Genomic DNA, 115,343 nt, shown 5'->3' on the forward strand with positions numbered 1-115,343 from the left:
TGGAGTTAAAAGCTGGGGTACTTATCCCAATCGAAGCTGTGTTTAATGCGGATGGCGATGATTTAACGCGTCAGAACTCTTATGTATGGGTGCTTAATGACGACAGTACCGTCTCGAAACAGCAAGTCGTATTAGGAAAAGCAAATCAGAAAACATTGCAGGTCATGAAAGGATTGGAAATGGGGCAGCATGTCGTTGTTGCAGGCATATCGCGATTGCGAGATGGGATGACAGTGGAAGTATTGTCTCAGGAGACGAACAATGAGTGAAGTAAATAACAAGCCCCAAAATGACGATCAACAAGGTGATGATCAGATCACAGGTGTTGCTTCTTACTTTATACGTAACAAAGTCATTAGCTGGATGCTATCTCTGATCTTTCTTATTGGTGGTGTCTCTGCCTTTTTCGGCTTGGGTCGTTTAGAAGATCCTGCCTTTACGATCAAAGATGCGATGGTTGTGACCTCTTACCCTGGAGCCACACCTCAACAAGTTGAAGAAGAAGTTACTTACCCACTAGAAAAAGCGATTCAACAACTTACCTATGTGGACGAAGTGAACTCTATCTCTAGCCGCGGCCTATCACAGGTAACGGTGACGATGAAGAACAACTACGGCCCAGATGATCTTCCACAAATATGGGATGAACTTCGCCGAAAAGTGAATGATCTCAAGGTTGAACTGCCACCCGGCGTCAATGATCCTCAAGTCATCGATGACTTCGGTGATGTTTACGGTATTTTGCTGGCGGTGACGGGGGATGGCTATAGCTACAAAGAGTTGCTGGATTACATTGATTACCTAAGGCGAGAGCTAGAGTTGGTTGATGGGGTCAGTAAAGTCTCTGTTTCCGGCCAACAACAAGAGCAAGTGTTCATTGAGATATCGATGAAACGGATAAGCTCTCTGGGTCTGTCTCCAAGCACGGTATTTAACCTTTTATCGACTCAAAATATTGTATCAAGTGCAGGAGCGGTAAGGATTGGTGATGAATATATTCGAATCCATCCAACCGGTGAGTTCCAAAACGTTGAACAGCTTGGTGATTTGATTCTTACGGAAGGTGGCGCTCAAGGGCTTATCTATCTAAAAGATGTGGCGAATGTAACTCGTGGTTACGTTGAGGTACCGAGTAACATCATTGGTTATAACGGCGAACTCGCGCTTAACCTTGGTGTCTCTTTTGCGCAAGGCGTGAACGTGGTCGCAGTGGGTGAAGACTTTGATCGAAGACTCGCCGAGCTTAAATATCAACAACCTGTCGGTATCGACATCTCCGAGGTTTATAACCAACCTAAAGAGGTGAACAAGTCGGTAAGCGGATTTGTGGTGAGTTTAGGGCAGGCGGTTGCGATCGTAATCGTGGTGTTACTGTTCTTCATGGGAGTACGATCGGGGCTGTTGATTGGCTTGATACTGCTATTGACCGTATTCGGCACCTTTATTTTCATGCAGTACTTCAAAATCGACCTTCAACGTATTTCACTGGGCGCGTTGGTTATTGCCTTAGGGATGCTGGTGGATAATGCCATTGTGGTGGTGGAGGGGATATTGATCGGCACGCAGAAGGGGCGAACCCGGATGCAGGCCGCCACTGATATCGTGACCCAAACCAAATGGCCACTGCTTGGCGCAACGGTGATTGCGGTCACCGCGTTTGCTCCAATTGGTTTGTCTGAAGATTCAACGGGCGAATACTGTGGCACCTTGTTCACGGTGCTATTGATTTCATTGATGCTGAGTTGGTTTACTGCCATCTCGATCACGCCGTTTTTTGCCGATATCTTCTTCAGAGGACAGAAGGTTGATCCCGATAACGAAGGCAAAGACCCATACAACGGGATGGTTTTTGTTATCTATAAAAACTTCCTTGAGTTCTGTATGAAACGCGCGTGGCTAACCATGATCGTTCTGGTGATTGGTTTAGGTGCGAGTGTGTACGGTTTTGGCTTTGTGAAACAAGCATTCTTCCCGTCTTCAACCACTCCGATGTTCCAAGTGGATGTTTGGATGCCGGAAGGTACGGATATTCGAGCAACTAATACCAAGTTGAGAGTGCTTGAGAGTTGGTTATCGGAACAAAGTGAAGTTGAACATATCACGACCACGGCCGGTAAAGGTCTGCAGCGTTTCATGTTGACCTACTCACCCGAGAAGAGTTATAGCGCGTATGGCGAAATCACGGTTCGTGTGAAAGATTATCAGGTGCTTGAGGGGCTGATGCGTCGCTTCCGTGAACACGTTGACAGTCAGTTCCCAGAAATTGATTACAAACTTAAGCAAATTGAATTAGGTCCTGGTGGCGGTGCGAAAATTGAGGCTCGAATCGTCGGTTCAGATCCAACCGTGCTACGTTCAATCGCAGCTCAAGTTATGGACATCATGCGTGCCGATGACGGAGCGTTTAACGTTCGTCATGATTGGCGTGAAAGAACTAAGGTCTTAGAGCCTCAGTTCAATGAAAGCCAAGCGCGTCGTTATGGTATTACCAAGTCTGACGTTGATGATTTCCTAGCGATGTCTTTCTCTGGTAAGTCGATTGGCGTGTATCGTGATGGTACTACGCTGATGCCTATTGTGGCTCGTTTACCTGAAGATGAGCGAATTGATATTCGCAACATCGAAGGTATGAAGATTTGGAGCCCGGCATTAAGCGAATACATTCCGTTGCAACAAGTGACGCTTGGCTACGAATTGGAATGGGAAGATCCGCTTATCATCCGTAAGAACCGTAAGCGTATGCTGACGGTAATGGCCGACAACGACCTATTGGGTGAAGAAACGGCTTCGACGTTACAGAAACGCTTACAGCCACAAATTGAAGCGATTGAGATGCCACCGGGTTATTCGTTGGAGTGGGGTGGTGAATATGAGTCATCTGCTGATGCACAAGCGTCACTGTTTACCACTATGCCAATGGGTTACCTGTTCATGTTCTTGATTACCGTGTTCTTGTTCAACTCGGTCAAAGAGCCGCTGATAGTTTGGTTGACGGTTCCATTAGCACTAATTGGGGTAACGACAGGCTTATTAGCCTTGAATACACCATTTGGCTTTATGGCATTGCTAGGCTTCTTGAGTTTATCCGGGATGCTACTTAAGAACGGTATCGTATTACTTGATCAAATTGAGATTGAAATGAAATCAGGTAAAGACCCTTATGTTGCGGTAGTTGATGCAGCATTGAGTCGTGTTCGCCCAGTATGTATGGCAGCGATTACAACGATTCTAGGTATGATCCCGTTACTGCCTGATATCTTCTTCAAGCCGATGGCGGTAACCATCATGTTTGGTTTAGGCTTTGCAACGGTACTGACTCTTATTGTTGTCCCAGTGCTGTATCGTCTATTCCATAAAATTGAAGTCTCGTAAGACGAGAGAGTCTTTGAATTAATGCCCCTGTTTAGGGGCATTATCATTTCTGAGTGATTTAAAATAGGTAGCAATAACATGGAAAAAAACACTGAAGATAGAACGTGTGCATGGGCACTTAAGCACGAACTAGAAAGGGAATATCACGATGCAGAGTGGGGCGTGCCTGTTTATGATGACCAAGTTCTGTTTGAGTTCATTACTTTAGAAGGCGCTCAGGCTGGTCTTAGCTGGATTACTATCCTTAAAAAGCGTGAAGGGTATCGTGCTGCGTTTGATAACTATGATCTCAACAAGCTTGCAGCGATGAACGAAGACAACGTGCCTCATATCATTGAAAACTTCGACGTGGTTAAGCATAAGGGCAAGATCGCCTCTGTATACGGTAATGCTCGATCAACGCTTGAACTCCAGAAAGAGTTTGGCTCTTTATCAAATGCTTTATGGCAATTTGTCGATAACAAGGTGATAGAAAACAACTGGACTGAGATGTCTCAAGTTCCTGCTTCTACCGAGCGGTCTAAGGCAATGAGTAAGTTTTTGAAAAAAAGAGGCTTTAAGTTTGTAGGGGAAACAATCTGTTACGCGTTTATGCAAGCGACAGGTATGGTTAATGACCATTTAGAAGGTTGTCCACACAAATAAAAGTGTTATTTCTTGTCGCGAAATAATTAAGTGAAAATTGGAAAATTTACTGGTCATTTGTAAACTATTCAATATCATATTCGACCGAATTCAAACCTAGAAGACGATAGTGAAACAACAAATCTACCAAATATGTGATGCTAGTTATGATCCCTTGCTTAGGCAGTTTGTGCGTGAAGATGGCCACGTAGAAACTATCGCGCCGTTAGAAGGTAAGGTGTTCTATTCTTGCTTGAAAATGCTGGTGAGTGCATCGAGCGAGGTCTGATATTTGATAGGTGTTGGGGTAATGTAATTGTTTCAGAGCAAGCGCTAACTAACGTTATCTCAAAGATTCGAAAAACACTGTCTAGGGTAACTTGTGGTTGCGCGACGATTCGTACCGTTAGTAAGACAGGGTATTCTCTTGAAATCGACGAGTTGAACAGGTCCAGAGTAACTGAAGAGGTGCCTTCTCAAGCGAGTAAAGAAGTCTACGAACTCGGTGTCTCGCTTGCCGATTCTACGTTGAAGCAAAACGTACCTTTGTCCCAAGACATGTCCCAAGAAATAACCCAAGACCCGTTAACAATAAATGAAGTCTTGATTGATGCAGATTCTGCGAAAGTTGTTTCTTCCGAGCTACCTAGTGACTCACATCTAGATCAGAGTGCAGTTAAGCAAAAACAGGCAAATGTTGTGTCTAATAGACACCTCGCTAAAGCCGGTTATTTACTCGCTTTGGCTTGTGTCGCAGTAACGGCGTTCAACCTTTTCCAAACCTACTACACGCCCCTGCCTTATTTTATTGATAAAGCGGAATATCGTGACAGTTACACCGACAATACCAACCACTACTTCTTCCATATTGCTCATAATGACTCCTATTCGTTGCCTGCGGTCACTCAAAAGCTTACAGCGGTGATACCGAGCCACTGTAACGTTGATGTCTTTGTCCGTATTTACCCATCAGTCGACCAACCCGAAGGTGACGCGTTATACATGTTGATTCAAAGGAAAGATGGTGAGGCTCTGAATTATAGTGCTTCGGTTTTCAATGTAGAGTCGTCTTTTGATTCCTTTGCTCAGTATATGAATAAGAGGAGTTACTTTTGCGACTAATTGGTTTACTCATTTTGGTGGTAATTGCTGCTGCAAGTTTTTTGCCAGAACAGAGCGTATTAGCGGGCACTCGATGGCATTGCAAAACGATTAAAACTGATTTTTTATCTCAGGCATTCCAACCATATCAATCGCTTTATGAGCGTATAAGCCTTACTTTTCAATCTGACCATACCTTTAGCATGAGAGAGTTTGTGACGATTACAGAGCAAGACGGTAAGGAGAGTACTATGGAAAATCTGTATTTCGGGCACTATGAGCTTGATGGGAATAATTTGTCGATGAGCATTATAGATGTGAGAACGGCGACCCCTTTCCATGATCCAATTATTAACAATGAATATAGTGAGTATAAAGGGGTGACGATTGATTACGCTATTGCAGTCAAGGAGCAGTCTTTGTATTTGTTCAATGAACACCGCTCTGAAATTTTCAATTGGGCGTGCTTTGACGTTCAGTAGCTTTTTAAAGCGATGTGCCTAATGTGCTAATCTAAAAAAGGCAGGAATATTCTGCCTTTTTGGTCTGAGTCTGCTAACGCTTTGAATTAAACGAGCGCGTTGTAACGCTCCAATCCAGCCTCTAGGTCCGCAATCAGATCGTCAACGTCTTCTAAGCCGATATGAACACGTACCAAGGTTCCTGTGAAGTTAGGGTTCGCTACTGTTCTTAGGCTATCAAAGCTGTTCGGTTCGTTCGCTAGAATTAAGCTTTCAAAGCCACCCCATGAGTAACCCATACTAAAGTGCGTCATACCATCAAGCAGCGCTGTGGTCGCTTTTGTATTTGAGTTCTTCAGCACGAAAGAGAACAAGCCATTACCACCAGTGAAATCTCGTTTGAAGAATTCATGGCCTGGGCAAGACTCTATGGCAGGGTGACGAACATGATCAACCTCAGGTCGAGTCTCCAGCCATTTTGCGACTTTCAAGCTGCTCTCTGCATGTTGGCGTAGTCGAACGTCAAGAGTACGAATACCACGAAGGGCAAGGTAAGCGTCATCTGGTGATACACATTGCCCCATCAAATAGCTTTGTTCTCTTAGTTGATCCCAACACTTCTCGTTGGCAACAGCCGTACCTAACATCACATCAGAGTGACCAACAATGTATTTGGTCGCAGCTTGAATCGAGATATCAACGCCAAAATCAAACGGTGAGAAGTTCACACCAGCAGCCCATGTGTTATCGAGCATCACGATGATGTCGTGTTCATGAGCAATACGCGCTAGCGTTGGAATGTCTTGCACTTCCATGGTGACTGACCCAGGAGATTCGGTAAACAGCACCTTAGTGTTTGGCTTAATAAGGTCTTGGATGCCTTCGCCGATCGTTGGCTCGTAGTAGGTCGTCTCTACACCCATCTTCTTCATGATGGTGTCACAGAAATCACGCGTCGGTTCGTAGCAGGTGTCGACCATCAGAATATGATCGCCTGTTTCTACAAAAGAAAGAATGGCATTTGAAATGGCCGCAGTACCACAAGGGTAAAGCGCACAGCCTGCGCCGCCCTCGACTTCAACCATGGCATCTTGGAAAGCGAAGTGAGTGTTGGTTCCACGGCGTCCGTAAAAAAGCGTTTTATTAGCGCGATTAATCGTAGCTTTACGCTTTTCTTCTACTGAGTTGAACACGACAGTAGAAGCGCGCTGTACTGGTGGGTTAACGACACCATTGGTCCACTTCTTATCACGACCTGCAGTGATCAGTTTAGTGGTTTTGTTCTCGGACATGCTGTGAATTCCTTATCAATCGGTTATGTCCTATTTAAAACATGCCAATAGCATTCAAAGCAAGAGCAGAGGGGGAGTTTTTATGCTTTTCTTTCGCTTTTTAACCTTTCACGTCGTTTATCGTGAAAGGTTAAAAATCTGATAAGCAGAGAGATATGAGTCGCAGTGGGTCCATTGATTGGATTACAGCAGGGGATTGAACAAATAGAACAACCTTTCGAAGAAGCGGTTACGTAGATTTCTCTGCTCCCATTGCTCCAATTCCACTGGGTGAGATGATTCAATATAGGATTGCTGCAAATCAAACAGTTGCTTGGTGAAGTGGACGTCATCAACGGCTAGCGTCACTTCGAAGTTTAGCCAAAGGCTACGCATGTCGATATTGACCGTTCCGATTAAGCAAAACTCTTCATCAATCACTACCGATTTGGTGTGAAGAAGGCCACCGTAAAACTCGTAAATCTTAACGCCAGCTTCAAGTAACTCTGTATAGAAAGCGCGAGAAGCCCATTTAACCATCAATGAATCGTTGTTGTGTGGAATTATCAGTTCGACGTTTACGCCCCTTTGCGCTGTCATTTTCAGCGTTTCTAACAAGTCGGCACTCGGTACAAAATAAGGCGTAGTGATGCGCACAGAACGATTGGCTTGATTGATGGCAATAGTCAGAACTTGTAGGATCAAATATTCCGGCATACCAGGACCAGACGGAACGACCTGAACCGGGTGGTGCGTCATTATTTCTTCAATCGGGCATTCAGGTAAATCAGGAAGAATGCGCTCGCCTGTTTCTACTTCCCAATCCCAACCATGAATGGCCGAAAGCACGTTAACGGTTGGCCCAGTGACTCGAACCATTACGTCGATCCATTGACCAACGCCTGAACTCTGTTTGAAATGCGCCGGATCCACCATGTTCATTGAACCGGTATAGGCGATGGATTCATCAATCACGATGATCTTACGGTGTTGTCTTAGATCTAGGCGACGTAAGAAAATACGCCATGGGCTTACTTCTAATGCTTGAACAACTTGCACACCAGCGTCTTTCATCATTGAACGCCAATGGCTTTTGAAAAAGCGTGGACTACCTGCTGAATCGAGTAAAACCTTAACATCTACGCCACGCTTGGCCGCTCGAATCAGTGCAGAGGCTACGGAGTCGGTTAGACCACCAGGATGCCAAATGTAGAAAACCATTTTGATACTGGTTTGTGCGTTTTCTATATCTTCGATAATTGCGTGCAGGATCTCATTGGGTGAAGCTTGCAGTGAAAGTGTGTTTCCACTAAGTGCAGGAATACCCATTCGATTATTACAAAGCTCATCAATCTTGTGGATTGGGGAGCCAACTTTACCTGGAAGGTGAACCTGACAATCATTTAATTGGCGGAACCAATCACCGAACGGAGTAAACATACGATGTGCGCGCTCAGCCCGCTTTCTACCTAGGTTTAGCTCGCCGAAAAGGAAGTAACAGGCCACGCCAACAATCGGGATAATGTAGATAACCATCAACCACGCGAGAGAAACGCTGACAGAGCGTCGTTTTAGTACGACACGAAAGGTCACACCGGCGACGAGAACCCAGTACAAAGCAACGGAAGCTAAAGTTAAAAAATGGTAGAGCTTTTCCACATTGAATACTCGAAAAAAGAGACACTTAGATAGTAATGCTATTTTGAGGATATGGGAATTTAAGGAATCAACTATTTACAAAATAGAGCAAAAGCTGTAAACAGGTTATAGTTGTTAAGTTTTGGTTAACTTAAGACGAAAACGATTGTTTTGTATAAAAAGACGGCATTTAACCATAAAAATTTACATTGGTAACGAAATATGTACGGTTCGGACTTCCAATTTTATTCTTAAACTGGTTTACTTGCCATACAACGAGCGTCAATCAAATCTTTTAAGTGTGTAAATTTTTTTATACACCTTATCTTTTAAAGACGCCACCCAAAGCAAAACACAACATCACACAACACAAAAGTTTGGAGTACACGTGGCTACTAGTAATACAACCACAACACCCCGCGATACCTGGGGTTCGAAGTTAGGATTCGTAATGGCTGCAGCAGGTTCTGCTGTTGGTCTAGGTAACATCTGGAAATTCCCTTACACAGCAGGCGAAAGTGGCGGCGGTGCATTCGTTGCAATTTACCTGTTTTTTGTAATCTTCATCGGTTTCAGTGTCATGCTGACTGAATTTGCGATTGGCCGTCATACGCAAAAATCGGCAGTAGGTGCATTTAAATCAACTGACCGTCGTTGGACGTTCGCTGGTGTTATCGGCGTAGTCAGTGGTCTACTTATCATGGGTTTCTACCCTGTAGTAGGTGGCTGGTCTATCGCATACATCGGTAAAATTGCTGGTGGTCTACTAGACGCACCTGAAGCAATTGGTGACAGCTTCGGTGGCTTTATCTCAAACCCAGTTCAACCACTTATGTGGATGGGCCTATACCTACTACTTAACGTTGTTATCGTTATGAAGGGTATTTCTGGCGGTATTGAGAAAGCGGGTAAGATTCTGATGCCACTTCTTTTCATCATCCTTATCGTGGTATCAATCAAAGGCCTAATGCTTCCGGGCGCGATGGCTGGTCTTGAATTCCTATTCAGCCCTGATTTCTCTAAAGTAGACAGCGGTGTAATTCTAGCTGCACTAGGTCAAGCATTCTTCTCACTAAGTCTTGGTATGGGTTGTATGTTGACATACGGTTCTTACCTTAAGAAGAAAGAGAACCTAGTTCAAACTACAGCTATGGTTACGGCGATGGATACAGGCGTTGCTATCCTAGCTGGTGTAGCTATGTTCCCTGCAATGTTCGCATTCGGTATGGAACCTGCAGCGGGTCCTGGTCTAGTATTCGTTGTTGTTCCTCAGCTATTCGCTGAAATGGGCGGCGTAGTTGGTCTGCTATTTGCTCTAATGTTCTTCGTTGGTCTAAGTGTTGCGGCACTGACTTCTTCAGTATCTCTACTTGAAGTTGTAGTTTCTTACCTAATCGATGAGAAAGGCATGAAGCGTGTGACTGCAGTACTGTCTGCAAGTGTAGTTATGGCGATTCTATGTATCTTCGCTTCTCTATCACTTGGCGGCTTCGGTCCAACATTGTTTGGTACTGGTGCATTCGATATCTTCGACTTACTAACGGATAAAATCTTCCTAGCAGTTGGCGGTATGTTGGTATGTATCTTCGCTGGTTGGAGACTAAACCGTGCTGACCTAGAGAAAGAAATCACTAACGACGGTGAAGTATCTTTCCCACTATTCGGCCTATGGTACACACTTGTTAAGTACATCATCCCAGTAGCTATCGCTATCGTAGCGTTCATGGGTATCTCTTCTGGCTTCGACAGCGGTAAAGGTGCAATCATGCTACTAGGTATTGGTATTATTGCTGGCTCTGCGGTCATCTCTAAGAAGTTATAGTTCTAAGAGGCTATAGTTTAGAAACCATAGCTCTAAGAAGCTACAATCGCGAGTTAAAGTAAGTTAAGAAACGGGAGCCATTGGCTCCCGTTTTTTTATGCTACTAACTTAATTATCAAAGAAAAATAAATACTTAAAGTTATTGGTCTGGTAGCCGATATAATGAAAAGTAATAGCTGATTGAGCTGTATTTTATTTAAGTAGGTGTTGTGTGAAATTGTCAGTTAGGAAGAAGTTGTATGCTGGGTTTGGCTCTATATTGGCGGTGCTTGTCACGTTAGTCGGTATTGTATGGATAGAAGTTATTGGAGCTCACAAGAGCGCTGATGAAATTAGGATGGATGATGTTCCGGGAACGGTGACCTACCTTGTATTGATAGATGAGGCTGGGGATGTTTATCGCGATGCACTTGGTGCGATTACTCAGGCCGACAATGCGCTTAATGATTATCGAACCAACAAGAATGAATTTGCTCAGGCTATTAAAGAAGCAAAACGTTTAGAGAGTCGAGGTTCAGAAGACCATCGCCGTATTGAGCGAATTGAAGACCTGATGGGGCGCTTTACTCAAGAGTTTGAATCTAAGCTTGTACCTATGATCAACGACGAGTCTGCGCTGTTATCGAATATCCAGCAGCTTCGCTCCTTATATGAGAGCAATCTAATCCCGGTTGAAAACTTACTGGATCAAGCGTCTGCAAGTGAGCGTGCCGATACAGAACAATCGCTGCTTGTATTAACCGATTCGTTTACCACCATCGAACGCACTATCATGGTGTTGTCTGCCATTGCGATTGTGTTTGGTTGTGTGATTGCGTATGTATTGTCTAGCTCTATTACTAACCGTCTAACTCGTGTTGAACAAGTTGCGCGACGCGTGGCAAATGGCGACCTTACCGCTGGAGATATTGTTGATAATTCTGGCGATGAACTGGCCGATCTTGCTACGTCGATTAACCAAATGCAGAAATCTTTGGTCAACCTATTAGGTTCAATTTCTTCTGTGACGAACCAAGTTCAATCGGTGACAGGTGAGCTATCATCAATCAGTCAAGACATCGTTTCTGGTGCCTCTGCACAAGCTGATAAAGCTAACCTGATTGCGACTGCCGCAGAAGAGCTAAGCTTGACCATTTCTGAAGTCGCGCAACAAGGTACTTCTACTTATGAAGAGGCGCGTCGCTCAGAAACGTCAGCAGAAGATGGCCGTAACGTGATTGTTGAAATGGTGGCAAGTATCCAACAAGTGTCGACTCAAATGAGCGACATGTCGGTACAAATGAATACGCTAGGTTCACATGGCGAACAGATTGGCAGTGTTATTAAGGTAATCGAAGACATCGCTGGACAAACCAACCTACTGGCGCTGAATGCTGCGATTGAAGCGGCACGTGCTGGTGAGTTTGGACGTGGCTTTGCGGTGGTTGCAGATGAAGTACGAGCACTGGCAGAGAGAACGACCAAAGCGACTCAAGAAGTGTCTGGTATCATTCAGTCGATTCAATCTGGTACGCAAGAAGCGGTGACTTACACTCAAGATAACTGTCGTTTAGTTGAGATTGGTGTAGAGCAAAGCTCTGGCGCAGTTTCGGCGCTAGAAGCGATTGTAAGTGGTGCTGGCAATGTACAAAGCATGGTCAACTCTATCGCTACTGCGGCAGAAGAACAGACAGCGGTGACCAAAGAAATTGCAGCGGATATTACGGCGATCAGTGATATTTCTGAGCAGTCTTTGCAATTAGCGACTCGCAGCTCTGAAAATACCTCAGGCTTGAACGCTAAAGTTGCTGAGCTAGAAGCATTAGTCGGTAAGTTCAAACTAGCGTAGGGCGGGTGGCTTTGTTCTATTTTCCGAATGCTAATCGAGTAAAGACCAAGCACTGATCGCTACTTGCTGAAAAGAAGCCCAATGATTCAATATTTATTGAGTGAGTTGGGCTTTTTCGTAGCTGGAATCTGGGTTCAGACACGGTATACTCCACGTTCTACAATGGAGCTAGCCTTTAAATGTTCGACATTCTTCTGAACCACTCTGATTTTTTACTCATAAACAAACATCCTGGCGTCAGCGTCCATAAAGACGATGGCGATGCCATATTGTTGCAAGAAGTTGCTAAGGCAATCAAGGAGCCGAAGTTATATCTCGTTCACCGCCTCGATAAAATGACCTCAGGTATTCTACTGCTGGCAAAAAATGCTTCGGCAGCAAGTGAGCTTTCACAGCTGTTCGCAAAGCGTGAAGTCGAGAAGTACTACCTTGCGATTGGTTCGAAGAAGCCTAAGAAAAAGCAGGGGCTGATTTCAGGAGATATGGAGCGTTCACGACGCTCGAGCTGGAAGTTACTGACAAGCAAAGAAAACCCAGCGATTACCCAGTTTTTATCTGCAACGGCTGAACCCGGTGAGCGTCTGTTTTTATGTAAACCCTATACGGGACGAACTCACCAGATCCGTGTCGCGATGAAGTCGATCGGCTCAGCCATTGTTGGTGACCCTATTTATAATCCATCGAGTGAGGCGGACAGAGGTTATCTGCATGCCTTCGCGATTCGATTTACCTATCAATCACAAGCCTACGAATATGTCTGCGATCCAAGAAGCCTAAACTCCTTGGGCGAGAAGTGGCATCAAGAGATCGTGTCTAATGGTTTAGACAACTGGCTTGAGCCTTGGTCATTAACTTGGCCAAAGCTAAACACTAAGTGAGTGAAATAATGGAAGCATCAGCTTTACCTCTGTTTTTTAGTCATATTGAACAGCAACTTAATGAAGTGCCGAATGAACTACGCCGTATTTTTCACGGTCGTGGTAAGTTTTGGCCAGGCTTAGATCAACTAACATGTGATTGGGTTGATGGGCAGTTATTGGTTAACGTATTCAAAGAAGTGGATGACGAATTCTTATCATCTCTTAAAGCTGGATTGGTTGATCTGACTAATAAAGACATCTGGCAAGCAAAGCAGGGCACCAGTATTGTTCTGCAACATCGTTATGCCGATGGTGCGCCTTCAGAAGTTTTATGGGGCGAACTTAATGACTCACCCGTCGTGGTTGAGCACGGTCTTAAGTACCAACTAGACATTGGCCGTAATCAGAATTTTGGCTTGTTCCTAGATATGCGTAATGGTCGCCAGTGGGTACAAGACAATGCTAAGGATAAGAATGTCCTTAACCTGTTCGCATACACTTGTGGTTTCTCAGTAGCGGCTATAGCTGGTGGCGCTCGCCAATGTATGAACGTAGATATGTCACGCGGATCGCTAAACAAAGGCCGTGATAACCACCGTTTGAATGAGCACGACATGCGCTCGGTTAACTTCCTTGGCTACGATATCTTTAAGTCGTGGGGAAAAATCAAAAAGGGTGGCCCTTACGAGTTGGTTATCATCGACCCGCCTTCGTTCCAAAAAGGCAGCTTTGCTTTAACTAAAGATTACAAAAAGATCTTGCGTCGCTTGCCTGATCTTCTAACAGAAGGCGGAGAAGTGATTGCTTGTGTTAACTCACCAGCAGTATCGCCAAACTTCCTAATTGAGACGATGGCAGAAGAAGCGCCTAGTGTTGAGTTTATCGAACGTTTAGACAACCCACCTGAGTTTGTCGATGTCGATCTTGATTCAAGTCTAAAGGTATTGAGATTTCAAATTAAAGCCTCTGCCGATGCTTAATTGAATTTCAGAATCAGCTAAAAAACGCCGCTCATATGAGCGGCGTTTTTGTTTATGAGGAATGCAGAAATTCACACTAGTTGTTTTGATTCTTGAGTGTCTGAAACCCAAAATAAATACGCATAAACGTAGTCAGCCAACAAGCTGCACCAAAGGTATAAGCGATAACCGCAAAGTGTTGAGGCCAAATACAGAAAGCAATGAAACAAGCGATGGTTTCTGTGCCTTCGGTTAGTCCAGACATGTAATAGAGAGACTTATGTTTATAGACTGGGTTTTCAATGCCTCGCTTACCAGCCATAACCGCAAACGCTAGAAAGCTGCTGCCTGTGCCGATAAAAGAGAAAATCAAAAATGCACCGGCAATGGCGTTGTGTTCTGGGTTGGCGATAACAAAGCCAAAAGGGATTAACGAGTAGAAAAGAAAATCGAGGCTGATGTCTAGGAAACCGCCCGCATCACTAATGCCTTGGATTCGAGCTAAGGCTCCATCAAGCCCGTCACAAACCCTGTTAAATACAATAAACCCCAACGCCCATTCGTATTGTTGAAATGCCAATGCTGGAAACGCTAAACATCCCACCACAAATCCGAATAACGTGGTTTGATTGGCCGTGATATCAAATTGGTTCAGTAACTTAGCCGACTGATTTAATGGCCACTTAATGACCTTAATAGAGTACTTATCCAGCATGGTTACTTCTCCATGGCCAAGACAGAACTTTTGCCCCTTGAGGCACATCGGTTTGGTCGTGCGTCACCATTAATGTCGGAATATTCGCTTTAGTGAGTTGCTCAAATACCCAGTCGCGAAACTGGGCTCTGAGTTCTTGGTCGAGCTTACTAAACGGCTCATCAAGCAACGCCAATTTCGGTTTCGCCAATAGCATACGAGTTAAGCTAATTCTCGCTCGCTGGCCGCCAGATATTTGGTCGGGAAATGACTCAGCCAAGCGGGTCAGTTCAATGTCTTTTAACGCTTCCATTGCTTGTTGTTGGCGATCTGACCCCTTAACCGAGTTTGGTAACGAAAAGGCCAAGTTCTCCCATACTTTTAGGTGTGGAAACAACAAGTCATCTTGAAACAGAATGCCGACTTCACGCTGATGTGATGGGATCTCGTCTAGCTGAATATCGTTCAAAATAACGGTGCCAGAGTATGAGAACTCGTCATTCAGGTGACCCGCGATGGCATCTAACAACGTCGATTTTCCGCAGCCGCTTGGGCCCATCAGTGCCAATATTTGGCCTGATTCTAATGTTACGTTTAGCGCTGAAAACAGCGATTCGCCACCGTTTTTATTGATGGCGAGGTCGTTGAGGTGCAGACTCATTAGTAAGAAAACCTTTAAAAGTAAGACGGCGATATCTAAGTTGAAGTCGGCTGACTAATATCGCTAAAGAGAAAAAGAACAGAGGCAACAAGGCCTGCCAAATGGCATAAATTGCGGTTACTCTGCGGTCGAAGCCACTGGTTAGGGCGACGGCTTCTGTGGTGATGGTGCTAATACGACCAGCACCGAGCATCAATGTCGGCAAGTACTGAGCCAAACTCACACTGATCCCAACCGCCCAAGCGAAGGCGATGGCAGGAAGCAAAATGGGCAGTTTGATCGAATACCAACTCTGAAAGGGCGATTTACCTAGGCTAAGCGAGGCTTTAATCAACCCATCATTGAAGCTTTTCCACGGGCCGTCCAAAGACAGATACACAAACGGGAAAGCAAAGAAAACATGCGCCCAAATCACCCAGAACTCATAGGTACTGCTGCCAACGTAGAGGGTTGTGACCTGCATACCAAACAACACCGAGAGTTGAGGTATCAGCATTGGGACTGCGATAATAAAGCCTGGGACTTGCCACTTGTATTTGATTCTGTATTCGTGAGCAATCAGCGCAAGCAACAAAGCGATTGAAGCAGCAATCAGACCAATCCATAAGCTTTGACCAACGGTGCTCATGATGCCATCCCACTCGAATTCCCAGAAGCGCATGCTGTAGCGGCTAGGCAGTAAATCAGGGAAGCGCCAGCGCTGAGCAAAACTCCAGATAATCATCAAAGGAATGATCATCAGTGACATAGCTGCAAGAGCTGTGAATACGGTTTTCCCCGGTAAGTTAGCCCCTGTTCTTCCTGAATACTGCCACGTTCGAAAATATTTAAGAATTGCCCATTCAACTAATCGCGCCAAGGCGATGATCAACGAAGCCAAGCCAAACAAAACGATCGCACCAGCAGCAGCTCGAGGAAGTAGGTTAAGATCTGGATCGTTGAACCATTGCCACACTAAAACGGCAAAAGTCGGCGGGTTGGTTGGGCCAATGATCAGAGCAATATCGACAACCGAGACGCTATAGGCGAGCACAGCCAGCATTGGGAAGCGAAGCTTAGTAAACCATTGCGGGAAAATACACTTCCACCAGATCTGAGCGCGGCTGTAACCGAGTGATGCACTCACCTTAGTGATACGTTCTACATCGATTTGTTGAAGTATCGATATGCTCATCAGCAACAAGAAAGGAACTTCTTTGAGTGCGAGCATAATGATTAGGCCAAACGCGTAAGGATCTTTGATCAGCAAAGCCAATTCAGAGCTTGTAGCCGATTCACCAAGTAAGTGGTGTACGGCTCTTGCTCCAAGGCCTGTTGGGCTAAACAAAAAAGCAAAGCCGATAGCGAAAGCCACATGCGGAATGGCAAGCATTGGAGATAGCGTTAGCTCAATCTTTCTCCAAAACTTGTTTCCCCAAGAGGCTTGAAGAATACAAAAGGTCAAGAAGCAGGCTATATAGCTGCTTGCAATTGCCGAACCTAGGCTTAAGCCAATAGAGTGCCAAGCCCCTTCCCATTGAAAGACTTGGCTAAACCCGTTGAGTGTTGGCTCCTCTAAACCTAGGGGCGGGATGAAACTCAGTGACGAAGCCACGACTCCCGCTACCCCAGGAATGGTTGGGATAATGCACACAGCTATAACAACAAAATATAGAGCGCGAAGCATGGAGGTTAGTTACCGTATCGCTTAAGCCACTCTTTTTCGAGCGCGTTTTGCCAACTAGGATGCGGTTCATCAATCGATTTAAATTGCTGAGTATTTTTAGCACTGCCGGTTAAGTACTTACTGCTCAATACAGAAGGGTCACCCCAAACATTGAGGTCACCTTTGCGAGATTGTGCTTCTGGGCTCAACAAGAAGTTGATGGTCACTTGAGCACCCGCGGTTGCATTGGCATTCCAAGGAATCGCAAGGAAGTGAATGTTAGACAGAGCGCCGCTTTCTAACGCATAAGCCTTGGTGGTTTCCGCTAGGCGGCCACTTGATTGTGCTGAATATACAGAGTTTGGATTGAACGTAATCGCGAGGTCGAGCTGTCCGTCATCCAGAAGTTGAATGCTTTCAGATGTACCTGCAGGAAATTGCTTTCCGCCTCTCCATGCCACTTTATGGAATTTATCTAAGTAAGCCCACAGTGGTTCCGTCACTTCTTGGAAGGTATCTTCTGAAACGGGTTTAGCAAGCGCAGGACTGTTGTTTGTTAGCTCAATCAGTAGAGACTTAATGAAGCTCGTACCGTGAAACTCTGGTGGGCGCGGGTAGCTTAAGCGATTCGGGAAAGCCTGAGCGTAGCTCAACATCTCTGAAAACGATTGTGGCGGATTGTGCAGTGTTTCTTGGTCGTGGATGAAGACAAGTTGCCCAACGCCCCAAGGTGCCTCCAAGCCTTCTGTTGGCTCCGAGAAATCGACATCGATCGGCAAAGACTTATCCACGTACTGCCAGTTTGGAAGTGTTTGAGTGAATGGTCCAAACAACAAGGCATTTTCTTTCATTGAACGGAAATTCTCGCCGTTAATCCAGACGATATCGACACTGCCTTCAGTGTTCTTTCCTGCCGCCTTTTCTGCGAGTAAGCGAGTGGTAGTTTCTGCAATATCGGTTACTTTCACATGTTTTAAGGTAACACCGTACTCACTTTGTAATTTCTTGCCCGCCCACTGTAGGTAACGATTGATTTCTTGGCTACCGCCCCAAGCGTGAAAGTAGACAGTTTGTCCCTCTGCCTGCTGTTCGATTTGGTTCCAGTTATTGGTTGATGTTGCTTCATCAGCATAAATGGTTGCGCTGTATGCAACGGTTGCCATGATTCCTAACGTACTTACTATCTTGTTCATAAACTTTTCCATTTGGTAGTGAACGGGTAAGAGCATTGTTATTTAGAACTCCCTAACAGTTATTCTATCTGTTTCTAAAATAATTTCTAATTCAACAGTAAATTCAATCAATTACTTGAGAACAAGCAGGGAGGGCGTGCTGGTCTTTTTGGTTAAACTTTGTTCGATATGCGATCGTCTCGAAAGCTCGACAGACTCTAGGCTCTTACCATCCTAGCAATAGACCGATAAACCAGTGAATTTATTGCATCTAAATGAGAGATATTTGAGGTTTATTGGAGGTTGGTACGAAAAGTAGGCGATGAGTGTTAATTTTGAAGGTGTTGTGAGGGTAAGCAGGCAATAAAAAAGGAGCCATGAAGGCTCCTTTAATCAATATCTATTTCGAGAACGGATTAGTTTACCCAATCACGAATTGTGTACGTTAGCGTGTGTACATCGTTTTTCAGTACTAGCGTATCGTTTGTTAGGGTTACGTCGCTCCACTCGCTTAGAGTAGCTGAAACCGATTGTTCGATTTCCATTGCTGAACCGTGACACATTTTCATTGTCATGCCCATTTGCTTGATACGGAATTGACCGTCTTTCAGCTCGCCTTGACCGAAGAAGTTGTTACAACCAGCCATGCCGTTTGCAGTCATCTTTTCGCCGATCTCTAGACGAGGAGCTGCTTGGTCTTCGCTTTTCGCAATGTCCTTGCCATCAATTTGCGCAAGTTCCCAATTATGGTGCTGTAGATCGGTTGGTGTTACTTGCATCGCGTTGTCACCTGTTGTTGTGCATGCTGCTAGCATCATAGGTAAAGCGGCTACTGCTAGTAATTTTTTTGAACTAAACTTCATATTATAAGGCTCCAAAGGAAAGAACGAAGTTACCGAATAAGTGTAACTTGATGGGTTCAAAGTATAGTTTACAAAACACTATATGTGTCAGTATAAGGTCATAGTTTAGTATGAATTTCACGAACTGGGCGACAAATTAATCGCTTATTTTTTAATTAGTAAGCTCGATTTTGATGTGTAAGGAGGCATGGTGGAGCAGTTAGAGTTTTTCCAGGTTCCAAGCCCTTGCGTTGGGGTTTGCTCAAGCGATGATAAAGGCTATTGCAATGGTTGTATGCGCAAAAGAGAAGAGCGCTTTAATTGGATGTCGATGACTCCGTCAGAACAATTGCACGTGATTAAGCTTTGTCGTCAGCGCTATCGAAGGAAGATAATGAAGCAAAAAAACTTGGTTGGTAAGTCGGTCGACGAAGAGGGAAATACAAGTCCCCAAAGAGATCTTTTCGGTTAAAGAGGAAGTATCAAGATTTTATTTAACTCCGAAGTAACTATTACTTTACATAATGGTTGGGGTGTAATATTAAGGTAGGTACCTTTGTACCAGAAGGAGTGATGTCGGTATGAATAAAAAGAACGTAAAACTCAAAAAAGAACCGGTTAAAGCGCTGGATCGAAAAAACATTGGGGCGAAAAATGACCCTGAAGAGAGCCCGCGTGATTGGCATTCGATGTCAGAAGAAGAACGAATGGAAATCCTTTCTCACCTTTCAGACATGCCTTTTCAATAACATCACTGGTTCTTCAGAGTCTTTCTTAAAACCCTGTTTTCTTAAATAAACAGCTTTCTGAAATAAACATATTATTAAACAAACATGTGATTCGCTTTCGTTACACCACGATGGTATGTACAAAATGTATCATCGGCCTCGGTGGTTTTACTATGAATCTTAATGTTAGTTATCACTTCTACAGCCCCTGCATCGTAACAAGCTTGCTCTGCCTTTTTAACGATATCGAGTAATTGATTGAGTTCACCTTTCATTGTGGTTTCCATCGCACCAACTTGAAAAGGCACATCGGCTGCTTTCACAACTTCAATGGCTTTATCAACTACTTCGAAGTTGTTGCCTTCTTTAACGCGAGGGATCACTTGGAAGGCAACCATCACTTCTTTTTCTCTTTTTAACTCAGACACTTTCTGCTTACTCAATGATAGGGATTTGTTGCAGATGATAGGTTAATGCGGAGATAAATTCTACAACGGTTACGCTGCTTTATTTATGACACGAGTGACTGGAGATATCGGACTACTTGCTACCCCAGTGGTCGCTAACCCAACCACCAATATGCTCATCAAAATGACTACCACTGAACCTCTGGTTGCGTTCCACCGAGGTATCACAGTCGTCTTTGTTGTCGATTAGGTTTTGTATGTAGTTTGCCATTGGGTCATTGGAACTCTGACGATCTCGGCGAGTAGCCACTTCCTTAATCAGTTGTAATCGATATGTAGAGCTTGCACGTTTCATTTCAATGACCTCCCGGTTTTTAGACACTAATAGAAAAATCTAGTTGCCAGATATAGGGGCGTCAACGTGATCAGAAAGTATTTTTTTTGAGCAACCAAGAATCAATACCTTGGCATCATAATTCACAAAAGTGTCATTTAAATTGGCATTTTGTCTGAGTCGATAGGTTGTGATTTTACATCTGATTGCATATAAAAAGCCCAGTACAAACTGGGCCAATCGATTTTCTATGGTTATTTTGAAGAGCTGGTTATTTTGAATAACTGGTTATTTCGAAGAACTTGGCTTGCTCTTAAATTGCTTAGCACTTTTCTTCTTTGCGGTTCTTCGGTTAGCCATTTTGTCTTTAGGTGGACGTTTGCGAGCTGTCGCTTCAGATGCAGGTTTGTCTGTAACAGGGAAACCTTCTAATGCTTGTAGCACAAGAGGCTTATTGGTCAGAGTACGAATCGCATTCAGGTAGTCAGTTTCGCTATGGCTAACCAGAGAGATAGCGCAACCAGTGCTCCCTGCTCTTGCTGTGCGACCAACTCGGTGTACGTAAGTTGCGGAGTGTGTCGGTAAATCAAAGTTAATCACGACAGGCAGCTGATCAATATGGATGCCGCGAGCCATCACATCAGTCGCGATAAGCACACGGGTCTCGCCATTTTTGAAACTCTCTAATGCTTGCTCTCGTTCTTCTTGGCTCTTATTTCCGTGTAACGCACTCACATTGATTTTAGATTTATTCAATCGCTTGGTTAATGCGTCGGCATTGTCTTTCGCACCAATGAACACCAATACTTGCGGCCATGTGTGTTGGTTGAGTAGTGCGATGAGCGCTTGAGCCTTACTGCCTTTGTTCACTAAATACAGAGTTTCTTCAATAGTCGCGACCACGCTGTTTTCTTGGTGTGTCGTGACTTTAACTGGATTTGAAAGAAGCTCTTCAGCTTGCCCCACTAATTCGGGCGGAAGTGTCGCAGAGAACAACAGTGACTGACGTTTGCTTGGTAGTGCTGCGGTAATTGCTTGAATATCTGGCCAAAAGCCCATGTCGATTAGGCGATCGGCTTCATCAAGAACCAATGATGAACACTGAGCGACATCCAGTTCACCACTTTTGATTAAAGCAAGTAGACGCCCCGGAGTAGCGATTGCTAATTGTGGTTGGGTTAGTAATTGTTGCTGCTGATCATCAGTATTCACGCCACCGGTTAAGGTTACAAATTTGATATCGAGCGCTGTCGCCACCGGCTCTAAAGATTCAGTCACTTGAGATGCGAGTTCACGTGTCGGGACGATGATAAGCGCTTGAAGTCCATTCACATCATGGATGATGTTGTTCAGCAAGGGTAAGCCGAACGCCAATGTTTTTCCGCTACCCGTTTGAGCCAACGCAAGTACGTCTTTACCCGCAATAATTGATGGAATTACCGCTTGTTGTATCTCAGTCGGTTTGTCGAATTGAGAAGGGATCGCTGTGACGGTTTTTGCGTTAAGGGTGAGGTTATCAAATGACATAAATGAACCAAGTATCAAAAGGGAGGTGGAGTCTAACAGGGCTATAAATGTTAGAGAATGAGTTTTGCAGCGTTACAGGATAAACAGGTGAATTATACACGTTAATTTTATGCGTTACCCATATAAGCGAACTAAGACAAGCGAACTGAGCATAAGCTAATTAAGCGTTTGGTATATTGTAATGGTGTTGAATGGACGTACAATACCCGCCCTAAAACGATCGAGAATGATTAGGAAGCGATAAGGAAATGAAAGCGAAATGAGTTGGGAAAGTATCTGGCTGTTTATTGTCATCGTGTTTTTTATTGCCATTATTCCAGGCCCAAATGCTCTGTTGGTATTGAGCACGGCTTTAACCCAAAGAAAGCTGTTTGCGTTTGTTAACGTGTTGGGTGTGTCATGCGGGTTCTTGTTTCATGCGTTTGTTTCTGCGAATGGCATGAGCTTACTGTTATCTCAGACTCCAATGGCCTTTGAGGGATTGAAGTGGGCGGGTGTCTTGTACTTAGTCTGGCTTGGTTATAATCACTTTCGAGCGGCACTGCGAGCTCAAGAGGGTGTGCTTGCTATAGTGAGCGCATCGGGCAGTAAGCTTTATAACCAGTTTTTCAAAGGACTCTTCACTAACCTACTTAACCCTAAAATCGTTCTATTCTACCTTTCGATATTCCCTCAGTTTGTTTCTAAGGATCACATTGTGTCCGACAGTTTAATGCTGGGCGCGATACAGGCGACAGTGGTTGCTACATGGTTTTTGGTTGTCATTTTGATGGCTGATACGTTTAAGAAATTATTGACGAAAAAGCGCACGTCTCAATGGATGAACATTGTGTGCGGGTTGTTGTTTGTTGGCTTCAGTATTCAGTTGGCGCTGTTTCAGCTTTAGGGTTCATAGTTAATAATCGACCCCCTAGCATCTACGACTCATATCTCACTTTTTACTGAATACTCAACAATCCTTGTTTCTGTGCATAAATCTCTAAAGCATTAGCTCGTAAAGTCGATATAATGGTCAGATATCAATTCAGTGAATGTGTTCGTTCGAAATCCAATTGAAGCTAAAGGCTATTGCTTGACCGAATAAACAGAGACAGGGAGTCACAGATGAGTGAAGAGTCATTCACCCAGAAACGCAAATATTACCGCTTGAAGTACCCAAAAAAGGCACGTCCAGTGATGCGAATTAAGGATGAGCTTTTTCATGTCAGCGAAGTGTCTGAAAAGGGTGTGCGCTTGATGATGCGTAACATCATTCCTGTTTATCGAGGCTTCTCAATGGCGGGCAGTTTAAGACTGCACGATAACAACACCATTGATATTAGTGGTGCAGTGCTGCGACAAGAAGGCGACGAAGTGATCGTTCAGTTGTTAGAAGGACCAAGCTTCAAAGATATGGTGTCAGAACAAAGACACATTAGACAAAGATACCCAGTATTTTTTGCTAGCCTCAGAGTGGCATAAAAAGCTTTTAAAGTTAGATGCCTTAAAGCCCAAGTCATTCAGATCCGATATTAAAAAGCCCAGCACTTTCACAAGTGCTGGGCTTTGCTATATATGCAAGCAAACTAACTATACGGACAAACTAAGGCGCTTAGCCTGTCCATGGTTCGTTTTATAGCTCGTCTACTGTTGCCCAAACCGCTGCTAGCATGTCGTGACCAAATGCAACACTGCGCTCTGGAGACCAGCCGTAAAGTTCGTCAGCGTGGCTGATGTGATCTTTAAACGGCATCTCGACAGTGTAAGCCAGACATTTGAACTGCTCACCGATCCAGTTTGTGCCGACGGTCATATTTGCTTTGCCCGGTTCGTCTTTATCGTAACCAAATTCATCTTGGAATTCTGGTGTGATAGTCAGAAGCGCTTGCTTGAAGTGGTTCTCCAGTTTTGCAATGCGCTCGTTGTATGAAGGTGTGCCTTCGCTACCTGCAACAAAGTTATACGGGATCGCTTCATCACCGTGAATGTCTAGGCACAGATCAACGCCAGTTTCTAGCATGCGCTCGCGCACAAGGAAAACTTCAGGACTGCGCTCTAGAGAAGGTGATTGCCATTCGCGGTTAAGGTTTACACCAATCGCATTAGTGCGCAGGTGACCACGGATGCTGCCATCTGGGTTCATGTTCGGTACAACGCGGAACACAACGCTGTCTAGAAGAGAGCGACCGACTGTGTCTGTCTCATCAAGCAGGCGTTGCAGCAGACCTTCGATTAGCCATTCAGCCATAGTCTCGCCTGGGTGTTGGCGACCAATAACCCAGATGTTTTTCTTATCTTCACTTGGCTCACCAATGGTTAGCAAGGTGATGTCGTTGTTGTCTAGCGTGTGACCTAGAGTTTCAAGCTTACAAGCCGGGTGCGTTTGAGCACTGTGCAGAAGATCTTGGTGACGATCGTATGAGTACGGTGCGAAGTACGCGAAGTACATTGAATCGTGTTCAGGGATGATATCAAAGCTTAATGTATCGCCATCGAACTGAGATGGAATACGGAACCACTCTTCACGGTCATAAGATGCTACAACATCATAATCTTTCCAACCATCAGGGTAAGCAGATGTTGCCAATTGGCCGATTTCAAAGTGGTGAGCTTGTTGAGCTTCGCTTTCTAAACGGAAGTGAAACCACTGAGAGATTTCAGTCTGGTTGTCTGCTGGGATAGTCAGTTGAATATTTTGTGGTGAATCTGCTGAAACGACGTGAATGTTGCCGCTTTCGAAATTGCTGAAAATTTTCATTGTAGTTTTTATCTCGTAGTTGAGTTGCCGTAAGACTAGCACACTTTTTTTCGAGCAAACCACTAACTAAATCGTAATGAGATGTTATTTCAATTCTCAATTTTTTGTTATCTACGTTTAAGCTTTCTGATTTTGAACTAGCGGCGTTGGCAAGTCGTACAACCACGACAAGCAGAACGTGTGTAACGATCCAGCTTACTGCGTTGAACCTTACAGTACGCGTTTTTCAGTGCTCTTCTTCCAGAAAACCAATCATCGGGTTTGGACAGGATCAGATAACCATTAAAGCGCTTCACAAGCTCTATTCTATTTTGGTCGATAAACTTGCTATCAAAGCCAATTTCAAAGTAATCAAGCGCTTGTTCGATGGCGGTGAAACGCGCTATTTTTTGCTGGAATTCTGTTTGGTTCATGGGGATTCGTCTCTGAACTGGTGGCAGCTATTGTACCGAGTCTACGACTTGTTTTATTGACTTTAGTTATGCTTATCTGGATTTTAGTCGTGGGCTTTTTCAACTTTAAATGATCTTTTTAACTCTTTGAAGCTTATAGATAAAACATCAATAAACTGTGCAGGAAAGAATCATGAATCGAATTAACCCAAAGAAACTGCTCCGCAGTAAATGGACTGCGGTTAGCCCAGTCAAGAAAGAAAAGCACTTTATGGTCACTGAGGTCGAGTTCGAAGAAGGGGAGGTGATTCGTTGCTTGATAGAAGCAGTGATGACCAAACGAGAGGAAGCCATTAATTGGCGAGATCTAACCGACAAGGAGCATTGGCTTCCAGGTTGGAAGTAAGGACGTGAAGTAACGAAGAGTATCTCAACTACGCCCGTTTTAACTGCCCGCTACCGTTTGCGATTGCCAGTATTTGAGTCCTTCTAAAACACCTTCAGCGTGTGTTGCTCTGCTAGTGTACACGTTGTCTCGATCAGACAAATGAGCGACCTCAGGATAATGGTTAGCCACTAATATTGAGTTTACGCCCTTTATCGTCAGCATAGAGGTGTCGTTGGCAGAGTCACCGGCAACGCACACTTCTTCAACGCTCAACTCATGTTGTTTAAGTAGATGATGAATCGCTGTGGCCTTATTGACACCTTTAGGCGTGATATCTAGGTACCAATCGTGAGAGTAAGTGAGGTGTACATCTATCCCGTGTAATTCTAAGCTCGATTCGATCAGTTCATGCTGAGGCTCTGAGAGCTTTCCTTCAAAAGTGATCTTGTAATCACCCTGATGGCTCTCTAAGCGTTCGCCCATGAAATCGAGTGGCGCCAGTGCTGACTCTACCTTTGATTTGTTCCAAGAAGCTTCTAATTGGTTGTGCCAAATATGATCAGGCTTTTGGGAGTGAACGTGATGAATTCTGGTGCCCACATCGCTGATAATACTGTGTGGTTTCGGGTAGTTATCTGATGCCAAACCCACCCGGATTGAGGGCAGAGTTCTACCCGTCGCGATGATAAAGCGGATATCAGGTTGCTCCGCTAAGTAGTCAAATAACTGATTAACCCCATGAGATGAACCCCCATCAAGCGTACCGTCAAAGTCACACACCAGCATTTTTATCATTCGAGCGCCTTGTCCTTTTCTTTAATAATCGCGGAAAGTATGTCGATTTCTTCTATAAATAATGGCTCAGCAATGAGGACTCTACAAGTTGTCTTTCGGCTTAGATAATCGACACTCATTAGTTTGCAGTAAGCATCACACTTGGCGTTATGTTTTGGATACTGAAGATAATTCTATCAATTTGACCAGTGCCAAACTTGGTTTATTCCATCGGCTATTTCTATTTTCATATAGTGACTTTCTGGCCCTCTATTGGTTTAAATGAGCGGTTGTAAATACCTCTGCGTTCTTGCCGAAGCTATACCGATCTTCTTGTTACATCGATAAAGAAGAAGGGGGGAGGTTTTGCTCTCCGTAAAGCGCAAATTTCCAGTTTTTAGATATCGTTAAAACTACAATAAATAGTTTGTATTCGAATTATTTGTGCACGAAGTATTTGTGTTGAATCCTAGTCTGTTTCACCCATTAATTGTTTTAATGTGAAATAAATATTCAATAATCTATCAGTAAGTAATAGATAATCTCGAACGCATTTATATCGTTTTAATATCCTTTATTATCAGTGTTTTGGTGGTTTTTGCCTGAATGTTAAAACTTGATTTTGGTTGGCGAAATGATTGTTTTTGATAAGGGTTACCGAACGCAACCCCTTGATTTACAGCTCTACATTGCTTAGAGTGCTAATCGTTTTTCGAGCTTAAATAACCATTTTTAAGTTAAAATAGCTAAGAAAGGATTAGATTATATGGATCCCATACTGGAAGTTAAGGGACTGTACAAGGTGTTTGGTGAAGATACCGACCGTGCTTTTTCGATGATTAATGAAGGCGCGGATAAAGACAAAATTTTTGAAGAAACAGGGTTAACGATCGGTGTTAACGATGTTTCTCTTAGTATTCAAGAAGGCGAGATTTTCGTGATTATGGGATTGTCAGGATCTGGCAAATCAACCCTAGTACGCCTTCTTAACCGCTTAATCGAACCTACCAAAGGTAATGTGCTTCTTCGAGGCAAAGACATTGCCCACATCTCAGAAGATGAACTACGCGAAGTCCGCCGCAACAACATCTCCATGGTTTTCCAAAATTTCGCACTGATGCCGCATATGACAGTTATCGAAAATGCTGCATTTGGCCTTGAGCTGGCAGGTGTTGAAGTAGATAAACGAAAACAGTCAGCATTTGAAGCGTTAGAGCGCGTAGGCCTTGGCGCATACTCAGAATCGTACCCAGATGAATTGTCTGGCGGTATGAAACAACGTGTTGGTCTAGCGCGAGCCTTGGCATGTGACCCAGATATCCTGTTAATGGACGAGGCGTTCTCGGCACTCGATCCTTTGATTCGTACTGAAATGCAAGATGAACTGATTCGTCTTCAAAATGACGATAAACGAACGATTGTATTCATCTCCCATGATTTGGATGAAGCGATGAGAATCGGTGACCGTATTGCCATTATGCAAAACGGTGAAGTGGTTCAAGTGGGCACACCAGACGAAATTCTTAACAACCCAGCGAACGACTATGTCGAAGCCTTTTTCCGTGGTGTAAATGTCGCAAGCGTACTTACTGTGAAAGACATTGCGCGTAAGAAACCGGCTGCGGTATTTAAAAAGTCAGAACACGACGGCCCAGCTTCCGCTCTGCAAATCCTAATGGATAACGACCGTGAATACGGCATCGTTGTTGAGAAGAGCAGCCTTTACTCCGGCATTGTTTCTATTGACTCTCTTCGCAAAGCTCACAAAGAGAACAAATCATTAGTGAGCGCGCAGATCGATGATGGATTAACGCTGAACCCTGATTTACCAATCAATGACGTGCTTGGCCTTGTTGGTGGTGTGCCTTACTCAGTTCCTGTTGTGGATGAGCAAGGTAATTACTTTGGCGTGGTAACTAAGTCACGTTTGCTACAAACATTGGATAAGGGGTAGATCATGTCGTCTGAACAAACAAATAATGACCCATGGTCACAGCCTGCTCCTGCCGCTCAGCCATCAAGTGATCCTTGGGGTCAAGCCGCTGACACTTCACCATCGGCAGATTGGCTAAGCAGTGAAACCGTAGAAACCATTCCTTTTGATCCTCTTAATCCTTTTGCAGAAGCCGTTCTGCCTGTTGATACTTGGGTTGAGTCTGGATTGAATTGGCTAGTTGAACACGGACGACCATTGTTTCAAGCAATTCGTGTACCTATCGATTTCATTCTAAGTTCATTTGAAACGGCATTGGTGTCTACGCCAGCCCCATTTATGCTCATCATTTTGTTCTTGGTGGCATGGCAGTTTTCAAACCTGAAACTGGGTGTTGCTACGGCAGTATCTCTTACTATGATTGGTTTGATTGGCGCTTGGTCTGAAGCGATGACCACGCTTTCACTGGTGATGACATCTGTATTCTTCTGCCTGTTGATCGGTTTACCTATGGGGATATGGCTCGCCCGAAGTAACACGGCGGCTAAATTCGTTCGCCCAATTCTGGACGCTATGCAAACAACACCAGCCTTCGTTTACTTAGTACCCATCGTAATGTTGTTTGGTATCGGTAACGTTCCAGGTGTGGTGGTGACCATTATATTCGCACTGCCACCGGTGGTACGTTTAACCATTCTGGGTATTCAGCAAGTACCGGAAGATTTGATCGAAGCGGGTCATTCATTCGGTGCAAGCAAAAAGCAGATGCTTTACCGAATTCAACTGCCACTTGCATTACCAACCATTATGGCGGGCGTGAACCAAACACTGATGTTGTCGCTATCTATGGTGGTTATCGCATCAATGATCGCGGTAGGTGGTTTAGGGCAAATGGTACTGAGAGGTATCGGCCGTCTAGATATGGGACTGGCCGCTGTTGGTGGTCTCGGCATCGTTATTCTAGCAATCCTGCTTGACCGCATTACCCAAGTTCTCGGGGTAAATGCAGGTAATACAAAATTACGCTGGTACCACATGGGCCCTGTTTCTCTTGTGCTCAATGCGATAAATCGCGGTAACAAATCAGAACTACAATTAAGGAAAAACACCAATGAATAATTCATGGAAGAGCAAACTTGCAGTTAGCATCGTTTCTACATTAGCAGTATCAACGAACGTGTGGGCAGCAAGCTTACCGGGTGAAGGTGTATCAGTTCAGCCAGTTCAATCGTCTGTAGCGGAAGAAACATTCCAAACGTTGATTGTTAACCGCGCTCTTGAAGAGCTTGGCTACGACGTGAAATCTACGCAAGAAGTGGATTACAACGTAGGTTACACCTCTATCGCAAAAGGTGACGCGACGTTCCTAACCGTAGGTTGGTTCCCGCTTCATGCTGATAAATACAAAATGGCGGGCGGCGATGATAAATTCTACCGTGAAGGCCAATATGTAAGCGGTGCCGCTCAAGGTTACCTAATTGATAAGAAAACGGCTGAGAAATACAACATCACTAACATTGGTCAACTGACGGATCCAAAAATCGCGAAGCTGTTTGATGCTGACGGTGATGGCAAAGCAGACCTTACAGGCTGTAACCCAGGTTGGGGTTGTGAGATGGTGATTGAACATCAACTTTCAGCGTTCAAACTGGACGATACGGTGACTCACAACCAAGGTAACTATGCGGCGATCATCGCAGATACGATTTCTCGTTACCAAAAGGGTGAATCAATCCTTTATTACACGTGGACACCTTACTGGGTAAGTGGCGTATTGGTGCCTAACGAAGATGTAGTTTGGTTAGAAGTACCTTTCTCAGCACTTCCTGGCGAGCGTTCGAACGTGGATACGACGTTATCTAACGGCAAAAACTACGGCTTCGAAATGAACTCAATGCGCATTATTGCGAACAAAGAGTTTGCTAAGAACAACCCATCAGCAGCGAAGCTTTTCGAGATCATCAAACTTAACATCAATGATGTAAGTGCTCAGAACATGATGATGAGTAAAGGCAAGAACAGCTCTGCAGATATCGAAGCGCACGTAAACGGTTGGATCAAAGCGAACCAAAGCACGTTCGATGGTTGGATTACAGAAGCGAAGAAAGCAGCACTGTAACTTTGACTTGTATTTGCTCTGTCTTACCAGACATTTTGATTTGAAATGATGAGCGTGTTGAGTGATTGTGTAGAGTCACTGAATCACCTTCAAATCAAGTGAAAAGGCGACAGAGTCAAACATTAAAAGGCCAGCAGTCCAATTTGGATTGCTGGCTTTTTGTTTTCTGTTTCTGTTTCTATTTTTGAGCTTTGAGCTTTGAGCTTTGAGCTTTTAATTACAGCTCTAGCGTTCGCCTTGAACTTCAAAATCATCGCTGACTAAACGAGCGCAACCATCCGCTTCTAGTGCCCAGTGCTCACGATGTACAACACCAAACGCTTTGTTCATTGTCCAGCTGGCCGTCAGAATGTAGCCGCCTTCTGGGTGCTCTTCCCATTTAACATCGGTGTAATCAACGTCTTTGAAGCCTTGGTCGATGATATTTTGCCAAAACGCTTGAATCGCTTCACGACCTTCAAAAGTACCAAATGGACGCGCTTCCATTACACAGCTTTCAGTATATTGATCGGCACAACCTTTTGCATCTTGGCTGTTGAAAGCTTTTTGCCACGCGTTAATGCCTTGCTTACATGCTTCTAAAATCTGGTTGTCTAACATTGTCTTTCTCCATAACAGTCTTGTTTCGAGCACTGTCTTTTTGATTTGCTATCTCGATAAGTTGAATTGAGTTTAGTCTTGGAAATTGATTTGAAAAACAGAGATAATAGAAAATACTGTTTGTAAAAAGAGAACAATAAGATGAGTAAGTTAAAGCAGATGTCGATTTTCGCTCATATCGTAGAGCAGGGTTCAGTATCAGCTGCGGCTGAAAAGCTTGAGCTGTCTAAATCTGTCGTCAGTCAGCACCTCAAGATTCTAGAACAAGAGCTAGGCGCCTCACTCCTTAAACGCACAACACGAAGACAAACTCTGACAAGCATGGGTGAGCGCTTTTATTTGAGTTGCAAAGACATCAACGTGATTGCTGACTCGGCGTGGGATATGGCAAAAGCCGAATTAGAAGAGCCACAAGGTAGGATTCGTATCACGGCTCCGAACGCGTTGATGGATTTATTGGTCGCGCCCGTTGTTGCGGAACTGATGAAGCAATACCCCAAGCTAAAGCCAGAACTGATCAGCGATGATCAGCACTTAGATTTCATGGAACACGATATTGATCTCGCGGTACGTGTGGGAAGCTCGCGTGATAGTAATCTTAAGCAGAAACGCTTAGGTGAGTTTAAAGACGTGTTGTGTGGTGTTGAAAGCATGCGAGATAGAGAGCTTGAATCTATTCCTTATATTGCAAACTCTTGGCAGGGAAAACAGGTGACTCATCATTTTAGTTCTCAAAATGAGCAAGACTTTGTTTATCAACAACAAGCAAGCTGCACCACGAACTCTTTTCACAGTTGTCTTGCTTTGATCAAATCTGGCGTTGGTATCGGGGCTATTCCAGACTTTTACCTTCATCAGCTATCCGGCGAGGTGGTCGACATGATGCCAGCATTCCAACTACCGACCAACACGGTTTATGCGCTAAACCCATTCGCTTCAAATACGCCAATCGCTATCAAGCTGTGTATCCAAGCGTTGGAAGAGAAGCTTAAGAAGAATTTAGTATAAGATTCCTATAGTTAGTAAAATCTGGTGCTTAACCATATTTATTAATGAATGCGATAACATTCTTGTTACTCAGTAATTCAATCTTGTCGATAGTAAGTACGCAATAGCGGTAGTTTTTGTTTTTGAAGGTGATGTTCGACTTTTGTCCTGTTGGTTCTGAAAACTTATATATTTCAAATCCGATGTTCTTCATAAGTTCCAATGCACTTGGGTTCTTTATGATCATGGAATACTTTTTAATCTTAGTATTTCTTGCAAGAAGCTTCATATCGGAAATTAGGTTCGCAATAGATTGTTCGCGCTTCTCAGAGTGACCGCTAACCACAATGTAATTTAAGTTATGATTAGAATCTAAAGAGCAGGCTTGCTTAATATGTAGATGCTTATTTTGGTATTGCTCGAATACCTCTTCGTTGAAGAAAAAACCTAGGCTATGACTAACAATATCGCCATTAACATCGACCATTTTTCTGCCATGCGCCTTTTTTTCACTGCAATAGAGAAACAGATCGATAGTATCAAGGGCTGAAGGATCCATCTTTGTATATTGCGAAATCAGCTTTATTCTATCTATTACTGCTTTGTCATTCTGATCTGTCATCAATGGCATGATCTGACAGTCGCAGCCTTCTTCTATCTCCCCTTTAGTGATAGATGATATTCGGCTTTGAAACGAAAAGAACCTCTCACGAAGGAAGTCTTCAAGTAGTGCACTGTCTTCGTTATCTTCTGAATCAAAGGATTTCAACGTTATATACAAGTCCAGACCAAGGCAGTCCAATAGCTTTAGGGCTTTGTAATTACTTGGCTTTACTTTGCTATTTTCCCATCGATTTATCGTTACGACATCTACAGAACTGAACTCATCATCTAAGTGATTAATGTATGCCGCAAAATCCTTTTGCGTTAACTTCAATTTTTTGCGCGCTTCGCGTAGTAATTGCGGAAATTTCATCATGGTAGAATATTCATCTTTGATTAGTGACATTACATTCCGATTAGTCAGATAGTCTATTTTGTCAATCGTTAATATACAGTAGCTATAATGTTTATTTTTGAATGTGATATTACATTTTTTAGCAGAAGGTTCTGAAAATTTAAATACTTCAAACCCCACGCCCTTCAAGAGTTTCATCATGTTGGGGTCTTTTACTAAAACAGAGTATCTTTTTATATTTTCATTCTGAGAAAGTAACTGTATATCTGAAACTATATGCTCAATAACATGATATTTTGTCTCTGAGTGTGAGCTTATATTAAAATAATTTATGCTTTTGCTTGAATTTAAAGAGCAAGCAATTCTTAGATCTAGCTCTTGAGTCTTTAAATTATCGAATTGATGCTCTTCAAAGAAAAAGCCTACGTTGTGACTCACAATGTCGCCATCTGTATTGATCAGCTTGTGACCATGTGCTTTTTTCTCACAGTAATAGAGATATAAATCAATTTGGTCCAGTGGCGAAATATCGACTTTTGTGAATTTAGAAAGTAGTTTGATTCTGTCGATAACGCCAGTGTCACACGGCTCTGACATTAAAGGTAGTGACTTAAAGTTGCGTTCGCCTTGTTGTTGATTCAGGCCTGATAGAGCTGAAATTCTACTTTGAAATGAGCCATAGGATTCGTTTAAAAACAGTTCGATTAGTGTGTCTTTTTGTTCGGACTTAAAGCTCTTTATTGTCTCAAACAAATCTCCGCCAAGGTACTGTAAGATCTTGAGTGCTTTGTATGTACTAGGTTTTACCTTACTGTTTTCCCAACGATTTATCGTTACGACGTCAACCGCATTAAACTCATCGTCCAGCTGATTTAAGTAGGTTGCAAACTCTGTTTGTGTAAATTGAAGTTCCTTTCTGAAGTTACGTAACAACTGTGAAAACTCACTCATTAAAACATTAACCTTCTGATAATTAACTCAATGTCTTGATTCTAATTTAGACATCAGACTCTCTATTTAACATCTTCAGTAATTTGTTTTTTACGGATGTTAATTGTTCGGATTATTTGAACTGTATGTTGCGCATGTCCCTAATAGGCTAAGTGCCAAATTGGTGACGTCAAATCTATGGCTTTTTGCCTAGACACTTGTCAATCTACTGTGAAGTGCGCGTTAATGTTCAGATACAATCTTGCCTTTTTCTTATCCATTCTGCTGTTTCCATTGGCCTCCTATGCGGACACAACGGGTCTTGTTATGGATCTGTCTGTTGACAGTGCGTCTTATGACAACGACCAAGAGGTGGCTTATACGCTTGTTTTAACGAATGAGTCGGATAAAGCTATCGCTGAGTTGGACGTTAAAGATGAGCTGTTAAATATCTTAACGACAGATGATCAAGGAAATAATGTTAACGCGTTCTCGCAAGTTTCGACTCAAGCGCAATACTCCTTCCTGTCATCTCCAGGTGATTACAGTCGCTTCGGAAACTTAGATGCATCAGGTGTGCGTATTGCGGCTGGTGGGTCGGTGACCTATACCATGGTCGCCACCGTTTCTGCCGACGCAGCCGGTACGATTGATAACGTCGCAAGTGCGAGCACTGGACTGTTGGATGCTGTTGAATCAAATACAGAATCCATTCAGCGTGGTGTGTACCAACATGATGTTGTTGTTTCGGTCGATAAGACGAACTATCAACTCAATAACAAACTCACCTATAAGATTAAGGTTTCGAATACTGGCGATACCTTTATTCAGACGCTCGACGTTCAAGATGTCCTTTCAGACATAAAGGCACTCAATATTGAAGGGGCTTTGCAACAAGCCTTTACTGACAACGTTAACTCAGTCAGCAAGGTTGAAGGTAGCAAGAGCGAACCAGGTACCTTCGCCGAATCAGGGGACTTATCAGTAAGTGGTGCGTCGATTGATATTGGCGGGTCTGTGACTTACGAAATTCAAGCAACTGTTGCCGACAATTTAGTCGGCGACATTGTTAATGACGACATAACTGCTGAAACACGCGATGACTTGGTTACAGTTGATGAGGTTATCACTCCACCCACTGAGCCTAGTATCACCCTGACACATACCTTGAACCAATCGGATAACTACCTAGTCGATGATGAGTTTTCCTATACGGTCACGGTTGCCAACCAAGCAAGTACTGGTATCGCGTACCATTATTCTGTTCAGCAGTTTCTTGCGGATCTTGAAACCGATCTAGGCAACGATGTCAGCAACGAAAAGAATGCAACTGACACGGTTGGTAACCCCTACGATTTTTGGACCAATGAAGTGACCTCGATTGGTTCTCATAGCCTTTCTGAACTCAATGTATCTGGAAAGGAGTCCAACAAGTCACTAGAAGACAAAGTGTCTATCTATCCCGGTGAGCAGATTGTTTATTCCGTTGTAGTGGACGTTAGCCCTGTGTCTATTGGTCAAATTCCCCAAGTTGCAGCCCGAGTGGTTGATGCTGATGGCCTCGCAGATTCTGGCGATGCTTTGGCTAATATTCTTGATTCGAAAGGCGTTCTGACGACGTCATCAAGTCAAATTACACGTAATAAAAACACCACCGATACTACTTATGTCCCGGGGATAGCCGGTGATAACGAAGTAGTTTATGACATTGTTATTTCTAACAAGGACACAGAGTTTTTCGCCAACGATATTGAAGTCATCGATAAATTTGCTTGTATCGTGACAGAACAAGCGGATGGCTCCAACGCTTCAGCATTTTCCGAGTGGAAGCTTGAAGTCGCCGATAGAAGTGGTGATGGCTCGAATTATGGTTCATTTAATTACAATACTTGGACAACAAACGACATCAATTTGAAAGTCGACCTCGCACCTGAGGGTTTCGTTCATTATAAGCTGACCGCAAAAGTGGCAGACACCAGTGTGGGTCAGATTGTTGATGATGGTACCGATGCGGGTTTGTGCTTAGGGGATAACTTAGGCGAGTCGGGCTCTGGTGTACAGATGCCAAACTCGAAATTAAAAGTCCAAAAGGAGGTGGATTCTCGTTACTACTCAGCTGGCGGTACCCTGAACTACGACATCACGGTAGAGAATAACGGTGACGGCTACGCGATTGATGTACCGGTTTATGATGATTTAGTGTCTGTCATGACTCAGTCTATTAATGATACACCGACTAAAGCGTATTTGAGCTGGGTTATTACTGCGAAATCCTATGCCTCTGACGGCTCAATTTCGACAAACAGTGATCCCGGCTTTACTGGTCAAATTGAAGGTAATCAAAGCAATAAACTTATCTTGGACGAGAAGGCTAAGTTGGCCCCACACGATAAGATCGTTTATAGCATTGCGGCGATCGTAAACCCCATTGCCGATGATGAAATCCGTAATGAAGTGACAGTCGACAGCGTGCTTTATTCCGATAGAGGCTCATACCCACGAGATTACTACTTAGTATTGGATAAGCGTGTTGATGGTCATAACGAACAAAACGCGTATACCGACACCACCAATACTGTCACTTATACGATCAGCATTACCAACCCAGAAGGGAACGGTTTCGCCTCTAACATCAATGTCAAAGATGAAATCAGTACTATAGAAGCTGAGTTACTTCACGAGCCGGGTGAAACCAAGTCCGTGTTCTCTTCGTGGACGATCAGTGCAGAAAGAGAGGCAGACTCCCCGTGGGTGAAAGCCGTGACTGACCCCGGATCGTTCTCGGATAACAATGATCTGGATGCCACCGCTCAGATCCCGCCAGGTGCGACGATTACTTATACCATTGTTGGGACACTCGATCGCAGTGTCGACAGTGAGATTCTTTGGGGAGCATTCACCAATACCGCAACAGTGACGGGACCAGATACTAATCTATCGGATACGGTACGCACCTATCCTAGTGAACCTAATCTTGTAGTCGCTAAGACAGCTCAAAATACCGACTTTGTTGTAGGTGAGCGCGCTACATTCGATATTTATATCTATAACCGCGGTGTTGGCTATGCAAATGACGCAACGGTACAAGATAGTATTTCAGCGCTTAACTTCTTTAATAGCTGGACAATTGTAGGTTCGACCAACACCGATAAACCGGGTTCTCGTTACGGTGACATTGCTAACGACACTGACATCGATACCGACGTTGATATCACTCCCGGAGGGTGGGTTCACTATGAGGTGAGCGGCATTGTTAAGTCTGACTATGAAGAAGAACAAGTATCCAACCGTGTTGATGTTTACGACCCTATCACGGACCGTGACCACAGCTCTTCTGCACAAATAGATAACTCACACAGTACCTATGACATCAATGTTTCACTAGCCAAAACGACTGATGTTGTCCGTTACACGCCGGGTGAAGATCTCACCTACACCATCGTTATTGGCAATAATAGCGACACTGATGAGACCGATCTTATCTTCATGGATCGCCTGAGTGAGATCACTACTACGCTAGCGAATGATAAAGATGGTGAAGTAGAAGATGTTCTTAATCAAAACCCGTTTGAGTATTGGTCGGTTGATACTGGCGCGGGTTTCGGCCCGAATACCACTGATGATGTGGAGTTCCCAGTTTCAATTCCTGCCAAAGACTTTGTCACGGTGCGCATTAAGGCGCATGTCAAAGACAATGCGGTGTCTAACGGTGTCGCTGACAGAGACGACGGCATAATCCGCAACGAAGCCGTGCTGATTCATGACGATAATGCCGGTTGTACTGACGATTGTGAGTATGCCAAACGTGCCGTGGCTGAAAACCATCAAGTGCACAACAGTGGCGGAGTAGTCCGTACAACCAATATTAACCGCTACTCCCCGGGCGATGAGTTGACCTATACCATCAAGTACAACTCTCAAGATGGACACGGTTATCGAAACAACGTTGACGTTAACGAACTGATTAATGGCATATCAGTGGAGCTACAAGATGGCAATTCAGGCAATCCATTTTTCGATGATTCGGTAGGTTCAAACAAGTTTACGGTGGCAGTTGCTAAGAGCGATCCTGCAAACGCGGGGACAACCGATGGTACCAAAGACGGTGATGTTGCGAACGACACTGACATCGTAACCTCGATTGATATCGATGCTGGCGAAGACGTGACTTACACAGTAACAGGTACCGTAAGACCGGATGCGGTCGGTGATATTCATTACCGAGATACCGTCGTGATTCCCGATGATTACCATTTAGATTTTGATAAAACGACCGATGAAGTGGTGTACGAGCCAGCTCAAACCATGACCTATCACTTAGTGATTGAGAATGACGGCAAAGGTAACGCTCACGATATTCCAATCGTCGATAACCTCGAAGATATTACGGTCAGCTTAGTGGACGGTAAGACAGGACCAGCGTATTCAGATTGGACCATCACATCGATCGCAACTGGAACCGATTCTGAGTATGTAGATGCGGGCGCAGGTGCTGGCAATGTTTACACATCAACCAACAGCAACTTAAATGTTGAAGCCGATATTCCGATGGGCGCTAAGCTTGAGTACCAAGTTGTCGCGACCATCAATGACAAAGCCAATGGCGATGTTGTTAACGTTCTAACCGTCGATGGCGACACGATATCTCATGATATTCGTCAAGAAGCTCGAAAAGTTGATTTTGAAAAGAACATTCTGGCGTATTACGACACGGATGAAAACGAACTGGTTGGCGCAACTAACTACATGCCAGGTGGTTATGTTGAGTATGAAATTTTAATTGAGAACATTGCGAGCGCCCACGTTGATGATATGAGCTTGCGTGATGACATCGACCAAATTAACACTCAATACTTTAATGGAACGCGTGGCCCTGCATTTGATAGCTGGACGATTGAAACATTCACTGATAGCTCAGGTATTTCCAACCCAGATGTTGATAACTCAATCCAAGACAATAAGCCGATTGATACTCACTTCGATATCTCGGCAGACAACTTTGGCCGAGCTGCATCGTCAGCGTTTGTCCGCTATGCCATAAAAGCCAAGATCAGTCCGAAAGCGGTAGGTTCTTTTACTAATAAAGCTTACATCGATGAAGACAATGGTAATGAACTGATCGCGGTATCACCACCATCAACGATGGCAGAACCTGAAGTCACGTTCTCTAAAAAAGCGTTTTATGATGCAGGCTTCTCTTCGCAAAAAACTGAATATTCTCAAGCTTCTGGCGAGAGTGAGGTTTACTACCGCGTCGAGATTAAGAATACGGGGGATGGTATTGAATATGGTTCTCGCCTAGAAGATGCGATTTCGGAAATTCAAACTCGTATTGCAGAAGACAGCACCAGTTCAGGAGGTGATCCTATTGGACAACCGTTCTTGGCTGGCTGGGAAGTTAGCCTAGATAAAACGGCTGCGACAGGCTCTATTACCGACGCGATTGACTTTGTACCTGGCAATAACATCGATATTGATAACGACATTGTTATCGCGCCTCAAGAAAGCCTAACGTTCACTATTCATGCTCAAATTCGTGAAGATGCATTGGGTGACATTCAAAATAAAGCGACGTACGACGGTAGTGCTCGAACAGCGAATTTAATGCCGCTTGAAAATAATACCAGTGTTGAAAAACGTGTGGTGTCGATCAATGGCAACCCGTTCAGCGATGGTGATACCTATCTTCCGGGTGACGAAGTTGAGTATGAATTTGTAGTCACAAACCCGGAAAACGGTTGGGCGAATGATATTCAGATCAAAGACACAATCACAGACATTCAAGTCGAAGTGATTGGCGGTAAAACGGAATCCGTTTTTGTTTCTGGCGATATGACCCATGAAGTCAGCAATGGTATTGATGCCAATATTGATACTTATGTACCAAGCTACAACACCAGTGGCAACCTTGACATTGAAACCGATATTGCCGCGGGAGAAGTGCTGACCTTTAACTTAACCGGTGTCGTTCGTGACGACGCTTTGGGCACGATTGATGCGAACCAAGTGACCGCAGGAAGTGGCTCTGCGACGTCGCAAGTGATACCACCTAAAGATGCCGAGCTCGATTACTTCAAAACCTTGGTGTATACCGATGGTGAATCGGCAGGGTGTTCTGTTCCTTCAAACGATGGCAGCGGTTGTACTTACGCACCACGTGGTGATGTTGAGTATCAAGTTACGTTAGATAACACAGGCGATAGCATCGCAAATGATGTGAGCGTTATCGATGCGATTCACACAATCAAAACCGAAGATGGCGATGATGCGTTCTCTAGCTGGACAACGGCTATTGCGGTTGAACCTGTTGGCACTTACGACGTGCAAGGTAACTACAACGGTAGCGTACCATTGAATGCAACTGTCGATCTTCGTCCTGGTGAGCGTATTGTGTTTGACGTGAAAGGCACCGTGTCGACTTCAGCGACAGGTACTATTACCAACACGGCGCAAGTGAACGGTGATAACACCAACGACATCGTACTTGATCCGGGTCGCTCGAATATCCTGATTGATAAATGGACGGATACGCCTGAGTACGTGCCGGGTGGAACAGTGAATTACTACATCGACATCACCAATGACGATGTGGATTCTGGCCTGTTTTCGATTCGTGACATCATCAGCGGCTTTGAAGTCGAAACCGTCGATGGCTCAATGGAAACGGCATTGACAGAATGGACGGTTGATTACGATGTGCTTTATAACTCGGCGCCGTCAGATCTCAACGCTAATGACTTCTCAGAGCTTGATAAGCTAGTTGGTCAAAACAGTCCAGACATCGATTTACCTGTCGAATCGATCAAGATGGCAGGGCGTGACGATGCCGGTACGGGTGGCGGCGATAAGTACACAGTTGTCCGTATTCACGTCCAAGGCAAGGTACGAGATGACGCGATTGGGCGCTTTACCAATACGGCTTATCTACGACATGGTTTGGACGATTCGAAGATCGCTCGCTTACGAGAAGGCTTTATCACTCCGAAGTCGGGTCAATTGGTGCTAACCAAAGAAACGACGCCAATTGCAGAACCTGATGCCAAATACCAACCGGGTCAACCAATCTCATACAAGATCACTGTGGCTAACACGGGTGAAGGTTACCTTGTCGATCAAGTCTTAACCGATCGTATCGACACCATCATGACAGAGGTGGCTAACAGCACAGATCAAGAGCAAGCGTTGACAGGTAATTGGATTATTAGCGACGAACAGCTTGATGGCAGTGGCGATCCAGCCCTGAACGCTCGCAAAGATGTGGTTAATAACACGCAGGGTTATAGTGCGACTTACAGCATTCACCCGGGTGACAGTTATTCATTTGTCGTGACCAACACTGTTAATGATAAAGCCAAAGGCGAGATCACTAACGTCGTTAAAGTTGATAGCGACGACGGTGAGCACTCTGCCGACGCGAACTACATTCCAGAAGACGCGCAAGTTGAGATCACTAAAGACGTCGATAAAGCAGAGTACCTTCCGGGAGAGGCGCTTCAGTACACGGTAACCGTTAAAAATAACGGCTTAGGTTGGGCTGAAGATGTTGCTATTCAAGATGCGCTGAAGTCGGTTGAAACCACGATTGCAGGCGGTGCGACTGAACAAGCTTTTGACCCTGCTTCAATCCAAATATCTGCGGTATCGACAACCGGTGAAACCCCAGTACCGGATGCAACCAGTGGTGAAGACCTTAATGAGACGCTCGATATTGCGCCTCAAGACAGCATTGTTTTCACTATTCAAGTGACGACTAATCCGTTGGCGACAGGCGATATCACTAACATCGCATCAGCGACCTTTGACGGCACAACATTTGATGACAGTGCTACCAGTACACCAGTTTTGGCGACGGTTTCGGTCAAGAAGACGGTTGATACGCCATCGTATGAAGTAACCAAGCTGATTAACTACGACATCACCGTAACCAACAGTTCTGATGCGTTTGCATCTGGTGTTCAACTTGAAGACATCATCAGTGACATTCAAGTCGACACGACGGCTGATAAGCAAGAGTCGGCATTCCTGCTTTGGGAAGTGAGCTTTGACGCCTCGGATGATCGTTCGGTTGTCACTCCAAAGACATTCGACTTGAGTGAAGACATCGATGTGAGTATGGATGTTGCGCCACAGAGCAAAGTGACTTTCCATGTTAAGGCGTTAATTCGCACGACAGCGATTGGTGATATCAGCAATACGGCCACCATCACTTACAACGGTGCCCCACAAGACTCTGTAGTGATTATTACACCGAAAGAGGCGGAGTTTGTTGCGACCAAAACCAATGTGCAAACCGAGTATGAACCGGGTGGTGAGCTTGAGTTCCTGATCACTATTGAAAACACCTCGAACAACTACATCAGTGACTTAAGTGTTGTTGATGATATGGAGTCGATTGAGGTCGCATACTACAACGGTTCGACGGGACCTGCTTTTGTGGCTGGTTCCACCTCTTTGGTGGTCGATTCAACCACAATAGGCACCACCACCGAGCAAGTTAGCCCGACGGAATACAACGTAGATATCGCCCCACACGGCACAGTAGTGTTCCGCTCAAAAGGCACCGTAGTCGACACCGCAACTGGACACATCATTAATACTGCGCAAGTAGACGGCGGTGATGTTATCAGTCCTCCAGTTCAAACAGTCGCGGCTGTGGTTCAAGCTGAGCTGTTTACCGATGCCCCGTATTACGTGCCGGGAGAGCAGGTTGAGTATCACTTAGTGGTGCAGAACATAGGCCGAGGTATAGCCAAAGATGTCGCGCTTTACACCCAGTTCTCTGAATCCATGGGTGATCATATTGATGGTAATTTTAGTAATGCGTTTGATGAATGGACACTAACGGCAACATCAGAAGGGGCTGAAACTCAACCTGGCACCTTTGATGACGACAAAGACCTGTTCACCTTGGTCGACATCGCGCCGGGCGGCAAGATTGATTACACGTTCACATTGACGGTCAACGAAGACATGCTGACTAACATCGATGTGCTTGGTTACTACCTCGACTTAACTGGTAGCCCAGCGATGCGCGCTCGATCTAAAGGCATGTTGGCATCAGAAACCTCGATGCAGGCAGTGGCAGACCAAGTATCTGCTTTGGATTTGCCGCCAGTGGGTGCTGATCTGGTTGTTGAAAAACGTTCTGATAAGCCTGAATACACCGAAGATGACGACAGTGTCACTTATTACTTAGCCGTGACCAACAACGGTCAAGGTAACGCGGCTAATGTTCGTCTAACCGATGAGATCAGTGAACTACAAAACAGCACAGGTAATAAAGTCTTTATCGATTGGACAATTGAAGGTGTGGAAGTCGACGACTCTGGCGCGGTTATTCAGCGTCATTCTTTCCCGTCGAATAAAGACTTAGACACCACAGTTAACCTGAAGTCCCAAAAGCGAAATGCCTATGCATTTGAAGTGGTGGGTACATTAGGTAAAGGTTTGGATGACGACATTACTAATACCTTCACGGCGACCGAATCTGACGGTACCGAAACCAGCGACAGCGTAACCACTCACATCAAGAAGATTCCTGATAACTCTGGGGAATTGGAGCTGACTAAATCTGCACTGCAAGATACCGCGCAAGTCGGTGATGCGGTTGAGTACGAGATCATCGTCGAAAACAACAATGAATCTTACTTTAAGAACGTGGCGGTAGAAGACCGTTATCCGGGGGGCTTAAAGTATATCGTGGACACATCAGAAATCGTGTTGAGCGGTATCGATGGTGAGTTTGGTACGGAAGACGATCAAGTTATCTCGCAAGAGCCATCAGACACCGGCAAGCTCATGTTCACTTCGTTGAACTTTGATCCGGGCGAGAAGCTACGTATTCGATACTTATTGCGTGTATCGGTAGGTGCCACCTTTGGTGACTACATCAACACCGCAGTCGCGAAAGTGGATGGCTCGGCTGTTTCCAATGAAGACACCGCTAAAGTGACCGTAGAGCCGGACAAGGTGTTCGATACCTCATCAATCATCGGTAAAGTTTTTGAAGATCACAACAAGGATGGATTCCAAGCAGACGCAACCGCTTTTGATGTTGAGTTAACCGCGAACCTATCAACGCAAGGCTATATCGCCGACTCGACACACATCATCCGTGATGGTCAAGACGTTGCTGTTCAAGATGGCGCAATAACCACTGCTCTTGAAGATGGTTTGGAGCTTGGCGATCTTTGGGGTCACTCAGTGAACCGAACACTGCCAGAAACCAGCAGAGTGGTGATTCAATTCAAGACTCGAACACAGCAGAGCTTTGATTTCTATGTCACGACCGATTCGGGCTCCCATATCGAGTTTGATGCAGAAGGTCAGATTCAGTTTAAGCATGAATCCGATAAGAAGAAGGGACTGAGCGCGGAAAACCTTAACGTAACCAGAAACCTATATCGCGATGGCGAGGATTACCTATGGGAAATCGTTATCGAGAACAAAGGTATTTACGAAGATGGTATTCCGGGCGTTAAGTTGATGACGGTTGAGGGAATCGTTATTTACACAGACCAGTACGGTCGTTACCACGTGCCCGACCAATGGGTACTCAATAAGAAAGGTAAGAACTTCCTCGTGAAGTTGGACACTGACTCGCTATCCACCTCTATGGAAGTGGTGAGCGAAAACCCGAAAGTGTTGCGAATTACCCCGAACAAGCTCACCAAGTTCAACTTTAGCGTTCATCGCAAAGATCAAGAAAGTGAACAGAAGTAAGCCATTGGAACCGTATCTGGAAATTGTATGAAAGTATTTAGTAAGTCTCGTTTAGCGACGTGTGTGTTGACTGCCATCCCAGTGATGGCGGTAGCGAAAGACACAGGTAAGCTTGAAAAACTCGGTTCTGAGACGACTGGCATTGAAATCACCAAACCGAATCAAGACCAAGACAGCTCACGTATTTACCTAGAGCAAGGCGCTATTTGGGCAAGCCGTGACATCACTCGCTTTGACCCAGTATTAGATGTCAGTGTCAGTGATGAATTAGAAGTCGAACAAGGCACACTGCGTGACAGCGTCGGTTTCACCGTCACCACCAACTATGGTTACTACATCAAAAAGTACCAATTGGAAGTGTACCGTGTGGGTGACTTTGGCTTGTCTGAGCCAATCGCTGTGCTTGATGGCGATAAACTGGCAAACGATTCTGACATCAACTGGGATGGTCAAACTGATGTCGACTACCAGTTTGCGGTTGGTGAGCAGTTGATGTTCCGCCTAAAAGCGTGGGACAAAGATGGCAACATGGATGTGACTACCGTTGGTGTCACGGATTTGGTGAAGCCTGATTCTGAAGTCGATATCGATCGCAACGATAACGACGATGAAGAGAGCAAAGACAAAAGCTACGGCCAAGCTAAGTTGATGCGTCACAACATCCCGACCAATGCGGGCTTAGCGAAATTTATCGGCACCGGCTTAAAGGGCGTAGATAAAGTCATCATCGGTGAAGATGAATTTGATGTCGAAGATGGCAACTTATACGCAGAGCAGTACTTACCTACAGACTCCTACATTTTCCCAACCAAGGTTGTGTTTGATAACGGTGATGAACGTCGTTACAAGCTGTACGTTCGTATTCCAGATACTTACTACGCACAAACCGGCTTGGCTGATCTTTATGTTGGTAAGAACAATGTGTCTGGTAATAGCGATGCATTAAGTGTCGATGACCAGTACCAAGATGACATCTATAACCAAGGTCGTTTAGCGTACTTTGGTCAGGGTAAATTTGGCGACAAACTTCGTGTAACGACTCACTTTGATACGCGAGAAAGTGAAATCAAAGACATGTTCAAACATCCGTTCGCCTCCGACGATTCGGATGTGTTCGATATCCTCGAAGACGACGATGAGCTTTATTACGGCAACTATGGCGATAGCTCAAACATCGAAAAAGTGGTCAACACCAAGGGCAAGGTTTACCTCAATGTGGAATATGATAAGTCTCAATACTTGTGGGGTAACTATAACACGGGTTTAACAGGCACCGAGAACAACGATTACAACCGTAGCCTCTATGGTTTCAAAGCGGATTATCGCACTCGTGACACCACGCAGTATGGCGAAGACCGTTTGAACGTGGTCGGTTTTACCGCAGAAGCAGATTCCTTGTATGCACACGATGAGTTTTTGGGTACAGGTGGCTCTCTATACTTCCTTCGTCATGGTGAAGCGGTACCAGGAAGCGATAAGGTTTATGTAAAAGTAAAAGATGAATCTGGCTTAGTGCAGAATGAAATCCCACTTGAGCCTGGTGTCGACTATGACTTTGACCCATACCAAGGTCGCATTATTTTGACCAAGCCACTCGACAACATCCTATCCGACAGCTTTGGCAGCGTGATTGAAAACGGAGACGACTACGAAAACTTTCTGGTTGTCGACTATGAGTACGTCCCACAAGGTTCAGATTCATTAAATGCGATGTCTTACGGTGGTCGTACCAAAGGCTGGATTAACGACTACATTGGTGTTGGCGTGACGTACGCGACCCAAGAGAAAGACAATCAAGATTACGAGTCTTATGGTACGGACTTAACGCTACGTGCCACTGAAGGGACCTACATTAAGGCTGAGTTTGCACATAGTGAAGGTAGGCAAACCGAGTCGAATTTTGTCTCTACCGATGGTGGTTTAACCTTTACGCCCATTGGCGACACGTTGGAAGACCGCGAGGGTGATAGTGTCCAAATCACAGCTGTCACCAGTCTTTATGACCTTGCCCCAACCGTCTTTGGTGCCGTTGGTAATGACCTGAAACTTTGGTATCGAGACAAAGACGCGGGATACAGCTACGCGAGCAGCAGCGATGACCTTGAACAAGAAGCTTACGGTGCTGAACTTCGTTTACAAGCTACCGATCGCTTGGCGGTTCTCTCTCGCTTCTCGACCAATGAAGAGCGCGATGTCGATGGTAATCTAGAAACAGATACTGAAACCATTGAGATTGAGACTCAAGTTAAAATCACCGAGCACATTAAGGTTTCGGCGGCAGGGCAACAAACTGAAGAGCTTAACCAAAACGACGAGCACAGTGATGCGACCTTAGCGGGTGTACGTTTGGAATACATGTGGGACAGTGAGAACAGCGTTTACGTCAAAGGGCAAAAGACCGTCGACCAGTCGGATGACTATGATGAAAACGACAGCGCGTCGATTGGTGCTGAGTTCCAAGTGTTGGAAGACTTGTCTCTTGGTGGCGAATACACCGATGGCGACCGAGGCCAAGTAGCAGAAGCGACGGTGACTTACGATGTATCCGATGACCACTCAACCTACGTAACTTATGTAGATGATAACTACGAAGGCCAAAACAACGTGATTGTTGGTCAGCGTGCAGACCTCACCAGCAGTGTCGATTTTTACCAAGAGAACCAGTTTGTTGATGAAAATGATGGTCATGGCCGTATCGACTCATACGGCTTTGGCTACAATGTGACGGAAGATGTCGAGATGGGGATTGGTTATCAGCTTGGTGAAATTGAAGATGACCAGAACATTACCACAGAGCGTGAATCTATCAGCTTCAATGCCTCAATTGACCTAGATGACATAACCCTTAGCCACGAATTTGAATACCGAGTGGATAAGAGTGAAGACGACCCTGACATCGCTCAGCGAGAACTTCAACAAATCGTGACGACCAACCGTTATACGCATCACTTAACGGAAGAGTACACATTGTTCGGCAAGTACAACTACTCCATTACCGAAAGCGAGACTACGGGCGAAACTATGGCGCAATTTACTGAAGCTACTGGCGGCCTCGCGTATCGTCCGATCTACAACGATCGACTCAATTTACTGAGCCGCTACACGTATATTGCAGATTTCGATCAACTGGATCGCGATGTGGATTATCAAGACGAAACCAGTCAGATCATTGAAGTTGAAGCGATCTATTCGATTGACCAACATTGGGACGTCGGTACTAAGTACGCCCATAAAGACAAACAGCAAGCTTTTGAACGAGCATCTGGTGCGAATGAGATGGTTAAAAGTGACATCGACCTATATGGACTTAGCGCCTCTTATCGCGTGATGAAAGAGTGGGATGTGACGGGTGAATACCACTGGAAAACAGACACACTCAACGATGAGCTAGAACACGGTGCGCTAGTTTCGGTGAACAAGCACATTGGCGAGAACTTTAAAATGGGGATTGGTTATAACTTCTCTGCGTTTGATAGTGACTTAACCAATGATGACGACTACGACGCATCCGGTGTGTTCATTAACTTAGTCGGTAAGATCTAAGCCAGCCCAAAAGTGGCTTGAAAGTTAAGAGTTGAGAATTCGAAGTGACAGTTAAGAGTAAGATGAAAACAATTATTTTCCTAATAAGCACAGTGATGAGTACTTTGCTGCTTTCCGGCTGTGCAACCGACACCTATGTGAGTCAGGAGAACCGAGACAAGTTTGCTGGCATCGATGTGTCTAAGTTTTTAATCAGCGAGTGTTTGGCGCCAGAGCGTGAGGTGCATATCGCCATCGCAGAGCATTTTGCGTTTGATAGATATCAATTACGCGACCTCGACAAGATCAACTTAGATACCTTTGTTAAAGAGATCAGAGGCTTAAAAGGGCGCATCACGATTGTCGGCCATACTGATTTCAAGGGTTCTCTCGAATATAATGAGCGCCTTTCACAGCGACGCGCTAAATCGGTCGCAGATTATTTGAAAGGGCAACTAGACCCAACGCAATATGACTGGGAAGTAAAACACCTTGGTGAGACTCAACCCCTTCTGCTTGGTAAGACAGATAAAGACCTAGCGGAGAACCGCCGTGCATTTATTGTGTTTGAAGAAGCTCAGAAGTATGAAGAGATGCTTTTCTGTGAGCCACCAAAACCAGAACGTAAAGTTTATATGGCAATGACGCCGCACTTCGATTTCGATAAGTCAGTACTCAAGCAAGAAGATCTAACTCAGTTAGATGACTTCACAACTAAATTGAGCGGCCTGCAAGGTAGTATTATGGTGGCAGGGCACACCGACCAAGCAGGTTCACTTTCTTACAATGAAAAGCTGGCAGAGCGCCGCGCAGAAACGGTGGTTGAATACCTCAAAACCAAACTCGATCCTAAGCAGTTCATCTGGGAAGTGAAGTCATTTGGTAAGTTGCAGCCTGCGATTAATGAACGCTCTGAAAAAGCCGATGCATTAAACCGCCGCGCGTTCATTGTGTTCAAAGAGTCTGATATTACTGCCGAACAGCAAGCTCTTTCTGGCAGTGAACAAGAGGCGTCGAGCAGCGAGAGCGATTAGAGTTCACCGAAGAATAACGAATAGTTGCATTTACAATAAAACGCAAAAGCCCCATATGTTGGGGCTTTTTGTTGCTCGCTCTACGGATTAAGTCGGGTCGAAGATCTATTCAGATGGCAAATTTTGCTTTAACTCTAAAAGCATTCGGTAAGCACTTTCGCCAGACATTTCGTACGGGTTAAATTGATCAGATGTTGAAAACTGTAAGTTCAACAGCTCGGTTAAATTGGACTGCGGAATGTCTCCCATCGACCAGTCTCCAAATTCTCTACTATCAATCTCTTTAAAATAAAGTATTGCGACGTGATTGTGTCTCTCGTCGTTAAGAATATGATTGTACGTGTGGTTAACGGCCTCTCTAGACCCTTCAATACATTGAAGAAAGTACTTTTGATTATGGCTGAGAAGCCCCGTTAAATGGCTCTGCCGATTATGATCTCGTGAGATAGCGAGTATCTCCTCCAATGCTTTGGAATCACAACATTCGGAAAGCGTACTGACATAAATTAACCGAGTTAGGAACATAGGCATCATTTCGAATTTTTGTTCAAAGGGTATTAATAAATATAAGCCAAGCTCATGGAATTGCGAGTTATTGATTTAATTGTCACTCGGTGGCTTTTGGAAGAGAGAGGATGGGGATGAAGTAGAAAAGGGCAGGTCGCAAGATACGCTAAAATGACTCGAATGTTGGCCATTCAATTATTTTAGCGACCTGCTTGTGAGCTTGTTAGTTGTTTAGAATTGAAATCGATTCAACGTTTGAAGACGCATCAAAACGAACATTGACCAACACACTCTCTCGTTCGAAAGTCACATCATCAAAGTCAGTAGCCGCGATCTTGAATCCATTTCTTGCGAATAAACTCGTCACTGTTGTTCGTTGTTTCTGTTCCATAGCGCATGTCAGTAGTTCATTCATCGTGATCTCCATTAGGTAACCGTGTGCATAATGTAAACGTACAGTCTCTTTGTTATGAGATCAATTGCTTAATCGATAAGCTATGTTGATATGTTCAATTGAATGATTTTGGTATTCAAAAAATCAATGCTTAAGAGGGAGGGTGGTTGTTCTGGTTATGGAAGATGGAGCGTTATGTGACCGTGGTTCAGCATTCCTAGAGCGTGAGATTCATTGCAAAAATCTCTTTGAAATAAGTAGTTACAAAGCAGGGTGAACCATGCCCGCCGTTTAGTATGTTCGGTCGATTATCGGAATCACTATCGGCCTATATCTAACTTAACTAAAGTACATCGATTTATGATGAGTAGATTCCTTAATAAGCCTTCTTTCTATTGAAATTTAACATGTAAGGCGGTGTTGTTATAAGTGTTATTAATTGCATAAGCTTGATTTTAATATTAGTTTGATTTATAAAATAAGTACTCGTTCATTAACTTCATGATTATATTGGTTTTTACTAACCTTTAATAACATGGAGAAAGGCGATGAAAAAGAATCAAACACGCAACAGGTTAGCAAATTTAGTGCGACTTCGTAGGTCATACAAAGCATCAGATTTTCTGGTGAGCTCTAACGAACTCCGAGTTAAGAAAGATGTGTATAGTTTACGTAAAATCAAACAGTTAGAAATTCGTCAATTGGGTCTTAAAGAAAACGCAATCAATATCGTTTCGTTGGCTTTAGTTCTCTCGGCTGCGACTTGGGCATTTGTTCCTCAGTTCGGTTTACCGATGCTTGCACTGACCTTTATCTTGGCGTTTGTTACATGGCGAAGATATGAGTTGCGTGCAGAGTTTAAAGGAGCCGATGAAACTGGCGACCACTGGGTTTCCGTGGCACGCGGTTGTACTCGCGAAGAGCTCAAAGTGTTGAAAAACGTTGAATTGGCTTTGCGCGATCAGGTGTCTTAATGGCTAGATCGGTTAAGGCTTGGGCCTTATAACCGTTAAGCTCCCATAATCAATAAGGCTCGTCATTGTATGGCGAGCTTTTTGTTTTCTGAAAAACATCGATAGAGCCGGTTACTTTGAGAGACCAGCGCTTATATGTGTGATAGTTATCTATATGAATCTTAAGTCACGGCATTTATGATGATTTTTGTGGTTTTGAATATAGGGAGAGGGTGGAAATGAATACACGAGTCAGTGAGGGTTCTTTTAAAAGGCTTATCCACTTAGTTGGTTGTGTTTTGATTATAGTGTTGAGCAATAGCCGACTCTCCAATGCTCAAAGCATCGAGTTTCCTACTTGTGCACAGAGCGAGGTTTTGAATACAGAAATCCACCTTTATGTTGATGAATCGGTGTTAGCCGAATATTCCAAAGCATTTGTTGCTTCTAAAATAGCGACATGGGAAAGCTATTCGAATTTGGTATTGAAGAACTCCTGCATCCCTATGACGAGAAAAGTCACCAAGGTGACTTATACGCCAGAAATCGACAGCCTTTGGTTTCAAGATTTGGGCGCAGCAGAGAGGTTATTAAAACTCTCGATGGATGAGCCGATTCCAGAAACAACAGAAGACGGCGTCCCCATTTTTACTGGGATAGTATTTTCTAATTATAATTTTAGCTTTGAGTCTGATTATTGTGGTATGTCATCTTCAGTATCCTACTTTTTTTCTTTAGCGGTAAACTGCCCTGATTACTTAATGGAGCATGAAATTGGCCATTTAAGTGGTGCTAATCATGACTATAAAACGTTATTGAAAGATTTTGATAGTATCGAAAGTTACATTTCTGGAACGTATCCAAGAGCTCCTCAATACTCCTTCGGCGCAATTTGTGCTGACAGAGGGACAGTGATGTCTTATGAGAGAGATGTTATACCTGCTTATTCCAGCCCGGACATCAGAGTGGATGGCATAAAGTGCGGGGATAGCAAATACCACAACAATGCGAGAGTGCTTAGAGAGTTCGCACAAGCTTATTTGACCCCATGATTGCCTCGCTGCTAGCCTGTTGTTTTATCGAACTTTATAAGTCGTGGAGTTCAAAGTGGTCACCTTGTGATCTTTAAATCTAAGACGAGCGTATCTCTCCCGGTTTATTAAGGAAGAGCAGGCACGATGTTATCTAAAGAGAACGAATCAAGAATTATTGAAATGGCGTGGGAAGACCGAACGCCATTTGAGGCAATAGAGCACCAATTTGGTTTAAATGAATCACAAGTGATTCGTTTTATGCGTAGCCATCTCAAGCTTGGCAGTTTTAAGCTGTGGCGTTCACGTGTTTCTGGGCGCTCAACCAAACACGTAAAGTTGCGCAGTTCGGGCGTTTCGAGAGGTTATTGTCCAACTCAGTACAAGCATCGTTAAAGAGGGGATGCCCAGTCAGTATCCCAAATCAACACACAGATATGGGAAATGAAAGGAATGAAACAATTTTGCGCTCTACTTTTGGTGCTGCTTAGCTTCGGCATCAGTCATGTTCAAGCGAATGATACGCGACTTAAGCAAGCTTACGAAAATCACCAAAGCGACGTTCAGGTGCGCGGCTCGGGTACGGTGTATCGAGTACTTCCTGATGATAATAAAGGATCTCGACATCAGAAATTCATTTTGCGACTCGATAGCGGACAAACCTTGTTAGTCGCACATAATATTGACTTAGCGCCTCGTGTTCAGGGGCTGGCAAAGGGCGATCGAATTGAATTTTATGGTGAATATGAGTGGAACAAGAAAGGTGGCGTCATGCACTGGACGCACAAAGACCCTCGTAATCATCACACTCATGGTTGGTTGAAGTATAACGGGAAAGTATACGAGTAAACACCTCCGAGACTTTTCCCTTCAAGGCTATAAGATAAAAGGAATTTTGATGTTTAAGCTGGAAACTGACAGGTTGATTCTTCGAGATATGAGTCTCGAAGACGAGTGTGCCTTTGTTGCGATGTCTCAAGATGCAAAGTATCAGCGTTTCTATGATGAAAGTGATTGTGAACCTAACAAGTATCGAGAGCTAACTCAGTTGTTTGTTGCGCAGGCTTTGGAAGTTCCGCGCCAGTCTTTTCAATTAGCGGTTGAAAGCAAAGACTCGGGGAAGTTTATTGGAACAGTTTGTTTACGCCTTGAACGCGATAAACAAGCTTCAATGGGCTGTGCTTTCTCGAGGGAAATTCAGGGAAAAGGGCTTTCTATAGAAGCTTCTGAAGCCCTCGCTGATTTTGGTTTCTCAGAGTTAGGCATACACCGTATTTACGCGGAAACCATCAGCAGAAACTTGGCTGCGATTAAATTATGTAAGTCACTGGGAATGAAACAAGAGGCGTGTTTTAAAGATCATCGATTCTTCAAAGGTCAATGGTGGGATACAGTTGTGTTGGCGGTTCTACGTTCTGATTGGGAAAAGGCATAGCAATGGAAAGTGGTATGCAGAAGCTAGATAGAGGGCTCGATCGAGAAGGGTTCATTCAAAATCTTTATTCGCCAAAGAACATTGCGCCTGAATTTCAAGACGTGGTGTCAGCAGTCGTTGATTCGCTGCTAAGAGAACTTCTAGGTCAAGTTGATGGTATCTACTTGTATGGAAGCGTGCCTAGAGGAACGGCCATTGTTGGTCGCTCTGATTTGGATGTCTCTATCGTACTCACTACGCCGCTTGGTCAAAAAGAGAGGGGAGTATTTAAGCACCTTTCTGACACCATACCCCAAATCTATCCTCAAGTGACTAAGCTTGATATTGATCCAGGATCTCTCTCAGAGGTTCTGCAGCCCAGCGAAGAATTCCATTGGCAGTTTTGGCTCAAACATTGTTGCTGTTGTATTTGGGGGGATGATTTATCTATAAAGTTTCCACGATATAAGCCCAGTAATGAAATAGCCCAAGCTCTTAATGGCGATTTATCGACTTTTCTTAAGCAAATGATCCCGAGTTTTAAAACAATGGCTGATACGGATGTCGCCAAGGTGATTGGCAAGAAGCTAGTTCGAGCGGCGTATTACTTTGTGGCTGAGAAAGACGGCAGTTGGTACACCAATCTGAGCCAGTGCGCTGCAGTCGCCAAGCGCTATTACCCCAATCAAAGCGACGATATTGAGCTAGCTTATCAATACGCTCTCGGAAATTTGATATCTAAAACAGAAGCTTTTGAATTGTATGAAAGGCTGAGCAAAGAGCTGATTCGAGAGTAAGTGAATCGGCGAGTCAATGGATGAATGAAGGGGATATGCATACCGAATCACATTTGTTCTATAAATCGTTACGAGTTTAATGTTTAAAAAACTGATGTGTTGTAGTTTCTCTCTTTCGTTATCGATAAGTGCGTGAGGAACAAGAATGTACGCCAATAAGTATTCAAATTTTTGGAGACGCTTCTTTGCTATCTGGATAGATTCAATCGTATTTTTGCCATTGGAATGGATAGACGATTACGTGCTTTCTGGCGTGATTAGTTCAAGTGGTGTTTTTGCTTGGGGAATTGTGAATTCACTAATAGGGCTCACTTACTACGTTGGTATGCATGCTAAATATGGACAAACGATTGGTAAGATGGTCACGAGAGTAAAAGTGGTCGATGTATCTGAAAGTCGAAACCTAACCCTCAAACAGTCTTGTATGAGAGATATTGTCCCAATCATGCTTATACCTTTTAGCCTCTATGCTTATGCACAACTGTCGTTCTACGGTCAAAGCTGGGAAAGCTTAGAGCAAGGCCGAGCCTTTATTTTTGTTGGTTACGCAATGATTGGCTGGGTTCTTTTAGAGTTCATCTCTATGTTGTTTAATCACAAACGCAGAGCGATTCACGACTTCATTGCGGGCTCTGTTGTCGTAAAGAAAGTCTAAATATATAAACTATGCCCTAAGGAACCCCCGATGGATGTACATGAGTGTGTTTCTTTTATTTTGCTTAACGATTCACGAGTATTGTTAGAAAAGCGTAGTGAGTCTAAGGAGACCGATCCCGGCTTAATCACTATACCTGGCGGCCATATTGAACACGGTGAAAACCAGGTTCAGACACTCTTTCGTGAGATCGATGAAGAGCTTAATGTTGTTCCGATTGATTACCAATACCTGTGTTCGCTCTACCATCTTACGAAGGAACTTCAGTTGATTCATTATTTTATCGTGAGTGACTGGGAAGGAGATATCACCGCTCAAGAGGCTGATGATGTTAAGTGGTATTCACTAGGTTCAGCTCCTGTTGGTATAGCAGTCGATGGTATTGCTTTGAAAGAAGTAGGGCGCGTGGGTAGGTATCTTTAGTTTGGATTCGATAAGATGTTTTGGACGTTTTTGAGGGCTCAAAAACGGTGAAACCCCGATGTTGGTAGCATCGGGGTTTCGAATTTCTAGATTTCTCGACTGGTAAGATCGATTATCTTTTCTATGCAGAAGGCTTGGAATTATCCAATCTTATTCCTTGGTAGGGAATTAGATACGGATGAAGTCCATGTGCTCAACTTTAGGCTTGAACGCGTGACGTTGAACGTCTTGCGGCTTAACCTTAACTTCTGCGCCGTCAATCAACAGAGTGATTGCTTCGTAGAATTCAGGCTTATCCATTTGGTTGATCACTTCAGCGTGAACAAGTTCGATAGCTACAGCTGCTGCTTCGCCACCGTAGATTACAGCTGGGAATTTACCAGCGTGACGTAGGCGGCGGCTCGCACCTTTACCTAGTTCAGTACGTACTACTGCTTCAAATTTCATAGTTTTACTCTCAAATTAGTAAAAATTAACTTCACACCTCAATGCGACCTTGAGTATGTGGTAAAGCTTATGCATAAACGAGTTCATGCTTAAGCGAGCGCGGATACTAACATCACATTCAAATCTGAGCAAGTCAGAAGCCCATCTCAAAGTGAATTTCCTTCGATAAATGATTCGTTTGGAGATAAAACGTTCACTAACTCTTATTTACCCCATTTTATCGTCTTTTACATTGCCAATGTTATCTATTTATAGCGCTGCTAAATCATTAAGTTAATGAACGGAAAATGAATGTTTGCCTAAGACTTGGTTAAGGCTTGGTTCGTTAACCTTAGTGTTAATCAAACAGCAGAATGAATAGGTGAAAATATGGAACCGGTAAGCATTGTCGTAATTACGCTAAACGAAGAGAAACGCATTAGCCGCTTAATGGAAGAGTTGAGTGTGCAAACCCACCAAGAGTTTGAAGTGATTGTTGTTGACTCCAACAGTGAAGACAACACAAGGGAAGTGGCACAAGCTTATGAAAACGCGTTGCCAAAATTAACTGTTCATCATATGGAAAACCGTGGTGTGAGCCTTGGCCGAAACACGGGTGCTTCATTGGCGCAATACAACAGAATCCTTTTCTTAGATGCTGACGTGAGCTTGCCTCGAAACTTCCTTGCGAAAGCACTTTATGAACTAGAAGAGAAGAAGCTTGAAGTTGCGGGCGTGTACATGAGTTCGAAAGGTCTGCCGCTTGTACACAAGTTTGGTTACGGCTTATTTAACGCAGGCTTGTTCACTACACAGTTCTTTTTCCCAACAGCGATTGGTGCCTGTATTTTCTCGACTAAACGCGCGCATGATGAAATCGGCGGTTTCGATGAAGATATCGTCCTGTGTGAAGACTGTGACTACGTAAAACGCGCGAGCAAGACATGGCGATTTAGATTTCTGAATATGACCTTTGGCTTTGACCCACGCCGACTAGATCAAGATGGCGTTGTGAAGACAGGCTCAACTTACCTTAAGGCGAATATAAGACGTTTCTTTAAAGGCGAAATGCGTAACAACGAGATGAACTACAAGTTTGGTCACTACAAAGAACAGTAAGTATTGAGGTTGTTATGTTTGATGGACTAGGGCTGTTTCTGGGGGCATTGGGTGATGCTCTCATTGGTCCAAACCTATTTGTACCGGGAGAGCCCTTCTTTATCGCTGCGGGCTTTCAACTGTATTCAGGTGCATGGATGGCATTGGTTTTGGTGATGCTAGGTGGTTTTCTTGGTGACCAACTCAGTTATTTTATTGGTTATAAATACGGTGCTAAGGCGCAACGAAGGCTCATTAAGTTTCGTCCTAAAACCAAAAGATTAATTGCGCGCTGCCGCTATCTGGTTGCTCGCAAAGGCACATACATCATTCTTTTTGCTCGCTTATTAGGGCCTATCGCTTGGGTTGTGCCATTTATAGCTGGCTCGCATCGTGTACCGTGGCGTAATTTTAGTGTGTTGGCGTTGTTCGGCTTGGCTCTTGGTGGTGGACAGTTCATTGCTTGGGGCATGTTACTGGCGCACGGCGTTGAAAACTTTCCGTGGCTTAATAGTCTTAATATATTTATCTCTGAGCACAATAGCTTGATCGCCGGTGTGTTCACGGTATTGGTCTTCACCATTATTGGTTATCGAATGAAGTGGCGACGCTTGGTGCTTAAATCCAGTGCGCTGTTGTTGGCGTGGATATTGTTTGCGAACTACGCTCACTTTTTCTGGAAGGCCGATGATTTTCAGAATCAACAAGAGACGGTTCAAATTGAAAAAGTCGACTGGAATTCGATGACCTATAAAGCATTCCCAGGCAAATCTTCATTCTACTCGGCACAAGCGATCAACGTAATTTATGTTGGAGCGACTCCCAGAGATTTAATGAAGCAATTAGGCTGGATAGAGAATCAAACGTTCTCTCGAAACGAGATTGAATGGGCAGGTTACCTCGCATTGCTTAGAGAAAAAACGCCACCAGTGTCTGATTTGTATTGGCGAGACAAGCCACAAGATATGGCGTTTCAATTGCCGGGTAACTTGATGAAGCGCAGTCATATTCGCTGGTGGCGTGCTGGTGTTGATATTAAAACTAACCAGCCTCAGTGGTTAGGCGCAATTAGCTATGATGATGGCCTTAAGGTCACCCCTTACTCAGGCATTGTGACCATACTTCATAACATCGACCCTAATGTTGATGAAGAGCGAGATAGGCTCGCTAATCAGATACGAACGTCACTACCAGACATCGAGCTAGACAAGTATCCATTGGCAACCGTAGAAGTGATGAATGACGATCATGACTATTATACTGATGGCAGGGTCTTGATGATCGGAGTAGCGACCTACCGCGATGATTCACAAGCTTTGGATGTTGCTGTGAACGATATATAGAGTCGTATATAAGGTCGAGTGAACTAAGCCCTAGCATTACGCTAGGGCTTATTGCGTTTAATATTTACTGGATGTGGTTAGCCCTTACTTAGTTTAAGCACCAGAGAGGCTTTCAATCCGCCCATTGAGCTCTTGCTGAGCGTTAGGCTGCCTCGGTAGCTGTGCGCCATTTCATTCACGATGTTAAGCCCCAATCCTGTTCCCGGTGTGGTTTCATCAAGTCGAACACCACGTTTGGTGACTTGCTTAAGCTTCTCTTCAGGAATGCCTTGGCCATCATCTTCAATCACCAATTCAATGTTGCCATCGTCGAGTTCATTCGAATGGACTCGGATAATGCTGCTCGCCCATTTGTAACTGTTCTCGAGTAGGTTGCCGACCATTTCATCAAGGTCGGTTTTCTCTACCGCTACTTCAATCTCTGAGTCTAACTCGTTAATCATGGTGACTTCGTTATCTGCGTAGACTTTATCAAACGCCATTGAGATAGCTTCAACACGCTCACAAGGTGAAGACTTCACCGAAAGAATGTTCATTGCACCAGCCATGCGCGCACGGCCAAGGTGATAATCTATTTGGTTCTGAATCTGATGAATGGGTTGTTGTAACAATGTTTTGTCATCGTCTGGAAGTCGCTCTATCTCATTTTTCAGAACTGAAAGCGGTGTTTTCAACGCGTGAGATAAGTTACCCGCGTGGTTACGAGCTCGCTCCAATAACTCTTGATAGTGGAAGAGTAGGGCATTGAGGTCAGAAACTAATGGAGAAACCTCTTTCGGGTAGTTGTCGCTTAACCCTTGTTGCTGGCCGTTTCTTAACATCACCAGTTCACGTTGCATCTTACTGAGTGGCAATAGTGACCAACTGACTTGAATGCCGATGAGCAGTAGCACACCCACAAACAATAACATCAGAATCAACCATACTTGACTAGTAAGCTCGGTCAATGTGGATTCTAGTGGGTCTTCATCAATACCAATGGTGATGGTAACGGGCTCATTTAGTTCAGGTAAGTAGATGTCTTGCTCAATGTAAATCAGCTTCTCATCTTGTGGCCCTTTGACCGATGTGTGGATAGGAGAACGCTTGATGGTGAGGTCTTTGTCCCATAGCGAGCGAGATCGAATAATCTGGTCTTGAGTAGCGGCTCGCCAATAAATACCACTGTAGGGTTGGTTAAACCTAGGATCAGACAGACGCTCTGCCATGATGAGATTACCACTGTCGTTGGTTTCTATGTTGGCGGTTAACTCGTCCATGGTTAGGTTGAGCTGTTGCTTGACGTCATCGACCAAGTAATCGTTAACCAACTTAGGTATTCCGACGCCTGCCGCTAATATCATCGCACCTAGCCAAAAAGCCGCGGCGAGGAGCAAGCGGCTTTTTAGACTGACGTTTTTAAGTGTTCGTTTTTTTAGATTCATACGTTACCAGCCCGTCTTTGCTCATCTTGCTATGAGAACAACGACGATCAGCACAGGCTGTCCACTTAATTGATGGTTGTGCTTAAATTGACGATTGCTCTTAGCTTAATTAAATACAGCATTATTCAGCATTCAGTTGGTAGCCAAGGCCACGAACGGTTTTGATGATCTTTGGTGCGATTTTCTTACGAATACGACCGATGAAAACTTCAACCGTGTTTGAGTCGCGGTCGAAGTCTTGCTTGTAGATATGCTCAACCAACTCAGTGCGCGAGATAACTTTGTTTTGGTTATGCATGAAGTACGCGACAACTTTATATTCTAGCGCCGTGAGGCTAACTGCTTGACCTTGCCACAACACTTTAGAGCTGCGTGTGTCTAGGCTTAAATCACCAATTTGAAGTATAGGAGCAGCACTGCCTGACGCTCGGCGCAGTTGAGCACGAATGCGGGCTATCAGCTCGACCATTTCGAATGGTTTAGTTAGGTAATCATCAGCGCCTGCATTCAAGCCTTCTACACGTTGGGTCAGCGTGTCACGCGCACTTAATATAATCACTGGCGTGTTAATGTTTTCGTCTCGAACGCCTTTTAATACGGTTAGGCCGTCAAGCTTAGGTAGACCTAAATCGAGAACGATGGCATCCCACTCTTCTGATGTTGCACGGTAGAGTGCGTCGATACCGTCTTGAGAAAGTTCTGGAACCCAGTCGGCTCCCTCAAGGGTTTCTAGAATTTGTTGGCCCAAGCGAGGTTCGTCTTCAACGACTAAAATTTTCATAATTGTTCTTCTTAATTCTTGTAATGACTGTTCGTTGTGCTTAATTGCTCGTCGTGATCAATGGCGTCTTTAACGTTGCGGCTCTGAATTATTCGCCGTGTTTAATTGCGTCTTTAAAGTTTCGGCCTTTAATCATGAGCATTTCTAACGTCTCAGCGTTGTATTCGACTTTGATGATGTTGTTTTGGTAATTGATTTTTAGTTCATACACCCAAATGTCGTCATCTTCTTCTAGCTCTACTTTAATGATTCTGCCATGAAGATCGTTCTCAACGGCCGCATACATTTCTGAGAAAGGGCGAATATAGCCTTCGCGTACGGCTTCGTAGACTTCGTCTTGATCTTCTTCAAATTCGATACGGGTTCCCGCTTTATGGACATCTTGTACAAGATCATGACCGTTATGATCTGAGTCAGCCCACGCACTAGCGGCGACACATAAGCCTAAGCTTAAAGAAAACATAGAAATCATAACTTTACTAAACATAGCGAATCCTAGAGAAGGTTGATAGCGTTCAGTATAAAAAAGTAATTCTGAACAGAAAGTGAACCTGATGAATAATGAGATTTAGGTTCTCAAAAAATGAGATGTTAACGTTGTTGAAGCTCGTCTTCGAATATCTTGTCTCTCATTTTCCAAAAACGCCCGACTTTACGCGCAATCACGAATTGAGGTGGGCGGAATCTATGTTGGTGAGCAACCACTTTCGTTGGTGAGGCTTCCTCAAAAGGGCGGTGTCTGTCTGCAAGGTGAGGGCGAACAAACTGGTCTTTGAAGTTCTGCTTCTGCTTTTTGGTGGTTAGTGACCAAAACTCATGCACTTGCGCTTGGTTTTCACCACGGTAAGTGACTTTAAGTTGCGACTTACCTTTGTCGTCCTTGAGAACGTTAAGATCCATCTCTAAACACTCAAACACCAACGCATCCTTTAGGTTTAGTGCTTCTTTAAGTTTTTTATCTGGGTCGACTAAGGTGGCATCGCACTCATGACAAATACGTGCGGCAATGTCGTTGTCAGCGCCGCATTCACCGCAGTATTTGGCTCGGAAGCGATAATTACAGTGTTCGCGTTCGCCCGTGTCTTCATCGGTAAAGTAGCCTTGGCATTTACGGCCAAAGTGCTCGAGCAAGAAGCCATTGCTGTCTAGCTTGCCCCAGAAGTTGTTGTTGAAGCCGCATGCAGGGCAGGGGATGGTGATGATTTCACTGTCTGAGTCGGGTTTAGGGTCGCCCACTTCAGGTTGGTAAAGATCGTAACTGTTGCCTGCATAGTCGAGCACTAAACACTCTTTTTTACCCGGCGATAAGCGTAAGCCACGGCCAACGATTTGTTGATACAAACTGATGGACTCTGTCGGGCGCAAAATCGCGATTAAATCCACATGAGGCGCATCAAAACCTGTGGTTAATACCGATACGTTAACCAAGAATTTGATTTTACGTTCTTTGAAGTCACTGATGATTTGGTCACGTTCGAGAGTTGGTGTGTCGCCGATTACGATCGATGATTCACTTTCGGGCAGTAAGCTAAGGATCTCTTGTGCGTGTCTAACAGTGGCAGCAAATACCATGATCCCTAACTTGTCTTTGGCCAGTTCAATGATCTGGTCGACAATTTGTGGGGTCGCACGTTTAGATTGCTCAATCACCATATCGAGTTCGGCTTCTTTGTAACGACCTGTACTTGCAGGTTTTAGCTGTGAGAAGTCATAGCTCAATACTGGCGCATCGATCATGCGTGCTGGTGTTAGAAAGCCTTCGTCCAACAAGTAGCGAATCGGCAACTCGAAAATACAATCTCTGAAAAACCTAGGCTCTTCAGATCGTACTTGTCCACGCGTGTGATACTGATAAAGCCAACCCATACCAAGACGATAGGGGGTCGCGGTTAGCCCAAGCACCTTGATCCCCGAATTATTCTCGCGTAAGTGAGAGATCACTTTTTGGTAGCTACTGGTCTTTTCATCGGGAACACGGTGGCATTCGTCGATAACCAACAGTGAAAATTGGTTAGAGAATGAATCGAGGTTGCGAACCACAGATTGAACCGAAGCGAACACCACTTGTTGGTCTGTCTCTTTTCGCCCTAAACCCGCAGAGAAAATTGAGCCTTTTAGCCCATAACCTTCATACTTTTCATGGTTTTGTTCTACCAACTCTTTAACGTGAGCGAGTACCAGCACTCGACCTTTTGCAAGCCTTGCTAGCTCTGCAATCACAAGGCTTTTTCCTGCGCCTGTAGGCAACACAAGAACAGCTGGAGTTTGGTGTTTTCTGAAGTAATGAATCACTGATTTTACAGAATCAGCTTGGTACGGGCGGAGTGTATACATATCGCGTCTTGTAGGGTAGAAAACAAATAGTGTGAAATAGCTCAACTAATTGAGCAAAGGTGACTATAATACCCGACTTAGATTAGTTGAGGTATTCATGCGTTTAGATAAATTTCTGTGCGATGCATTAGGCGTCACTCGAAGAGAAGCAACACACTTATTAAAATCCAAGGCAGTGACAGTAAATGATGTCATTCAAAAAAGCGGTTCACTCAAGGTAACTGAAGAGTGCGTTGTGGAATGGCAAGGCAATGAACTGAATGTTCACGGCCCACGTTACATCATGCTTTATAAGCCAGAAGGCTTTGTTTGTTCGCATGAAGATGGCGCAAATCGTATCGCCTTTGAATTACTCGATGAAATCAAAATGGACAAGCTGCACTTTGCTGGTCGTCTAGATATTGATACGACGGGTCTTGTGTTGATTACCGATGATGGTAAGTGGTCTCACCGCATCACATCACCAAAGCACAAGTGCGAGAAGACGTACCGCGTGTGGTTGGTTGAACCTGTTGAAGACGATTACGTTGAAAAATTCAAAGAGGGCATCCAGCTTAAGAGCGAAGATGGCCTAACACTTCCAGCACACTTAGAAGTTCGTGCTGAGCGTGAAGTACTATTAACGATTCACGAAGGCAAATACCACCAAGTAAAACGTATGTTTGCGGCACTTGGTAATAAAGTTGAAGGGTTACACCGTGAGCGTATCGGTGAAATCGAGATGGATGAATCTTTGGAGTTGGGTGAATACCGTTACCTAACACAAGAAGAAGTCGACTCTATCTGGAAGTAATCTTTTCTGCCGTAGATGTGGCCGACCAAGGATAGCGTCGGCTGATTATTTTGACTGGTACTAGGACAGTTTCAGCCATTATTACTATATGTTCATGTATGTGTGCGCATATTCGTGTATCACTGTGCGTATTCGTATATTGCTGCGTGCATGCTCGTGCTCACATAGAACTTAGTACTTAGTCGGAGAGTTATGCAAACGTCTACCCAACAGACCCCAAGCTCACAACCACAAACTCCTCAGTTAGGTTGGATGCTATTTTTGGTTCTGGGTGCGATTGGTGCACTGACACCACTCGCCATCGATATGTACCTGCCTGCTATGCCAACGATCGCCAAAGATCTAGGCGTTACAGCGGGTGAAGTTCAAATCACACTCACAGCGTACACCGCAGGTTTTGCATTAGGTCAGTTGTTACATGGTCCGTTAGCCGACAGTTATGGTCGCAAGCCTGTTCTACTGATTGGTGTATTCTTTTTTGCGGTCGCGTCTGTTGTGAGTGCGACGACTCATGGCATTGAAGCGTTAACGTTAGTTCGTACGGCTCAAGGTTTTGCAGGTGCTGCGGCAGCGGTTATTATCCAAGCGGTTGTGCGTGATATGTTCGACCGTGAAGATTTCGCACGGACCATGTCGTTCGTTACCTTAGTGATGACGGTTGCACCACTTATCGCGCCGATGATTGGTGGTTACTTAGCATTGTGGTTCGGTTGGCGTTCAATCTTTTGGGTATTGGCTATTTTTGCGGTGATTGTCATTCTCGCGGTGATAATCAAAATTCCTGAGACATTGCCAGTCGATAATCGTCAACCATTGCGCTTTAAAACCACGATTCGTAATTACGCTCGTTTATGTAAAAACCCGACCGCTATGGGCCTGATTTTCTCGGGTGCGTTTTCGTTCTCTGGGATGTTTGCATTCTTAACCGCAGGCTCTTTTGTCTACATTGATGTCTATGGCGTACGTCCTGACCTGTTTGGTTACCTATTTGGTCTGAACATTGTTGCGATGATTCTGATGACGACAATCAATGGTCGAATCGTTAAGAAGGTCGGCTCTCATACCATGCTGAGAGCAGCGCTGGTCATCCAATTACTGGCTGGCGTAGGTTTACTTGTCGGTTGGGCATTGGATCTCGGGCTTTGGGGAATTGTGCCGTTTGTGATGCTATTTATTGGCACCATCTCTACTATTGGCAGTAACTCTATGGGTCTATTGCTCAGTGGTTATCCAAACATGGCAGGCACGGCTTCATCGCTTGCGGGAACATTAAGATTTGGTACTGGTTCTGTCGTTGGGGCTATCGTTGCGATGCTGCCAAGTGACAGTGCTGGGTCTATGGCTATGGTAATGGCTGCGTGTGCAGTAATGTCAGCATTACTATATTGGACATTAGGAAAGAAGGCATAATGTCAAAATACTATATTGAAATTCAGAAGTTAGTGAATGATGCGCTAGGCGAGCTATATGCTCTACATAAGTCTGGTAAGGCCATTGATGCGCCTATCGCGAACAACCTTTACCTTGTTCGATGGGTAACAAAGGCGATTAAATCCCAAGCTTATGATCGTGTGATTGTGCCTGACTTGGTTCGTTGGCAGAAACAGGGTCGCTCAAAAGGCAATAACTCTGATTTAACTTTTATCTTTAAACGTATTTCTGCGTTTTACGGGCGTTTTTTCCCTGAAGGCGAAGAGCCTAAAGCGCTAAAAGACAGCGATGTTGAAGCATTCATGGACAAAATGTACGAGATGGGTTGGAGCGTATCGAGTGAAGATGAGCTAACGACTGGCGGTAAGATTCAATTCTTCACCGATGGTGAGCACTCTTTTGCTTTGTGTGGCAAACAGTGCGACGACTCTTTCGACGGTGAGTTGATGGTTAAGCCAATGAACTGGTTTGTTCGTGGTAACCACGCCGAGTTCATTCAAGCGGCGATGGAAGCGGGTTTCATGCTTCACAAAGTAACGGACTATAAGTCTGCGGTGAAGTATCACGGTGAATACATCGTTTACCCTGCTAACCAAGGTAACCAACTTGCAGAGATCCCAATTAGCGTTATTGGCTAGTAGCGGATTCTGGATACGAGATGAGAGATACGAAGAGCGGAATTATCCGCTCTTTTTTTGCCTCTCATAGCGCGTGTCGCAAATTTGCTGTTAAGTCTTTTCGCATCTCGACATTCGAATCTGCTTTTAATCTCTTCTCATCCCGTTATTCTAATCCCGTATCTGATGTGACCCCATTAAAGTAGACACTTAATACAGAGTATTAAGTGTCATGAAAGTAAAATCACAAAGACAATTTACAGACGAATTTAAGCGAGAAGCTGTTCAGCAATCTCTCAACTCTTCTGACACCGTTAAGTCAGTAGCACTATCCTTAGGAATATCGCCGGTGCTACTTTCTAAATGGAGATGCTAAATGACGTCGAAGAAGATTAATTCCCTCCCAATACCTAATCAAGGCCCCGAAAAATCTGTTACTCAATTGGAAAGAGAGATCCGTCAATTGAAGAAGAAACTAGAGATGGCGGAGCTGGAGAATGATTTCTTAAAGGAAGCGAAGGCTTTCTTCGACAGCCAAAAAGAATAAGGTTCGAGTACATCTTAAAGAAAACCTGTGTGAAGCTACCTGTTATTCGTTTATGTCGATGGTTAGATGTTTCTACAGCGGGTTACTACAAGTGGCTCACGAGACAACCCTCGAAACGAGAGGCAGAAAATGAGTCCTTAAGTAACTACTTGAGGCGGGAAAGCAAAGCTCAGCACTGTATTCCTGGTTATCGAAAACTTTGGGAGGCGGCTGTTGCTAACGGTTTTATTTGCAATAAAAAGCGAGTACAGAGGCTTTTGCAAAATATACTCATGCCCGCCTATAACATTCTTGCCCGTCAATTTAACGTGGATAAATCAGATCATGTTTGGGTGTCAGATATAACTCAGGTGCGCTGTACGGATGGTTGGCAATACCTGTGCGTCATCTTAGATTTGTTTTCACGTAAAGTGATTGGCTGGTCAACAAGTCGTATTAACAATGCAAAGTTAGTGCTAAGAAGCCTGAATAAGGCTTGGAAACAAAGGCAACCTTTAGGTCACGAGCTTTTGTTTCATTCCGATCAAGGTATTCAATATCGAGCGCTGGAAACGCTCCGTTGGCATCGTAAACGCAAGATTAAAGTCAGTATGTCGAGAAAAGGAAACTGTTGGGATAACGCTTGTTCTGAAAGCTTCTTTGCGCAATACAAGAAAGAGTGGATGAACAACTTGGGTGAGCTATCACGACAAGAAATGACGATGCAGAGTCGAATTTACATCGATACCTATTATAATCCGGTAAGAAGACATGGGACTCTAGGTGGAATGAGCCCCATGGATTTTGAACTAATCAACTAAACCCCTGTGTCTACTTTTTAGGGGCCACATCAATCCGATTTTAATCGTTTCGCATCCCGCCACTCGAATCCCGTATCTGCTTTTAATCTTTTCGCATCTCGCCACTCGAATCTCGCATCTGCTCTTTAGCCTGCTTCTCAATCGCTTTAACCATGCCTTTAAAGATAAACAGGTGGGCTGGCATCATCGCAAACCAATACAGTAACCCTAGAAAGCCTTTTGGATGCCACCAAGCTGATATGTTCAGTTCACGTGAATCACCGTGGTCAGAGACGGTAATCTCGAGTCGCCCCAACCCCGGGCCTTTCATACCGAAAAGCAGGGATAAAAACTGATTCTCTTCACAGCGAATAACCTTCCAAGAGTCAATCTTGTCACCGACTTTTAGGGTCGGTCCTTCAGGCATTTGTCGAACCGGTACACCACCGCCAAAGAGAAGATCTAACCATTCGCGTGTGCGCCATAGAGCATTAGCAAAGAAGTAACCTTGCTTCGGGCTTCCTATTTGCTGAGCCACCTGCCAAAGGGATTCTAAAGATGCGCTTGAGGTAATACTTGCGCCAGTTTTCTTAGGATAATAGCCGTACCCAGCTTGCCAGCGTTTGAAGGCGGTCTTATCAAAGCCCCAAACATTACTTTTCACGAAGTTTCCTTCAGCGTGGATCGCTTGCTCAACCATATTTTCGAACGAGATAAGCTTCTGAGGGTACTTTTCTCTAATGATGGTCGAACTGGCAATAAAGTCATGCTTTAAGCCCGCAAGAAGCGCTCTGCCTATGTTGGACGGAACAGAAGTCACAACACCTAGCCAATATGACGCGATTGAGGGCGTGAGGAGTGACGTCGCCCAAAGCCTGAGTGGGCGATCGGCTGTTTTGGTAATGTGAGCAAATTGATTTCGATAAGAGACAATGTCTGGCCCGCCAACTTCGAAGGTTTGGCTTTCGCTAGGCGTGTCCTGTGCGAGTTTTAGCAGATAGTGATTTAGGTTCTGCAAGGCAATAGGGTTGGCTTTAGAGTCGACCCATTTAGGCGCAATCATGATAGGCAAGTTGTACACGAAGTCTCGCATGATCTCGAACGCTGCAGAGCCTGGACCAATGATCACGCCTGCTTGCAGTTCAGTGACGGGGACTGGTCCTTTACGAAGCAGTTCTCCGGTTTTCTTTCTCGCTTGAAGGTGTTCTGAATCACCCGTTTGCGGCTGAAGCGAACTCAGGTAGATGACGTGTTGATTCTTTGGCCCAAGAGCTGAAACAAAGTTACGTGCCAAATTCAGTTCATAATCAATAAAGTCGTGGCCTTCTGCCATCCCATGTACGAGAAAGAAGACAAGATCAAAGTCGGGCACCAGTGCTTGTGTTGCGGCTTGATCTGCAAGGTCAAGATACTCTAGTGACAAATTGTCGTGAGGCTCTGTTCGTGCTTTTAAATAGTCGATATGCCTTGCTGCAGCTGTGACTTGATAGCCTTGCTCAAGTAGGAGAGGGAGGAGTTGTGAACCAACGTATCCAGAAGCGCCTAAAACCAGTACTTTCTTCATTGTTACTCCATTTATATCTGTGGTTAAAAACCGAACATTGATATAATAGCGCGATATTTATCTTTATTCATCAACACGTTCCGTTTAGGTATCTCTATGTTGCTCTCTTCAATTATTCATCACACTCGAGGTGATTTTGTTCGTAGGCTTATTGCGATTGCTTTGCCTATTACTTTGCAGAGCATTATGTTTTCAAGCCGAGGCTTAGTGGATGTGTTGATGTTAGGCCAGCTTGGAGAAGCGGATATTGCGGCTGTGGGTGTTGCGAGCCGTGCAATGTTTGTGACGACCATTATGCTGGTGGGGGTTACCACGGGCGGCGCTTTGCTCACGGCTCAATATTGGGGTGCGGGTAACAAACAAGGTGTCAGAGAAAGTACCGCACTGACGTGGCTGGTTTCGACCCTGTTTGCGTTGCTGACCATTGTTTTCTTTGTTTCTTTCCCTGCGCAAATCATGGGTGTGACGACCGACTCTCAAGAAGTCATCAGCCTCGGCGTTGAATACATCGTCATCACCTCATTCAGCATGCTGGCGGTGTCGTGCGTCAGCAGTATGGCGGTAGGTTTGAGAGCGATGCACAAACCTGGGGTAAGCACTTTCTTCAGCGGTATCGGCATTCTGTCTAATGTGTTCTTAAACTGGGTGCTGATCTTCGGTAACTTAGGCTTTCCATCGCTTGGAATTAAAGGCGCAGCGATTGCCACGGTATTGAGCGGTGCCATTGAAGTGGCGACCTTATATGGCTACCTCTATTTCTCTAAACACTTATTAGCTTTTAAACTTTGTGATATCAAAGCGGCTGCAACCGTTGAGAAAGTCGTTCGCTTCTTGAAGTTGTCTTTGCCTACCACGTTTAACTTTTTAGCGTGGGCGGGTGGCTTGTTTGCTTACCACGCGATCATGGGACAATCGGGCGTTCAAGGTTTGGCTGCGCTTTCAGTCATGACGCCGGTTGAATCTATTTCATTGAGTTTATTGATTGGTCTGTCTAATGCAGCAGCTGTTTTGGTGGGTAACCAACTTGGCGCGAAGAACAATGAAGCGGTTTATTATCAAGCATTAGGCTTAACGATTCTGTGTTTCTTAACCAGTATTGTTGTGGCGATTTTTCTCTATTTCGTCCAAATGCCAATATTGAATGCGTTCAGTGCGTTGACTGAAGAGACCAGAGCCCTCTCTGAGAAATTCATTCTAATTCTCAGCGTGGGTATTATTATTCGCTCGGTGCCGTTGACTGTGATCGTTGGTGTGTTGAGAGCGGGTGGTGATGTGAAGTTCTGTCTCTATCAAGATTTGATTGCTCAGTGGGTGATTGGTATTCCACTGGCTGCGATTGCGGCTATCTATTTAAAGTTTCCACCTGAGTGGGTGTATTTGCTTTTCCTCACCGAAGAAGTGATTAAGTGGGGTGGGTCGCTCTATCGCATGAAAACAAGAAAATGGATCAAAAACTTGATAGGAAGTTGAAGTAGGGCGCATCGATCACATCACTTTATCGTTGGTGTGTGATCTATCTTTCAAAATACTTCCTCCTAACAGGGAATTAGTGTAGATTCTCCTTCCAAATTCTAACTAATGTGAGCTGTTTAATGTTAAAGCTGTCAGACCTATGTAAAGGCTATGTCGACGGGGGGGAATTTCACCCTGTTTTGCAAGGTGCTGAACTAACATTAAACCAAGGTGACCAGCTTGCACTAATGGGCGAAAGTGGCTCAGGTAAAAGTACATTACTGAATCTTATCGCGGGTTTAGACCTAGTAGACTCTGGCGAAATTGCTTTCCCAAACTTCAATATGCACGATTCGACAGAACGTAATCGCACCGCATATCGCCGAAATAATATTGGTCACATCTTCCAGCAATTCAACCTACTTCCAACGCTTAATATTGCTGACAATATTCGTTTTTGTCGCCAGTTAAAAGGCTTGCCTGAAGACAAAGGCCTCTGGAGACAGATTCTTTCTGCTTTAGACCTTATGCCTTTACTTGGACGTTACCCTGAAGAAGCGTCTGGTGGTCAACAACAACGCGCAGCGATTGCTCGTGCTCTGTACATGGAACCTAAAATTCTGTTAGCCGATGAACCGACGGGAAGTTTAGATGAGCGTAATGCAGAAGCGGTAATGCGTTTGCTGACCTCTTTGGCTCGCCAATTAGAATGCACTTTGTTGTTGGTGACACACAGTGAAAAAGTAGCACAGCACATGGACGGCAGAATCCGCCTACAAGGAGGGCAACTGCATGTTATGGCCCGTAGTTAAGGCACTACTCGGTCACTATCGACGCTACCCACTTCAGATTATTTTGGTATGGCTTGGTTTAACCCTTGGCGTATCACTTTTGGTTGGTGTTACTGCTATCAACCAACACGCCAAGCAAAGCTATGCGCATGGCGAAAAACTCTTTTCGAATCCTCTTCCTTATCGTATTCGACCAAAACACAACGCCAATAAAATCCCGCAAGGTTTTTATATCCAGCTTCGCCGTGAAGGCTTTCAACAGTGCTCTCCTTTTGACCACCATCGTATCACTGATGAAAATGGCGCGAACTTTATGCTTATTGGCATCGATCCTGTGTCTATGCTTCAGCTTCAGCCGGGTGTTGCGTTAAAAGATCTCACTACGTTAAACCTTATGAAGCCGCCATACCCAATCCTTGTGAGTGATGATCTCGCAGAACACATGGAATGGAATAACGGTGACTACATTCCTCTCATGGATGGTTCTGAGCTTGGTCCTATCGCTGTTGATCAAAAAAACCTGATTGATGGTACAAGGCTGATTGCAGATATCTCTTTGCTCAGAATGCTCAAACGCAGTGCTGGGCTGTCTGTGATTGCGTGTTCAGATATGTCACCTGAGAAGTTTGAGCGTCTTAAAAACATGCTGCCTAATGGTTTGACGATCTCTCGCAGCTCTAAAGCTGAGCTTGAGTCGCTGACCAGCGCGTTTCACTTAAATCTAAAAGCGATGGGTATGCTGTCGTTTGTGGTTGGCTTATTCATTTTCTATCAAGCGATGTCGCTGTCGTTTATTCAGCGCCAACCGTTAGTTGGAATCTTAAGGCAGACGGGTGTGTCGGGTTGGCAACTGGCTAAAGCGCTTTGTTTAGAATTACTGTTATTGGTGGTATTGAGCTGGATCTGCGGCAATGTATTCGGTGTCATGTTGGCAAACCAACTGTTACCAGCGGTATCTTCAAGTTTAGGTGACTTATATGACGCCAACGTTGGATTAACTATCGACTGGAATTGGCGATGGAGCGGTTACAGCTTATTAATGGCATTGCTTGGTGCATTCCTAGCGTGTGCTTGGCCATTGGTTCGTCTGCTTCGTTCACAACCGATTCGTTTGACCTCTCGTTTATCTTTGATGCGCTTTGCTGGTACTGAATTCACTTGGCAGGCTTTGATTGGTTGTGGTTTCTTGGTTGCAGCTGTTGCTGTGTATCAAGCTCCTCAGACTCAAGAAACGGGTTTTGCGATTATCGCGCTGATGCTTGTTAGTGTGGCTCTGTTTACGCCGTTCTTGATGTGGAAGTTATTTAACAGCCTGTCTTATTCATTACGTTGGGTTCGTGCTCGTTGGTTCTTCGCGGATGCCGCTTCAAGCATGAGTTACCGTGGTGTGGCGACAATGGCGTTTATGTTGGCGCTAACCGCGAATATTGGTGTAGAAACCATGGTCGGTAGCTTTAGAGATACCACAGATAAATGGTTAACACAGCGCTTGGCGGCAGACCTTTACATCTACCCAACCAACAATGGTGCTGCTCGTATGAGTAACTGGCTGTCAGAACAACCTGAAGTGGATTCTGTTTGGTGGCGTTGGGAGAAAGATGTTGCATCTCCAGTTGGCAGCATTCAAGTGGTCAGTACAGGCCCTTCTGAAGGTGAGCTAGAAGCGCTGACGATCAAATTAGGTATTCCTAATTACTGGTATCACTTACATCACTCTAAAGGTGTATTGATCAGCGAATCAATGTCTCTCAAGTTGGGTATTCGCCCTGGTGACTACATTGATCTCTATGACAATCTTGGCTCTGGTTGGCAGGTTGTCGGTGTGTATTACGATTACGGTAACCCTTACCATCAAGTCATGATGTCGCATCGAAACTGGCTGTATGGATTTGCAGGGCGGGGCAATGTGGGCCTTGGCGTAATACTCAAAGATGATGTGAATTCAGTAGGGCTTCGAAGCCGCTTAGAAAGCGTGTTCAGGCTTGGCTCGGAGCGTATTTTCGATAACAACAATATTCACAGCCAAGCGATGCGTGTGTTCGATAGAACGTTCGCGATTGCAGATACATTGGGCAACATCACATTAGTCATTGCAGTCTTCGGCATCTTCTTCGCAACGGTTGCGGGTGAAGTGTCTCGACAAAGGCATATTTCGTTACAGCGCTGTTTAGGTGTCTCAGCGAAAGAACTGATTCTGACCGGTAGCTTACAACTGTTTGTGTTCGGGCTTATTTCCTCCTTAATTGCTATTCCGCTCGGCTTAGCGTTGGCTAGTTTGATCGTCGATATCGTGATCAAGCAGTCTTTTGGGTGGTCACTCGAGTTGCAAGTGATTCCCTGGGACTATTTACAGACATTTGCGTGGGCTATGGCAGCATTGATGTTAGCTGGTGCTCTGCCAGTGATGAGAATGATTCGGAACACCCCGATGAAATCACTGAGGGATGCGCTTTAATATGCTTCAACGAAATGGCTCAACGAAATTCAGACACCGATTTGTCTCCTCTCTATTATTGATCGGTTTCTTTGGCACCATTTTAGGTGTCTGGGCGTACTACTCTTACTTTGTTGATGTTGGTGAGAAAGGCGTGAACGAGGTCAATTCAGTGCTTGTAAGCGAGCACTTTAATGTATTCGAGCCTGTGTTACCTGACCGCAGTGTTTCGTTACCTCGAGACTTCCAATTCCACCCAGAATTTCAACACGAGTGGTGGCATTACTTTGCTTCTCTAAAAGGGGATGATGGTAAAAAGTACTCGGTTCAATGGAGCTTCTTCCGAATAGCGACTGACGAACGCGAGACGCCGGGGTGGCAAAGCCCACAGGTCTATATTTCAAATGTCGTGATCTCTTCTGATTCTAAGATTTGGAAAGAGCAACGCTTAGCGCGTGGCGGTATTGGCCAAGCGGGAATGACCAGTCGTCCATTTAGAATTTGGATTGATAACTGGAACTGGCGCGCCCTTGGCAACACACCATTTCCTGGTCGCCTTCAAGTGAAAACGGATACGTTTGGTCTTGAACTCGACACCATTGCGAAAGGGCCATATGTGCTCAACGGCGATAATGGTTACCAGAAAAAGCACGATTTATTGCCTGTCGCGTCTTATAACTTCAGCGCTCCATTTTTATCCCTAAGCGGTGTATTGAATCTGGACGGCGTTACCAAGGAAGTAGAAGGCACGGCTTGGGTGCATAAAGAGTGGGGCAGTGGCTTGCTCGGAGTGGGTCAACAAGGCTGGGATTGGTTCGTGTTTAATCTCGATGATGGTACAGCGTTGAGCATTAACCGTTACCGCCATAATCAACAACTGCCTTATGTTTTTGGAACATTGGCCACTCGTTCGGGCAAGGTGTATCAGTTAACGGACTCCGATATTTCTATCAAGCCTTTACAGAATACGACGCTACAGAATGGTAGAAGAATGCCGCTCCAATGGATTATTAACGTGCCACAGCACAATATTAACCTCACGACACGCATTAAACGCCGAGATATGTGGTTGCCATTTGTCATACCATATTGGGAAGGGCCAATTATGGCGAGCGGAAGTCATGAAGCGACAGGCTTTATGCAGTTAACTGGTTACTAAAAACACCTAAGGCTATCATTTGATAGCCTTTTTTGTGCTCATGATTTTTGTGAGCCCCTGATTAATTGTGCATACAGCCTTTGTGATCTCATCTATACTTATTTTATGGTGCATAACAACATTATGGAATATACGACGTATTGTTTAGTATTTGTAGGAAAAACCGAAGTTAAACATCCGAAGAAGTGATTATCTATCGATTACGCTTGGATATAAACTCATGGTTATTCTTTGTTATTCGTTTATTTAAATAATAAATATAAGGGCGAAATCATGACCGACGTCATCCGTGACTTCTTTAAAATGGAATCTGCTGGCGGCATCATACTAGTCATCGCTGCGGCGATCGCAATGTTTGTAGCAAACTCACCACTGAACGAAATGTACCAAGGCGTATTGCATAGTTACGTTCTTGGTATGTCTGTGTCTCACTGGATTAACGATGGCTTAATGGCTGTCTTCTTCCTTCTAATCGGCTTAGAAGTTAAGCGTGAACTTTTAGAAGGCGCATTAAAGTCTAAAGAGACAGCAATCTTCCCAGCTATTGCAGCTGTGGGTGGTATGCTAGCTCCTGCACTTATTTACGTGCTATTCAATTCAAGTAACCCTGAAGCGCTTCAGGGCTGGGCTATTCCAGCAGCAACAGATATCGCATTCGCATTGGGTATCATGGCTCTTCTTGGTAACCGAGTGCCGGTAAGCTTGAAGGTATTCTTACTAGCATTAGCAATTATCGATGACTTAGGTGTTGTTGTTATCATTGCATTGTTCTACTCAGGCGATCTATCGACGCTTGCACTAACGGTTGGCTTCATCGCAACGGGTGTGTTGTTCATGCTAAACAACAAGCATGTGACTAAGCTAAGTATTTACCTCATTGTCGGTGCAATTCTGTGGTTCGCAGTATTGAAGTCTGGTGTTCATGCAACATTGGCTGGTGTAGTTATAGGTTTTGCTATCCCACTGAAAGGCAATAAAGGGGAGCGTTCTCCACTGAAACATCTAGAACATGCTCTGCACCCATACGTCGCTTTTGCAATTTTGCCAATCTTCGCATTTGCAAACGCAGGTATCTCACTTGAAGGCATCTCAATTTCAAACCTTACAGGCATGTTACCGCTTGGTATCGCTATGGGTCTATTGGTTGGTAAGCCGCTAGGTATCTTCCTATTCAGCTGGGGCGCAGTGAAAACGGGTGTAGCTAAACTTCCTGAAGGTGTGAATTTCATGAACATCTTCGCGGTATCTGTGTTGTGTGGTATTGGCTTTACGATGTCTATCTTTATTTCATCACTAGCATTTGGTCCAACGAACGCAGACTTTGATACGCTCGCTCGATTAGGTATCCTGATGGGATCAACGACTGCAGCTATCTTAGGTTACTGCCTGCTAAGTATTTCTCTACCGAAGACTAAGCAACAAGAAGTAAAGCTATAATTGGTAAGTAAAACTATATTCGGTAGTAGGTTCACTTGATAGCGAGCCTACTCACTGAGTAACAAGTCAACTCCTGAGTAGCAAGAAGAGTCACAGAGTCATCCCTTGACTCATGTGACAACAAAGAACAAAAAAGCCGTGATGGGCAACCCCATCACGGCTTTCTTGATCTTGCTGTTAAGCTGTCTTTGTAAGATAACCCGTCTTATAGCTTTAGTGACGATGTCACGTTATTTTTCTAGCGTGGTAAAAATGGTCCACTCTTCAACGATTTGTTCACTTAACCCAACCACGGTTGCCGTTACCTTACGGTTTAGTGCATGAGAAGTAGCATCATCCCCCTCGTTTTCTAGGCGTTCTTCACCATAACCGACAATTCTCACTCGATCTGGCTCTACACCATTCGACAGTAACTCATCTTGAACATTGTTCGCTCGTTTTTTTGATAAATCTAAGTTGTATTCGTTGGAACCCACTTTACTCGCGTAACCTTGTATTTCAATCGACGCACTTTTGTAAGTCTCAAGGAATTCAGCCATCGTGCTGATTTGATCAGAAAATATTGGGTTCACTTCAAATGAGTCATGAGCAAAGAGTATTTTTAACTGTCTGACTTCTTCTGCTCGAATCGTTTCACCACAGCCGTCATTGTCGACTTGTGACGCTTCAGGCGTTCCTGGGCAGGTGTCTCGAGCGTTTACCACACCATCATTGTCGTCGTCTTGCAGGTCTGCAATCTGTTCTGCTTCAGGTGTCTCGATGTAAGCCTCTTCCTGTTGGCTAGAACAGGCAAATAAAGTCATCGTTAATACGGGAAGTAATAAGTAAGTTACTTTCATCATTAATACTCCATAGCCGTTGTCCACTCTTCTGGAATATCAACCAGTAGAGCATTCAATAAAGAACCTGTTGCGTTCATTACACGGTATTTAGCGTACTGTTCAGAGTAATGGGCATCTAGATAATCTTTGCGGGCTTCAAATAGTTCGTTCTCAGTGTTGAGCAAGTCAAGCAGAGTTCGTTTGCCTATTCGGTATTGTTTTTCATATGCGATAACGGTTTCCGAAGCTGAATCAACATGATCAGATAGGAAGTTCTTTTGTTGTAGCGTGAGATCTAAGGCGCTCCATGAAAGGCGAAGGCCTTCTTCCACTTGGCGATAAGCACGATCTCTCAGATCTTTTGCCTTGTTTAATTGGTAAGCAGCAGCTTCAGAATTAGCACTGTCAGTTCCACCGTTGTACAAGTTATATCGCATTCTCAGCATCGCGAGCGTTTCTTGACTTGAGCCTTCATCGCCACCTGCATCGTCACGCCATGACTGTGATGCTTCAATGGAGAAGGTAGGGTAGTTCACGCCTTTCGATTGTTTGTATTGGAAGTGCGCAGCGTCAACATCAGCTGCCGCGATTTTGATCACGGGGTGTTTGTCTAAGGCATCAACAATGGCGTCCGTTAACGACAAAGGAATTCTAGAAATATCAGCTCTTGGGTAAATTAAACCTAGGGGTTCTTGACCTACCACACGTCTAAATTGGGTATGTGTATCGATCAAATTATTCTGTGCAGCCAATAAGTTACCATGAGCTTTTGCAATCCTAGCTTCTACTTGCGACACATCCGCTGTTGAACCTATACCAGAATTAGCTCGTTTCTTAATATCTTTATAGATTTTTTTGTGTATTGAAAGGTTGCTTTCTGACAGTGCCAACACCTCAGTGGCTTTCACCGCGTCTAGATAGATTTGTGTCACCTCCAGCGCTTTGTCTTCGGCATCTGCGATCAATTGTAGACGAACCGACTCGGCTTCTGCGGCGGTACGATCAATGTCGTATAGAGTCGCGGAACCATCCCACAGCAACTGCGTGAGGGAAATCGTCGCTTCCTTTCTTGTTAGATCGGTATCGGGGCCGTTATTTGGTGCAGGATTTATGCCTTCGTAACCAATACCAGCATCAAGGTCGATACTCGGCTTGTACGCTCCTCCAGATGCATCATTACGTTTTTTCACGCTCGCATATTCGTTGAAGATGCTTTTTATCTCTGGATTCGTTGCCAAGGTAATAGCGACAGACTGTTCTAGAGTTTGAGCGGTGAGTGGTGGTGCAGCAACTAAGCAACACATGATGGATAATTTAAACAATTTCAAAGTAGCTCTCCTTCTACTTTCAATGTCTCATCCGTTTCCCAACCTACGTTTCCCGTTAGATTGAGAGAAGGGTATTAAACGAAGCTTAGGACATTTGCAAAAAAATGCGAAGTTTGTTGGTTTTTTTTTGAATGTAAGTCGCTATTGCTATTGACTAATTTGAAAATCGCCAGATTTACACGCTTCTAATGAGTTGATTATCAATAGTGGCACTACTAAATTTAGTGTAGGAAATAGCCACAGCGCAGAGTGGGATTGAATCCGCGTTTGGCATGTTCTGGGCAGAAGTGGGAATATGGATATGGGAAACATCAACCTAAATATACTAGGTCTTGCTAGCGGGAGTGTTGTGCTCGACGCTCAAGGCCAAGTTAGACGTTTGTCTCCGGGCGAACAACCAGCGGCTAGCGACGTAATTATCAGTTTTGATACTAGTGAAGAAAATGTGCCAAGTGTTTCTGCACGTTTTGTAGATAACCAGGGCCAACAAAATGCACTAGATACTGATGATGCGATCGCTCAAGTTCAGCGTGCTATTGAAGAAGGATTTGATCCAACGGAACTAGGAGATGAGTTTGACACTGCAGCTGGTGAGGAAGGCTCGAGTTTGACCAACAGCGGTAGGATTGAACGTACTGGGGCTGAAACTCAAGCTGCCACGAATTTTGAAACTGACGGGTTTGAGTCTCAAGGATTGTCAGAAACTCAAAGTATTGCTCTTTTTGATATCATCGCTTTTGCGCTTATTTCAGGTGAAACTAACGTTATTGAGTTTGAGCAGGATGAACCAATTGAAACCGGTGGCGCTTTAACCAGCGACGACCCGGACGTTACCTTTATTGGCAAAGAGGTCGCTGGAGACAATGACCTCGGTACCTTTGTCGTCAATGAGGATGGTACTTGGACCTTCGTAGCCAACAGTCCTTATGATGAACTTGCTGACGGAGAGCAAATTCAAGATACAACCACAGTACAAACTTCTGATGGAGGTGAGCAAGTCATTACAGTCACAATTATTGGTACTGATGATGCGGCTGTAGCCACTGATGATTCAGGCAGTGTGACTGAGGACATTGATGTCGATGACATCACCAACCAATTAGTGACGTCTGGTCAGATCGTGATTACAGACGTAGATAGCGACACTCCTACCTTTTCAGCTGATGGTGAGTTTAACCTCGTAGGTTCAACAAACGACTCACAACTTGGCGTATTGAGCATCGAACCTGATGGCGCTTGGACTTACGTAGTCAATAACGATGACGTGCAGTACCTAGACGACGATGAATTCGTGACAGAGGTTTATACCGTTACAGCCAGTGACGGTACCACGAGCGAAGTAACTATCACGATTAACGGTGCCGATGATCCATCTGATATAACCGTTGGCGAAGGTGATTCAGACACAGGTGAAGTGACTGAGGATGTGGATGTTGACCAAGAGAGCAACAACTTAACAACCTCCGGAACGCTAACCATCACCGATGTTGATGCTAACGATGTCGCGGCTTTTCAACCTAACGGAACGTTTAACCCTGAAGGTTCGACCAATGATACCGCGTTAGGTATTTTGACCATTACCGACGATGGCGAATGGACTTACGTCGTAGACAACGACAATGTGCAATATCTTGATGACGATGAGTTTGTTACCGAGGTTTACACTGTTACTGCCATTGACGGAACCACCAGTGAAGTAACCATCACCATCAACGGTGCTGATGATCCATCCGAAATTACTGTCGGGGAAGGTGACTCAGACATGGGTGAGGTGACAGAAGATGTTGATGTCGATCCAGAAAGCAACGACTTGATGGCGACGGGAACACTAACGATTACCGATGTTGATGCTAACGATGTCGCGGCTTTTCAACCTAACGGAACGTTTAATCCAGAAGGTTCGACCAATGATACCGCGTTGGGTATGTTGACCATTACCGATGATGGCGAATGGACTTACGTCGTAGACAACGACAACGTGCAATATCTCGATGACGATGAGTTTGTCACCGAGGTTTACACGGTTACTGCGATTGATGGGACCACCAGTGAAGTAACCATCACCATCAACGGTGCTGATGATCCATCCGAGATCACCGTTGGCGAAGGTGACTCTGATATGGGTGAGGTGACGGAAGATGTTGCTGTCGATCCAGAAAGCAACGACTTGATGGCGACGGGAACACTGACGATTACCGATGTTGATGCTAACGATGTTGCGGCTTTTCAACCTAACGGAACGTTTAATCCTGAAGGTTCGACCAATGATACCGCGTTGGGTATGTTGACCATTACCGACGATGGCGAATGGACTTACGTCGTAGACAACGACGATGTGCAATATCTTGATGACGATGAATTCGTCACCGAGGTTTACACTGTTACTGCGATTGACGGAACCACAAGTGAAGTGACCATCACCATCAACGGTGCCGATGATCCATCCGAGATCACCGTTGGGGAAGGTGACTCTGATATGGGAGAGGTGACGGAAGATGTTGATGTCAATCCTGATACCAACGAACTCTCGGTGTCTGGTACTTTAACGATTACTGATGTCGATACCAGCGATATGCCGGCCTTTAAACCTAATGGTGTGTTTAGCCCTATTGGGTCTACTTATGCACTTGCTTTGGGGATGTTAACGATTACTCCCGAAGGGGCATGGAGTTATGTCGTTGATAACGATGCGGTTCAATATTTGAATGATGATGACACGGTTATTGAGCGATATGTCGTAACCGCCATCGATGGTGTCGAGCATGTTATCGAGATAACAATCAATGGTGTCAACGATGCGCCTGAAGCGACCAGCTTTACGGTCGTCAATGATGAAGACGCGATCATACCAATCCTCTTCGATTCTGAAGATGGCGGTATGCCTGATTACATCTCAGATATAGAAGATGACCATGACGATATTCCACTTAATATTCGGATAGAAAGCTTGCCAACCAACGGCAGCCTTTTGTATACCGATGAAAATGGCGTCACCAGAGAAATTGTGCAGTCTGATGTCGACAACGGTGTGTTGTTTGTTCCAAATAATATTAGCTTCGTTGCCGGGCCCGGAGAGATGTTTGAAATGGGCTTCAGTGGCGATCCAGACGATATGCCAGATCTCGTTGATGGTTTCTATAATTGGGGTGTCGCGGTATCACCAACCGAAAGGCTAATTACCTTAGCTAACGGCAACACAATTACATTATCTATTGAAGACAATAACGATAAACCGCTTGAGCAGTACCAAGGGGAACAACCTCACGTCGGCTTTGGTATTGGTGACTCTGACGGCCAAGGAATGAACATGCAAGAAACCTTGGTCTTAGATTTTACCAACAATCCACTTGAAGTCGTTCAATTTGGATTAGATGGGTTGGGCGGGTCGTTCAACACTAATAGTAATGTTTATGTTGAAGTACTTTATACTTTCGCTGACGGTACAACCCACACAGAGCAGTATCAAAAAGACGAAGGTGATACTGGTCATGAGCAGATTCTTTACGACTTCAGTTACTCATCACCAAGTAATCCAATTGTTGGAATGGAGCTGTCATCGACTGGGGGCAGTTGGGAGTTGCGTTATGTACAAGGTAATGAAGCTGTAACCGATGACCCTCAATTTGACTATGTCGCAGTAGATTCAAATGGCGCTGAAAGTACAGTCGAAACGGTGACGGTTGATATTGAAGAACCACAACAATATAACGTGACTAGTGCTGCGAGTAACGAGCCTTTATTTGCGGGCTCTGGGAATGATCTGCTTATTGGTGATAGCGATGACAATATTTTCACCTGGTTAGACTCTGCACTCGATAATGGTACAGACATCATTAAAGACTTTGAGCTTTATACCAATGGCTCTGGTGATTTGATCGACCTAAATGATCTGATTGAAGATCCACAAGACGAAACTCAAATGGCCGAGCTTCTTGATATGATCGAAGTGTCGGTCGATGGCGAAGACATCGCTTTGTCTATTCCAATCAATGGTGGAGACGACGTTCAAACAATCGTGATAGAAGGGATCACTACGGAAATGGGTGCTTCAGTTGACCTGGGTAATGATCTCGCAATATTGGGAGAGCTTATTAAAAACGATGCAGCCTAATAGGCATCGTGGAATGCTCCATAGCTTGACGTAATGAAAGCCCTCGGTTTCGGGGGCTTTTTTGTACCCAGCATTAGCCGAAGAAAAGTTGCCTGAAATTAAAAGCTGCTTGAATCATAGGCAAAAAAAAGCCCAAACCAATGCGGTTTGGGCGGATACAAGTATAGGAGTTAATAAGGAAAATGCAGTAATTAAGAAAGCAGGGAGAGAAACAAGTTTGACGGCCTGTTAAACTTCTAAATACTCTGTTTTCTACTTAATTTATGACCCTCCATTTCTAATTCAGTTCCCAGAAAATTCAATAATTTTTCCTTTTTTATTAAACGTACATCGATTCAATCGGTTAGAGCTGATTCTTGCTGACTGGTACGACCAATTGGTGAAAATGTGATGTTGCTTGCTTGTTAAATAAATGTTCTAAGCGTATATTTCAAACAGTTGTTTAATACGAGTGATTGAAATGGCACCAAGAAGTACAACCAAAGACAAAATCTTAGATGTGGCTGAAGGCTTATTTGCTGAGCATGGTTTTAATGACACCTCTTTACGCACTATTACGGGTAAAGCCAATGTCAATCTTGCTTCAGTGAACTACCACTTTGGCGATAAGAAGACTCTGGTTCGTGCCGTATTAAATCGATACTTAGAAGCATTTATGCCTGCACTGCAAGACGCTTTAGTGAACTTAAACTTGAACGAAACGTATTCTATGAGTGATGTGTTTGAGTCTTTAAGACAACCGCTAAGAGCACTGAATGATGTTAGGCCAAACGGTACCAGCCGATTTATGTTACTCATCGGTCGAGGTTATACGGATGTGCAAGGTCACTTGCGTTGGTTCATTACAACTCGCTACAGCGAAGTACTGACTCTGTTTACGACTTCAGTAATGAAGGCGAATCCGAACCTCACTCAAGAGCAGTTATTTTGGCGTTTACACTTCACCCTTGGGACTTGTGTTTTCACCATGGCGTCTAGCCAAGCTCTAATAGAAATTGCAGAGAATGACTATGACAGAAAGATAGATGCGAAGGCAGTGGTCGATATTCTCATTCCATTTTTGGCCGCTGGCATGTCAGCAAAAGAATAAAACAATAAAAAGCAAAATATTCACAAACAATATAGTGAACAAAAGGATCTGAACTATGAGCTCTCTAAGACAAAAATGGGTAAGTGACCCAGCTTTTAAACTCTTTAAAAAAGTACTACCACCACTATCTAGCACCGAGAAAGAAGCGATGGAAGCGGGTAGCGTGTGGTGGGACGGAGAGCTGTTTTCTGGTAAACCAGATTTCACTAAGCTTCACCAGTACCCAAAACCTCAGTTGACAGCCGAAGAGCAATCGTTCATGGATAATGAACTTGAAACATTACTCGCTATGCTTGATGACCACAAAATTGTGAAAGAAGACCGAGACCTTCCTGAGGAAGTTTGGAACTTTTTACGCAAAGAGCGTTTCTTCTCGCTAATTATCGCGAAAGGGTACGGCGGTCGTGAATTTTCAGCGCACGCAAACTCTACCATCGTAACCAAGATTGCGACGCGTAGTATTAGTACTGCGGTTTCGGTAATGGTTCCAAACTCTCTTGGCCCTGGTGAGCTACTGTCTCACTACGGAACTCAAGATCAAAAAGACTACTGGCTACCACGTCTTGCTGACGGTACAGATATCCCATGTTTCGCATTAACAGGCCCTGAAGCGGGTTCTGATGCAGGTGGTATCCCTGATGTCGGTACAGTGTGTATGGGCATGCACGAAGGTAAAGAGACACTAGGCATCAAGCTTAACTGGAACAAGCGTTACATTACGCTAGCACCAGTGGCAACGGTACTTGGTCTGGCTTTCAAACTGCACGATCCAGAAAAGCTACTGGGTGACAAAGAAGACATTGGTATCACGTGTGCGCTTATCCCAGCAGACCACGAAGGTGTTGTGATTGGTGAGCGCCATGATCCACTTGGTCTTGCGTTTATGAATGGTCCAACACGCGGTCACGATGTATTTATTCCTATGGAATGGTTAATCGGTGGCGCAGATTACGCAGGTAAAGGCTGGCGTATGCTGGTGGAATGTCTGTCTGCAGGTCGTGGTATCTCATTACCAGCACTTGGCACGGCGATGGGGCACCTAACCGCTAAAACGACCGGCGCATACGCTTATGTTCGTAAGCAGTTCGGTATGTCGATTGGTAAATTTGAAGGTGTTGCAGAGAGCTTAGGCCGTATCGGTGGCTTAACGTATCTATTAGAAGCGACTCGTACACTGACAACCACTTCATTGGATATGAAAGAGAAGCCGGGTATCGTAACGGCAATCGCGAAATATCACATGACAGAGATGGCACGTACTATTCTGAATGACTCAATGGATATCCATTCAGGTCGTGCAATTCAAGATGGCCCAATGAATTACTTGGCTGCGCCTTACCTAGGTATTCCAGTTGCTATCACAGTAGAAGGTGCGAACATCCTAACTCGTAATCTGATGATCTTCGGTCAAGGTGCGACACGCTGTCACCCATACGTATTGAGCGAAATGGAAGCGGCAGCGAACCCAGACGAGAAGCAAGGTGCAAAAGACTTTGATAGCTTGTTGTTCAAGCACATCTCACACGCAACTAAAAACACGTTTGGCGCTTTTGGTGCAGCACTGACTGGCTCTAAGTTCATTAAAGCTGACATGAGCGGTCCAACGAAGCCTTACTACCAAGATTTGACTCGTTTGAGCCGTGCGCTTGCAGTCAGTGCGGATTTCGCAATGCTGACGCTAGGTGGTGAACTGAAACGTAAAGAGCTTATCTCTGCGCGTTTGGGTGATGGTCTAAGTTACCTATACATGGCGTCTGCTGCGCTTAAGAAGTATGAAGACGAAGGTCGTCAACAAGCTGACCTAGATTACGTACATTACGCGGTTCAACACTGTTTCCATAATGCGGCTAAGTCGCTGCAGGAAGCGTACAGAAACTTCCCGAACAAGATGGTTGGGAAAGTGCTGAAAGGACTAGTTTTCCCTGTAGGTAACCACTTCGAAAAACCAAGTGATAACCTAACAGTTCAACTAGCAGAAAGCTTGATGACTCCGGGAGCACACCGTGAACGTCTGACTCACCTTTGCTACATCGGCAAGGAAGAGGATGATAGTGTTGGCCTTATGGAGAACGCTTTCAATGCGATGTACAGCATCAAGCCTCTAGAGCGTAAGATCTTCAAAGCAGTGAAAGAGGGCAAAGTGGCTCGTAAAGGCTTGCTGGCAGATAAACTGGCTCAAGCACTTGCTGCTGATGTTCTGACACAAGAAGAAGTCGACCAAATTGTTGCTGCTGATAAACTACGCTACACAGCGATTCAAGTTGACCACTTCAGTCATGACTTTAGTGAAACTTTGACGCGAAAAGAGTTAAAACCTAAGCTAAATAGCGTTGCTTAGATAAAGAAATGATAAAAGGCACCTAATAAGGTGCCTTTTTTTGTTTTTGTCGTAGAAGTCGCAATAGATGCGTTAACAAATGGTGACTTAGTCAGCAAATATCCGCTGAGTGCTCCAACCACTTGCATTTTCACCACATTTTTACAGAAATTAGATGCCATTTGCGTACGAAACTTTTATCCTTACCCTGATTTTTTAAGGAAGTTGAATATGATCATCAAACCTCGAATTCGCGGATTCATCTGTACTACAACACATCCAGTCGGTTGTGAAGCTAATGTAAAAGAACAAATTGCTTACACAAAAGCTCAAGGCCCAATCGCAAACGCACCTAAACGTGTACTCGTTGTTGGCTCTTCAAGTGGCTACGGCTTGTCTTCACGTATTGCGGCTGCATTTGGTGGCGGCGCTTCAACTATCGGTGTTTTCTTCGAGAAAGCCGGTACTGAGAAAAAGCCGGGCACAGCTGGCTTTTACAACTCAGCAGCGTTCGACAAGTTAGCTAAAGAAGAAGGCCTGTATTCAAAAAGCCTTAACGGCGATGCTTTCTCTAACGAAGCGAAACAGAAAACAATTGATCTGATCAAAGAAGACCTAGGTCAGATCGATATGGTTGTGTACTCACTGGCGTCTCCAGTGCGTAAAATGCCAGAGACTGGCGAAGTAATTCGTTCAGCTCTTAAGCCTATCGGCGAAACGTACACATCTACAGCGGTAGATACAAACAAAGATGCGATCATCGAAGCAAGCGTTGAGCCTGCTACTGAAGAAGAGATCAAAGACACTGTTACTGTAATGGGCGGTGAAGATTGGGAACTTTGGATCAACGCACTTTCTGAAGCGGGTGTTCTGGCTGACGGTTGTAAGACTGTTGCTTACAGCTACATCGGTACTGAGCTAACGTGGCCAATCTACTGGGATGGCGCGCTAGGTAAAGCTAAGATGGATCTAGATCGTGCAGCATCAGCGCTAAACGAAAAACTAGGCCAAACTGGCGGTACTGCAAACGTTGCTGTTCTTAAGTCTGTTGTGACTCAAGCAAGCTCTGCGATTCCTGTTATGCCTCTTTACATCGCTATGGTATTCAAGAAGATGCGTGAAGAAGGTATTCACGAAGGTTGTATGGAACAGATCTTCCGTATGTTCAGCCAGCGTCTATACAAAGCAGATGGCAGCGCAGCAGAAGTTGATGAAGTGAACCGTCTACGTCTAGATGACTTAGAACTTCGTGACGACATTCAAGAGCATTGTCGTAACCTATGGCCTCAAATCACAACTGAAAACCTGAAAGAACTGACTGACTACGTTGAGTACAAAGAAGAGTTCTTGAAGCTGTTCGGTTTTGGTGTTGAAGGCGTTGATTACGAAGCTGACGTTGATACTGCTGTTGAATTTGATGTAGCTGATATCTAATTCAAACAATCGAATTAAAACGAAATAGGCGCTCATTGAGCGCCTATTTTTTTGTCTGTCGTTTGAGGAAAGAGATTAAAAGCAGACATGGAAAAATAAAAGCAGATGCGGGATACGAGTGGCGAGATGCGAAAAGATTTAAGAGCGGATGTGGGATTCGAGTGGCGAGATGCGAAGAGAAGTTAAGAGCAGATGCGGGATACGAGTGGCGAGATGCGAAAAGATTTAAGAGCGGATGCGGGATTCAAGTTGCGGGATGCGAAGAGATTTAAAGAGCAGATACGAATAGCGGGATGTAAAAGCTCTAAGATCAGACTTTGGATGCAATGAAAGCTGAGAACAAGTAATAAAAAATGCACTAATCCAAAGATGAATTAGTGCATTTGAAATATCTAAGCTGGACTGCTTTCAAAGCAGTAGACGCTAGCTAATTATGATGATGAAAGTACCTGCTAAGGTCATCAATATATTGGCTATCGCGTACGTACCCGCGTAACCCAGAGCAGGGATAGTTGAGCGAGCGTGGTCATTTACGATGTCCATCGCCGGAGCACAGGTTCGCGCGCCAATGATGGCTCCAAATAGTAGAGCTCGGTTCATCTTCAATACGTAAGCACCCACCAAGTAAGCGAAGAATACCGGTAGCACACTTACTACTAGAGCAATACCGATGACCTGAGGGCCTACTTGCGTTAAGTGTTCAAACATCTTACCACCGGCACTCAAGCCGATACCGACCATAAAGAACATCAAACCCAAGTCTTTGACCATGTTCAATGCTCCCTGAGGCACATAACCGAAAGTAGGGTGGTTTGCTCTTAAGAAGCCAAGCATGATGCCGGATAAAAGCAGGCCAACCGCATTACCTAAGCCAAATGACACCTGACCAAATGTCATGGTAATCAAACCAAACAAAATACCCAGAATGAAGAAGCTACAGAAGGCCATCAAATCCGCCATTTGGCTGTGGATTGAGATGAAACCAATTTTCTCAGCTAGGCCGTGAACACGACTCTTTTCACCACTGACCTGCAGTACATCACCTTTAGAAAGCACGATGTTTAAGTCCATCGGCATTTCAATCTGAGCACGTACTACGCGGTTAAGGAAACAGCCGTATTCAGACAGGTTTAAGTCTGACAGGCGCTTACCTGCGATGCTGTCACTCTTAACGACGATCTCTTCTTCAACGATACGAAGGTCGAGAAGGTTACGGTCGAAAACCTCTTTACCATTACGGAAGCTCGGGTCGAGACGCGCGTGGCTATCAGGGAAGCCTACCAATGCGATCTCATCACCCTCTTGCAGGATCGCGTCGCCATCTGGGTGGGCAAGAATACCATTACGGCGAATACGTTCGATGTAACAGCCCGTTTGGCGATAAATACCCAGTTCACGAAGGTTCTTACCGTCTGTCCAAGATATAAGCTCTTGTCCTACGCGGTAAGCTCGTATGATTGGAAGGTAAACCTTACGTTGCCCTGAAGCACCTAAGCCACGCTCTTGGGCGATTTGCTCAGCTGAATCGTGTAGGTTAACTTTCTGAAGCTTTGGAATAAGGCGAGCAAACATAATCATACTGATTAAGCCAACTAAATAAGCCATCGCATAACCAACTGATAGGTTCTCGATGATCAGGCCTATATCCATGTTTCTTGGTAATTCTGCAAGCCCAGAATTCAGAGCATCTTGAGCACCTACTAATATAGGCGTTGCTGTTAAGGCCCCCGCCATCATGCCTGCGGATAAACCAAAGCCTAACCCAAGGTAGTGGCTACTGAAATACGTTAAAGCAATTGCAGTAGAGAGAACCACAAGGCTCAGAATGAGATAATGCTTACCGTCTCTGAAGAAGATACCGAAGAAGTTTGGTCCAGCTTCAATACCCACACAGTAGATGAAAAGCATGAAGCCAATCGTGAGCGCATCAGCGTTAAATGAAAAACCAAGATGTCCCATGATAAGGGAAGTAATCAGAACACCGATTGAATTGCCAAGTTGGAGGCTACCGAAACGAATTTTACCAATGGCTAATCCAATCGATAAAACAACAAAGATGAGGAGAATGGGGTTTTGTTCTAACAGAAAAACAACGTCGATATTCACAGTGGTCGCTCAATAATTGGCGTGAAACACAGGGTAAGTTTGAGAGGTGAATTGTATCTAAATATAAATAAAATATAAGCGATATTTTGCTATTTTACTTGATTTTGACTTTATTATTATTCCGTACGAAAACTGGTCATAAAAAAAGCCCGCTACAGTGAGCGGGCTTGATATAAATCGTACAGTCTAACGCGTAAATTAGTCAGCTGTTTAAGGCCGTAGCCTCGATTCTCGTATGAGAAATCCTAGCTTAGTCGAAAAGACCTAGGTTTTCTTTTGCGTATGCTTCAAATTCTGTGCAGCCGCCGATGTGGTCTTGGTCGATGAAGATTTGTGGCACTGTGTCTACAGGCTTACCAACAGTCTTCTCTAGGTCAGCTTTGCTGATGCCTTCAGCGTGGATGTCAACGTAACGGTAGTTGAAGTCATCACGTTTAGCTTTAAGAGTTTCAGCATGCTCTTTTGCACGAACACAGAATGGGCAAGCAGGGCGACCAAAAATAACTACAAACATTTAATTTCTCCTAAATACGGGATGAGGCTCGTTAACTCAATTATGTTAACTATTCTTTAATGAATGCCACTCAAAATTTCTTAAAACCAACTATGCCTCAATGCCATGGGGAAATAAAGATGGAATTGCCTCTTAATACGATAGGTTTTGCCTATCAGCGCAAATATTAATCATAAAAAGGCAGGGTCGCGTTCACTGGCCTCTACCATTGTTAAGTACCCTTAATATTAGAATGTGAATTACCCCTAAGATTGCGACTTTAATCCATCTTTAGTGTGACAAGTTGCACCTCGTCAAAAAAATCAAACACAGAACGAGGCATCTTATCATTGGGTATAGAACCATATTCGGTAAGCTGCCTGATGTAACCCATTTTAGTCTGCTTGTATTTAAGATGCAGGCATTGTGTTGTAAGTACAAAGGTTACATTTCGAAGGTTGTATTCCGAAGATTAAATGCTAAAAAACAAGAATTTCAAAAAACCAAGAGTTCGTAGTTTTGTTTAGTCATAGGCGCAGGAGGCTCCATGTTTCAATTTATGACATCTACAAAGATCATCTTTGGTGATGGGGCACTTCCCGCTTCATTGTCTCTCTTTAATCAATACGGCTACAGCGTGTTATTGGTTACTGGTAATACATTAGAACGCACCTCACTTGTTACTGATTATCTAGATGCGCAGAGTATGCGTTACCAGCACATTGCCGTTTCCGGTGAACCCAATATCAAAATGGTTGAAGAGGCTGCCACGTCTGCTCGGCGATTTAAACCTGATATGGTGGTGGCAATGGGTGGTGGCAGTGCCATTGATATGGGAAAAGCGTTAGCTGCGGTTTTACCTAATCAAGGTAATTTATACGACTATGTTGAAGTGGTTGGGCGTAATGTTCCTCTTAAAACCAAACCACTGCCGTTTATCGCTATTCCAACCACAGCGAGTACTGGCGCTGAGGTTACTAAAAATGCGGTACTTAAATCAGGCCAAGACCAAGTCAAGATAAGCCTTAGAAGCCCAGACATGCTAGCTGACGTCGCGATTGTTGACCCAGCATTAACCCATGGCACTAATCCGTATTTATCTGGCCGCGGCGCTATGGACGCATTTACCCATTTAATGGAAGCCTATGTGTGTGGTGAACCGAATCCGTTAACCGATATGATTTGTGAAGAAGGGTTGCGTAAGCTGAGTCGTTCTGTCATTCAGGCGTGTATCTATGATGAACCTCAAGCGCGTTCTGATCTTGCCTTCGCTTCTATGCTCGGAGGAATGGCGATAACCAATGCTAAGCTCGGCGCTGCGCACGGGTTAGCTTCTGCGTTAGGAGGTAAAATTTCTGCGCCGCACAGTGTGATTACAGCGCGCTTGGCACCATTTGTGATGTTAGAAAACATAGCCGTAGCGAAAGAGCAGCAAAGAAACGACATATTAGCGCGTTATCAGCGAATCGCTCAGATAGTGACGGGTAACGTAGAAGCAAAAGAAGAAGAGGCGATTGCTTGGTTATCTGAAGTGTTGGATACACTCAAGCTACCAAGCTTACTTGAATTTGGTGTCTGCGAAGCTCAGTTTGATGAGGTGTCTGCCGATGCGCTCAAATCAGTGGCGATTAAAGGAAACCCTTTACCGTTGAATCAAGAGAGGCTTGTACATATTCTGAAGCAGGTTTGCGAGGAGTGCAGTTGTGGAGAGGGGGAGCATGAGGAAGCTTCAATGAATCAAGTTGTGCAAGAACAGGCTGCCGAGTCGAGTTTTACCATTATTAACTCTTATGCGTCTGAGAATAATGTTGTAGAGAAAGGCAATAGCTGGACGATCTAACGGTCTTCGAACAGTTCACGGCATAAACCATTATAAACAGATAAATAAAAACGGAGCACTAGGCTCCGTTTTTTAATTCAACTTGTTCTCAGTTCATGCCTTAACAGATTAAAACTGAGAATACTTCTCGTAACGCGAATCACGAAGTGACTCTTTCACTCGCTTTAGGTTCTCTCTGAAACCAGAACCACGACGAAGTGTAAAGCCTGTTGCTAGCACATCAATAACCGTCATCTGAACAACGCGACTTGCCATTGGCATGTAAACGTCAGTGTCTTCCGGTACATCCAATGAGATAGACAGCGAGCTCGCTTTATCTAATGGAGAGTCTTTCGCTGTGATAGCGATAACTGTTGCGCCGTTCTCGCGAGCTAAGTTCGCAATCTCAACTTGGCTTTTTGTGCGGCCAGTGTGAGAGATCAGAACAATAACGTCGTTGTCACTGCAGTTAATGCAGCTCATGCGTTGCATCACGATGTCTTCGAAACAAGTGATTGGGATATTGAAACGAATGAACTTGTTTTGAGCATCTTTGGCTACAGCAGAAGAGGCACCCAGTCCGAAGAATGAAATGCGTTTTGCTTGAGTCAGCAGGTCAACCGCACGGTTAACTTGCATCGCGTCTAGACTGTTTTTAGCTACGTCTAGACAAGCCATAGTTGATTCGAAAATCTTATGCGTGTAAGCATCTGGACCATCATCTTCTTCAACATTACGGTTCACGTAAGGTGTACCGTTCGCCAAGCTTTGAGCTAGGTGAAGTTTGAAGTCAGGAAAGCCCTTTGTGTCTAAACGACGACAGAAGCGGTTAACTGTAGGCTCACTCACGTCAGCCATTTTAGCTAAGGTAGCAATGCTAGAATGAATTGCAGTTTGAGGGGAAGCCATGATTACTTCGGCTACCTTACGCTCAGACTTGCTGAAATTTTCCAGGTTTTTTTGTATTTTTTCTAATGTATTCATAGTGTTCACAAGGGTATAGAGAACAACTTGCTAGTTAATATCTTTTACCAGGGGGTATGGCTGAAGCAAATATCAGTAAGCACAAAGCCAAAGTTATATTCGGTATTGTAAATACTGCTGCATCATATAGATATCAAGCTAACTAGCACCATAGAGTCAGTATAAACCCAACATACTATTTACTAATACAAAAACACGGCATGAATGCTTAAGAATATGACAAACCTCAACAAAATTTTAGAAAACTACAGAATTGGAAGAGAGTTTGAGCAAAAAGAATGCAAATTGAGTATGAACTGACAGCTTAGTTACATCAAAAAGAAAGAAATTTTCAATTTGATGCAACTAAAATTGAATGACTATGCGTTGATTTGCGTAACCAGTTTGTTGATTTTGCCCATCAAGTTTGGTGCTAGTTTAGAGATTTCACGCTGTTCTTCAAGCACTGAAGAAAGAATATCATTACCTGTCAGTGGATTTGCTAACACTACGCGGAAAACGATGATTGGTTGATGTGCCCATGCTTCGGGATTTAAGCGCGTTCGCGATACGAAAGACTTGCCTGTTTCACGCTGCTTCTTTTGAATAAACTTGGTCAGTTCATTCAGTAGCTCATTCAGTTCAACGCGTTTTGTTGCGTCAGCTTTAAGCAGCGCCGCTTTAAATGGTTCAGGCACGTAGCGATAAGTCAGTAGGCACAGCTCAGGCTCTGAAACCAGTTCGAAATCGCTTTGATTTTTAATCAGGTCGGCAAAGTAGCGCGCTTTGTTGATGCTTTGGTCGATTAGCAGTTCGTAGCCAGGTCGGCTGATGATGTGCATCGACGCATAAACAAGCATTGCCATACCGGAACGAGAGCCTTCTAACGTATGGCTACCTAGGTCTTTCGAACCCTTACGCAGTATGTATTGAGCATGATGTTCGATCGCTGTCATCGCATCTGGTTTCTTAAACAGCACCATACCCGCACCCATAGGGATATAAAGCTGTTTATGTGCGTCAATCGTGACTGAATCTGCTAGCTCGATGCCATCAAGCAGGTGACGATGATTGTTCGACATCAGAGTCGCACCGCCCCAAGCTGCATCTACGTGGAAGTGACAATCTGTTTCGGCACACACCTCAGCAATGTCTCTTAGCGGGTCGATATTACCAGTTTCGGTTGTACCAGCCACACCAATGACGGCGAAAGGTTTGATCTTGTTCTGCTTAAGTTGCTCGATCTTGAGTCTTAGATCGTCAGTGCAAATGCGGTTGTCGTTATCCGTCTTAACAGATACTAGACCTTCTTGACCAATACCAAGGACATCTGCGGCTTTTTTCAGAGAGTAGTGACCACGTTCAGAAACTAAGATGGCTAGGCCTTCGTAGTCGTAGTGCTTCATGGCTTTAAATAAGCCTTCTTTTTCTACCCCTTTGAACGAGCCTTGTGCCTTCAGCGCATTGTTGCGCGCAACCCAAAGCGCAGTAATGTTCGCGATGGTACCACCAGAACAAAACGCACCCAAAGAGTGGTTCGCACTGTGCATCCAGCGTGAATAAAACTGATCGTCATCTTGGTAGATCAAGCGATGTAGCATACCCAGAACTTGACGCTCTAGGGGCGTGAAAGCTTTGGAGGTCTCAATTTTTACTAGATTCTGATTCAACGCAATCATGATTTTAGAAAGCGGCATCAGAAAGTACGGCAGAGCAGACGTCATGTGGCCAATAAAACTTGGCGAAGACGTATGAACCGAGTGAGACACGAGAGAATCGAGGAGATGCTCAGTATGTTCAGAAACAAACTCAGGCTGCTCAGGGATATGAGCATTTGAAAAATCTTTCTCAATTTCACGCAGCGGCTTTTCTTCAGCCACAATGTGTTCACGTAAGAATTGATTAAGGTTTCGTGAAAGTTTGTCTTCAATTTGAGTGAGTGTTGAATCTGGGCCTTCAGGTACCGTGAAGATACGTAAAAGACTGTCGAAGCTAACATCTGCTGTTTTTTGTTCCGTAACCATAGCAAGCGATTTATTGTTTTTTATATTGACGCGAGCGGGACAATCTAAACGAAAACGGGAACAATGTCCCGTCTTAATTATGAAATCCAACTTCTCAAAAAAGCATATTAAATGAGGGGTTATTTACACTTAATCGCTTCAAGTTTAGTAATTGACTGATTGTAGCGTTGCAGTGCCGTATCGATTTGCTTAGGGTGGCTAAGCAATTCTGCAAAGGCAGAGCGTAGCTCGTAGTTTTGAGCATGAGGCGTTGACTGGCGGTCGTCGAACGTTGTTTTCGCGATTTTACCTAGCTCATCATCACGTGTTGATAGCGTTTTAATGTCGTGTTGCTCTAGTTGTAGCCAGCCTTCGACAGGTTGTTCCGTAGCCACTTTGCTTGAGTCGTTCACAAGGTAGTAGTTTACTGCAGCACGATTAAGCTCAAAGTGGTGCTTACGACCTTCTAGGAACCACTCACTGACTTCTGTTAGCTCTGGATATTGTTCAGACGTTAATGCAGCAAGGTCGGCATACCAATTCAAAGAGGCGTCGATGTACGCATCATATTTTTTTGCTTGGCACTGGTTTGTTTCAGACATTGAATCTGCTGCAAAAGAGAAAGTAGAAGTTGAAGCTAGCAGTAATGCGACGCAAAGGCGTTTCATAGTGGTTCCTTTTGTAAGTTTATTCTTTTTATAACTTTGTCGTTACAGGTTACCGTGATCGTTATTTGTTGAGCAATGACACTTAGTGTCTTTTTATTTCGGTAACTGTATCGGTGTCTTGGGCATGGGTATTCGAGTTGCATTCTAATCTAAAACAAACGCTATTCCTGCGATCTAGTTAGCAAGAGATACAAAGAACAACATCAAAATCGGGACAAGCAAGCTTAGGATAAAGCCACTGACGATAGCGATAGGCACACATCGAACACCGCCTGTTGTTTGAATGACAGGTAGAGTGAAGTCCATCGCCGTAGCACCTGCATAGCCTATAGAGGTACACGGATAGCTGCGAATCAGCACTGGAATCAGTACTAAGGCAACTAACTCTCTTAACAGCTCAAGCATGAAAGAAGCGCCGCCATAAACAGGGCCAAAGGCGTCACCCATCAAGATACCAGCCAGAGAATACCAACCAAATCCAGAAGACATAGCCAAGGCTTTGAACAGAGGGATATCCAGAATGTAAGCCGCGATAACGCCACCTAGCATTGAGGTGATGATAATCGTGATTGCGATGACCATGCCGTGTTTGTTCAGCAAAATTTGTCGAAGTGTTAAACCGCTATTACGCAGTTGAATGCCAATAAAGAAGAGAAGTACAAACAAAATCCACTCACTGGCGGTATCAACCCAATCAAGGCCAATAGGGAGCACTAAGCCAGCGATAAGGCCTGAACCCACAACTAGGATCAGTTTGGCAGACTCCATCGCCATCGAAGAGAGGGGAAGCTTCTTTTTGCTGCTGTCGGTTTTGAGTGGTAGTAACTTATCAATAGCGGGCAGCGCCATTAGGTTACAAACACTTAAGCAGACAAAGAAAGTGACGGTGTAAAGAAGGATTGTCTGCAGATTGCTGCCTAGGTTATCGAGGGCGGCTAAGCTTAGCCCCATTAATGCGAGAATCACGTAGATCAACCGCGATGTCGAGCGGTTGATAAATTCTAGCGTCTGCTCGTTCGAAATAGAAAAAAGATACCCCACGACGAGTGGTGCAAATATAAAGATCATCCCTGTAAACATGCTTTCCCCATTGCATTTACTTCATATTACATTTACTTGTCACTTAACAGTAACTTAGAAGCCACTAGTATTGATCACGTCGCTTAGCTTTGCATTAAAATCATGTTTGCTCAAGTTGCTTAATTTATAAAGCACCTCTGCACCTGTCACGTTAAGTTCAACTTCGTGATCATCGATGTTCTCATCCTTGTTTCTGAACATCAGCAGGTGATTAGCGATTCGAGCAATATCCAAGTAAGACACTTCGCGTTCTTCGTGGCTATTAATGGTATTACTGCACACATCAATAAAGTCGCTGTCGAAGCCCCAACGATTAAGTACCAGTTTACTGGTTGCAGAACATTGGCCTTGGAATATTTGTAGAGCGATATCGTGGTCTAGGTAATTGCCATTTTCGAGGTAGAGGTGGTATTCACTCACTAAACAGAACAAACCAATGTCAGCCAGTAACCCAACAAGCAGTGACTTCTCATGTTCAAGGTAGCGGTATTCGATAGGGGATAGCTCTTTGAAGCCGTTGGTCACCAGTACCATAGTGGCGCCGAGTTCTTTGGAGACAGAAGCGCTCTGAACCAGTAACTCATTACACTCTTTGCTCAGGTTGACTGAATGCTTGAGTTGTTCAATAGCCTGAGCCGTAACGATGTCACGCACTCTTAATATGCCAAGGCGCGACACAGCCGTCATCATATCGACACAAGTAATGTTGCGTCTGTTGAATACGACAGAGTTAGCCACTCGAATGACGACAGCAGTGAGGCCTGGGTCTTCAAGTAAGCATTCGGCAACTTCGGCAATCCCGGTTGATTCGAGGGTGCAAAGCTTTTGAATTTTCAGTACAACGTTAGGGATAGGAGGAAGTGTTATTTTTCCCGCTGAAATAGAATGGCCAACAAGTTGGGCAAACTCTGATTCTAGACCCTTTAAGAGAAGAGCCTTATTTTGTGGTAGCCAGAAAAACGATAAATGATTCATAAAAAAAGTAACAACATGTATGTTCTGCCATTTTACAAGCCGCGATGCTGTGAAGCAATACTCATCCGACGACATAACCTTGAATAATTTGAACGGGTGTATCACTGGGTGTCGAAATTTAAGCATTGTTTGATAGTTTACTGTGATATCAATCATGAAAAATCATAATACTCAATTGATTGATGTGAACTAAGCCCAGACTTATTTTTCTTTTCGAAGTATCATTTATTTAAAGGTGGAAAACGAAATCATAATATTCACCTAAAGAATAAAAAATAGATTAAAAATTTTTCGCATAAAAAGCTGCTTGTCTGGTAATGAACCTAATCGGGGTAATTTGATTAAGGATCAACGGATATGACCGAGACAGCATTTATTAATTACGTGAATCAATTTGGTGAGCATCAAAAACGTTCTATGTTTGGAGGTATCGGCCTCTTTCAAAATGACGCTATGTTCGCTTTATTGAGTGAAGGTTGTTTATTCATCAGAGGTGGAAAGTCATTAGATAAAAAACTGACGGATCTTGACTGTGAAAAGTATCGTCATGTAAAAAAACAGACAACAGCTACCGTAAATTATTACGATATTACTGACCTGTTTACCTGCGAACATCCTGAATTGGATAGTATTATTCGTACTTCAATCGATAATTCAATTCAGCAACGTAGCTTTAAGAAATCATCCGCTAGCCGTCGATTGAGAGATCTACCAAACATGCAACTTACGTTAGAGCGCATGGTTAAAAAGGCGGGTGTGGACGATGTTTCAATGTTTATGCAGTTGGGCGCGCCTGAAGTGTTTAATAAGGTTCGCAAAGCGTACGGAAACGATGTTGACCTAAAACTACTTTGGAAATTTGCGGGTGCAATTGATGGTATTCACTGGAAACTATTACAAGAGCCACGCAAGCAGCAATTATTAAAGGGCTGCCACTAAAGAAGTTTGCCTTATATGCTTAAGATTATTACTAATAAATAAAAACCGAGGAATGTCCTCGGTTTTTTTGTTTCTGTCTAGCCGGATTTCTTAAAAGACTAAGTATCAAAAGGCTAAGTGCTCATGGAGAGCTTATTTGTTAGGGCTTGAGCGTTAAGTATTAGTACTTGAAACGAGCCGTGAACATTAGCTGGTCACCGTAGAAGTCGTTAATACGAGCTTCAGCACCTAAAGAGAAAAGCTCTGTAGAGTGGAAACGCGCGTAAACAGAACCCGTCCAATCATCTTTGTCATCGATAGAAACGTAACCACCTTTACCACCAACTTCTAGTTGTGGACCAAGCCATTGGCGAACACCAACGTTGATTTCCATACCGATATCAGTAGAGCTTGAGTTTTCAGGCTGAACGATACGAGCTAGCATTTCACCTGTTAGGTCTGCCCAGTTGTTTAATGGAGCGTGGAAACCAAGACCTACAGCTGAGTCGTAATCGCCTTCAAATTCTGAATCGATACGTGCTATAGCGTGAGCATTCGGGTGAATTGACTTACTGAACGCGCCACCAAATGTTACTGGGCTAGCACCGATACGTGCTTCAAAGTAATCGTAGTTAAAGTTGCTCATTACTTGTGGTTGTTCATCAACAGCTAGTGCTTGGCTAGAAGCCAATAGCATAGCGGTAGTAAGTAGAATTTTGCGCATAACGACCATAAACCTTTATTTAGTGTTAATTCCTTTGGCTTGAGAAAAATCAGGCAAACCATAAACATTAAGACAGTTTAATCTAACTCGTGGAAAAGTAATCCATAAAAATGCCAATCCTTTGCCATTTAGCTAAAAAATATACAATTTAGGCGCTGCTCTGCAACTGAGATCCCATGTTTATGGGACTATTCACCAAAATTTAAGGTCGATTCACCAAAACTTAAGGTCGATTCACAATGCATTAGGTTATTCACCAAAGCTTGTTCGCTTGTTTGCCATTGACGTGAGGATGCGCTCGGTATCTAAAATGGAAGTCCAGTTTAGCAATTGTTTGTCGTTTGCAATGACATAGTCGGTCAGTTGTTGAGTAATCGTGTCTCTGAGTTGATCACCTTGCCAAGGCTTAGAAATATAGAAATCAAGCGCAGCGTTGTTAATCGCGGTCACCGTATCTTCCAGGCCTGCTTGACCTGTGAGCAGTAGTTTGCGTGTCGGCTTAGTGTAATCGTTCTGATTGAGCTCTATGAGAAAGTCGATACCGGTTTTGTCAGGCATGATGTGGTCGCACAAGATTAAGGCGAGTTTAATGCCATCTTGTCCCATTTCTTTGATTACCTGCTTGGCTTCATCGACCGATTCGGCGCCTTCAACAATAAAGTTTTCTTCAAATGGTGCTAAGTCTTGAAGGACACTGTTGAGGACTTCTGGCTCATCATCGACACATAAAATTAGGTACTTATTCATGAGGTGCTCCTTCTTGTTTGAATGGAAGCCACACTTGCATGTGTGTATGGCTGCCTACCTCAGACTCCACCAAAATAAACCCTTGATGAGCCGAAACGATTTGTTGAGAAATAGATAAACCAATTCCTAAACCAAAATTGCCTTCTTTTTTGGTCGTGAAATTTGGGTTGAAAATGGTGCTGATGTCTTCTTTCGCAATGCCATGGCCGGTGTCGGAGATTTCCACTACAAGAAATGTGTCGTCACCTTGCGTCTGTTGAGAGGTAGTGATTGACACTTTTCCTCGTTCAGAAAGGGCATCGAGTGCGTTAGAGATCAGGTTCGTCCATACTTGTTGTAGCGAGAGCGATTGGCACAATAAAGGCGGTAATTCGGTGTCGTAATGTTTTTCGAGTTGGTGATGTTTGAGTCTGTTTTCAAAGATCACTAAGGTATCTTCAAGCCCTTCGTGAATGTCTGCGTAGTGGCGAACCTCTTCATCTTCTCGGGCATAGCTTTTTAGGCTTTTAACCATATCGGCAATACGCTTGCTGCATACTTGAATTGAGCGAATAGAGTTTCCAACATAGTGGTAATGCTCTAAGTCATTGAGCAGCTCTTTGCCTGCGACAGGGGAGTATTTCAAGGTGTCTAGAACCGCCGAGTCTTGGCTTAGGTTTAGTCTCACGGCTTTTTTGGCTAGCGCACGATCATCGATAGTAGAGGTGAGGTGCTTTACGAGTTGTCTTTCTTGAGCCGTTGATAGTGGCTTGGCTAACTTTGAATGCGCCAGCACGTCAGTCCCTTTATTCGATTCTGGGAGTGACGAGTTTTCGAGTATCTGGTCGAGATGTTCAGACAAGGTTTCAATACTTCGTAAGATCGCGGCAATAGGGTTGTTCAACTCATGAGCAACGCCCGCGACAAGTTGCCCGAGCATCGCCATCTTCTCTTTCTCGATCAATTGTTGATGTGCAGATTCCAGTGATTCGAGCGTTTGCTGCAGCTTGATCTTATTGGTGATGCTTCTTTGTAAGCGTCGGTTAAAGTGACGGAGCAATAGGTTGGTGAATAACGGCAGCAGGGTATTGTTTGAGTGCATCACTTGAGCAAAGCTATCTTTATCCAGCTTGATGACTCGTGTTTGCGTTAGGGTTATCGCGGTTGAGAATGAAGGTTCACCCGTCACAAATGACATCCCGCCGACAATGTTGCCCTTAGAGTGTCGTACCACTTCCCGTTGTTGCCCCAACTCATCTTTTTTATAGAGAGCGGCTTCACCCTCAATGATCAGCCATAAAAAGCGATTGTCTTCACCTTCTACAGTGAGGAGATGTTCGGGTGAGTAGTCTCGAATGGCCTTGGTTTTGTCATCTTTTGAAAATACATCTTGTAATGCACTGACGACACGCTCCGCAAGGGCATTGTCAGAAAGCTGGTGGTAGTCGTGAATGAACCCCGATTGAAAAGAATGAATCTTTTGCTCGATGTGCGCTCTGAATAAGCGCTGTTGATCCAACGCATCACTATAAGATAACAGGTTTTCGGAGTCGTATTGGATAACAAAAGAGGTCAGTTCTTTTTGCGCCGATTTGAATAGAACTTGATCTTGAACGGGTTTGGTTAGGCAGTGATTGAGCCGGCCTTCATTCACCGCGGTCAGAATGGATTGAATGTCTGACGAAGCGCTGACTAATATCGTTCTTGCGGTATTACTATGGGGCAGCTGTTCCAGTTCAATAAGAAATTGCACACCATTAAATCCAGAATGATGATGAGTGATCACTAAAGCAACGGTTTGGTGGTGATCATGGATATCTTCTAATGCGTGATGCGCGTCTTCTATGTTCTCGGCAGTATAAATATCGAATACAGAAGCTAACGGAGCCAGCTCCGAACGTATTCTTTCAATGCTAACCGGATTATTGTCCAAACAGATAACAGCGTATTGATTCACAGCTCAACCTTAATAGTAGCGACGTCTCTAGCCTAGCAAGAACCGCTGAATAAGGATGAGAGCTAGCCGTTAATTTATTGAGGCAATCGAAGTATCGAGCAATAGACTGATTTAACTCAATGTTTCTTGTTTGCTACTGATGGGTTAGACTAAAAAAAACAGACTAGTGTAGAAAGAGAACTCATGGAACAGTTAAGAAAAATTGGTGCAATTGGCGGAGCAATTTCATTGGCACTTTGTTGGCCATTAGCGGTTGGGCAAATTGGACAAAATGCGATTACTGATGGCGTTGCAAAGCTTAACAATTCAAGCATTCAAGCTGAGATCGTGGAATACGATAGAGGTTACCTTTCTTCTACTGTAACCACTCGCGTAACTGTGACGGATGAGAGCTTGAAAGAGCAGCTTGCGCTCGATGGCTTACCAAGTGAGTTTGTCATTAATAGTGCAGTGAGCCATGGCTTAGTGAGCTTAAACGCGCTGTCGACGTTTGAGAATACTGACATTCTGCCTCTTACTCTGACTACCAGCACTGAACTAAACGGCAACACGGATTTCAACTTCGAGTTAAGCCAGTTCAATCACCAAGGCTCAGAAGAAAATGGTACCTCGGTATCTATCACGAAGTCGAATCTGTCTGGCCACGCCACTGTATTAGGGCAGGTTGATTACCAGCTTTCTATCCCATCGGTTCAAATTGATTTTGAAACGGGTGAAGAGGTGACACTCTCAAATCTAAAAGGTATTGGTTCAGGCCAACAAGCGAAAGGTTACTGGTTAGGCACGCAAAACTTTACTATTGATAGCTTCTTGATTTCAGATTCTGCAATGCAGCCATTCATGACCATCGAAAACTCTAAGTACGATTTTGAATCGCATCTAGATGAAGCGACTAAGCGCTTGAGCAGCAGTCTTAAGTTGGATGTCGCCAATATTGAGACCAACGAAGGCCAGTTGAACAATCTAAACGTCGATTTTGAAATGTCGAAACTGGACAGCCAGTCGTTTGAGAAAATCTTTGAAATTTACCAGGCGAACCCTGTTCTGACACAAGAAGATGTGGCTGAGATCATTCCGTTCATCGACGTACTGTTTGCTAAAGGCTTCGACCTTTCAATGAACAATATGTCGTTAGAATTAGGTAAAGGTCAGTTTGAATCTAAATGGTTGGTGAGCGTACCGGAAGGCACAGAAAACATCAGCAGTAACCCTTCAATGATTGTTCCTGCATTAACAGGTAATATTCAATCTAGCTTCTCAAATGAGCTTGTTGAAGAATACCCTTTTATCCGTGAAGGTATCGACGAATTGATCGTGATGGAAATGATCAAGCAAACAGAAAGTGGTTATGAAATCACGGCTGACCTAGAGAATGGAAATCTAGTGTTTGAAAATGGACAAGAAATTCCATTAATTGCACTGCTTATGCCGGCTTTTGTTCAATAAAAAGAGTCGGGCTTAATACTGATAGGGCGATCTAACGGGTTAAGTTAAACATTTTGTACGGTACGAAACAAAAGAGGTCTTAAGACCTCTTTTGTTGTTTTTATGTTGGGTAAAACATGGTATTACTTTCATAGTTATTATTTAGCAGGAGCAATTATCCCCATGGAACTTACATTAGATAACGTATTCAACTTTAGTGCTGGCCCAGCGGCACTGCCTAAACCGGTAATGAAACAAGCGCAAGCAGACTTCATTGATTGGAATGGTTTAGGCACTTCCGTTATGGAAATCAGCCATCGCAGCAAAGAGTTTATTCAAGTTGCCGATGAGTCTGAGCAAGACCTACGTGATCTTCTGAACATCCCAGACAACTATAAAGTTCTTTTCTGTCAGGGGGGAGCTCGTGCTCAATTCGCTGCTGTTCCTCTAAACCTTCTTGGTGACGGGACGAAAGCGACTTACATTGATGCGGGTTACTGGGCAGAAAGCGCAGTGACTGAAGCGAGCAAATATTGCGAAATCGATGTATTTAACGCGAAGACATCTATTGATGGCAAAGCGGCGGTTGTTCCGGCTAAAGATTGGAAAATCGACCCTGAAGCGGCATACGTGCACTTTTGTCCAAACGAAACCATCGATGGCATTGAAATCAGTGAGCTTCCTCAAACGGATAAGCCAATCGTCGCGGATATGTCATCTAACATTCTGTCTCGTAAGATCGATGTGTCTCAGTACGGTGTTATCTACGCGGGTGCTCAAAAGAATATCGGCCCAGCGGGTATCTGCATTGCTATCGTACGTGATGATCTACTAGAACTAGCAAACGAAGTATTGCCGAGTATTCTGAACTACAAAGTACTTGCTGAAAAAGACTCAATGTTCAACACTCCGCCAACGTACGCTTGGTACCTATCAGGCCTTGTATTCAAGTGGCTGAAAGCTCAAGGTGGCGTTGAAACGATGGAGTTGGTGAACAAGGAGAAAGCGGCGTTGCTTTATAATGCAATTGATAGCTCTGCTTTCTACAAAAACGATGTTCACACCGCAAACCGTTCAAGAATGAACGTACCTTTCCAGTTGGCGAAACCCGAGCTAGACAGCAAGTTCTTAGAGCTGGCTGATGCTGCGGGTCTGAAATCGTTAAAAGGTCACCGAGCGGTGGGTGGAATGAGAGCTTCACTTTACAATGCGATGTCTCTGGAAGGCGTTCAGGCACTAGTTAGCTTTATGAAAGACTTCGAAGAGAAATACGCTTAATAAGCGTCCTAGATGTTTACCAGTGAAAAGAGGAGCTTAGGCTCCTCTTTTTGTTTCCTATAGAAGGTGAAAATATAGAGGCCTAATTACCTTCTTCGACCATTTAAGCGAAACTGCTGCGGGGTGACATTGAAGGAAGCCTTGAATGCTTTGATGTAGGACGAGTCGTTTTGATAACCGACTTGGTCGGCAATGCTTTGGATTGAGAGTTCTTCGTCCAACAAAGGCAGCGAATAAATCAGGCGGATTTGTTGTCGCCATAACTGAAATGACGTATTGAACTCTTTTGAGAATAAGCGCGATAAGGTTCGCTCTGATGCACCGACTTTCTCTCCCCATCTCTTTAGCGACAAATCCAACGTTGGCGTCTCTGTCAGCGCTTCAAATATAAGCTTCAAACGCCTGTCTTCGGGTAGCAACAATTGGTAGGTCTGAACGTTGTCTTTCATGATCTGATCGTGCAATACCGAAAGCAATCGAGATACCTCTTCATTACTCACTAATCCTTCGCACTGTCTGCAAATTTCCTGCAAGAGCTCATTTAAAAACGGCGTCAGGGTAATGGTTCGTACTTGAGGCTCATACTTGATCCCAAAGGCAGGATTAAGGTAAATACCGACAAACGTCGTATGGCTCAATGCGATAGATTCATGTTGAATCCCTGCAGGCACAAACAAAGCAGAAGTATGGGGCACAAGATGCTGGTAGTGATCGGTTTTCGTTTGCAATAGGCCTTTGAGCGGGAAGATCACTTGATGCCACGTATGTTGGTGCATTACATCGACGTAGCCCTTGGGCATATCGATGGTCTTCACTAACGCTGGTGAATTAGGATTAGCGACCATCATCTCATTTGAGTTGATGATTCCGGAGTGAGAATCTATTTGGCGGGTTAGCATGGTTAAGTGTCTTTATGTCCCTATTCTGACGTGGCGAGACTAGGCTATCATGCCCGGCAGAGTGAATGAAGTAGAGAGGGCACGCGTATGCGATATCAAGTTGAAATATCGAAAGAAAACCAACTACTATTCAAAGTCGATATTGAAGGTATTAACCAAAATAAGTGTGAAACATCGCTCGAAACGGTCTTGGCTAAGTTTCCGAAAACAGAAGGTTATCAGCGTCATCTATTGCTTTCGAACAGCGAAACGCGTTACTTAAAGAGCACAGAAAACCACATTGAAGTATTAGCAGCGGTTCCGGTATTTAAATCACTGGGCGAGCAATAAGTTGGCTTTAGCTAGTATAAAACAGCAAATAAGTTTAGGTAAAAGGGAAAGATATGAAGAAGTTAGGCTTAGTAAATAGCGTATTGGTAGGTAAAACTGTTGCCTTTGCACACGGTGCAAATAGTGCCATCAACAAGCAGGTTTTACCTGAGCGTCAGCATGCCACAGAACTTGGTTTTACCAATGACGAACAAGGTGACCCTCGCTTTCACGGTGGTATTCAAAAAGCCCTTCATATCTACCCAAGCGAGCACTACCCAGTTTGGCAGGAAGAGCTAGGTGACAAAATCATCTTTCAATCTACAGGCGCATTTGGCGAGAACCTAAGCTCAAGCGGCATCACGGAACACTCCATTTGCTTGAAAGATAAGATTCGCATTGGTTCAACATTGTTGGAAGTCTCACAAGGGCGTATGCCGTGCTGGAAGCTGAATGTGAGATTCGATCAAAATGATATGGCAAGAAGACTGCAAGATACGCTAAGAACTGGCTGGTATTTCCGTGTATTGGAAGAAGGTGAGATCGGTGCTGGAGATGAGATCATTTTATGTGAAAGACCTTATCCAGAATGGCCGTTAACTCGAATCATGAAAGCGGTGTTTACAGGTTGTTTGGATAAACAAGAGCTTAAAGAATTGGCGGAGCTACCTTTAGTCGAATCTTGGGGAGCACTTATAGAGCGTCGCCTTGAAACTGGCAAAGTCGAAGATTGGGAAATGCGATTAGTTGGTCCGACAGCGGAGTAAGTTTTTCCTAATACGCAAAAACAAAACGCTCACTATTTAGATAATGTGAGCGTTTTTAGTTCTGAGGTGAGCACTCGTGGTTAAAAGTTAAAAGTTAAAAGTTAAAAGCTAATCGCTTCATGTGCGATTTAACTGTCTTTAATCTAGCTATAACCAGAAATCTTTAACCGGCATGTCAGGGCTAAAATGATGTGCAATCTGCGCTTGTAGTAACTCTGCGGTCGCAATTGCATCCGTTAATGCATGATGCGGCGTGTAGTCGGGTAAGTGGTACCGACGGCGGCTCTGTCCTAATCTCACTGACGCTGGCTTCTTGCCTTTTAGCTTATTCCATAAGCCGCCGGCCAGTTTGTTCTGGATTTGAGATTCAATCTCGAGCGTGTCGAGGACCGGAAACTCAATCCCTTCACCTAATCTGACTTTCAGTGCGTTATCCAAGAAATCACGCTCGATACGACGGTAATGAACCACTGGGATGTGACCCGCCAGTGATTCTAATATCTCATCTAACACCTCGCTAAGGTCTGGCGCGTCAATGATGTCGTTGTGAGTGATGCCATGAATAACTACAGAGTCTTCTTCTAATTTCTGCTTTGGTCTCAGTGTCCAGTGTTTGGCTTGTCGTAAGTAAATACGATTAAGCGTAAACGGGACAAGGCCAATGGTAATGATGCCATCTTTGTTTGGGTTTAAACCCGTAGTCTCAAAGTCGACAGCTAAGAAGGTTACTTCTGATAGTGGCGTATCAGGTGCAGGAAGAGGTTGGCTATAAAATTGCTTTAAGCGCTCGTCTCTCGCTCGTTCCAGCTTTTGAGCAAACTTAAATGGCCAGTCGACCGCAGGTGATCTGAATAGTTTGTTCATAGGCCCTACTTAAACTTATTGCTGGCTTGATAACGGAACTTAAGGAAGTTCTGCGCATTACTTAATATTTGGAATGCGTCCTTTAGGTTGCGTCGCTCGAAGTCAGATAGGTTCTCTGGCTCAATGTTGTTATCCGGTTCTATGTTGTTGTCGACATCGTGTGCCTGGTGGCGAATACGAACTAAGGAGATAAACTCCATCGCATCTTTCAAATCTTGAGCTCGGCCTTTTGGCAGAATACCTGCGTCGATAATGTCATCCAAACGTTCGAATGAGTTCTTCGAACGAGAGGCTACCGCCAAAGAGTGAACACGAATTAGATCGGCAAGTGGTGCGGTACCACGACGTTTAAGGTTGATCGAGTTGTTATGACGACCATCTTTTTCCATAACGAAATCTTTGAAGAACCCAAGTGGCGGTGTGCGGTTAAGCGCATTACGAGCAAGACATGCTAAGAAACGGTTGTTCTTACGTGCTCGGCGAACAATAAAGCTGTTCAGTTGTTCCGCCCATTTCAAGCGGCCGTAGACACCGTCTAAATCAAAGAAGATAGAAGCGTTCAATAGCGCTTTCGGGTTTGGATCATCAATCCAATCGGCAAAGCACTCTTCCCATTGGCGACGAGTCATACGCCACGTTGGGTTGGTGGCCATGATGTCACCAGTACAATACACGTAGCCACACTGATCTAAGCCATCACAAATGAAGGTTGATAACTCTTCAAAGTATTTACCGTGCTTTTTCTCGTCGTAGGTGTCATCAAGAATAATGGCGTTGTCTTGGTCAGTAACGAGCAACTGCTCATCACGTCCCATCGAGCCGAGTGCAAGGAAACAATAGGGAATGGGTGCTTTACCCAATTTTTCTTCACCAAGCTCGATAATACGCTGTTTAAAGCTACGGCCAATTACCGACATAGCTGTGCCAACCATGTGGGCGTTGGCATCTTCGTTTACTAGGCGAACGAAGCTGTCTTTTACTTGTTCAGAAAGTACTTTAAGATCTTCAATGCTTTGTTGTTGGAAGATGCTGCTTACCAATAACAGCGAGTTTTGAGACTCGTAGCGAACAATATCGGTCGCTTCGATAATACCGATAGGTTTCTTATCTTTAAGCACTGGCAAGTGGTGCACGTTGTAGCGAAGCATAGTCATCATTGCTTCATATACATAGGCATTGTGGTCGAGTGAGATAACCTCTGGTGTCATCACACTGGATACTTCATCCGACGGGTCAAGGCCTTCGGCTAGAACGCGAGTACATAAGTCTCGATCGGTAATGATGCCGATAACTGGTGTTGAATCGTCTTCATCATCTTCAACAATATCAGGGTCGATGATCAGTAGAGAAGAGACATTGTCTTCTGCCATCATGGTTGCAGCTTGTTGGATGGTGCGCGTTTTCTCGATCATCGGCGCTTCGCTGGTCAATAGTGTTTTGACCTTGGATGTCGATAAATCGTTGGCGTCATTGCTGTCTGAGTTTGCTTGGCGAAGTCGCGCGTTATCTTCCACCTCGACAAAGTCGGCGAATGAATCATAGTTGTCGTAGAGCTCTTGGAAAATCGGCTCAGGGATGCAGTAGAGAAGGGTATCTTCGGTCGCTTTAACTGGGAAGCGAACTTTGTTGTTAGTCAGCAACCCCATTTGTCCAAACACATGCCCTTCATCAAGGCGATTATAGAGTTCACCCTTACGACGATAGACTTCGACTTCACCACTTCGAACGATATAGAGGTCATGAATTTGATCACCAAAGTGAATGATAGGGGTATCTTGGCGGTAATAAGAAATTTCCACACTACTGGTCACTTTCACCAATATCTCTTCAGGAAGTTCAGAGAAAGGGGGGTATTGTGCCAGAAAGTTTTGAATCTCTAATAACTCAGCATCCATAATGATCATCCATTGGTTTGTATGATTTCATGGTACAACATTTGATAATAATTTTCCGGCACAAATCAATCTGTGAGCTAAAACCTTTTTAAAGTCTTATGGATAGACTAATCTTTCAGTTAATGGAGTGACAGTTGAAGGATGATAGGAATGTCGAAGTGGAAGCTTAGTTTGGTACCTGTAGTTTTTATGTTTTCTCCAAGTTTGTGGGCGGACACTAACGCGGTGGATATTCTTGATTATGACCATGTTTATGCCACCGCGCATTCGGGCAGTTTAAATGAAGATGCAGGTGGCAATAATAATGCCTCATCGTATGGATTAGGCGTCAGTTACGTGATGACGGATGATTGGTTGTTGTTGGGCGACTACAGTGCGCGCTTTATTCACCCGGATGACACGACAACTCGAATTGATACGCTTATGCCAGGTGTTGGTTACCGTTACAGCATTAAGAAAGATTTAGATATAGTGGCTTACTACCTGCTTGGTATCACTAAGGGGGAGGTGGAAGATAACGATACCAACCGAACTGAGTCTTCAGATACCGAGTTTATCCAAGGGATTAAAGCCGAACTTAACTATGGCTTCGCCAAACGCTGGATTGCGAACGGTAGTGTGCAAGCAAATCGCAGTGACCTGTTTGATGAAGAGATCTATCACCTAGGTTTACGCTATCTGGTGACCAACAAGTTTGCGATTGGTGGCTCTTATCAACACCGAGATGGCGAAGGTAAGATTCGTAGTGAGCGTACTAACGAGCTAGGTGTAGAGTTCTTCTTAGAGTACTAACCAGTAACGCAGAGGCTAAGCGTTAGTACGCAGAGACTAAGTGTTAGTAACGAAAAGGCTAAGTGCCTTAATAGCTTTTATATATAGCTCTTATATACAAAGAGACAGACACAAAAAAGCCAGCTTAATCGCTGGCTTTTGCATATCTATAGGTCGACAGATAAAGGTTTCGCTTTTCGATTAAAGAACCGCAGCAAGACCTTTACATAGAGGATCCATGTTTGACTTAGTCATGCCAGCAACACTGATACGGCCAGAACCAACAATGTAGATAGCGAATTCGTCTTTCAGGCGAGTTACTTGCTCTTTGCTTAGGCCAGAGAACGAGAACATGCCGTTTTGGCGCTCGATGAATGTAAAGTCTGCATCAACACCTTCAGATTTCAATGTTGTTACGAATAGCTCACGCATCTCTTGGATACGGTCACGCATTTCTGCCACTTCCGCTTCCCATTCAGCACGTAGATCAGCATCACCAAGGATGTGAGTTACTACAGCACTACCGTGCGCTGGTGGGTTAGAGTAGATAGAGCGGATGATGCTCTTAACTTGAGAGAACGCTGTCGTTGCTACGTCTGCAGATTCTGCAACTAGAGTGAATGCGCCCACACGCTCGTTGTACAAGCCGAAGTTCTTAGAGAATGAGCTAGCAACAAGGATCTCTTTGTTGTATTGAGCAAAAATACGTAGACCAGCTGCATCTTCTTCAACGCCTTTTGCAAAACCTTGGTAAGCAAAATCGAATAGAGGTAGCAGTTTCTTCTCAGCAACCAGTTTAGCCAGCACTTCCCACTCGTCAGTTGTTGGGTCGATACCTGTTGGGTTGTGACAGCAGCCGTGAAGAAGAACGATATCACCTTCAGAAGCTTTCTCTAGGTCAGCAACCATGCCTGAGAAGTCTTTGTCTTTTGTTTCAGCATTGTAGTAGCTGTATTGAGCTGTCTCGATACCCGCGGCAGCGAAAACGCCGTTGTGGTTTGCCCAAGTTGGGTTACTGATCCAGATTTTAGCATCGCCTAGTTGGCGCTTGATGAATTCGCCAGCAACGCGAAGTGCACCAGTACCACCAGGAGCTTGTGCAGTTTTCGCGCGTTGAGACGTTACGATCTCTGCGTCTGAACCGAAAAGAAGCTTCTGAACAGCTAGGCCGTACTCAGCTGTACCTTCAATTGTCAGATAAGATTTGGTTTTTTCGCTTTCAAGAAGTGCAGCTTCTGCTTTCTTTACTGTTTTAAGTACAGGCGTTTGGCCAGCTTCATTTTTGTAGATGCCAACACCAAGGTTGATTTTCTCTGCACGAGAGTCTTTTTTAAACTCTTCAGTAAGGCCGAGGATAGGATCGGCGGGAGCAGCTAACACTTTTTCAAACATAATCTTCATCCATGTCAATTGAGAGGGGATAGTATCTATGGGTAGTTATACCTGTATGGAATTTTTAAGACAATACGAAGTGAACAGAAAGGCCAAAAAAAATCCATTTCAATCAGATTTATTGACTAAAGAGGGTATTTGATAACAAAACACCCTACGGATTAACCTATAGGGTGCAAGAAGTTAGTGGTTTTAATATAGATTAGGCTGGTTGAGCAATAAAGCTTTCACGCTCGAGTTCACTTGGTACATTTTTGCCATCTTTGTAGGTCGCGGCAATCGAAACAAACTCTTTTTCGACAGCCAGAAAAGCTTGGACAACTTGCGGATCAAAATGTGTCCCATTGCCTTCCAAGATAATCTGTTTAGCTTGTTCATGAGTAAAGGCTGGCTTGTAGACTCGTTTTGATATTAACGCGTCATAAACATCGGCTAATGCCATCAAGCGACCGGATAATGGAATGTCCTCACCAGACAGCTGATTTGGATAACCGCTGCCGTTCCATTTTTCGTGGTGGGTCAGAGATATCTCTTTCGCGACTCTCAGGAAAGAGCTGCTTCCTAACTGCTTTTCTGCAATAGATAACGCTTCAGCACCAATTGCGGGGTGACCTTTCATTATCTCAAACTCTTCGTCAGTTAATTTGCCCGGCTTTAATAACACGTTATCAGGAACGCCTACTTTGCCTACGTCATGAAGTGGAGCAGATTTGTAAAGCAGCTCTATGTAGTTTGGTGTTAACAAGTTTGCGTGGATTTCCGACTTACTGAGCTCTTGTGCGAGTACCTTAACGTATTCTTGAGTTCTCAGAATGTGGGCACCCGTTTCATTATCTCGAGATTCAGCAAGGGCAGACAAGCTAACAATCGCTACGTCACGTGTGGTTTTTACTTCGTTTTGTGCGGTTTCAAGGCTGTCTAACATGGTGTTGGTCATTGACGCCATAGAACCCAGTTCGTTATAGCCAAAAATAGGCAAACGAACGCCGTGCTCGCCTTTAGTTACCTTGTTCAACGCATGTTCTTGGCTCAGGAGAATGCGTTTAATCAACTTGCTCCACAATGTCATGATGGTTATTGCGTATCCACCAAGCACCAACGCAAGGTAGATGAACTCTTTAATCACGCTGACTTTACCTGTGCCGTCCAATAAGCGAGCTGGGTTATGTTCTAACCAAAAGATATCTTTAACGGCAACCATAGTCAGCATTGTGGTCAGCGTGATCAGAAGTACGATGACTAAACCGACCATTTGTTTAACTAATGAACTTCGTTCGCCAATCAGTTGGAAGTCAAACTGCCCAGACTGTTCCATTTTGTCCATTTGCGCAAGCTTAGCTTTCAACTGAAGAATGCTTCCAGTAAAGAAGCCAAATAACGTCATTCCAAAGAGCACTTTTAAATTGCTATCGATGGTGAAGTCGTAACTTAAGTTGTAATAAAGCGCAAAAGGGACACTAGCAGCAAAAAACAACAAGGTGTCGAGCTGCGCAAACCGACCTTGTTTAACTAAAGCATGGCGGGCTAATAGGTAATGGCGCACAAACCAGACTAAGGCAAAAACGACACTCACTTGAGTGAAAATTTCTAACGTCGTTAAGGTGTCGAGCATAGGGCATACCCGACTGCCATAGGTGCCAAAAAGCACACCAGCGATGGCATATAGCTGGGTTGTTAGCGATTGATTATAGTTTGATGTATCCATCGATAAGCCTTTGTTCAGTTTCGTTTCTGGTCTGTATAATTCTTACTAGATTCACGAGTTTTAAGTACGCATATTTTATTTTGCAAGACGCATTGCTTGCTATGAAATATACATAACTTGAATGACTTGCGTAAATAGGACCAGAAATTCTATCGATAGCTTTCGCTGAATGATACAAGAAATTGGTGTGTGTAAGTGATTTGTTAACTAAGTGGGGATTATTGCAGCATTACTATGCGTATATGTGAATAGCCTCGATAGAGATTCGAGGCTATTCAGTGATCGATCTTGGCTTGCTCGTTCGTGAAAACAGTCAAAGCCGATACGCCTCATTGCGTATTATTTTTTTAGATTGATTTCAGCTTCAATAGAGCTTGTTTCAATATCAGGATGAGACGCCAGTTTGTCGGTTGCCCACTGGTTTAGGTGCTTAAGAATTGCAGATACCGCGTGTTTCTGAGTTGGAGCTTTATCTTGGTCGATGTCGATTTTCTGCTTTGGATGTGAACCTGTCGCATCTTCAGCGATATGTAGCCAATCTGGGTGCCAGTAGTATGGCTGGCCACTCGGTGTTGTCCAACTATGAACACCGTTTGACTCTCCTTTATAACTTAACTGGTCTGCTTCTATTTTTTTCATTGTTATCTCGCATGTTTTTTGGGTTACATCAAATTATAGAGGCGTAGAGCGAACTTGGCTCCCGCCTTGGTTACAAACTTAGCAAAGCATACAAAGTTATCTGTGAACCAATTCACACTATTATAGAAATTAGGTCCAATCATATGGATAGCAGCAATAGTTGTTAACGTTAGTGATAAAATCTCCGGCTTATTAGAATTTATCTAGGTAGTACAATTAGATGGCGCGTTATGAAGAGCTTGCAAAGGATATTCGAACTCAGATCGCTAATAACACTTGGCGATCCGGAGAGAAGATCCCTTCGGTACGCATGAGTTGTCGAAATTACAACGTCAGTAATAGTACTGTCTTACAAGCCTACCAATTGTTAGAAGGCGAAGGGTGGATCATCGCTAAGCCTCAGTCGGGCTACTTTGTTGCACCACGTGTGGACGGCGTTGATTATGAACTGCCGTTAGTACACCAAAAGAAAGCCATTAATGATCGCTTATTCGACTTTTTGAAGTCGAGTTCCGCAGAAGGTGTGATTCCTTTTGGCTCAGCATTCCCAGACCCTGATCTGTTTCCTTTACCTACCTTGACCCGAAATCTCGCGAGTGCTGGCAGAAAAATGACTGGCGCGAGTGTCATTAATAATCTGCCACCGGGCAGTGAGTCCTTAAGAAGACAAATCGCGCAGCGTTACCTGCAACAAGGCATTACGGTTAACCATCAAGATATCGTGATTACCTCTGGCGCAATGGAAGCGCTTAACTTAAGCCTGCAAACGGTTACTAAGTCGGGTGATAATGTTGTGATTGAATCTCCTGCTTTCTATGGTGCTTTACAGGCCGTAGAGAGGTTAGGACTCAATCCTATCGAAGTGGATGTTTGTCCAATCAATGGATTGAATATTGAGCAGTTTGAAAGCGCACTACAAAACCAAGATGTAAAAGCGTGTTGGTTGATGACGACGTTTCAAAACCCGACAGGGACAAGTTTGTCTGAGGAAGCGAAGCGCCGTGTGGTTGAGATTGCAGAACAACACGAAACCTACATTATTGAAGATGACGTATATGGTGACCTCTACTTCGAAGGGCATAAACCCAAGCCACTAAAAGCCTTCGATAAGACCGATTCTGTTCTGCTTTGTGGTTCGTACTCAAAAAGTCTGTGTCCGGGTTATCGGGTCGGCTGGGTTGTGAACACGCGTTTCAATGATGCCATTCAAAAGCTGCAACTTCTTTCTACACTGTCGAGTAGTGCGCCTGTTCAACTTGGCGTCGCACACTTCTTAACACATGAAAGCTACGACAATCACCTTCGTAAATTACGTAAAAATCTTCTAGTGAGAAAAGAGCGATTCATTGAGGTCATCAAGCAGTACTTCCCGCATTCCGTCGAGATTGAAGAACCGGCTGGTGGCTACTTCATATGGATTCGTCTTTCCGCCAAATTCGACAGTCAACAATTTTACCAACTAGCGATTGCTCAGGGGATCAGTGTCGCTTCAGGCGATCTGTTTAGTGAGCAGGGCAGAGTAGATAACGCGATCAGATTGAACTTCTCTTATGAACTCACAGAAGAGAAAGAACAAGCACTAATCTTGCTTGGCAAACTGGCACATCAACTTACGCATTCGTAAAATCTTAAGTCACTCATAAAACAGACAATGATTTCAACTGTACGGATTGTTTCTGGTGCAACTGTACGCCTTGTACAACAAAGAGTTGTGATTCAATACAGTTAGACCAAATATTGGAGATACCGTTATGTTGAAAATGACTATGGGAAATGAAGTTAAGCTGATTATCGTCGCGATTGTGTGTGCGCTTCTGCTTATTCTCGGCCACGTATTGCTGGCAAAAGCCTTCGCTGATATGGCTTGGGCTGAATATACAACAGCGGCTATCCCGTTCGTTATGATGGCAATCTGCGGTCTCGCGATAAAATACGCTATCGACCAAGATGTCGATTAAGCCGATTATTCAGTCGAATTATTTTAAGCCCTGCCAGAATTTGGCAGGGCTTTTTCGTTTTAAATGACCTGAACTTTTGAATAATTGCATTAAACCTGAGCTCTGAAGGCTATCTCATACTTTAATGCCACAGGCTTTGTAAGTCTGTGTAAGCGAGAAATGGTGATTATTTGGAATATGCATCACCTTTAGTCAAAAACTTGGCTTATTGGTTGTGCTAGGAAATAACTAGAGCCTACCTTTTATTGCTATATATTCACGTCAATTATTGGTCGCTGTGCG

At 44.3% G+C, this 115,343-nt stretch carries 94 protein-coding genes and 1 pseudogene (1 of these 95 cut by a window edge); 54 read left to right on the top strand and 41 right to left on the bottom strand.

Features of this window, described 5'->3' with window-relative positions:
- From DUN60_RS04145 to DUN60_RS04165, 5 genes are all read left to right on the top strand, one after another.
- On the top strand, positions 1-269 hold the 3' portion of the coding sequence (locus tag DUN60_RS04145) for an efflux RND transporter periplasmic adaptor subunit (RefSeq protein ID WP_114633243.1). Its footprint begins 817 nt before the window's first position; 269 of the gene's 1,086 nt are visible here — the last part of the coding sequence; its start codon lies off the left edge, out of view; it ends in the stop codon at positions 267-269.
- On the top strand, positions 262-3,372 hold the full coding sequence (locus DUN60_RS04150) for an efflux RND transporter permease subunit (protein ID WP_065205528.1): 3,111 nt from the start codon (positions 262-264) through the stop codon (positions 3,370-3,372). The genes DUN60_RS04145 and DUN60_RS04150 overlap by 8 nt, the downstream gene beginning before the upstream one ends.
- Positions 3,373-3,450: 78 nt before the next feature.
- The gene (locus tag DUN60_RS04155; RefSeq protein WP_114633244.1) at positions 3,451-4,017 is read left to right on the top strand and encodes a DNA-3-methyladenine glycosylase I; all 567 of its coding nucleotides are present in this window, start codon (positions 3,451-3,453) and stop codon (positions 4,015-4,017) included.
- 228 nt (positions 4,018-4,245) lie between these two features.
- Positions 4,246-5,118: a winged helix-turn-helix domain-containing protein gene (locus DUN60_RS04160; RefSeq protein ID WP_422641386.1), complete on the top strand. Its 873-nt coding sequence runs from the start codon at positions 4,246-4,248 to the stop codon at positions 5,116-5,118.
- Positions 5,109-5,579 (top strand): hypothetical protein, encoded by a 471-nt coding sequence (locus DUN60_RS04165; RefSeq protein ID WP_114633245.1) that lies wholly within the window; start codon positions 5,109-5,111, stop codon positions 5,577-5,579. Before DUN60_RS04160 ends, DUN60_RS04165 begins: the two co-directional genes overlap by 10 nt.
- An 86-nt stretch (positions 5,580-5,665) precedes the next feature.
- On the opposite strand, the gene DUN60_RS04170 is transcribed toward DUN60_RS04165, so the two are convergent.
- Together DUN60_RS04170 and cls are read right to left on the bottom strand one after the other, a co-directional pair.
- Positions 5,666-6,850 carry a cystathionine beta-lyase gene (locus tag DUN60_RS04170; protein ID WP_065205524.1) on the bottom strand — a complete coding sequence of 395 codons (1,185 nt, stop codon included), beginning with the start codon at positions 6,848-6,850 and terminating at the stop codon, positions 5,666-5,668.
- 183 nt (positions 6,851-7,033) lie between these two features.
- Complete coding sequence (gene cls, locus DUN60_RS04175) at positions 7,034-8,488, bottom strand: cardiolipin synthase (RefSeq protein WP_004734615.1); 1,455 nt, start codon at positions 8,486-8,488, stop codon at positions 7,034-7,036.
- Between the two features lie 367 nt (positions 8,489-8,855).
- Here cls and DUN60_RS04180 point away from each other — a divergent pair, with 367 nt between their 5' ends.
- The 4 genes from DUN60_RS04180 to DUN60_RS04195 all read left to right on the top strand — a co-directional run bounded on the left by DUN60_RS04180 (position 8,856) and on the right by DUN60_RS04195 (position 13,957).
- Positions 8,856-10,289, top strand: a complete 1,434-nt coding sequence (locus DUN60_RS04180) for a sodium-dependent transporter (protein WP_017093179.1) — start codon at positions 8,856-8,858, stop codon at positions 10,287-10,289.
- A gap of 211 nt (positions 10,290-10,500) precedes the next feature.
- Complete coding sequence (locus DUN60_RS04185) at positions 10,501-12,117, top strand: methyl-accepting chemotaxis protein (protein ID WP_054546635.1); 1,617 nt, start codon at positions 10,501-10,503, stop codon at positions 12,115-12,117.
- A 179-nt stretch (positions 12,118-12,296) separates the two neighbouring features.
- A complete protein-coding gene (locus DUN60_RS04190) occupies positions 12,297-12,995 on the top strand; it encodes a TIGR01621 family pseudouridine synthase (RefSeq protein ID WP_114633246.1) in 699 nt (232 codons plus the stop codon).
- An 8-nt stretch (positions 12,996-13,003) separates the two neighbouring features.
- A complete protein-coding gene (locus DUN60_RS04195) occupies positions 13,004-13,957 on the top strand; it encodes a class I SAM-dependent methyltransferase (RefSeq protein WP_114633247.1) in 954 nt (317 codons plus the stop codon).
- Between the two features lie 76 nt (positions 13,958-14,033).
- On the opposite strand, the gene DUN60_RS04200 is transcribed toward DUN60_RS04195, so the two are convergent.
- The 5 genes from DUN60_RS04200 to DUN60_RS04220 all read right to left on the bottom strand — a co-directional run bounded on the left by DUN60_RS04200 (position 14,034) and on the right by DUN60_RS04220 (position 18,971).
- Entirely contained in the window at positions 14,034-14,651 is a 618-nt protein-coding gene (locus DUN60_RS04200; RefSeq protein WP_114633248.1) for a CDP-alcohol phosphatidyltransferase family protein, read from the bottom strand.
- The gene (locus DUN60_RS04205) at positions 14,641-15,291 is read right to left on the bottom strand and encodes an ATP-binding cassette domain-containing protein (RefSeq protein WP_114633249.1); all 651 of its coding nucleotides are present in this window, start codon (positions 15,289-15,291) and stop codon (positions 14,641-14,643) included. Before DUN60_RS04205 ends, DUN60_RS04200 begins: the two co-directional genes overlap by 11 nt.
- Positions 15,257-16,957 (bottom strand): ABC transporter permease, encoded by a 1,701-nt coding sequence (locus DUN60_RS04210; protein WP_114633250.1) that lies wholly within the window; start codon positions 16,955-16,957, stop codon positions 15,257-15,259. The genes DUN60_RS04205 and DUN60_RS04210 overlap by 35 nt, the downstream gene beginning before the upstream one ends.
- A 5-nt stretch (positions 16,958-16,962) precedes the next feature.
- Positions 16,963-18,129 carry an ABC transporter substrate-binding protein gene (locus tag DUN60_RS04215; protein ID WP_065205520.1) on the bottom strand — a complete coding sequence of 389 codons (1,167 nt, stop codon included), beginning with the start codon at positions 18,127-18,129 and terminating at the stop codon, positions 16,963-16,965.
- A gap of 395 nt (positions 18,130-18,524) precedes the next feature.
- Complete coding sequence (locus DUN60_RS04220) at positions 18,525-18,971, bottom strand: META domain-containing protein (protein ID WP_029224504.1); 447 nt, start codon at positions 18,969-18,971, stop codon at positions 18,525-18,527.
- A gap of 187 nt (positions 18,972-19,158) precedes the next feature.
- Between DUN60_RS04220 and DUN60_RS04225 the strand changes: the two genes are divergently transcribed.
- Positions 19,159-19,422 (top strand): DUF1289 domain-containing protein, encoded by a 264-nt coding sequence (locus tag DUN60_RS04225; RefSeq protein WP_017079017.1) that lies wholly within the window; start codon positions 19,159-19,161, stop codon positions 19,420-19,422.
- A 109-nt stretch (positions 19,423-19,531) separates the two neighbouring features.
- Complete coding sequence (locus DUN60_RS24525; RefSeq protein ID WP_017079018.1) at positions 19,532-19,699, top strand: hypothetical protein; 168 nt, start codon at positions 19,532-19,534, stop codon at positions 19,697-19,699.
- 74 nt (positions 19,700-19,773) lie between these two features.
- Here DUN60_RS24525 and DUN60_RS04230 read toward each other — a convergent pair whose 3' ends face one another.
- From DUN60_RS04230 to DUN60_RS04240, 3 genes are all read right to left on the bottom strand, one after another.
- Positions 19,774-20,076: a thiamine-binding protein gene (locus DUN60_RS04230; protein WP_017065764.1), complete on the bottom strand. Its 303-nt coding sequence runs from the start codon at positions 20,074-20,076 to the stop codon at positions 19,774-19,776.
- A gap of 142 nt (positions 20,077-20,218) precedes the next feature.
- A complete protein-coding gene (locus DUN60_RS04235; protein ID WP_004734659.1) occupies positions 20,219-20,440 on the bottom strand; it encodes a hypothetical protein in 222 nt (73 codons plus the stop codon).
- 267 nt (positions 20,441-20,707) lie between these two features.
- On the bottom strand, positions 20,708-21,946 hold the full coding sequence (locus DUN60_RS04240; RefSeq protein WP_054546630.1) for a DEAD/DEAH box helicase: 1,239 nt from the start codon (positions 21,944-21,946) through the stop codon (positions 20,708-20,710).
- Positions 21,947-22,205: 259 nt separating this feature from the next.
- Between DUN60_RS04240 and DUN60_RS04245 the strand changes: the two genes are divergently transcribed.
- Positions 22,206-22,832, top strand: a complete 627-nt coding sequence (locus DUN60_RS04245; protein WP_114633251.1) for a LysE family translocator — start codon at positions 22,206-22,208, stop codon at positions 22,830-22,832.
- Between the two features lie 218 nt (positions 22,833-23,050).
- Entirely contained in the window at positions 23,051-23,407 is a 357-nt protein-coding gene (locus DUN60_RS04250) for a hypothetical protein (protein ID WP_054546628.1), read from the top strand.
- 151 nt (positions 23,408-23,558) lie between these two features.
- Here the strand turns inward: DUN60_RS04250 and DUN60_RS04255 are convergent, their stop codons facing one another.
- Positions 23,559-24,683 carry a M14 family metallopeptidase gene (locus DUN60_RS04255; protein WP_114633252.1) on the bottom strand — a complete coding sequence of 375 codons (1,125 nt, stop codon included), beginning with the start codon at positions 24,681-24,683 and terminating at the stop codon, positions 23,559-23,561.
- A gap of 137 nt (positions 24,684-24,820) precedes the next feature.
- A complete protein-coding gene (locus DUN60_RS04260) occupies positions 24,821-25,096 on the bottom strand; it encodes a nitrogenase-stabilizing/protective protein NifW (RefSeq protein WP_114633253.1) in 276 nt (91 codons plus the stop codon).
- 172 nt (positions 25,097-25,268) lie between these two features.
- On the opposite strand from DUN60_RS04260, the gene DUN60_RS04265 reads away from it, so the two are divergent.
- Positions 25,269-25,481: a TIGR02450 family Trp-rich protein gene (locus tag DUN60_RS04265; RefSeq protein ID WP_017093192.1), complete on the top strand. Its 213-nt coding sequence runs from the start codon at positions 25,269-25,271 to the stop codon at positions 25,479-25,481.
- Between the two features lie 39 nt (positions 25,482-25,520).
- On the opposite strand, the gene DUN60_RS04270 is transcribed toward DUN60_RS04265, so the two are convergent.
- Positions 25,521-26,258 carry an HAD-IIB family hydrolase gene (locus DUN60_RS04270; RefSeq protein WP_114633254.1) on the bottom strand — a complete coding sequence of 246 codons (738 nt, stop codon included), beginning with the start codon at positions 26,256-26,258 and terminating at the stop codon, positions 25,521-25,523.
- A gap of 745 nt (positions 26,259-27,003) precedes the next feature.
- Between DUN60_RS04270 and proV the strand changes: the two genes are divergently transcribed.
- Genes proV through proX form a run of 3 tightly spaced genes read left to right on the top strand, consistent with a single transcriptional unit; the run spans position 27,004 to position 30,289 of the window.
- Positions 27,004-28,191 (top strand): glycine betaine/L-proline ABC transporter ATP-binding protein ProV, encoded by a 1,188-nt coding sequence (proV, locus tag DUN60_RS04275; protein WP_114633255.1) that lies wholly within the window; start codon positions 27,004-27,006, stop codon positions 28,189-28,191.
- 3 nt (positions 28,192-28,194) lie between these two features.
- Positions 28,195-29,289 carry a glycine betaine/L-proline ABC transporter permease ProW gene (gene proW / locus DUN60_RS04280; protein WP_114633256.1) on the top strand — a complete coding sequence of 365 codons (1,095 nt, stop codon included), beginning with the start codon at positions 28,195-28,197 and terminating at the stop codon, positions 29,287-29,289.
- On the top strand, positions 29,282-30,289 hold the full coding sequence (gene proX / locus DUN60_RS04285; protein WP_004734648.1) for a glycine betaine/L-proline ABC transporter substrate-binding protein ProX: 1,008 nt from the start codon (positions 29,282-29,284) through the stop codon (positions 30,287-30,289). Before proW ends, proX begins: the two co-directional genes overlap by 8 nt.
- Before the next feature lie 225 nt (positions 30,290-30,514).
- On the opposite strand, the gene DUN60_RS04290 is transcribed toward proX, so the two are convergent.
- Positions 30,515-30,889: a YybH family protein gene (locus tag DUN60_RS04290; protein WP_029222090.1), complete on the bottom strand. Its 375-nt coding sequence runs from the start codon at positions 30,887-30,889 to the stop codon at positions 30,515-30,517.
- A gap of 141 nt (positions 30,890-31,030) precedes the next feature.
- On the opposite strand from DUN60_RS04290, the gene DUN60_RS04295 reads away from it, so the two are divergent.
- Positions 31,031-31,897, top strand: coding sequence for a LysR family transcriptional regulator (locus tag DUN60_RS04295; protein ID WP_114633257.1), 867 nt, complete (start codon positions 31,031-31,033; stop codon positions 31,895-31,897).
- Between the two features lie 28 nt (positions 31,898-31,925).
- Here DUN60_RS04295 and DUN60_RS04300 read toward each other — a convergent pair whose 3' ends face one another.
- Positions 31,926-33,785 carry a helix-turn-helix domain-containing protein gene (locus DUN60_RS04300; protein WP_114633258.1) on the bottom strand — a complete coding sequence of 620 codons (1,860 nt, stop codon included), beginning with the start codon at positions 33,783-33,785 and terminating at the stop codon, positions 31,926-31,928.
- Positions 33,786-34,091: 306 nt separating this feature from the next.
- Here DUN60_RS04300 and DUN60_RS04305 point away from each other — a divergent pair, with 306 nt between their 5' ends.
- The 3 genes from DUN60_RS04305 (at position 34,092) to DUN60_RS04315 (ending at position 49,042) form a co-directional block, all read left to right on the top strand.
- Positions 34,092-44,486, top strand: a complete 10,395-nt coding sequence (locus DUN60_RS04305) for a DUF11 domain-containing protein (protein WP_114633259.1) — start codon at positions 34,092-34,094, stop codon at positions 44,484-44,486.
- Positions 44,487-44,513: 27 nt separating this feature from the next.
- Positions 44,514-48,029, top strand: a complete 3,516-nt coding sequence (locus tag DUN60_RS04310; RefSeq protein WP_114633260.1) for a hypothetical protein — start codon at positions 44,514-44,516, stop codon at positions 48,027-48,029.
- Between the two features lie 62 nt (positions 48,030-48,091).
- Entirely contained in the window at positions 48,092-49,042 is a 951-nt protein-coding gene (locus tag DUN60_RS04315; RefSeq protein ID WP_114633261.1) for an OmpA family protein, read from the top strand.
- 105 nt (positions 49,043-49,147) lie between these two features.
- Here the strand turns inward: DUN60_RS04315 and DUN60_RS04320 are convergent, their stop codons facing one another.
- Both DUN60_RS04320 and DUN60_RS04325 read right to left on the bottom strand, forming a co-directional pair.
- A complete protein-coding gene (locus DUN60_RS04320) occupies positions 49,148-49,567 on the bottom strand; it encodes a BLUF domain-containing protein (RefSeq protein ID WP_017079037.1) in 420 nt (139 codons plus the stop codon).
- Between the two features lie 205 nt (positions 49,568-49,772).
- The gene (locus DUN60_RS04325; protein ID WP_004734640.1) at positions 49,773-49,964 is read right to left on the bottom strand and encodes a hypothetical protein; all 192 of its coding nucleotides are present in this window, start codon (positions 49,962-49,964) and stop codon (positions 49,773-49,775) included.
- 527 nt (positions 49,965-50,491) lie between these two features.
- On the opposite strand from DUN60_RS04325, the gene DUN60_RS04330 reads away from it, so the two are divergent.
- From DUN60_RS04330 to DUN60_RS04365, 8 genes are all read left to right on the top strand, one after another.
- Positions 50,492-50,917: a hypothetical protein gene (locus tag DUN60_RS04330; RefSeq protein WP_114633262.1), complete on the top strand. Its 426-nt coding sequence runs from the start codon at positions 50,492-50,494 to the stop codon at positions 50,915-50,917.
- 218 nt (positions 50,918-51,135) lie between these two features.
- Entirely contained in the window at positions 51,136-51,948 is an 813-nt protein-coding gene (locus DUN60_RS04335; RefSeq protein WP_114633263.1) for a hypothetical protein, read from the top strand.
- Positions 51,949-52,074: 126 nt separating this feature from the next.
- Positions 52,075-52,323 carry a TIGR03643 family protein gene (locus tag DUN60_RS04340; RefSeq protein WP_114633264.1) on the top strand — a complete coding sequence of 83 codons (249 nt, stop codon included), beginning with the start codon at positions 52,075-52,077 and terminating at the stop codon, positions 52,321-52,323.
- Between the two features lie 57 nt (positions 52,324-52,380).
- Positions 52,381-52,776 (top strand): DUF3465 domain-containing protein, encoded by a 396-nt coding sequence (locus DUN60_RS04345; RefSeq protein ID WP_114633265.1) that lies wholly within the window; start codon positions 52,381-52,383, stop codon positions 52,774-52,776.
- Between the two features lie 49 nt (positions 52,777-52,825).
- On the top strand, positions 52,826-53,362 hold the full coding sequence (locus DUN60_RS04350; protein ID WP_114633266.1) for a GNAT family N-acetyltransferase: 537 nt from the start codon (positions 52,826-52,828) through the stop codon (positions 53,360-53,362).
- A 14-nt stretch (positions 53,363-53,376) separates the two neighbouring features.
- Positions 53,377-54,138: a nucleotidyltransferase domain-containing protein gene (locus DUN60_RS04355; RefSeq protein WP_114634296.1), complete on the top strand. Its 762-nt coding sequence runs from the start codon at positions 53,377-53,379 to the stop codon at positions 54,136-54,138.
- Between the two features lie 145 nt (positions 54,139-54,283).
- Positions 54,284-54,793 carry an RDD family protein gene (locus DUN60_RS04360; RefSeq protein WP_114633267.1) on the top strand — a complete coding sequence of 170 codons (510 nt, stop codon included), beginning with the start codon at positions 54,284-54,286 and terminating at the stop codon, positions 54,791-54,793.
- A gap of 30 nt (positions 54,794-54,823) precedes the next feature.
- Complete coding sequence (locus tag DUN60_RS04365) at positions 54,824-55,216, top strand: NUDIX hydrolase (protein ID WP_114633268.1); 393 nt, start codon at positions 54,824-54,826, stop codon at positions 55,214-55,216.
- 168 nt (positions 55,217-55,384) lie between these two features.
- Here the strand turns inward: DUN60_RS04365 and rplY are convergent, their stop codons facing one another.
- Positions 55,385-55,663, bottom strand: a complete 279-nt coding sequence (gene rplY, locus DUN60_RS04370) for a 50S ribosomal protein L25 (protein WP_017079048.1) — start codon at positions 55,661-55,663, stop codon at positions 55,385-55,387.
- Positions 55,664-56,032: 369 nt separating this feature from the next.
- Between rplY and DUN60_RS04375 the strand changes: the two genes are divergently transcribed.
- Both DUN60_RS04375 and DUN60_RS04380 read left to right on the top strand, forming a co-directional pair.
- A complete protein-coding gene (locus DUN60_RS04375) occupies positions 56,033-56,761 on the top strand; it encodes a glycosyltransferase family 2 protein (protein WP_065205493.1) in 729 nt (242 codons plus the stop codon).
- Positions 56,762-56,775: 14 nt separating this feature from the next.
- On the top strand, positions 56,776-58,083 hold the full coding sequence (locus tag DUN60_RS04380) for an LssY C-terminal domain-containing protein (RefSeq protein WP_114633269.1): 1,308 nt from the start codon (positions 56,776-56,778) through the stop codon (positions 58,081-58,083).
- Between the two features lie 77 nt (positions 58,084-58,160).
- On the opposite strand, the gene DUN60_RS04385 is transcribed toward DUN60_RS04380, so the two are convergent.
- The 4 genes from DUN60_RS04385 to radD all read right to left on the bottom strand — a co-directional run bounded on the left by DUN60_RS04385 (position 58,161) and on the right by radD (position 62,622).
- Positions 58,161-59,507, bottom strand: coding sequence for an ATP-binding protein (locus tag DUN60_RS04385; RefSeq protein ID WP_114633270.1), 1,347 nt, complete (start codon positions 59,505-59,507; stop codon positions 58,161-58,163).
- Positions 59,508-59,628: 121 nt separating this feature from the next.
- Entirely contained in the window at positions 59,629-60,288 is a 660-nt protein-coding gene (locus tag DUN60_RS04390; protein ID WP_114633271.1) for a response regulator transcription factor, read from the bottom strand.
- An 88-nt stretch (positions 60,289-60,376) separates the two neighbouring features.
- The gene (locus DUN60_RS04395; RefSeq protein ID WP_004734667.1) at positions 60,377-60,775 is read right to left on the bottom strand and encodes a PepSY domain-containing protein; all 399 of its coding nucleotides are present in this window, start codon (positions 60,773-60,775) and stop codon (positions 60,377-60,379) included.
- A 104-nt stretch (positions 60,776-60,879) separates the two neighbouring features.
- On the bottom strand, positions 60,880-62,622 hold the full coding sequence (gene radD / locus DUN60_RS04400; protein ID WP_114633272.1) for a DNA repair helicase RadD: 1,743 nt from the start codon (positions 62,620-62,622) through the stop codon (positions 60,880-60,882).
- A 97-nt stretch (positions 62,623-62,719) separates the two neighbouring features.
- Between radD and rsuA the strand changes: the two genes are divergently transcribed.
- From rsuA to DUN60_RS04420, 4 genes and pseudogenes are all read left to right on the top strand, one after another.
- A complete protein-coding gene (gene rsuA / locus DUN60_RS04405; RefSeq protein WP_004734669.1) occupies positions 62,720-63,415 on the top strand; it encodes a 16S rRNA pseudouridine(516) synthase RsuA in 696 nt (231 codons plus the stop codon).
- A 192-nt stretch (positions 63,416-63,607) separates the two neighbouring features.
- On the top strand, positions 63,608-64,825 hold the full coding sequence (locus tag DUN60_RS04410; RefSeq protein WP_017079054.1) for a Bcr/CflA family multidrug efflux MFS transporter: 1,218 nt from the start codon (positions 63,608-63,610) through the stop codon (positions 64,823-64,825).
- Positions 64,825-65,484, top strand: a complete 660-nt coding sequence (locus DUN60_RS04415) for a DUF2913 family protein (RefSeq protein WP_054546588.1) — start codon at positions 64,825-64,827, stop codon at positions 65,482-65,484. Before DUN60_RS04410 ends, DUN60_RS04415 begins: the two co-directional genes overlap by 1 nt.
- A 211-nt stretch (positions 65,485-65,695) precedes the next feature.
- A pseudogene (locus tag DUN60_RS04420) lies at positions 65,696-66,810 on the top strand (IS3 family transposase).
- 82 nt (positions 66,811-66,892) lie between these two features.
- On the opposite strand, the gene DUN60_RS04425 reads toward DUN60_RS04420, so the two are convergent.
- Complete coding sequence (locus tag DUN60_RS04425) at positions 66,893-68,353, bottom strand: DUF2867 domain-containing protein (RefSeq protein ID WP_114633273.1); 1,461 nt, start codon at positions 68,351-68,353, stop codon at positions 66,893-66,895.
- 96 nt (positions 68,354-68,449) lie between these two features.
- Between DUN60_RS04425 and DUN60_RS04430 the strand changes: the two genes are divergently transcribed.
- The 5 genes from DUN60_RS04430 (at position 68,450) to nhaA (ending at position 75,626) form a co-directional block, all read left to right on the top strand.
- Positions 68,450-69,823, top strand: coding sequence for an MATE family efflux transporter (locus DUN60_RS04430; protein ID WP_114633274.1), 1,374 nt, complete (start codon positions 68,450-68,452; stop codon positions 69,821-69,823).
- A gap of 122 nt (positions 69,824-69,945) precedes the next feature.
- On the top strand, positions 69,946-70,617 hold the full coding sequence (locus DUN60_RS04435) for an ABC transporter ATP-binding protein (RefSeq protein WP_004734674.1): 672 nt from the start codon (positions 69,946-69,948) through the stop codon (positions 70,615-70,617).
- On the top strand, positions 70,598-73,051 hold the full coding sequence (locus tag DUN60_RS04440; protein ID WP_065205488.1) for an ABC transporter permease: 2,454 nt from the start codon (positions 70,598-70,600) through the stop codon (positions 73,049-73,051). The genes DUN60_RS04435 and DUN60_RS04440 overlap by 20 nt, the downstream gene beginning before the upstream one ends.
- A complete protein-coding gene (locus DUN60_RS04445; protein WP_114633275.1) occupies positions 73,041-74,189 on the top strand; it encodes a lipocalin-like domain-containing protein in 1,149 nt (382 codons plus the stop codon). The genes DUN60_RS04440 and DUN60_RS04445 overlap by 11 nt, the downstream gene beginning before the upstream one ends.
- Positions 74,190-74,462: 273 nt before the next feature.
- A complete protein-coding gene (gene nhaA / locus DUN60_RS04450; RefSeq protein WP_054546583.1) occupies positions 74,463-75,626 on the top strand; it encodes a Na+/H+ antiporter NhaA in 1,164 nt (387 codons plus the stop codon).
- A gap of 230 nt (positions 75,627-75,856) precedes the next feature.
- Here nhaA and DUN60_RS04455 read toward each other — a convergent pair whose 3' ends face one another.
- Positions 75,857-76,468, bottom strand: a complete 612-nt coding sequence (locus tag DUN60_RS04455) for an OmpA family protein (protein WP_114633276.1) — start codon at positions 76,466-76,468, stop codon at positions 75,857-75,859.
- Entirely contained in the window at positions 76,468-77,775 is a 1,308-nt protein-coding gene (locus DUN60_RS04460) for a TolC family outer membrane protein (protein ID WP_114633277.1), read from the bottom strand. The genes DUN60_RS04455 and DUN60_RS04460 overlap by 1 nt, the downstream gene beginning before the upstream one ends.
- 301 nt (positions 77,776-78,076) lie before the next feature.
- On the opposite strand from DUN60_RS04460, the gene DUN60_RS04465 reads away from it, so the two are divergent.
- The 5 genes from DUN60_RS04465 to fabV all read left to right on the top strand — a co-directional run bounded on the left by DUN60_RS04465 (position 78,077) and on the right by fabV (position 86,727).
- Positions 78,077-81,886: a VCBS domain-containing protein gene (locus DUN60_RS04465; protein WP_114633278.1), complete on the top strand. Its 3,810-nt coding sequence runs from the start codon at positions 78,077-78,079 to the stop codon at positions 81,884-81,886.
- A 61-nt stretch (positions 81,887-81,947) separates the two neighbouring features.
- Positions 81,948-82,118, top strand: coding sequence for a hypothetical protein (locus DUN60_RS24655; protein ID WP_235447387.1), 171 nt, complete (start codon positions 81,948-81,950; stop codon positions 82,116-82,118).
- 228 nt (positions 82,119-82,346) lie between these two features.
- Positions 82,347-82,976 carry a TetR family transcriptional repressor PsrA gene (gene psrA / locus DUN60_RS04475; RefSeq protein WP_004734681.1) on the top strand — a complete coding sequence of 210 codons (630 nt, stop codon included), beginning with the start codon at positions 82,347-82,349 and terminating at the stop codon, positions 82,974-82,976.
- 55 nt (positions 82,977-83,031) lie between these two features.
- The gene (locus DUN60_RS04480; RefSeq protein WP_004734682.1) at positions 83,032-85,314 is read left to right on the top strand and encodes an acyl-CoA dehydrogenase; all 2,283 of its coding nucleotides are present in this window, start codon (positions 83,032-83,034) and stop codon (positions 85,312-85,314) included.
- A 210-nt stretch (positions 85,315-85,524) separates the two neighbouring features.
- Positions 85,525-86,727, top strand: coding sequence for an enoyl-ACP reductase FabV (gene fabV, locus DUN60_RS04485; protein WP_004734683.1), 1,203 nt, complete (start codon positions 85,525-85,527; stop codon positions 86,725-86,727).
- A gap of 423 nt (positions 86,728-87,150) precedes the next feature.
- Here the strand turns inward: fabV and DUN60_RS04495 are convergent, their stop codons facing one another.
- Together DUN60_RS04495 and DUN60_RS04500 are read right to left on the bottom strand one after the other, a co-directional pair.
- The gene (locus DUN60_RS04495) at positions 87,151-88,833 is read right to left on the bottom strand and encodes an aspartate:alanine antiporter (protein ID WP_017077841.1); all 1,683 of its coding nucleotides are present in this window, start codon (positions 88,831-88,833) and stop codon (positions 87,151-87,153) included.
- A 250-nt stretch (positions 88,834-89,083) separates the two neighbouring features.
- Positions 89,084-89,347, bottom strand: a complete 264-nt coding sequence (locus DUN60_RS04500) for a GrxA family glutaredoxin (protein WP_009847069.1) — start codon at positions 89,345-89,347, stop codon at positions 89,084-89,086.
- A gap of 526 nt (positions 89,348-89,873) precedes the next feature.
- Between DUN60_RS04500 and DUN60_RS04505 the strand changes: the two genes are divergently transcribed.
- Positions 89,874-91,166, top strand: coding sequence for an iron-containing alcohol dehydrogenase (locus DUN60_RS04505; protein ID WP_114633280.1), 1,293 nt, complete (start codon positions 89,874-89,876; stop codon positions 91,164-91,166).
- A gap of 108 nt (positions 91,167-91,274) precedes the next feature.
- Here the strand turns inward: DUN60_RS04505 and DUN60_RS04510 are convergent, their stop codons facing one another.
- From DUN60_RS04510 to DUN60_RS04530, 5 genes are all read right to left on the bottom strand, one after another.
- On the bottom strand, positions 91,275-92,129 hold the full coding sequence (locus DUN60_RS04510; protein WP_004734686.1) for a MurR/RpiR family transcriptional regulator: 855 nt from the start codon (positions 92,127-92,129) through the stop codon (positions 91,275-91,277).
- 359 nt (positions 92,130-92,488) lie between these two features.
- Complete coding sequence (panP, locus tag DUN60_RS04515; RefSeq protein WP_114633281.1) at positions 92,489-94,132, bottom strand: pyridoxal-dependent aspartate 1-decarboxylase PanP; 1,644 nt, start codon at positions 94,130-94,132, stop codon at positions 92,489-92,491.
- A 119-nt stretch (positions 94,133-94,251) separates the two neighbouring features.
- On the bottom strand, positions 94,252-94,779 hold the full coding sequence (locus DUN60_RS04520; RefSeq protein WP_004734688.1) for a hypothetical protein: 528 nt from the start codon (positions 94,777-94,779) through the stop codon (positions 94,252-94,254).
- A 174-nt stretch (positions 94,780-94,953) separates the two neighbouring features.
- On the bottom strand, positions 94,954-95,859 hold the full coding sequence (locus DUN60_RS04525) for a LysO family transporter (RefSeq protein ID WP_114633282.1): 906 nt from the start codon (positions 95,857-95,859) through the stop codon (positions 94,954-94,956).
- Between the two features lie 54 nt (positions 95,860-95,913).
- The gene (locus DUN60_RS04530) at positions 95,914-96,834 is read right to left on the bottom strand and encodes an HDOD domain-containing protein (protein WP_004734690.1); all 921 of its coding nucleotides are present in this window, start codon (positions 96,832-96,834) and stop codon (positions 95,914-95,916) included.
- A gap of 357 nt (positions 96,835-97,191) precedes the next feature.
- Here DUN60_RS04530 and DUN60_RS04535 point away from each other — a divergent pair, with 357 nt between their 5' ends.
- Positions 97,192-97,773, top strand: a complete 582-nt coding sequence (locus DUN60_RS04535) for a TfoX/Sxy family DNA transformation protein (RefSeq protein ID WP_004734691.1) — start codon at positions 97,192-97,194, stop codon at positions 97,771-97,773.
- 160 nt (positions 97,774-97,933) lie between these two features.
- On the opposite strand, the gene DUN60_RS04540 is transcribed toward DUN60_RS04535, so the two are convergent.
- The 3 genes from DUN60_RS04540 to DUN60_RS04550 all read right to left on the bottom strand — a co-directional run bounded on the left by DUN60_RS04540 (position 97,934) and on the right by DUN60_RS04550 (position 101,159).
- Entirely contained in the window at positions 97,934-98,476 is a 543-nt protein-coding gene (locus tag DUN60_RS04540) for a hypothetical protein (protein ID WP_114634297.1), read from the bottom strand.
- Between the two features lie 249 nt (positions 98,477-98,725).
- Positions 98,726-99,223, bottom strand: a complete 498-nt coding sequence (locus DUN60_RS04545) for a response regulator (RefSeq protein ID WP_114633283.1) — start codon at positions 99,221-99,223, stop codon at positions 98,726-98,728.
- Positions 99,216-101,159 carry an ATP-binding protein gene (locus DUN60_RS04550; protein ID WP_114633284.1) on the bottom strand — a complete coding sequence of 648 codons (1,944 nt, stop codon included), beginning with the start codon at positions 101,157-101,159 and terminating at the stop codon, positions 99,216-99,218. Before DUN60_RS04550 ends, DUN60_RS04545 begins: the two co-directional genes overlap by 8 nt.
- 183 nt (positions 101,160-101,342) lie before the next feature.
- On the opposite strand from DUN60_RS04550, the gene DUN60_RS04555 reads away from it, so the two are divergent.
- Together DUN60_RS04555 and serC are read left to right on the top strand one after the other, a co-directional pair.
- Positions 101,343-102,605: a DUF945 family protein gene (locus tag DUN60_RS04555; RefSeq protein ID WP_114633285.1), complete on the top strand. Its 1,263-nt coding sequence runs from the start codon at positions 101,343-101,345 to the stop codon at positions 102,603-102,605.
- A gap of 162 nt (positions 102,606-102,767) precedes the next feature.
- Positions 102,768-103,862, top strand: coding sequence for a 3-phosphoserine/phosphohydroxythreonine transaminase (gene serC, locus DUN60_RS04560; protein ID WP_114633286.1), 1,095 nt, complete (start codon positions 102,768-102,770; stop codon positions 103,860-103,862).
- 86 nt (positions 103,863-103,948) lie between these two features.
- On the opposite strand, the gene DUN60_RS04565 is transcribed toward serC, so the two are convergent.
- Positions 103,949-104,761, bottom strand: a complete 813-nt coding sequence (locus DUN60_RS04565) for an AraC family transcriptional regulator (protein ID WP_114633287.1) — start codon at positions 104,759-104,761, stop codon at positions 103,949-103,951.
- 87 nt (positions 104,762-104,848) lie between these two features.
- On the opposite strand from DUN60_RS04565, the gene DUN60_RS04570 reads away from it, so the two are divergent.
- A complete protein-coding gene (locus DUN60_RS04570; protein ID WP_004734698.1) occupies positions 104,849-105,091 on the top strand; it encodes a hypothetical protein in 243 nt (80 codons plus the stop codon).
- A 53-nt stretch (positions 105,092-105,144) separates the two neighbouring features.
- On the top strand, positions 105,145-105,837 hold the full coding sequence (locus tag DUN60_RS04575; protein ID WP_114633288.1) for an MOSC domain-containing protein: 693 nt from the start codon (positions 105,145-105,147) through the stop codon (positions 105,835-105,837).
- Positions 105,838-105,984: 147 nt separating this feature from the next.
- Here the strand turns inward: DUN60_RS04575 and DUN60_RS04580 are convergent, their stop codons facing one another.
- Together DUN60_RS04580 and DUN60_RS04585 are read right to left on the bottom strand one after the other, a co-directional pair.
- Positions 105,985-106,701 carry a 3'-5' exonuclease gene (locus DUN60_RS04580; RefSeq protein WP_004734700.1) on the bottom strand — a complete coding sequence of 239 codons (717 nt, stop codon included), beginning with the start codon at positions 106,699-106,701 and terminating at the stop codon, positions 105,985-105,987.
- 5 nt (positions 106,702-106,706) lie between these two features.
- Positions 106,707-108,596, bottom strand: coding sequence for a DUF294 nucleotidyltransferase-like domain-containing protein (locus DUN60_RS04585; RefSeq protein WP_004734701.1), 1,890 nt, complete (start codon positions 108,594-108,596; stop codon positions 106,707-106,709).
- 150 nt (positions 108,597-108,746) lie between these two features.
- On the opposite strand from DUN60_RS04585, the gene DUN60_RS04590 reads away from it, so the two are divergent.
- Positions 108,747-109,388 (top strand): porin family protein, encoded by a 642-nt coding sequence (locus tag DUN60_RS04590; protein ID WP_114633289.1) that lies wholly within the window; start codon positions 108,747-108,749, stop codon positions 109,386-109,388.
- Between the two features lie 180 nt (positions 109,389-109,568).
- Here DUN60_RS04590 and DUN60_RS04595 read toward each other — a convergent pair whose 3' ends face one another.
- From DUN60_RS04595 to DUN60_RS04605, 3 genes are all read right to left on the bottom strand, one after another.
- Positions 109,569-110,759, bottom strand: coding sequence for an amino acid aminotransferase (locus tag DUN60_RS04595; RefSeq protein ID WP_114633290.1), 1,191 nt, complete (start codon positions 110,757-110,759; stop codon positions 109,569-109,571).
- Between the two features lie 202 nt (positions 110,760-110,961).
- Positions 110,962-112,464: an HD-GYP domain-containing protein gene (locus DUN60_RS04600; RefSeq protein ID WP_114633291.1), complete on the bottom strand. Its 1,503-nt coding sequence runs from the start codon at positions 112,462-112,464 to the stop codon at positions 110,962-110,964.
- A gap of 339 nt (positions 112,465-112,803) precedes the next feature.
- Entirely contained in the window at positions 112,804-113,103 is a 300-nt protein-coding gene (locus DUN60_RS04605; RefSeq protein WP_017074608.1) for a hypothetical protein, read from the bottom strand.
- A gap of 220 nt (positions 113,104-113,323) precedes the next feature.
- Between DUN60_RS04605 and DUN60_RS04610 the strand changes: the two genes are divergently transcribed.
- Together DUN60_RS04610 and DUN60_RS04615 are read left to right on the top strand one after the other, a co-directional pair.
- On the top strand, positions 113,324-114,727 hold the full coding sequence (locus DUN60_RS04610) for an aminotransferase-like domain-containing protein (RefSeq protein ID WP_114633292.1): 1,404 nt from the start codon (positions 113,324-113,326) through the stop codon (positions 114,725-114,727).
- 127 nt (positions 114,728-114,854) lie between these two features.
- Positions 114,855-115,061 carry a hypothetical protein gene (locus DUN60_RS04615; RefSeq protein WP_004734707.1) on the top strand — a complete coding sequence of 69 codons (207 nt, stop codon included), beginning with the start codon at positions 114,855-114,857 and terminating at the stop codon, positions 115,059-115,061.
- The last annotated feature ends 282 nt before the right edge of the window (positions 115,062-115,343 follow it).

The sequence above is a fragment of the Vibrio splendidus genome, from assembly GCF_003345295.1.
GTDB lineage: Bacteria > Pseudomonadota > Gammaproteobacteria > Enterobacterales > Vibrionaceae > Vibrio > Vibrio splendidus_K.

What these genes read in the sequence shown, in the direction of transcription:
- DUN60_RS04605 (WP_017074608.1), bottom strand. Translation starts at nt 113,103, where the DNA reads ATGAAAAAAATAGAAGCAGACCAGTTAAGTTATAAAGGAGAGTCAAAC.
- DUN60_RS04535 (WP_004734691.1), top strand. Translation starts at nt 97,192, where the DNA reads ATGACCGAGACAGCATTTATTAATTACGTGAATCAATTTGGTGAGCAT.
- DUN60_RS04525 (WP_114633282.1), bottom strand. Translation starts at nt 95,859, where the DNA reads ATGTTTACAGGGATGATCTTTATATTTGCACCACTCGTCGTGGGGTAT.
- DUN60_RS04615 (WP_004734707.1), top strand. Translation starts at nt 114,855, where the DNA reads ATGTTGAAAATGACTATGGGAAATGAAGTTAAGCTGATTATCGTCGCG.
- DUN60_RS04505 (WP_114633280.1), top strand. Translation starts at nt 89,874, where the DNA reads ATGTTTCAATTTATGACATCTACAAAGATCATCTTTGGTGATGGGGCA.
- fabV (WP_004734683.1), top strand. Translation starts at nt 85,525, where the DNA reads ATGATCATCAAACCTCGAATTCGCGGATTCATCTGTACTACAACACAT.
- proW (WP_114633256.1), top strand. Translation starts at nt 28,195, where the DNA reads ATGTCGTCTGAACAAACAAATAATGACCCATGGTCACAGCCTGCTCCT.
- DUN60_RS04310 (WP_114633260.1), top strand. Translation starts at nt 44,514, where the DNA reads ATGAAAGTATTTAGTAAGTCTCGTTTAGCGACGTGTGTGTTGACTGCC.
- DUN60_RS04500 (WP_009847069.1), bottom strand. Translation starts at nt 89,347, where the DNA reads ATGTTTGTAGTTATTTTTGGTCGCCCTGCTTGCCCATTCTGTGTTCGT.
- DUN60_RS04565 (WP_114633287.1), bottom strand. Translation starts at nt 104,761, where the DNA reads ATGCTAACCCGCCAAATAGATTCTCACTCCGGAATCATCAACTCAAAT.
- DUN60_RS04480 (WP_004734682.1), top strand. Translation starts at nt 83,032, where the DNA reads ATGAGCTCTCTAAGACAAAAATGGGTAAGTGACCCAGCTTTTAAACTC.
- DUN60_RS04520 (WP_004734688.1), bottom strand. Translation starts at nt 94,779, where the DNA reads ATGAAACGCCTTTGCGTCGCATTACTGCTAGCTTCAACTTCTACTTTC.
- DUN60_RS04155 (WP_114633244.1), top strand. Translation starts at nt 3,451, where the DNA reads ATGGAAAAAAACACTGAAGATAGAACGTGTGCATGGGCACTTAAGCAC.
- rsuA (WP_004734669.1), top strand. Translation starts at nt 62,720, where the DNA reads ATGCGTTTAGATAAATTTCTGTGCGATGCATTAGGCGTCACTCGAAGA.
- DUN60_RS04350 (WP_114633266.1), top strand. Translation starts at nt 52,826, where the DNA reads ATGTTTAAGCTGGAAACTGACAGGTTGATTCTTCGAGATATGAGTCTC.
- DUN60_RS04325 (WP_004734640.1), bottom strand. Translation starts at nt 49,964, where the DNA reads ATGAATGAACTACTGACATGCGCTATGGAACAGAAACAACGAACAACA.
- DUN60_RS04590 (WP_114633289.1), top strand. Translation starts at nt 108,747, where the DNA reads ATGTCGAAGTGGAAGCTTAGTTTGGTACCTGTAGTTTTTATGTTTTCT.
- DUN60_RS04510 (WP_004734686.1), bottom strand. Translation starts at nt 92,129, where the DNA reads ATGAATACATTAGAAAAAATACAAAAAAACCTGGAAAATTTCAGCAAG.
- DUN60_RS04230 (WP_017065764.1), bottom strand. Translation starts at nt 20,076, where the DNA reads ATGGTTGCCTTCCAAGTGATCCCTCGCGTTAAAGAAGGCAACAACTTC.
- DUN60_RS04360 (WP_114633267.1), top strand. Translation starts at nt 54,284, where the DNA reads ATGTACGCCAATAAGTATTCAAATTTTTGGAGACGCTTCTTTGCTATC.
- DUN60_RS04205 (WP_114633249.1), bottom strand. Translation starts at nt 15,291, where the DNA reads ATGAGTCTGCACCTCAACGACCTCGCCATCAATAAAAACGGTGGCGAA.
- DUN60_RS04150 (WP_065205528.1), top strand. Translation starts at nt 262, where the DNA reads ATGAGTGAAGTAAATAACAAGCCCCAAAATGACGATCAACAAGGTGAT.
- DUN60_RS04335 (WP_114633263.1), top strand. Translation starts at nt 51,136, where the DNA reads ATGAATACACGAGTCAGTGAGGGTTCTTTTAAAAGGCTTATCCACTTA.
- proX (WP_004734648.1), top strand. Translation starts at nt 29,282, where the DNA reads ATGAATAATTCATGGAAGAGCAAACTTGCAGTTAGCATCGTTTCTACA.
- DUN60_RS04425 (WP_114633273.1), bottom strand. Translation starts at nt 68,353, where the DNA reads ATGAAGAAAGTACTGGTTTTAGGCGCTTCTGGATACGTTGGTTCACAA.
- radD (WP_114633272.1), bottom strand. Translation starts at nt 62,622, where the DNA reads ATGTATACACTCCGCCCGTACCAAGCTGATTCTGTAAAATCAGTGATT.
- DUN60_RS04345 (WP_114633265.1), top strand. Translation starts at nt 52,381, where the DNA reads ATGAAACAATTTTGCGCTCTACTTTTGGTGCTGCTTAGCTTCGGCATC.
- DUN60_RS04610 (WP_114633292.1), top strand. Translation starts at nt 113,324, where the DNA reads ATGGCGCGTTATGAAGAGCTTGCAAAGGATATTCGAACTCAGATCGCT.
- DUN60_RS04305 (WP_114633259.1), top strand. Translation starts at nt 34,092, where the DNA reads ATGGATCTGTCTGTTGACAGTGCGTCTTATGACAACGACCAAGAGGTG.
- DUN60_RS04415 (WP_054546588.1), top strand. Translation starts at nt 64,825, where the DNA reads ATGTCAAAATACTATATTGAAATTCAGAAGTTAGTGAATGATGCGCTA.
- DUN60_RS04300 (WP_114633258.1), bottom strand. Translation starts at nt 33,785, where the DNA reads ATGAGTGAGTTTTCACAGTTGTTACGTAACTTCAGAAAGGAACTTCAA.
- nhaA (WP_054546583.1), top strand. Translation starts at nt 74,463, where the DNA reads ATGACCGACGTCATCCGTGACTTCTTTAAAATGGAATCTGCTGGCGGC.
- DUN60_RS04200 (WP_114633248.1), bottom strand. Translation starts at nt 14,651, where the DNA reads ATGCTGGATAAGTACTCTATTAAGGTCATTAAGTGGCCATTAAATCAG.
- DUN60_RS04170 (WP_065205524.1), bottom strand. Translation starts at nt 6,850, where the DNA reads ATGTCCGAGAACAAAACCACTAAACTGATCACTGCAGGTCGTGATAAG.
- DUN60_RS04455 (WP_114633276.1), bottom strand. Translation starts at nt 76,468, where the DNA reads ATGATGAAAGTAACTTACTTATTACTTCCCGTATTAACGATGACTTTA.
- DUN60_RS04585 (WP_004734701.1), bottom strand. Translation starts at nt 108,596, where the DNA reads ATGGATGCTGAGTTATTAGAGATTCAAAACTTTCTGGCACAATACCCC.
- DUN60_RS04330 (WP_114633262.1), top strand. Translation starts at nt 50,492, where the DNA reads ATGAAAAAGAATCAAACACGCAACAGGTTAGCAAATTTAGTGCGACTT.
- DUN60_RS04235 (WP_004734659.1), bottom strand. Translation starts at nt 20,440, where the DNA reads ATGAAACGTGCAAGCTCTACATATCGATTACAACTGATTAAGGAAGTG.
- DUN60_RS04340 (WP_114633264.1), top strand. Translation starts at nt 52,075, where the DNA reads ATGTTATCTAAAGAGAACGAATCAAGAATTATTGAAATGGCGTGGGAA.
- DUN60_RS04375 (WP_065205493.1), top strand. Translation starts at nt 56,033, where the DNA reads ATGGAACCGGTAAGCATTGTCGTAATTACGCTAAACGAAGAGAAACGC.
- DUN60_RS04315 (WP_114633261.1), top strand. Translation starts at nt 48,092, where the DNA reads ATGAAAACAATTATTTTCCTAATAAGCACAGTGATGAGTACTTTGCTG.
- DUN60_RS04220 (WP_029224504.1), bottom strand. Translation starts at nt 18,971, where the DNA reads ATGAAGTTTAGTTCAAAAAAATTACTAGCAGTAGCCGCTTTACCTATG.
- DUN60_RS04570 (WP_004734698.1), top strand. Translation starts at nt 104,849, where the DNA reads ATGCGATATCAAGTTGAAATATCGAAAGAAAACCAACTACTATTCAAA.
- DUN60_RS04435 (WP_004734674.1), top strand. Translation starts at nt 69,946, where the DNA reads ATGTTAAAGCTGTCAGACCTATGTAAAGGCTATGTCGACGGGGGGGAA.
- DUN60_RS04225 (WP_017079017.1), top strand. Translation starts at nt 19,159, where the DNA reads ATGGTGGAGCAGTTAGAGTTTTTCCAGGTTCCAAGCCCTTGCGTTGGG.
- DUN60_RS04255 (WP_114633252.1), bottom strand. Translation starts at nt 24,683, where the DNA reads ATGAAAATTTTCAGCAATTTCGAAAGCGGCAACATTCACGTCGTTTCA.
- DUN60_RS04430 (WP_114633274.1), top strand. Translation starts at nt 68,450, where the DNA reads ATGTTGCTCTCTTCAATTATTCATCACACTCGAGGTGATTTTGTTCGT.
- DUN60_RS04365 (WP_114633268.1), top strand. Translation starts at nt 54,824, where the DNA reads ATGGATGTACATGAGTGTGTTTCTTTTATTTTGCTTAACGATTCACGA.
- DUN60_RS04390 (WP_114633271.1), bottom strand. Translation starts at nt 60,288, where the DNA reads ATGAAAATTTTAGTCGTTGAAGACGAACCTCGCTTGGGCCAACAAATT.
- DUN60_RS04595 (WP_114633290.1), bottom strand. Translation starts at nt 110,759, where the DNA reads ATGTTTGAAAAAGTGTTAGCTGCTCCCGCCGATCCTATCCTCGGCCTT.
- DUN60_RS04380 (WP_114633269.1), top strand. Translation starts at nt 56,776, where the DNA reads ATGTTTGATGGACTAGGGCTGTTTCTGGGGGCATTGGGTGATGCTCTC.
- DUN60_RS04270 (WP_114633254.1), bottom strand. Translation starts at nt 26,258, where the DNA reads ATGATAAAAATGCTGGTGTGTGACTTTGACGGTACGCTTGATGGGGGT.
- DUN60_RS24525 (WP_017079018.1), top strand. Translation starts at nt 19,532, where the DNA reads ATGAATAAAAAGAACGTAAAACTCAAAAAAGAACCGGTTAAAGCGCTG.
- DUN60_RS04265 (WP_017093192.1), top strand. Translation starts at nt 25,269, where the DNA reads ATGAATCGAATTAACCCAAAGAAACTGCTCCGCAGTAAATGGACTGCG.
- DUN60_RS04245 (WP_114633251.1), top strand. Translation starts at nt 22,206, where the DNA reads ATGAGTTGGGAAAGTATCTGGCTGTTTATTGTCATCGTGTTTTTTATT.
- DUN60_RS04290 (WP_029222090.1), bottom strand. Translation starts at nt 30,889, where the DNA reads ATGTTAGACAACCAGATTTTAGAAGCATGTAAGCAAGGCATTAACGCG.
- panP (WP_114633281.1), bottom strand. Translation starts at nt 94,132, where the DNA reads ATGGTTACGGAACAAAAAACAGCAGATGTTAGCTTCGACAGTCTTTTA.
- DUN60_RS04440 (WP_065205488.1), top strand. Translation starts at nt 70,598, where the DNA reads ATGTTATGGCCCGTAGTTAAGGCACTACTCGGTCACTATCGACGCTAC.
- DUN60_RS04600 (WP_114633291.1), bottom strand. Translation starts at nt 112,464, where the DNA reads ATGGATACATCAAACTATAATCAATCGCTAACAACCCAGCTATATGCC.
- rplY (WP_017079048.1), bottom strand. Translation starts at nt 55,663, where the DNA reads ATGAAATTTGAAGCAGTAGTACGTACTGAACTAGGTAAAGGTGCGAGC.
- serC (WP_114633286.1), top strand. Translation starts at nt 102,768, where the DNA reads ATGGAACTTACATTAGATAACGTATTCAACTTTAGTGCTGGCCCAGCG.
- DUN60_RS04355 (WP_114634296.1), top strand. Translation starts at nt 53,377, where the DNA reads ATGCAGAAGCTAGATAGAGGGCTCGATCGAGAAGGGTTCATTCAAAAT.
- DUN60_RS04320 (WP_017079037.1), bottom strand. Translation starts at nt 49,567, where the DNA reads ATGTTCCTAACTCGGTTAATTTATGTCAGTACGCTTTCCGAATGTTGT.
- DUN60_RS04190 (WP_114633246.1), top strand. Translation starts at nt 12,297, where the DNA reads ATGTTCGACATTCTTCTGAACCACTCTGATTTTTTACTCATAAACAAA.
- DUN60_RS04555 (WP_114633285.1), top strand. Translation starts at nt 101,343, where the DNA reads ATGGAACAGTTAAGAAAAATTGGTGCAATTGGCGGAGCAATTTCATTG.
- psrA (WP_004734681.1), top strand. Translation starts at nt 82,347, where the DNA reads ATGGCACCAAGAAGTACAACCAAAGACAAAATCTTAGATGTGGCTGAA.
- DUN60_RS04395 (WP_004734667.1), bottom strand. Translation starts at nt 60,775, where the DNA reads ATGTTTAGTAAAGTTATGATTTCTATGTTTTCTTTAAGCTTAGGCTTA.
- DUN60_RS04540 (WP_114634297.1), bottom strand. Translation starts at nt 98,476, where the DNA reads ATGCGCAAAATTCTACTTACTACCGCTATGCTATTGGCTTCTAGCCAA.
- DUN60_RS04465 (WP_114633278.1), top strand. Translation starts at nt 78,077, where the DNA reads ATGGGAAACATCAACCTAAATATACTAGGTCTTGCTAGCGGGAGTGTT.
- DUN60_RS04295 (WP_114633257.1), top strand. Translation starts at nt 31,031, where the DNA reads ATGAGTAAGTTAAAGCAGATGTCGATTTTCGCTCATATCGTAGAGCAG.
- DUN60_RS04260 (WP_114633253.1), bottom strand. Translation starts at nt 25,096, where the DNA reads ATGAACCAAACAGAATTCCAGCAAAAAATAGCGCGTTTCACCGCCATC.
- DUN60_RS04575 (WP_114633288.1), top strand. Translation starts at nt 105,145, where the DNA reads ATGAAGAAGTTAGGCTTAGTAAATAGCGTATTGGTAGGTAAAACTGTT.
- DUN60_RS04250 (WP_054546628.1), top strand. Translation starts at nt 23,051, where the DNA reads ATGAGTGAAGAGTCATTCACCCAGAAACGCAAATATTACCGCTTGAAG.
- DUN60_RS04410 (WP_017079054.1), top strand. Translation starts at nt 63,608, where the DNA reads ATGCAAACGTCTACCCAACAGACCCCAAGCTCACAACCACAAACTCCT.
- DUN60_RS04210 (WP_114633250.1), bottom strand. Translation starts at nt 16,957, where the DNA reads ATGCTTCGCGCTCTATATTTTGTTGTTATAGCTGTGTGCATTATCCCA.
- DUN60_RS04195 (WP_114633247.1), top strand. Translation starts at nt 13,004, where the DNA reads ATGGAAGCATCAGCTTTACCTCTGTTTTTTAGTCATATTGAACAGCAA.
- DUN60_RS04215 (WP_065205520.1), bottom strand. Translation starts at nt 18,129, where the DNA reads ATGAACAAGATAGTAAGTACGTTAGGAATCATGGCAACCGTTGCATAC.
- DUN60_RS04580 (WP_004734700.1), bottom strand. Translation starts at nt 106,701, where the DNA reads ATGAACAAACTATTCAGATCACCTGCGGTCGACTGGCCATTTAAGTTT.
- DUN60_RS04385 (WP_114633270.1), bottom strand. Translation starts at nt 59,507, where the DNA reads ATGAATCTAAAAAAACGAACACTTAAAAACGTCAGTCTAAAAAGCCGC.
- DUN60_RS04445 (WP_114633275.1), top strand. Translation starts at nt 73,041, where the DNA reads ATGCGCTTTAATATGCTTCAACGAAATGGCTCAACGAAATTCAGACAC.
- proV (WP_114633255.1), top strand. Translation starts at nt 27,004, where the DNA reads ATGGATCCCATACTGGAAGTTAAGGGACTGTACAAGGTGTTTGGTGAA.
- DUN60_RS04545 (WP_114633283.1), bottom strand. Translation starts at nt 99,223, where the DNA reads ATGAATAAGTACCTAATTTTATGTGTCGATGATGAGCCAGAAGTCCTC.
- DUN60_RS04240 (WP_054546630.1), bottom strand. Translation starts at nt 21,946, where the DNA reads ATGTCATTTGATAACCTCACCCTTAACGCAAAAACCGTCACAGCGATC.
- DUN60_RS04530 (WP_004734690.1), bottom strand. Translation starts at nt 96,834, where the DNA reads ATGAATCATTTATCGTTTTTCTGGCTACCACAAAATAAGGCTCTTCTC.